Below are 115,343 nucleotides of genomic sequence, written 5' to 3' on the forward strand. Positions count from 1 at the left end.
CTTGGAAGCACGGTTGTAATTGAAAATGTGTTCGCCTGGCCAGGCCTGGGCCGTTTAAGCGTCAGATCCATCCTGAGCCGGGATTTTCCGATTATCCAGGCGTACGTGCTTATTCTGGCTGTCACGTTTGTACTGTTTAATACGCTTTCCGATATCGTGAACGCGGCACTGAATCCCAAACTCAGAAAGGAATTCGAATGAGAAACCTTCGCAATTTAAGCCAGGATAAGCTCGCCATGGCATCTCTTGCCTTTATCGTGGTGCTGATCGTTGCTGGCGTTCTTGCTCCCTTGTTTGCACCGCATGATCCCGAAGAAGTGAACATGAAGCTCAGGTATGCATCAGCATCGTGGTCGTATCTCCTTGGCAATGATCATCTGGGCAGATGTGTGTTGTCGCGGCTGATCTATGGCATTCGGCCAAGTGTACTGTGGGTTTTGGTTGCTCTGCTGGCTTCTGTTCTTCTGGGGGCCCTCGTGGGGTTCATCTCAGGTTACTTTAAAGGAAAAACCGACGCCATCCTCATGAGGATCTGTGATATTATGCTTTCTTTTCCGGGATACGTGATGACGCTTGCGGTCGTTGGCATTTTAGGTGCTGGTCTTGAAAATATCCTGATCGCCTTTGTGGTCATGAAATGGGCATGGTTTGCCCGGGTTATTCGTACATCAGTCATGCAATATTCCGAGATGGATTATGTGAGATTCGCCAGGGCTTCGGGAATCAGCCACCTGCGCATCATTCACAAGCACATTTTGCCCGTTACCTTTTCCGACATTGCTGTCATTTCGAGCAGCTCCATTTGCTCCATGATCCTGCAAATTTCCGGGCTGTCATTTCTCGGATTGGGCGTTCAGGCACCGCAAGCCGAGTGGGGCATGATGCTGAATGAGGCCAGAGAAGTCATGTTCTCCAGGCCGGAGCTGATGCTTGCGCCAGGTCTGGCGATTGTTTTGGTCGTATCGGCATTCAATTTTCTGTCCGATGCGCTGCAGGTGGCACTTGACCCCAAATTGATGACGTCCAAACCGGGCGGCAAGCTTCGCGGAAGGAAGAGAGGTGAACAGGTCTCTTATGAATATATTGGAAGTTGAGCAGCTGCGAATATGGGATGCCCTTACGGAAGAAGTCATTGTGCCCAATAGTTCATTCCAGTTGAAGCAAGGTCAGTGCCTCGCCATTGTAGGAGAAAGTGGGAGCGGCAAGTCGATGACATGCAGGTCCATCATGCGCCTGAATAAACCAGCCATCCGGCAGTCCGGCCGGATTCTATTCCAAGGAGTAGATCTGAACCAGCTCACGGAGCAGGACATGCGCAAAAAAAGGGGCCGGAATCTGTGCATGATTCTCCAGAACGGAATGGGTGCATTTGACCCCTCCTGTGTGATCGGTGTTCATCTGAGAGAGACCCTTCAAGCGCATTATGGATGGAATGGCAAGGAAGTGGAGCAGAACATGAAATTGGCCATGGAGCGGGTCATGCTGAGAAATCCGGTGCACATCATGAATCAATATCCTCACCAGCTGTCAGGAGGCATGCTGCAGCGAATCATGATTGCGCTGGCACTCGTGCTGGAACCGGATGTGATCATAGCGGATGAACCTACAACGGCTCTGGATACGATTTCCCAATACGAAGTGGTCGAGCAACTGATCCAATTGCGGGAACGAATGGGATGCTCCATGATTTTTGTTTCGCATGATCTTGGAGTCGTACGAAAGATCGCGGATGAGGTTCTGATCATGAAGGATGGACATATTGTGGAGTCCGGCAGCATTCACTCCGTCTTTTCGAAACCGCAGCACCCGTATACACAGTTCTTGGTGTCCACCCGCCAGGAGCTGAGCAATCATTTCAGGCAATTGATGCAGGAGGAACAGCATATTGCTAAACGTTGATCATGTTCATAAATCCTATCCACTAGGCGGCTTGTTTTCCGGAGGACGGAAATCCGTTCTGCATGATGTCAGTTTTGAATGCTCACGCGGAGAATGCCTGGGGATCATCGGGGAGAGCGGGAGTGGAAAGTCCACCTTGGGCAGACTGATTTTGGGGATGGAACGCCCGGAGCAAGGAAAGATTTTGCTCGAAGGCAGATCTGTGCTGGACAGAAAGGCAAGAAGGGGCCGGATTAGTGCCGTTTTTCAGGATTACAAGTCGTCGATCAATCCGTTTTTTACGGTCGAGGAAGCCATCATGGAACCGTTACGACTACAAAAGAAGAATCCGGAAGGAAACTCTGATTCGCTCAAAGTAGATGTTTTACTTAGCCAGGTCGGACTGGACAGCTCATACAGAACTAGGTATCCGCATGAATTGTCCGGGGGAGAGGTTCAACGGGTTTGTATCGCTAGGGCCATCTCAACAGAGCCTCAGTGCATTGTGCTGGACGAAGCAATCAGTTCGCTGGATGTATCGGTTCAGACTCAGGTGCTCCATGTGCTGAAAGAGCTGAAGGAGATCTATCAGTTGACTTATATTTTCATCACCCATGATATACAGGCAGCTGCTTATATCTGTGACAGAGTGGTCATTTTCAGAGAGGGTCGCATAGAAGAAATGGTGCCTATCGAACAGCTGAGAACCGTGAAGTCCGAGTATGCGAGAAAGCTGCTGGATCATTTAATTACTTTCTAAAGGAGAACACACCGTGAGCGGAGCATTGTCATGGCCTTTTCTGCGTTTATATCTATTGACGCTCTTATACTTTAGCGCTAACGCCATCCTCAATGTCATCATCCCTCTAAGAGGTGAATCATTGGGGGCAAGCAGTACTGTCATTGGTCTCGTCATGGGAGCGTACATGTTTACAACGATGTTTTTCAGGCCATGGGCAGGTCAGATTATCCAAAAGCATGGCCCAATCAAGATTCTTCGAATCATTCTGATTCTGAATGGGATGGCGCTGATCCTGTATACCTTTACCGGATTGGGGGGCTATTTCTTAGCCCGTGCCCTGCAAGGAGTGTCTACCGCCTTTTTCTCCATGGCGCTCCAGATCGGCATCATCGATGCATTGCCCGAGAAGGATCGTTCACAGGGGATCTCATACTATTCCCTCTTTTCCTATATTCCGGGCATTGCCGGGCCAGTGCTTGCGCTGGGACTGTGGGATGCGGGCGGCATGGATTATTTCTCCATCTTCATGATTGGGATTGCGATGATAACGGGGCTGTTTGGTTACAGTGTCAGAATGGACAAGACGAAGGAACCAGGAATTGACACAGCACAGGATAAGACTGGACAGAAGTCCGGTATGATGGCATCGTTCGGGGAGCTGATCCGAAATCCGTTTTTGTTCAAATGCAGTGTCATTATGCTCATCTCGTCGATTGTGTTCGGTGCCATAACGGCGTTTATTCCGCTGTACGCTCCACAATTGAATTACGGAAATGCTGGCGTGTTTCTGATGATACAGGCTGCGGTCGTTGTGGTTGCCCGTATTGCGCTTAGAAAAAAAATCCCGTCGGACGGAACATGGCACTCTTCCTTTATGATGGGAACGATGCTGCTGCTGACACTCGCTGCTGCGTGTGTAGGGCTGTCCATTCACGCAGGTGTAATCCTATTTTATCTGGGCGCGGGACTCATGGGCATTGCACAGGCCATCGTGTATCCAACGCTGACGACCTATTTGTCCTTTGTCCTGCCGCAGACGAACCGCAACGTGCTCATTGGTTTATTCATTGCAACGGCGGATTTGGGCGTATCGCTTGGGGGTGTCGTTATGGGGCCGGTTGCTGATCTGTTTTCTTTTTCCTGGATGTATTTGATCTGTGCCGTACTTGGCGTACTGATGATTATTTTTGCGTATGACCGTAGGGGACTATTGTCAGCGATGAGATAGCAGGAAGGCTGATGCAGAATGCGTCGGCTTTTTTCTGTTGTTTCATTGTTAGCATAGGAAGTATGCATACCAAGCATTGACAAGACAAGCGGTATACGATAAATTGTCCTTTTAATCATAATGATTACGATTATTCGGTACATATGTTCCGGCGATAGTAAGAAAGTGGGGACAAACTATTGAACGCTTCTGCATGCTTTTGAGGCCACTGGCTGCACAGCTTCTGGGGAAACATGGTCCCCTTCGGGTCATGCAATGGCTGCTTCTTCTGCATGCCGTAACACTGGTGCTCTTCATGATTGGTGATGTGGAAGCATACCTCTGGCTTCGGGCATTGCAGGGCGTGGCGACTGCGTTTTTCTCCATGACCATGCAGGCTGGCATTGTGGAAAAGCTCGAAGATAGGGACAGGGCACAGGGGTTATCGATGTATACACTCTTTACGATGGTTCCCTCTCTGATCGTTCCGATTCTGGCGATACAAATCTGGGAAAGTGCCCGCGAGATATGGTTTACGGTCCTCATGATTGGTTTGGCGGCACTGCCACTGCTGATCGGATACCGTGTAGATCTGCCCAGACGTACGGTGCAAAATCAGTCTTATACGCTAAGGGACATGATCCGCTCCTTTCGTGGTATTTGGCGCAGTACACCACTGTTGATCAGCAGTGCAGTCATGCTGTTTGCTTCCTGTGTATTTGGGGCAACGGCAACGTTTCTTCCACTGTATATGGTATCGACTGGACTTGCCAGTGCCGGGGTGTTTTTAACGATCCAGGGACTGGTTGTTATTCTATGCCGATTTGTGCTGCGCAAAAAAATACCTTCCGACGGCAGCTGGAATACCTGGCTTATTGCCGGATTACTGCTGTGTGCAGCTCTGGGAACCCAGATGCTCGCACTGCTGGAGCTCATTGGTCCCCTGGTGTATTTGTCCGCGGTGTTTAGTGGTTTTGCCCTGGCACTCATGTATCCCACATTAACGACGTACCTGTCCTTTGTGCTCCCTGCTGATTCCAGGTATGTGCTGATGGGTATGTTCATGTCCTCCTACGATCTGGGTTTCTCCTTGGGCGGACTCGCCATGGGTCTGATTGTTCAGAACAGCTCCTACTCCACGATGTTTACGATCTGTACGTTACTTTCCGTGGTGGCCATGATGCTGGTCGTCATATTTAGAAAACGGATGGAATCAGGAAATGGAGAAAGGCTCTCTGCTGCAAACTGAGGAAGCTTTCTGGACAGGCAATGCTTGTTGTGGTGTGCTGGTTTTAACGACACGTGCTGGCTGACCTTAGGCTGTTATTTGGATGCAAAAGTTAAAGGCTTACGGACTGAATTCTTTGGGACGCATCAGGTCGATGCGAGCTGCCGGAACCAGACCGTAGGTCTTTTTTTTTACAGAAATGATTTGACAAGAGAAGCCAACAGGATTATAGTCATTGTTGTTAATCGTAATAATTACCAATAAGGCCGATAACCTATTGGCTGTCACTATAAGGAGCAGATCGAAATGACACAAAAGCAAGTTCCGGTAACGGTCCTCAGCGGTTACCTTGGTTCAGGTAAAACGACGGTGCTTAATCATGTGCTGCACAATCGCCAGGGGCTTAAGGTAGCCGTCATTGTGAATGACATGAGTGAGGTGAACATTGATGCAGCACTGGTCAAGGGAGAAGCCACGTTGTCAAGAACCGAAGAGAAGCTGGTTGAGCTATCCAATGGCTGCATCTGCTGCACGCTGCGGGATGATCTGATGCAGGAGATCGAGAAACTGGCGAACGAAGGCCGGTTCGATTATATCCTGATTGAATCCACGGGCATAAGTGAGCCTGTTCCGGTCGCGCAGACCTTTACATACGCCGATGAAGAATCGGGTATTGATCTGACCCGTCTGGCGAAGCTGGACTGCCTGGTAACGGTGGTGGATGCCAACCGGTTCTGGCATGATTTTGCCTCAGGACAGAGCCTTCTTGATCGGCATCAGGCAGCAGGAGAGGAAGATACCCGTGACGTGGTGGATTTATTAATTGACCAGATTGAGACGTGTGATGTCCTGCTGCTGAACAAATGTGATCTGGTTGATGAAGTGGAGCTGAACAAGCTTGAAGGCATCATCCGTAAACTTCAGCCCCATGCCAAGATTATTCGAACCGTGAAGGGACAGGTGAATCCTGCTGAGATTTTGAATACGGGTCTCTTTGATTTTGAAAAAGCGAGCATGTCCGCCGGATGGATTCAGGAGCTGGAAAAAGAATCACACACCCCCGAAACGGAAGAGTACGGAATTGGCTCCTTCGTGTACCGTCGCAGGAAGCCATTCCATCCCGCACGTCTGGCTGAGTTCATGAGCTACTGGCCGGAAGAGGTCGTTCGTGCCAAAGGCCTGGTTTGGCTGGCGGCTGAAGGAGATGTAGCAGCAAGCCTGAGCCAGGCGGGGCCTTCCATTCAGTTTGGACCTGCCGGACATTGGGTCGCGGCCTTGCCGGAAGCGGACAAGGAATTGATTTTTCGCACCGAGCCGGATGTCCTGGAAAAATGGGATGCCCAGTGGGGAGACCGTCAGACCGAGCTGGTGATGATCGGGATTGAGATGGAGCGTGACATGATTGAGGATGAGCTGGACCAGTGCCTGCTCAGTGATGAAGAGATGCAAGCCGACTGGGGAGGGTTTGATAATCCGCTGCCGTGGCCCGTTGGAACCGTCTGATCGGAAGAAGGTTCTGTAATTGGAATTGTAAGGTGTGACATGTTCAAAAAAATCGTAGAGGAGCTGTAAAGGATGGCCAAAAAATCAAAAGTCGTACGTGAAAAACAGCGTCAGGCAACGGTAGCCAAGTACGCAGAGCTGCGCCGGGAGCTGAAGGAAAAAGGAGATTATGAAGCACTGCAGAAGCTGCCGCGTAACGCCTCTCCAACGAGATTGAAAAATCGCTGCGAACTGACAGGACGTCCAAGAGGATATTTACGCAAATTCAAGGTTTCACGAATTGTGTTCCGCGAACTGGCCCATCAGGGACAGATTCCGGGGGTGACTAAGTCCAGCTGGTAACGCAGAGAACATTCATTTTGGCAATGAAAGGCTGTGAACGGATATGCTGGACTCGTTTACCATTCGAAGAATTCAATCACTCATGAATGGGTACATCCACGAGAAGGTGCCTGCACCACTCCGCACGATGGTGAAGCTGACCTATGTGATGAATAACGACGAGCTTATTCTTACGGAGGAAAGACCAGCGGGTGAAAGGTTTCAATGGGATGTGCTGCCGATCGCCCGGTTTCATTGGGAAGGTGAACAATGGAAGGTATATGCCCGGGATGAATCTAGCAGCTGGAATGCCGTAGACATGATCGAACCCTGCCGGGACTTTGAGGAGCTCCTTGAACAAGTTGAACGGGATGAAACCGGTGTGTTTTGGCGCTAAGTCCAGCTAAATGCAGAGCTAAATCAAAATACTTTTGGTTATACGAAGTGACTCTGGATGGATGAGGAAGAAGCAGGCTCTATTATAGATGTAGTAATAAGAAAAGGCGCCGTGCCAGCGGCGTCTTTTGCTTGGGTATCGCATGAACAAAGTGATATGTGACTTGGCAGGTTAGTTAAACAAAGGAAATTGACAGTCTTCCTTAGACTGCCCTCAAGAAAAACGGATTCTCTATATGAGATTCGGATGAAAAACGAAGGATAAATGGATTATGTAATGAGAAAAGTTGAATATGATCTGTTTTTGTTTGACAATCTCATAATCTTTAGCTACTATAGCACCAATGACAGTGTTCACTGACATATTTTGAAAAGAGGAATAGAGATGTCTAACAATACAAAATTAAGCAGCAGAGAGAAATTAATGACAGCAGCCATTGATTTAATTTCAATGAAAGGCTATAGCAGTGTAACCACTCAAGAAATTGCTGCTACTGCTGGCTTAAGTGAAAAAACATTGTTTCGCCAATTTGGTACAAAACAGAACTTGTTAGAAACAGCTTTTGACCATTATCACTATTCAGAAGAAATGGCAAAGGTATTTAAAGATGAGTTAGTATGGGAATTACAAACGGATTTATTATTGATTAGCAAGACATACCATGAAATTATGAATCGTAATCGTAAAATGATTATGATCAGCATAAAAGAGGAAGATAACTTACCTGGCTTCCGAGAACGAACAATAAAACATCCTCGTCAACTGATGGAGGTGTTAACTAATTACTTTAAAACAATGTATGACCAAGGAAAATTGGTTGAGATGAATCCTGAACTACAAGCCTTTTCTTTCATGGCATTGAATTATGGTACGTTTATAAACCATCTGGATGCACGATCTCATTTTCCGTCTCTCTCTTTGGAAGATATTATTAAAGAAAGTGTGTGGATCTACTCTAGGGCATTAACTCCCTAGTTTTTTTTACAACATTTATGTCAGTAAGTGCTGACAGTCATTTTAGTTATCTAATCCAAACAAATTAAAGAATTGAGGTAGTTCATTTGAATACAAAAGCTGCTGCAACTAAAGAAACGGGTCCACTATTACTCCGTGTTCTAATTTTCACACTTATTATTTCTGTCATGAATGGAACGATGTTTAATGTCGTATTGCCAGTAATCAGCAAAGAATTTCAACTTTCTGCATCACAAGTAACTTGGATTGTATCAGGCTATTTAATTGTGTACGCCATAGGTACTGTTACTTATGGGAAATTGACAGATAAATTTAGTATTAAAAGTTTAATTACCTTTGGTCTTTTACTTCTGGCAGCTGGGTCTCTTGTGGGAGTAGCTGCTGCACAGTATTGGATGATCATCGTCGCACGTATCTTGCAAGCCGCTGGTGCGGCTGTCATACCTGCGTTGGCTATGATAATTCCTGTTCGTTTTTTTTCACCTGAGAAGCGTGGGCACGCCTTGGGGACATCTGCAATCGGGACTGCTCTTGGAGCAGCACTTGGGCCAATTATCGCCGGATTCGTATCAAGTGCTCTGAATTGGAAGTTTCTTTTTGTGATACCTTTGTTTTCTCTTCTTGCGTTACCTTTTTATAGAAGGTATTTGAATGATGATTCAGTGTCTAATGTAAAAATTGATTATGTTGGCGGTGTTCTGTTAGCAGGGACGGTTGCCACTTTCTTACTTGCACTCTCAAAAGCAAATATTTGGTTGGTAGTTATTGGAATAATCATATTAGTATTGTTTATCCTGCGAATTCGCTATACTTCCGATCCGTTCGTGAATCCAGCAATTTTTAGAAATAAACAATATTCGGTAGGGATGGTCATTACATTTGTACTAGTCGCTGTTGGTTTCGGCATTCCATTTCTGACACCTCTCATGTTGTCGGATGTTAATGGCCTGTCACCTGCATTCACCGGATTCATTATGTTACCTTCAGCTCTTATTACTGCCTTCTTAGGCCGAAAAGGTGGAAAATTAGCTGATGATAAAGGGAATCCGTTTCTACTCTATACTGCATCATCACTTCTAGTTGGTGGTTTTATTATTCTCTCGTCAGTCGCAGGGATGTCGCCTACGTATACTCAAATATTCCTTACCTTAGGTGTACTGGGTCAATCTTATATGCAAATTGCAATGTCAAACACCATTTCACGAACCTTGCCTACGGCTGAGGTCGGAATCGGTATGGGATTACTATCGATGTTTAACTTTATTGCAGCGGCAGTATCCACGGCTATCATTGGTAAGCTGCTTGACGGTGGAACAAGTACTGTACACTTGAATCCGTTTGTGCAGGAAAAGATTGCTTTTGCGTACAGTAACATTTTGCTGGCGCTAGCTGCGGTAGTCGTGTTAATGACAGTTCTTTATTATTTTCAATTTGGACGTAGATTGATTGAAAAGGAGGTGAGGTCAAAGAATAATGTGCAATTCTAATGTAGTTAAAACGGGGGTAGCGACCTATCAAAAGTAGAATTGATGTAAATTAAACAAAAGGGAAAACGTTTAGTTCCACAATATGAAGAAAGCAGCTGATCAGCTGCTTTCCGTACAGTATTGACGTAAGGGAGCATAAGTGTGTGTTTTGGCAAACTTGTACATGAAGTCAATATTATACTTCGTACAAAATCTCACCTGTACGGGAAACGTCATAACCTTCGAACGATTGCAATTCCTGTCTGAACTCCGAAGATTGAAGAATGCGCAGGACCGAATCGGTCCACATCTCATTGCCCGGTTTCTTTAACATAACCAGATCATAGCGCTCCTGAGTCAGTGGAATGAAATCAACCTGACCGACAAGGCGCGCAGCCTTTTCAATGCCAATGCCCACATCGGCTTCACCGGAACTGACTTTCGCGGCAACCCCCATATGACTGGTCTCTTCCAGGTTATAACCGATCAGACGGGAAGAAGGAATCCCGTGCAAACGCAGCTGCTCATCAAGCAGGACACGCGCGCCGGAACCTTTCTCGCGGTTAGCGAGTCGCAGGTCAGGCTGATCCAGGTCTGCCCAGCCTTGTAAGCCGCGCGGATTACCGCGCTGTACATACAATCCTGCTGGTCTTGAGAGCAGGTTGACAACGACGTAGGACCAGCCAATCAGAATTTTTCGGATGTAAGGCAAATTATATTCGCCCGTATCCCCATCGAGCAAATGCGTGCTGACGAGGTCAGACTCACCGCGGTACATGGAGATGAGCCCGTCCAGGCTGCCCATGAAAGAACGCAGTGGACGAATATCCCGCGTTTGTTTCTCCATATGGCGCATGAGAATATCCAGGCTCACATCCTGCCCGGTAATGACGACATGCCGCGCTGCATGGGGTACAGAAGACTCCCCACGTACGATGCGGGATGCTTCGGATACTTGTCTGGCTGGGGCATTGGAATAGTCATGAACAGGCGCAGCCAAAGATTTACTTGAATCAGCATCATCAATTATGGGCGCTGTTCCCGAGGATTGACTCGAAGCGGATAGCGGCCCGGCTGAGGACTGCAGCTGCTTGGCACGCCGCTTATATGCTTCCAGGTCGGTGGCATCAATCCTCATTTGTTTGCCGACGCGATAAGCGACAAGGTCTCCTTTTTTAATCAGGTCATACACGGTTAGTTTGGATATTTTGAGCAGCTTGGATATTTCTTCGGTCGTATAGGATTGCTCCTCTGTCATGTGTGAAGATCCTCCTTCAGGTGGCAAAAGCATATATGATCAAGTTCATCAACATCATGTGTAGTTTGCTGAAAGGTTTGATACAGTCTCTTGTACTATACCATTACTGCAGGAGTGTATAAACTAGACCTTCCCATTTGGCCGATCTTATGTATAATGAAATATAATTAATTATAACTAGTTATAACTAAACATAACGTGTAGCAGGATCAGGGGGAGAAGAATTGAGAAAAAGAATAGGATACATACTGGGGAGCTTGTCTCTCGGAATGGCTCTTGTATTGGCGGGTTGTGGTGCTGGTGCGGACAGTGCGGATTCATCTACAGCAGTTGAGCCGGTGTCCTCGGCACCTGCGACATCTGGAGAGTCCAATTCAGCAGGGAATACAGAGCCGCAAGAAACTGTAGAATTAACCATCTCCGCAGCAGCCAGTCTGACCGATGCGATGAAAGAAATCGAAACCGGCTATGAGCTTGCCCATCCTTCGGTTGAACTCAACTTTAACTTCGGGGCATCGGGGGCGTTGCAGCAGCAGATTGAACAGGGTGCACCTGCTGATATCTTTGTATCGGCGGCAACGAAGAACATGAACGCTCTGGTGGACGAGAACCTGATTGCAGCTGCTGATCAGAAAAATTTGCTGCAAAACTCCCTTGTTGCCATCGTTCCAGCAGGTAGTGAACATGCAGTATCGAGCGAGCAGGATCTGACAGCGGATACCGTTAAAACCGTAGCCATCGGAATTCCGGAAAGTGTCCCTGCAGGAACGTATGCCAAGGAAGCACTGACGAATGCCAATCTGTGGGGTCAGCTCGAAAGCAAGCTAGTGCAGGGCAAGGATGTCAGACAGGTTCTCCAATATGTGGAGACTGGGAACGCAGACGCGGGATTTGTGTACAAAACGGATGCACTGACCTCGGATCAGGTAAAAATCGCATTTGAGGTGGACAAGAACAGTTATACGCCGGCCAATTATCCGGTAGGCATTATTGAGGGCACGAAACACCGGACAGAAGCAGAACAATTTTACGCGTATTTGCAAACCCCTGAAGTGCTGGATGTATTTGCGAAATACGGATTCTCTATTCCGGAATGATTGTTACGGAGATCGACTGGTCAGCGTTCTGGTCACCTGTCCGCCTATCACTTCAGGTTGCTCTGTTATCCAGCATCATTGCAGGCGTGCTCGGCATTGCGGTAGCCTGGCAGATGTCACGCCGCTCATTTCGCGGCAAAATTGTGCTGGAAACCGTGTTCATGCTGCCGCTGGTGCTTCCACCGACCGTTGTTGGCTTTCTGCTGCTCGTTTTGCTGGGCCGTAAAAGTCTGCTGGGACAATGGATCGAAGCCATCTTCTCGGCGCCAGTCATCTTCTCCTGGTGGGCAGCGGTGATTGCCGCGGTGGTTGTAGCCTTCCCGCTCATTTATCAGACCATGAAGTCCGGTTTCAGCGGTATTGATAAGGATCTGGAGGATGCGGGCAGGTCGATCGGGGCGAATGAGTGGCAGGTGTTTCGCTACATTTCGCTCCCGCTTGCAGGACGTGCAGTAATGACTGCTTTTATATTGGGATTCGCTCGTGCACTGGGGGAATTCGGGGCCACACTGATGATCGCTGGTAATATTCCTGGCAAAACCCAAACCGTACCTACAGCCATCTATGTTGCAGTCGATTCCGGTAATCAGACCATGGCATGGGCATGGACAGTTTCCATCATGATCATCTCGTTTGTCATGCTGCTTCTATCGAGGCAGCCAAACCAGGAAAAAGCTTGAACGACGCAAGGCTGATACAGAAGGGATTACATGATGAAGACCCGCACAAGGAATGCTCCTTGGAGCGGGTTTTATGCTGTATGCTCTAATCCAAACGATCTATATATAGATAGAAAACTTCTATGCACAAAAAAACCAAAAAAATTTCCAAATTTCGTACTTTCAACCCTCGCCTAAAGCAGCCCTTTTCCTGTAAAATAGAAGTAACTGATTCCAGCAAGCACTGAAATAAGGAGAGAGACGACAATGAATACTAAGCCTGATTGCGGCGTATCGTTGCAAATCGACGATTATCTGGATCTTTTGCATTTTGCCATCCAAATTCAGGATCAGGAATGGCAGCAGTCCCTTATCCACCAGCTCAAAATATTTCAGCCGGCAGCGGAGCAGCAGCGGACACCCGAAGAGGAATTATGGACACGGCTGGATTATATCAACAGTAAGCTGACGGGGCTGTGCAATCAGCTGCATGCAGCTCACACCCAGGATGAACGCGACAAATGCAAAGAACGAATTGGCCTCCTGCAATCCCAGCGGCTCGAAGTCGCACGTAAAATTAAATGGGCCAGTCGCAGATAGATGACATCATGAATCGAAGAAGCCTTTTCTCCGCCAGACCGGTCGGGGAGGGGCTTTTTTTGGTATATGAATTTCCTATGCAATGTCCGGATAGAGAAGTTCTATAACATTATCAGGATGTCCTATTAGGCTTCGTATTGCCTCAGGATAACCCGGGGTGATATTCTTTGATCAACCTAATTCCGACTATACAAGTAAGAATGGTTAGTTAAGAATCGGAGAGATGGGAGTTTACATTATATTGGCTGTGTAACACAGCCTGTGGAGGAGATCGGGAATGGCTAAACAATGGGGGATTCATCAATTTCGGACAGCGCTGCTGTTCGTCACTATGCTCGCGGTGCTGGCAGGATGCAGCACAGGCAATGCTTCAAATGAAGCGGAGGCCACATCTGCGTCCGGTCAAGATACAGTGAAGAAGATTATCGTAGGTACAGGTACGCAATTTCCGAATGTGTGCTTCATTGATGAGAATGGCAAATTGACTGGATACGATGTGGAATTGATTCGCGAGATTGATAAACGGCTGCCGGAGTATGAGTTTGAATTCAGCACCATGGAGTTCAAAAACCTGCTGCTCAGCCTGGAGACGAAAAAAATTGACCTGATCGCTCACCAGATGGAAGTGAATGAAGAGAGACAGGCGAAATTCCTGTTTAATGATGAAGCTTATAATATTTTCCCCAACAAAATAGTCGTGAGTCAGAAAAACCAGGATGTGAATTCCATTGACGATCTGAAAGGGAAAAAACTGATTGTGGGTGCAACGAGCAATGCGGCTGTGCTGGCTGAGAAGTGGAATGCGGACAATGGCAACAGCATTGATATCGTATACTCGGGAGCTGGTGAAGACACGATTACCCAGATCAAATCAGGCCGGGTGGATGCAACGATCAGTACGCAGTTCGCCATCGACTATCAGAATAAGGCTGTGGACGCCCAATTAAAAACGGTTGGGGAAGCTTTATCGAATTCCAAAGTATATTTCATCCTCAACAAGGACGAGCAGGAGCTCAAAGCCAAAGTGGATGAAGCTCTCAAATCAATCAAAGAAGACGGAACATTAGGCAAGCTGAGCACAGAGTGGCTTGGTGCGGATTATACGGTTGAAGAGTAGCCCGAGAAAGGTGTGCAAGCGGTAATGGGAAAAGCATTCGATATATCCTTGGTTCTGGATTTCATTCCGGAACTGTTAAGGTATCTGCATATTACTCTGATCGTGCTGGGCGGGTCCATTGTGCTTGGTCTGGTAGGCGGTGTGCTGCTGGCAGTTCCTAGACTCTACCGAATTCCGGTACTGAGTCAGCTCGCCACCCTGTATGTATCTTTCATGCGCGGCACACCGATTCTCATCAAGCTGTTTCTGGTCTATTACGGCCTGCCCGAATTGCTTAAGCCAGTTGGCATGGACCTGTCCAGAACGGATCCACTGGTATTTGTCATCGTGACCTATGCACTTAGCGATGCTGCATCCTTTGCGGAGATCTTCCGCGGAGCCGTTCGCAGTGTGGATAAGGGCCAGACCGAAGCAGCTTATGCAGCAGGGATGACTACGTTTCAGTCCTTTCGGCGGATTGTTGTTCCCCAGGCGCTTATTGTGGCTTTCCCCAATATGGCGAATACGCTGATCGGTTCGCTGAAGGACACGTCCCTTGCTTTCTCGATTGGTGTCATGGATATGGTGGGTAGAGGGCAGACGCTGATCTCGGCAACGTCACATGCGCTTGAGGTGTATATCAGCCTGTCGGTTGTTTATTATGTCATTGTTATTGTCCTTGAAAAAGGGTTTGCTCTTGCTGAACGCAGACTGCAGCGTCATGAACGCAAAAGCACGGTGCCTAAGCCAGCGGTTAGAGCTGAACGCCTGAAACGAATAGCGGGGTGAGCATATGTCCATTGATCTCCAGTTTATTTATACGTCTTTTTTCAAAATTCTGACGGCATTGCCACTGACACTCGTGATCACGATTGTGCCGCTGATCGCAGGTTTCGGGATCGGTCTTGCCACTGCGCTGATTCGAATCTATCAGGTGCCCTGGATTCACCGGGTAGCCGCTTTCTACGTTTCCTTTCTGCGCGGTACGCCGATGCTCATGCATCTGTTTCTGATCTATTACGGTATTCCGATGATTATTGATAAACTCTCTGAACGGTACGGATGGGCTTTTCAATCGGCGTCCATACCTATTCTGGTATTTGTATTGATTGCCTTCTCGCTGACAGCCGGAGCGTATATGTCCGAGATTATCCGTTCGGGTATTCTGGCTGTGGACCGTGGACAGATGGAGGCTGCGCATGCTGTAGGCATGAGTACCTCACAGGCCTTGCGGCGCATCATTCTCCCTCAGGCCATCGGTGCTGTATTGCCCAATCTGTGCAGCATGTTTGTCGGATTTCTCCATGGATCGACACTGGCCTTCACGGTTTCACAGATGGATATTCTCGGAAAGGCAGATGTCGTTGCATCCGTCAGTTTGAAATTTCTGGAGGCTTTCATTGCAGCGGCAGTGATCTATTGGGGCCTGACAATCATCGCCGAACGGATTACCGCTCTGCTCGAACGCCGGGTCGCCTTGTATAGCAAAGGAGGGGTTTCATGATTACACTAAGCAATATCCACAAGTCTTTCGGCAAGCAGGAAGTGCTGAAAGGCATTGATCTGACGGTAGAGCAGGGGGATGTGGTCGCCATTCTTGGACCCAGCGGGTCGGGCAAAACAACATTGCTGCGCTGCGTGAACTTCCTGGAACGTGCGGATGAAGGCAAGGTCCAGATCAGCGGATTGGGCGTGGACTGCAAACATGCGCGCAAACACGATATCGTGCAGATCAGACGGAAAACGGCCATGGTTTTTCAGCATTACAATTTGTTCAAACACAAAACGGTGCTGGATAACGTCACGGAAGGGCTAATCGTGGCACAGAAAATGTCCAAGGCAGATGCCCGTGCACGTGCCCTGCGTGTTCTCGAACAAGTAGGGCTGTCTGCCAAAATCAATGAGTATCCGAGCATGCTGTCTGGCGGACAGCAGCAGCGGGTCGGCATTGCCCGCGCACTGGCTCTGAATCCAGAGGTCATTCTGTTTGATGAACCGACTTCTGCCCTGGATCCAGAGCTGGTCGGAGAGGTATTATCGGTCATTCGTTCGATTGCCCAGGAGGGCATTACGATGATCGTTGTTACCCATGAAATGGGTTTTGCCCGTGAAGTGGCGAATCGGGTTATCTTCATGGATGGGGGGCATGTCGTGGAGCAAGGAACACCTGAGGAAATCTTTTTACGGCCCAAGCAGGAACGAACCCGCCAATTCCTGAGCCGATACTCCTCTGATTGGAGTTATGTTATTTGACGATATAGGCGCAAGCTGGAGTAACTGACGATCCCGGCCCGGCATATGCTGTAGCAGGCAAATGCTGATAGGCCGGGTTTTTCTATGGGTGAAGCAGGCCGTGACGGTAAGGAGGAGGACCATGCAGAGCAAAGTTGATGAAATACTCACACATATTGCACACTCACACCAGCAGCTTGCACGAGTATTGGATGCCAAACGTCAAGTCGCTGTGCGGATGTCTGAAATTATTAATCATTTGCCGGATATCGAACCGGAGCTGGATGGCGTAGAGGGTCTGCTGGATAGCTCTGGACAAATCAACAAAAGCATCATCTCCTATTTGGGTGGCCTTGCGGATCTGGAGGAAGCTGTTGCCGAAACGCTGACCCAGGTCATGCGGGAGATGGCAGGTCAAGAGGAAGAATAAGCCCGGAAGGCGGGTGAGAGAACATGAGCAGAGAACAAAGTCTCATACTGATGCTGGATGCTGCAGCCAAGATGCAATGGAACATTGCACTGATCCTGGAAGCCAAGGCGATTGAAGCTGAGAAAGTTCGGAATTGGGCGCTGAATCACCTGAACGGTGAAGCATTTCTAACGCACGGTGATCAGGTGGCAGAACCGCTGAAAATGCATGACCAACTGGTTGAAATGCTGGAAGGATTAACCCGGATGGAAACAGGGCTCTGCAACAACCTGAAAGCTGTCATGGTCGATAACAGTGCTGAAGAAGGCGGGATGGACGGAGGCATGTTTGGCGGCATGGATCTTGGAGACATGGGAAAATGAGTCTGCTGCAGCGTGAGCAGGAAGTTAAACTGGCTCTCATTGAATCCATTGCACACAGCCAGCAGGCCCTGGCACGCATTCTGGACAGTGTAGCCAGCGTAACCGCTCATTCGGAAGTATCTGCCCGCAATCTTGCCGAGAACATTCGTCTGCTGAGCAGGTATCAGGAAGAAATGTCCCGTATGGTTACGGGGATCAGGTTAGCACGAATTCAGCAAGGGAAGCCCGGCTTGCCGTGGCTCAAAGAACCTGAATATGCGGTACGTATCGTTCGGGACATACAGGAGGAATGTTGATATGTTGAGAAAGAAAAAGTTGAAGCTTAGAACGAAAAGAGCTTTGCTTACACGTGGTGCACGTCTGCGCAAAGTCCGTAAGCTGCGTGCCATCAAAGGCAAACGTGTACTGCACAAACGCACGCTTAAAGGACGTAGTGCGTGGCTCAAAAAAAAGAAACGTTCGGTACGACGGCACCGGAGTCCGAAGCCCGTACAACCAGTCGTCCCGGCTACCCCTACCGATCCGAACCCGGACAACGCGTACAGTCAGGGCTACAACGAGGCGTACAACGAGGGATTCAACGCGGGTTTCGCCAAGGGTTTCGAGGACGGACATCAGTTGGCGTACAAGGCACAATAACCGAATAGGCCTGATCAGCGGCAGACGGATTGCTGCAGGTCCAGCACATAGGATCACCCGGGGGGATTTATCCCTCCGGGTGATTTGCATGGCCGCAGAAGCGGACATGCCCGTACAGGCCAATGTGGAGGGCAGACGCCAATTTTGCGCCTTGCAGGACACCCGTCCATGATGCATCTGACCCCGGGGCATATCCTTTAGAGGGAAGACCAATCTCGGGGAGAAACGGATACGGAATCTCCTGAAAGGAAGACAGGGTGAAGGATGTGGCAAAAAAACGACACCGATCGCTTCCGGAAGCGAAGATAGCTTACCGCAGCGGATATGCTGAAGGCCGCAGATTCGGCGGCTGTCAGGCCATGATGGAGCGAGTTCAGATGTTTGAGCCGACCATGCGGGATATGAAAGTACTGTACATTCCGCAAGGATTTGATGCCATCGATGAAGGTGTCATCTTAGCTCTGCAGCAGTCTGTGCGTGAATGTGTTGTCGGGTCGCCGGCAACCATGCTGCAGGATGCAAGTCAGCACAGGCCGGATGTCGTGTTGGTCATGAACGGATTGCACGTTTTTCCTGCGGATCACCTGGAACAGGTAGACGGGATACGGGCTCTCGGTATTCGGACGGCAGTATGGTTTGTGGATGATCCGTATTTTACCGAAGATACGGCGACCATCTGCAGGCATTACGATGTGGTGTTCACGCATGAAGAAGCTGCGGTTCCATTTTACGGAGGGAACGGAGCGAGGAGAGTCATCTATATGCCACTCGCGGTTAATCCCGGCATGTTCCAGCCTCGTCGCATTGAGCCTCAGCACCAATACGATATTTGTTTTATCGGCACAGGCTTCTGGAACCGGATCGCCTTGTTCGATGAGCTGGCCCCTTTTCTGGCGACCAAAAAGGTATTCATTGCCGGCGGTCAGTGGCAGCGGCTGACACGGTCGGATGTACTCGGCCCTTTTATCCATGATGGATGGATCGATCCAAGCTCAACTGTTAATTATTACAACGGCGCCAAGATTGTCATTAATGTTCACCGGACCTGCGAGAATGGCGAGGACAATCGCAATACGCATCATCTGCAAGGGCGATCCATTAATCCAAGAACGTATGAAATCAGTGCCTGCGGCACAATGCAGATTACGGATGCACGCGGTGACTTGCCCCGCTTTTACCAGCCGGGTTACGACATTGAGACGTTTACGACAGCAGCCGAACTGGAGAGCAAAATCAAATATTACCTGAAGCATGAGCAAGAACGGCAGGCCATGGCTTGGCGGGGGCTGCTGACCACGTTGAACCAGCATACGTTTGCCCGCCGAATCGCACAGCTGCTGGAACATGTGTAGAACAGCAAACCTGCAATACAGCGAACGTTATTTCATACAGAAGGAGTGGCGGTATGTCTATCAAACACCGTAAAAAGAGGAATTTTCATACGCCAGTACTCAGCCTGGCTGAACAGGCACGCAAAAACGGGCAGCATGCCGGTTATGATGCAGGCAAGGAAGAAGGGTACCTGCGCGGGCGTGCCAACTACATTGTCAATTGCGCACAGGAACCACTGCCTTTCCGGCAGATCCACGTCCTGTACATCTCTTCGGGTAAAGGATTCCCCTATTCACCGCTGGATGAGGCGATTATGGCGACCCTACAAGGCATGGTTGCTCAGGTGTCGCTGACTGATCCGCGGCAGCCGGTATCTGAAATTGCGCTGCAAAATCGACCCGATTTGGTTCTTGTCCTGGATGGCATGGACATTCCGCTCGAGCATATCGATGCGATTCGCCAGGCAGGCATTCCGACAGCAATCTGGCTGACGGATGATCCGTACTACACGGATATGACAATGGAACGTGTCCATCACTTCGATCATATCTTCACACTCGAATTGAACTGCGTAGAACTATACCGTCAGAGCGGCTGTGCATCTGTACACTACCTGCCGTTTGCGGCATTCACCAATCATTACTTCCCGATCACAACGCCATCTCCCTTGCACCGGGACGTCAGTTTTATCGGATCGGCCTACTGGAACCGGGTTTATTTCTTCAATCCAATCATGGCACAGATCATGTCGCACAATACGGTGTTTAATGGCATCTGGTGGGACCGTCTGCCTGGCTATGAAGCCTATGGCGAGAAGATTGAGCATGGACGCTGGATGAGTCCGCAGGAAACCAATGATGTATATAACGGGACTAAAATTGTGATTAACCTGCACCGTTCCCACGAGGATGATTCCGTCAATAACAACCATCTCAAAATACCACCTGCCTCGCCGAATCCAAGAACGTTCGAGATCTCGGCTTCCGCAACACTGCAGCTGACGGATGCACGTGATGACCTGGCGCGGTTCTATAAGCCGGGTGTGGAGATCGAAACCTATTCTTCTCCTCAAGAGCTGCTCGATAAGGTTGAATACTATCTTACGCACGAGAAAGAGCGCCGTGAAATCGCCCTCCGCGGATTGGAACGGACGCTCAAGGAACACACGTATGGCAGAAGGATTAATGAAATGCTGACCATTATATTCCCTTAATTTCCGGTCGGGAGGAGGTGTGCACAGACCTGCGTCCGATATGCATGCAGGTCTGTGCAGCCATGGCGACTAAACCGAAACTCATGTTGTTTTCCCATGTGTGCAATACCCGGAGTATTACCGGGGCAGAGAAACTTTTGCTCCATTTTATGAGGGAAATGGGCTCCATCTTCGACTGCGTGCTTGTTGCTCCGCAGGAAGGCAAGCTCGCCGGACTTGCGCGGAGATTCGACATTCAGGTCAAGATATGCTCGCTGCCCATGCTTCACGGTGTGTACACACCCTACCAGGGCATTGCCAATGATGCAGAACAGCTTCGCTACACACCAGCTTATCAGGACGTGGTTTCTCTTATCAGGGAAACTTCTCCTGCGCTGGTATTGACGAATACCTGTGTGAATGTGCTGCCTGCCATTGCAGCCAAATCGCTGCAGATTCCAGTTATCTGGAAGATTACGGAGATTATTCAGATCAATGCTCATACGGACGAAGCGGTGCAGATGATCGACCGATATTCGGACTGGATTATCGGCATATCCGAGACGGCTGCGGCCCCGTTCAAACATGCGGGCATGAGCGGCAAGCTGTCGGTTCTTCCACCAACCTGGGACCCGGCACTGCCTGCCCCGGACCGCTGGCTTCATTTGCGTGAACGCAAGCGCAAGGAGCTCGGTTTCAGGAACTCGCATGTCTGTATCGGCTATATCTCTTCTTTTATATATGATGCCAAAGGGCTGAGACCTTTCATTGACATGGCACTGCAGCTCTGCGAAACCCACTCAAAAGCCAGGTACTGGATCATTGGTGCGCCAGCAGACAAAAAGTACTATGACGAATGCGTAGCACGGGTGAAGAAGTCAGGATATGCCCGCAGATTTACCTTTACAACATTTGAAGAGAATGTATCTCTTGCCTATACAGCGATGGATATGGTGGTTATTCCGAGTATGGTCAAGGAAGGCTTTGGCATGACTGCGCTGGAGGGCGTTTATTTTGCCAAACCGGTTATTGCTTTTGCCCAGGGCGGTCTGTCGGAGCTGCTGGAAGGAGTCGGCAGCGGCCAATTTCTTGCTCCTCCGGGAGACAGCAATGCACTTGCCGTCTTGGCGACGACCCTGCTGAATGACACGGAGCTGGCTTCCGATATGGCCTGGCGAGGCCGGGCAGAAGCGGAACGATTGTATGGAATTGAAACCTACAGGGCTGGCATGCATACGATGGTGACACAGTGGTTGCTGCGATACCCTGGCTGGTTCCCTTACATTCAGGCACCGAATGGCCCGGTGTATACCTGGGGAGAAGGCGATTTGCGTACCGTACTTGCCCTGGACCCCGGGGCAGTCAGAGCACTTCTGTTCCCGCTGTCGGTTATTCAGGCATTACCACTCTCTCCACTTCCGCCAATTGCCGTAGGCCACCCTGTTCCCGCTGATGTGATTGAAAAGCGTCCGGCGAGCAAGGTCAGGAAACGGAAAACAGGGGTGAAAAAGCGAACCGGAAAAGCAGCTCAGCAAAAGAGAAAGCATCTGTACAGGGCGAAACCAACGGCTCGCAAGCGCACGACTTCCAGGTCAAGGCGCCGGGCGCGTCGGAAAGGTTCCAATACACGATGAAGGCGGGATAACGATGAAGATCATGACGGTGCTGGGCACGAGACCAGAGATTATCCGGCTCAGCCTGATCATTTCCAAGCTGGACCAGTACGCGTCCAAGCATATTCTTGTGCACACAGGACAGAACTTCACGGAAAGTCTCAGCGGTCAGTTTTTCAAGGAAATGGGCCTGCGGGCGCCAGACTACGTCCTTCAGGACGAAGCTGCCTCGCTGGGCCGACAGCTATCCTCCATGTTTACTCAAATGGAAGATCTGCTGCTTCAGGAAAAGCCGGACAAAGTGCTGCTGCTGGGTGATACCAACAGTGCACTCTGTGCCGTGCTGGCTGAACGCATGGGGATTCCAGTCGTCCATATGGAGGCAGGCAATCGATGCTTCGATCTGGATGTACCTGAAGAGAAAAATCGAAAAGTCATTGATGCCATATCGACCATTAATATGCCTTATACCGAACAAAGCAAGAAGCACCTGGTTAATGAAGGTGTGCCCAGTCGGCGAATTGTGCTCACGGGCAATCCGATATACGAAGTCATGCGTCACTATGACGCCCAAGTGAACGCCAGCAAAATATTGAAAAAGCTTAAGCTGAAGTCCGGGCAGTACTTTTTGGTAACCGCCCACCGGGCAGAAAATGTAGATCATCCGCCTCATCTGCTGGAGATCATGAAAGGACTGAACCAGGTTGCGGAAGAACACGGCCTGCGGGTGATCTGCAGCATCCATCCCCGAACGGCCATCCGTATCGCAGAACATTTGCAGTTGGAGATGAATCCGCTTGTGGAATTCCACGAACCGTTCGGATTTTTTGACTTCGTCATGCTGGAACGTCATGCACGCTGTGCACTGACGGACAGCGGTACCGTTCAGGAGGAATGCTGCATCATGGGGGTACCCACAGTCACCATGCGACGGACAACCGAACGTCCAGAGACGGTGGACTGCGGCAGCAACGTAGTCTCCGGGCTGGATGCAGCCCGCATTGCGGGATGTGTGAAGGTCATGACGGAGATGGCAAGTGACTGGGAATGCCCGCAAGGTTACAAGGCAACAGATGTATCCGGTAAAGTGGTCAAATTTCTGCTTGGAGGGAAAATACATGTTTGAAAATAAACGTATACTCGTGACAGGCGGTACTGGATCATGGGGGTATGAACTCGTGGCCCAACTGCTGCCCCAAAATCCAAAGGAAATCATCGTTTACTCCCGTAATGAATCAAGCCAGGTGGCCATGAGCCGCGAGTTCGAGGATCCTCGTCTTCACTTCCGAATTGGGGATATTCGTGACAAGGAAGCATTAACGGCGGCTTGCCAGCAAGTGGACTATGTATTCCATCTGGCGGCGCTCAAACATGTGCCGGTATGTGAAGATCAGCCTTATGAAGCGCTCAAAACCAACGTGATTGGTACTCAGAACGTAATTGAGGCTGCCATCGAAAACCATGTTGAAAAAGTCATCTATATCTCGACCGACAAGGCGGCCAACCCATCCAATTTCTATGGCATGACCAAGGCAATCGGCGAGAAATTAATCGTATATGCGAATTTGCTGCACAGCAACACCCGATTTGTGACTGTACGGGGCGGCAATGTACTTGGTACCAACGGCAGCGTGGTGCATCTCTTCAAGAACCAGATTCGTCAGAAAGGTGAAGTATCCATCACGGATATGAATATGACCCGGTTCTTCCTCACACTGAAGGATGCCATCACGTTGCTGTTCAAGGCTTCCGTAGAGAGTGTGGGCGGGGAGATTTTTGTCATGACGATGCCTACATGCAAAATTGTGGATCTTGCAGAAGTGCTCATTGAGGATTCCGGCGTAGAGAACGTGGCCATTGTGGAACGTGGTACCCGGCCTGGTGAGAAAATTCATGAAATTTTGATGAGTGAATTCGAGAGCATGACAACGGTTGTTTACGACGAACAATATCTGGTCATTCTCCCTACACTCGGCATACCGGGATTGCGTGAGCATTACACGAACTGCCCTCCGGTTTCCTTTAGCAGCTTCAGTTCAGAACATCAGTTGATGACGAAAGAGGAGATTCGCGACATTCTGAAACGCGGAGGATTCCTGTCATGAAGCTCCTGATACTTGGGGGAAACGGAATGGCCGGCCATGTTATGGTCGACTATTTCCGCCGTCAAGGTCTGCACAGTGTCTTCTACACCACGCGGGATGTGTCTGACCCGAACGGTCTGCTGCTGGATGTAAATGACAGCTATATGGTGGATCGTCTGGTGGAGGCTGTGCACCCGGACGTTATCGTTAATGCTGTTGGTGTGCTGAACAGCTTCGCAGATGAAGATAAAATTACCGCTTATCACATTAACGGCTTCCTTCCGCATCGTTTGCGGAGGGTGGCCGACACCATTGGTGCCCGACTCATTCATATCAGCACGGACTGTGTCTTCAGCGGGGACCGTGGTTCCTATACGGAGAATGATGTTACGGATGGGACATCATCCTACGCGATTACCAAGGCACTGGGTGAGGTTCATGATCCAGGGCACCTCACGATCCGCACCTCCATAATTGGGCCGGAAATCCGGAAGGGCGGCATCGGCCTGATGCATTGGTTTATGTCCCGCACAGGTGAAGTGGGTGGATATACGCGTGTGTTCTGGAACGGTGTAACTACACTGGAGCTGGCAAAATGGGTGGATCATTATCTGGCTTCACCTGTCAGCGGCCTGATTCATCTGGCGCATCCTGAACCTGTTAGCAAGCATGATCTGCTGCTTCTTTTCCAGCAGACCTGGAACAAGCAAGATGTGAAAATTGTGCCTGATGACAGTCTTGTGCAGGATCGTACCCTCGTTTCCACACGCGAGGATGTGAAGACAGACCTTCCGGATTATTCTACGATGCTGAAGGAGCTGGCATTATGGATGGAGCAGAGCTAACAGGCAAGAACGTGCTGATTACAGGGGCCTCCGGTTTTACCGGACGGCATGCTGTAGCATATTTCAAGAGCGTCGGTGCTAAGGTTGCCGCCGTGGTGCGGCGAGCAGGCGTGTATTCGTTTGGCGAAGGCGTAGCTGTACATGTGTGTGATCTGAATGATAAACAGCAGGTGCGTCAGCTGATTGATGAGGTGCAGCCGGATTACGCGCTTCATCTCGCTGGGAAAAACTCAGTCCCCGACTCCTGGTCGGACCCGCTGCTTGTGCTGGAAACGAATGTGATGGCTGTCCTGTATTTATTGGATGCTCTTCGAAGCTGTCCATCGGCACGGACCGTCATCGTGGGATCCCGGTTGAAATACACCGTCGAACCAGGTCGAAAACCAGAGCCTCCTCATCCTTACAGTCTCAGCAAAGCGCTGGAAGAAATGGTGTCATTGTCATGGATGTCCCTGTTTGGTCAGCAGATCATGCTGGCTGAACCCGGGAATTTGATCGGGGCCGGTCCTTCTACAGGAATCTGTTCACTGCTCGCAAGACATGTGGTTGCCTGTGAGCAAGAGGGCAAGCGTGAAGCTTTTCGTCTATCCGGACGGGATAATACAAGGGATTTCCTGGATGTACGGGATGCGGTCAGAGCCTATGCCACACTTCTTGTGCATGGAACTACGGGGACTGTCTATCCGGTGGTTTCCGGGACGGAGCGCAGTCTGGGCGAAATCGCGGATACCTTGCTCTCCATGTCAGAGGCGGAAGTGCCTGTCCGCTGGGACGGAGCCTCTTCAGGACCGGATGGGGCTGGCAAGGAGGAGGAGTTGTCGCTGCTGCGTAAACTAGGATGGCAGCCTCAGATTCCATTTGCCCAATCCCTTCAGGATATTCTGAGCGATGTTCGGAAGCAAGGGGGAGGGGCCAAATGAATCCAAAAGTATCCGTGGTCATTCCATTTTACAATTGCCCTTATGTGCAGCAGGCGATCCATAGCGCGATCAACCAGACGTATACCAACGTGGAGATCATTGTGGTGGACGACGGCTCGACAAGGCATGCGGAGCTTCTCCAGCCCTACCTGCCTCATATCTATGTGCTTGGCAAAAGCAACGGCGGCACAGCCTCGGCTCTGAATCACGGCATTCGTCATGCTTCGGGTGATTATGTGGTCTGGCTAAGCTCGGATGATCTTCTCTATCCGGATAAAATACGTTACCAGGTCGAGTTCATGCAGCGGGAAAATGTGCTTGCCTCACATACCAACTTTCATTACATCAATGAACATTCAGCGGTTACCAAGCTGCATGGTGGAGCAGAACCGATGGCTGACGTTGAATGGCTGCGCCGTTTTGTGGGTGGCAATCCTGTCAATGGTTGTACCGTCATGATCCGCAAGGATCTGTTCGGAGCTGTAGGCCTCTTCGATGAGCTGCTTCCATATACGCATGATCTGGATCTCTGGCTGCGTATCCTGCTGAATGGATATCGTTTTCCATACCTGAATGAACCCCTTACGGCATATCGCTGGCACGGCGGGATGGGGTCGGTGCGCCATGCGGAGACGATTGGCAGGGAAGCCTCCATGGTCTGGTCCAGATATCGTGAACCTTTGCTGCAGCGAATTGCAGCCATGGGTGGTTGAACCGTATGAAGGGATTGAGGGGTTATGGGAGCAAGTCGCCATAATACCCTCTTTCTATGTATCCGCTCATGCGTAATTCTTGATCTTTCCCTCACAGATGCCCGCGAACCGGAGACAGTTCCATCATATGATAAGGGTAGGAGTTTTATAGAGACAGGCGAGGAAAGGGGAGGCCCGAATGGAACCCAAAGTTTCAATTGTCATCCCGTTTTACAACTGTGCTTATATTGAGCAGGCTGTTCACAGTGCTCTGAACCAGACATATCCTCATATCGAGGTTATCGTGGTGGATGACGGGTCTACGAAGCATGTGGAGAAGCTGAAACCATTTATGGATCGTATCACCTATGTTCGAAAGGAAAATGGGGGGACGGCTACAGCCCTGAATGAAGGGATCAAGCGTGCGTCGGGGGACTATTTCGTCTGGCTCAGCTCGGATGACGTCATGCTGCTGGATCGGGTGGAGAAACAACTGGAATTCATGCTGAAGGTTAAGGCCTCCTTCTGCCATGGGGCCTATCATTATGTCAATGAAAACAGTGAATGGATGGATACGGTGCAGCCGGAAGTAGGCAGCCGTCTCGAGATGCTGCAGGTGCTGCTCGAAGGCTGTCCCATTAACGGCTGTACCGTGATGCTGGAGATGGATGCATTTCGGAAGTTCGGCTTGTTTGACACCGAGTTCCGCTATACCCATGACTATGAGATGTGGCTGAGATTATTCCCGGTTTATGAGCTGTTTTATTTTAACGAGCCTTTGATGTGTTATCGGGTTCATGATTCAATGGGAACCAAAAAACACTTTGAAGCATTAAAAGCCGAGATGGAAATGGTTCAGGCCAAACATCGGCCCATTTTGCTGAATCTGCTTCAGATCGGCGGTTATTGGCAGTAGTCATGGGTATATTCCGACATAAGAAAGATAAAAAGCACGTAAAAGAGAGGGTAATTCTTCTGGTTCTCCTGAGTTGTGGACCAGTGGGGATGCTCTCTTTTTGCTTTTTCATGATTCAGATCGTCTTTCAATGGAAATAACCCTCTTGCAGCAAGAGGGTCAGCATCCCTATATGATTAATCATTAGAGCACATAATAGCCATTGCCTCCGGATCAGGCAGGGTATACTCCTTGGGGAGTGTTTCTACCAAGGCATTCATAATCTCATAATTCACTTCAATGTGGGGGGTAGAGACAGGGACGGAAAACCAGCCATTATATAAATCACTCGGTACGAGCAGCGTCATATCGGGTGCCCTCCTTTTTGAATTGCTTCCTGGTATACCTGTAGTGTGCGCATTCCCATTTCCTCCAGGGAGCGGTATTTCTCTGCCCAAGCCTTGGCCTGTGCGCCGACCCGCAGACGAGTGGCGTCATCCTGCAGCAGGGCGTTCAATAGTGCGCTCAGGGAGTCCGCATCCTGCGGAGGAACGACCCAACCGGTATGAGCAGGCTCAACCATCTCCGGCATGCCTGCCGTACCGCTTACGATAACAGGAAGTCCGGCAAGCTGGGCTTCCGTAACCGAGAAGGGCTGCGTGTCCTGCAGGCTGGGCTGTACATAAATATCGGCACGGCGCAGGAACGAAGGAATGTTGTCCAATTTGCCCCAGAATACGATATCTCCTCCAACACCAAGATCATTAGCCTGGGAACGCAGGTCTTCCATCAAATTCCCTTCTCCCGCAATCCAGCAGACCCAATCAGAGCGAAGTTGCTTCAGGCTGGCCAGAGCGTTGATCAGGACATGAACGCCTTTGATAAATTCCAGTCTGCCTGTGAAGGCGATGACCTTCTTGCCTGCAGGGGGCCGCTGCCGGAACCGGACGGAGGCCTGGGAACGGTAAGCGGGAAGGTCCACAGCATAAGGGATCAGCCGGAATTTGTCCTCAGGAACCTGCAATGATGTGAGTGTACTTTTGATCCAGCGGCTGGATACCAGAATCAGCTCGGATTGTGCGGCGCTCCGCTGCTCCAGTGAGAGGAAATAGCGTCCCCGTCTGGATTGCAAATAGGCTGGAAGCGAAAGCTGCGGTTTGGATTTTTGCTCATCATAAAAGGTTTCGCGTGCAAGTGCCCCGTGATAACTGGTTACCATGGGGGTGTTCTTCTTCAGAATACGTTTCATCGCGACGGCTGCTACGGGATCTTGTGCATGAATCATGTCATAGTGTTCTACACCCAGACTGGCAGCTGCCATTTCAAATGCATATCGGTTCAGTTCGTAATACGCGAGGAGAGGGTCGGCTGTAAATTGCGGAAGATCTGTCGGATTGAGCTTGGCTTGCAGCATAGGCCATACGTTTTCTTTGGAAAAGTCCCGATTCAGGTTACGGATATAAACTTCATTCTTCGCGCCGTTCGTTCCCATGATATCGACTTCAACGCCAAGTGCCATCAACCTGTCGGCGAGCTGTTTTACATAGGTCCAGATGCCTCCCATTTGTGTAAGCTCCCAGTAGGTAACGAGCAGAACTTTCATAAGTACCTCCTTGTCACGGCCTGCACAGGCGGTTCTGCTATCCTTCTATTCTATGAGAGAAGCCGTGCCAAAGGCCGGGCAGGAAGGTACTTCTGCCAAAAATGGGTGAATACAACTGGCATAGGTCGTAGGGCAGCATAAACTATTTACAGGTCGTACACAGCAGAAGGAGGCACAAGTGTGGGTGCATATATAATGGAAGTCCATGAGGGCATGCTCCAAACAGCTATTCCGATTAAGTATATCGACGTCGAGGTCGCATTCGCAGGGGAAGACGGAGCGGATATATATGTCGGCGGGATCAGCCCAACCAGTGGAGAACTGTATCGGCATATCTTTCATATTGGAGCAGAGTCGACCGGCAGCAGCCGTAATCACATCATTCATGACCTGAACGTTTCACCCCATATGTGGCAGCTGCGAATTATCAGCAATAAGAGCAGGCCCTATCATCTGGAGATTAGGGTGTATTGCAGAAGTGCTTGTGGACAGACTCTGGGTGTGCTCTCTGAACACCAGATGATTAAGCTGGCAGATTAGTTAGGCAGGACGAATGATGGAAAACTAGCCAAATCGGTGGAGCAGGAGAGAGCCTGTTCCCTTTTTTGTGTTTGCTTATACTGAATTTTACATAAGAAAATAGCTTGACAGCAAAGGTATTTTCATTAAAATAAAACCATGGTTAAAACAAAAGTTTAAAACGACGGTTTAAAACAAATGTTTGAATCAGTCATGATTATAAGGCTGTACGCGAGGGTATTTCCCTCCAAGCCGGAAAAGAGAGTGGTCAATGAAACAACAAACAGCAGTTCACCAGAATCCGGAGGAGTTCTCGATCAAAACGATTATTCTTCCGCTCTTGGCCATCATCGTTGGTATGATTATGGTCATTCTGGACAGTACGGTCGTGAACGTCGCCATTCCGAATCTGGTACAGTACTTCGAGACGGATCTGAAGACAATCCAATGGACCGTAACGGGCTATACCTTGGCATTATCGGCAGTTATCCCATTAGCCGGATGGCTCACGGATCGTTTCGGTGCCAAAAGAGTCTTTCTGTTCACCATAGCCATGTTTACCCTCGGATCGGTATTATGCTCGATTGCACAGTCTCCGGAGCAATTGATTGTGTATCGGATTATCCAGGGACTTGGCGGAGGAATGGTGGCTCCAATCGGGATGGCTATGGTTTTTCGTCTGGCTCCTCCCGAAAGAAGAGGCTCCATCATGGGCATGCTCGGGATTCCAATGCTGCTGGCTCCTGCGCTGGGACCGGTATTGTCTGGGTGGTTCATTCAGTCCCTCAGCTGGCACTGGATCTTTCTGATCAATCTGCCAATCGGTATCGCTGCTTTTATTCTATGTATCAAATTTCTGCCTGATACGGACCGTGGAAGAACACCTGCGCTGGACCTGTTAGGCATGATTCTCGCACCGATCGCCTTCTCTATGCTCGCCTATGGTGTAAGTGAGGGAGGCACAAGCTGGACGTCCACCTCAACACTGACAGGTGTAATCGTTGGAGGCGTGGCGTTGATCCTGTTCATCATTGTGGAGCTGCGTCACCAAAATCCATTGCTGGAACTACGGGTGTTCAAATCCTCTGATTTCACACGAGGCATTATTCTGGCGTGGGTTTCGCAAATCGCTTTGTTTGGGGCCATGATTTTGATTCCGCTCTACCTGCAGCAGATCAAAGGCTACACAGCTTTGGAAACAGGGTTAATCCTGCTACCACAAGCGTTGGCATCCGGTGTAGGCATGCCGCTTGGAGGCCGTTTGTTTGATAAAATCGGGGCGAGACCCCTTGCATTCGTGGGTCTGGGTATCATCTCGGGGGCACTCTTCATCCTGTCTTCCATTACATCCGAGACGGGCCTGGGTCTAATTATTCTGAGTCTCGTGATGATGGGACTCGGTATGGGTCTATCCATGATGCCACTGAATACGCATGTGCTTAACGCTGCTCCGCGCAAGTTGGTTGGTCGAGTCACACCGCTTACCGCTGCTGCGCAGCAAGTCGTTGTATCTTTTGCGGTTGCTGGTTTGACCGGTTTCCTGACTTCCCGAATTGCGTCCAACACAAGTGGCACGGACGTTACATCTGTCATTAAGGGTCTCGTGTCTGGTTTCAACGATACGTTTTTCCTGGCCGCGTGCATTGCATTGTTCGGTTGTTTACTGAGTCTTATTCTCCGTAAACCAAAACGAATGCAGGAAGAAACGCTCCAGACCGGGGATGAACCGGATCCGGCCATGATGCTGGGGCACTAATGAATCATATTTAATGGATAGGTGCTTAATCATCTCTCTAATCCGAGGCAGTTCAGAACATATCTGAACTGCCTTTTTGCATTGCTCATGAGAAGATGCGTAGAGCGGTCATCATTTCCCGGAAGGAAATAGCGTACCGATCCGGAGAGAAAGAGGCTGTCATATGTTCTCTGCCCTGTTCACGGATAGATTTACGCAACTTTTGGTTACGCATGAGTTCGATCCCTTCATCTGCTGCTGCATTTACATTGCCCAGAGGATAGAATTTGCCTGTCTTGTTATGGGTTATGAATGAACGTACACCATCTGAATCGGTGCTGAGTACCGGGCAGCCGCAGCTGATGGCTTCAGCAACCGCATAACCAAACCCTTCAAGAAGGGATGTCGAGAGCATGATTCCTCCCGAAGCTGCAATCATGGAATAGAACGTAGGCATCTGGGAGTGAGGAACATTGACAAAGATGCCGATGCGATCCTCTAAACCATGTTCAGCCAGCATATGACGGAACATCACTTCGTCTTCGGGATTGGCCAAGCTGGGATCATGAAACAGCCAAAGTCTGGCTTTGGGGATTTTTTGGATAATCTTGCTGGAGATGCTCAAGTATTCTCGCCAGTTTTTATTGTGTTCCAGCCGGCCGACCCAAGCCAGAACGGGGTAGGGTGGGGTGTCCACGGGAACTGGAGCAAACGTATCGGTGTCCAGCATATTGGGGATAACAAACCGGTGCAGCCAAGGGCAGATATGAATAAACATATCCAGCAAATGATCGGTAGGCGGTAAAACGGCAGCGTCACAATGGGCCTGGAGGTAAGGAATCGCCATCTGGATCGTTTCCAGTGCCTGATCTCTCGTTCCGAGACCCTGGGCTTCAAAAATAATTCGTCCTGTATAGCCGAGTCCTCTCAATCGACCAGGCATGGAAATATCCGAAGTCACAATAATGGCGTCATAACGCTGGCTGTGAATCAAAAAACGTATTTCTTCATCATTGGACGCGGTGAAGACCGGGGTACCGGTGCTGTTCTGCAAACCCGATCCTGTATAAAGGTACAATAGGTGCGCTTCAATGCCATGACGTTGCAGAACGGCTGTCCGCAAGCGGTTCAAGGTATCCACGCCACCGCTTGGTACAAAAAACGTGAATAATACTTTCACACGGTTCACCCTCTGACTTTTGTGCAGGAACTCATACTCCTGAGCATTTTGCATCAATCCAATAGCGACTTCCAATCCTCAATATATAGATCGAAATGGTCCTATTCGTCTATAATATTGTCCCTTGGAGCGAGTGGAATCGAATGATGCAAAATGCTGACTCCTGTACTGTATGGTACGTATCCCCAAGGCACAGGGTGTGGGTGAAACCCAAGTTGTTCACATTTTGGACATATTTTTTTAATCTTTCTTTTAAGTGTCATTAAGCTGGGTTTAGGATAGACCCCGTAAGATACAAGGAACTTCCCGTGTAGACCATCTGGATTGCTTGATGGTACACGGGTATTTTAACGGGAAAGGATGAATAATGTGCTCGAAGTGAAACAGGTCAGCAAAGTGTATGATGGACGGCGCGGCGTGCATCAACTGGATTTCACAATGGAGCGCGGTGAGATTGTTGGTTTTCTCGGGCCCAATGGTGCCGGCAAAACGACAACGATGCGCATGATCACCGGTTACCTGCAGCCCACCGCCGGGTCGATTGTGGTTGATGGACAATCTGTGCATGATCAGGGCAGAGCTGTTCGTTCCAAAATCGGTTATCTTCCGGAAACACCGCCGCTATATCCGGACATGACAGTGCAGTCCTATTTGAAATTCGTCGCGAACCTGAGGGATGTTCCGGCACGCGAGATTAAACTGCGGGTCAGTGAGATGGTCAGCAGGCTGGGGCTTCAGGAGCGGGAGAAACAACTGGTGCGTGGACTATCCAAAGGTTATAAACAGCGACTGGGACTGGCGGGAGCCATTATCCACAAGCCTGATCTGCTCGTCCTTGATGAACCTACATCAGGGCTGGACCCGAATCAGATTATGGAGATTCGTGATCTGATCCGGGAGCTCGGCGAAAATCATACGGTGCTGCTCAGTACGCATATTCTGCCTGAAGTCAGCACGCTATGTAACCGGATGTTGATTATTAATCAGGGACAGCTCGTACTTGACGGTTCACCACAGCACTTTGGTTCTTCAATGGGAGATCAGTTCAAGGTATCCATTGAAGTCAAAGCGACAGAGCAGCAGCTGCATCATTTGCTGACACCTTGGGAGAAGGTGAGGAGGGAAGTTATTCAACCCTCGGACGGAAATGGCGGCACAGATCAGCAGGGAACGGTTAAAATGCTGCTTACCGGAGATTCACCCGAGGACTTCCGGGAAGAGCTGTTTTATCTTTTATCCGGAGCGGGACTGCCGATCCTGGAAATGAAGAAGGAAAATCTCAGTCTGGAGCAGATCTTCCTGAAGCTGACTACAACGGAAGCAGACAATGAGTCACCGGTTGAAGATACGCCTGACCCGGCTCGTGAAGACTCTGCGGATTCGCCAACAGAGGAGGAATCCAAATGAGACGAATGATGGCTATTTGCAATAAGGAACTTCAGGCGTATTTTTTGTCACCCACATCCTATTTCGCCTTTGCGGTCTATGTGCTGATGACAAGTTTATTGTTTTACTCCAGCTTCGTGTATTACCAGCCCAGTATTGTGGATTATCGCCTAGTGCTCGGTGATACCTTATCCATGCTGCTGTTTGTGGTGCCTTTATTGACCATGAGACTGGTTGCTGAGGAATTCAGGCAGGGTACAGATGAGCTGCTGCTGACCTCCCCGGCTCGGGTAACGGAAGTCATATTTGGGAAGTATCTGGCCTCTCTGGCCATTCTGATCGTGCTCATTCTGTGCAGTCTGGTCTATCCGTTCATTATGTCGTTCTTTGGAACGTTGGATCTGACCTCGGTTTGGCTGTCGGCGCTGGGACTCTTCTTCCTGGGCGGCAGCATGATGGCGATCGGATTATTTGCTTCTACATTATCTCAGCATCAGATGGTGTCTGCGGTGGCCGGTTTTATTATTTTGCTCGTATTGTGGATGCTTGATTCATTCGCAGGCAATATCGGTTCTGCGCTGCAGAAATGGCTTGATCCATTTGCGCTGACGAACCGTTTTGACAGCTTCACGAAGGGTGTGCTCAGTGGACCGGATATCTTGTATTATGTGACGCTATCGGGCGTATTTCTGCTACTGAGTATTCAAATCGTGGAACGGAAGCGGTGGAGGTGAGAAGATGAAAAAATGGTTGAGTCATACGAATAGTACGGTGCTGTCTGTAGCGGTCATCGGCATTTTTATTTTGCTTACGCTGTTTTTGAATTCGCTTGGCGGATTCCAGCTGGATCTGACGGCAAACAAACAATACACCTTATCGGACCAGTCACTGACCGCGATCAAAAATGTAAAGGATGACGTTAGCATTAAGGTATTAACGGTGGAGAATGCCAACAATACCGTCTTGAATCGCGAAGTAATGGACATGGTTCAGGAGTATACCAAACGAAACAGTAAGCTCAAGATGGAACAGTATAACCTGACACAGGAACCGACGTTGGCCTCCAAATACGGCATCACAGGCAGTTCCATCGTCCTGGAGCAGGGGGATCAATATAAAGTTATTGATATCGCCAGTCTGTTTACAGGAGTAGGGGATGGCAGTGATGGGTCATACCAGTTCACGGGGGAGGAAAAATTAACGCAGGCTCTGATGAATCTCTCTTCCACCGAAAAGAAGAAAATGGTATTTCTGACAGGGCATGAGGAACTTGGTCTGGATCAGTTGACCACGCTTCGTTCGTCCCTGGAGCAAAACAACATTACAACAGAAGAACTGCAGCTCAATCAGGCCGGAGCGGTTCCCGAAGATGCGGACGTACTCGCGATCATTGGCCCGCAGCGTGATCTGAGCGACACTGAATTAAAAGCCATTCGAACCTATCTGAGCAATGGTGGCAAGCTGATGTTGTCCCTCGGTTTTGTGGAGGATATGAAATCCAGCTGGAAAAATATAGACAAGCTCATGGCCGATTATGGAGTGGTTGATGAGCATGCCGTGATGGTGGACAACAAGCAGGCCAGCACGATGGGACCACTATGGGTTGTACCCGAATACGGTACACATGCCATTACAGATAAACTGTCCGCAAGTCAGTTGTATCCGATGTTATCCCTGTCGATTGCCCTGACAAGCAAGGAACAGGAGAAGTATACACTGTCGCCACTGATTCAATCTTCGGATGATAGTTACGGCGAGACGAATATTGAGGGCTTGCTGCAAAACGAAACAGCGAATGATCCGGATCAGGATATTCAGGGACCTGTCGAGCTCGGTTATGCAGCAGATACGACTGAAGGCAAACCGAAAGCCGTGATCCTTGGATCTTCCATCTTCATGCAGGATTCGGAAATCGGGAATGGCGGCAACCGTGACTTCATTTTGAATACCGTCAATTATTTAAGTGAAAAAGAGGACGGGTTAACCATTCGCCCGCGGGTGCAGGCTGGTTATGAAGTGGCTTATCTGAATGGTGAGCAGGCCAGAACGATTTTTTTCGCTGCGATTGTTGGTTTCCCGCTTATCTTTGTTATCATAGGTGTATTCTTATGGTGGAGGCGCAGACGCGTATGAAGAAATGGATTCCGACGATTCTGGTCGTATTGGTACTGATTGTGGGCTGGATTTATGCGGCCAATCAGAATTATTTTCGCGAAGAAGAGGCGGTCAAGGTCCAACTGCTTGGCATTCAGTCTGATGATATCCAGTCGATCACCATTCATGACCCGAGTACAGATCAGACGGACGAAGAGGCTTCTTCCTCTTTATCTGCCCAATTGGAGCTGAAAGACGGCGTATGGAGCATGGTGGAACCCAAGGCGTACCCGATTAACGGTTATACCATCAGCAGCTGGCTTGATGCGCTAAGCGGAGCAGAACAGGAACTGGTGGTGGAAGAGACACCGACCGATCTGGAGAAGTATGGATTGGGTTCGACTGCTGCCCGTTTGGATATCAAAACCAAGGACAGCCGTGACATCATATTAAAGATCGGCGGACAGCTTCCGGCAGATGATGCCCGTTATGTTCAGGTGAATTCCGGGCCTGTTGTTGCTGTGAAGTCGGAGTCGATCAGCAATATGGAGCTGACAAGGCATGATCTGCTCGATACGACACCGTTTAATCTCGATGATACGAATGTGGCTTCTCTGGACTGGGAAGGAGAAGCAGCGACCTGGGTACTGAAGTCGGCTTCGGAAGGCGGTGCGGCCGAGCGGACATGGACGCTAAATGGTGAGACGGTTGAATCCACGGAAGCCGTATCTCTCATCGGCAAAATTAAAAATCTCTCCACGGCGGACGACGTTCGCAAAGCCTCCGAGCTCAAGGATGCTGTGCCACGATTCACACTTTCTGTGGAGCAGAAGGTAAATGGAGAGAATGTAACCGATGTGTATCGGGGGCTTAACGTTGCATCCGAACCGGATATCATTTACGTGATAACACCAGATGGCCAATGGGCATATTCCCTACAGGCGGATGCCTTGCAGGATGCGGAGAAATTTCCTGATACGGTGAAAGCAGCTGACGCATCGTCGGATGCAGGAAGTGCAAGTGAAGATTCAACCTCATCAGCAGAGTAGTCTTGGAAATGTGATATACGCAGTTAGATAAACTAAATCCATAGGTTCATTCGGAAAAAAAGCGGTGTCGCACATAACGTGCTGGCGCCGCTTTTTTGTTTTTTTGTTGCGCAGGACAGGTTCCATATCCTTTCAGCATATCGGGTACTTCAGAAGCGCATCCTATCCTTGTGACCTAAACCATACACATTGGAGGATGAGACATGCCAGCAGCCAAAAAGGCGAAAGCAATCAGCTTATCATTGTCTACTGCAATTTTTGTAATGGCCGGACTGACAGGGTGCGGTGATGGCCGGGATAACAACAATTTGCAAACCAATAATGCGGGTCAGGAAGTTCGAGGCCTGAACCGTTATGGTGTGGAAACCAATGGAATGGATGGCATTCGTGCCAAGAGTTATCGCATGCATAATGTCACTGACCTGAAATCCAGTGACGAACTGGCTAAACGCATTACCGAAATGAAAGAGATCAAGTCGGCCAATGTACTGTTAACCGACCGTAACGCTTATGTTGCTGTCCGTTTAACTGACGGTCATGCCGGCAAGATGGATAGTCAATCGAATCGTAACGGTAACCATAACAGCACGATGAATGGTACTTTGCGGAATCGTGCGAGTGGAACCATGCGAACGGAGAGCATGAATCAGGATCTGGGTGGTATGCGCGTTCATGCGGGCGACGGAACGATGTCACCGTACACGACCAGTGGTATTGCGCCAGGATTGAACACCGGTTCGGCTACAGACCGCAGCCATATGGGGAACGACCGCAGCATTTACGGAACAATGGGTACCGGATCATTCGGCATGATGCGCGGGCTCACGAACACGGGCAGAGAACGTACGATGAGTGATGGCCATTATGGAATGCAAAGTGAAGGACAAGGCGTAGGACAACGCCAGGACAGCTCGGATGACAACACGTCTGAAGAGATCAAAGGCAAAGTTGCAGCCAAAATCAAGCAATTTGCACCGAATGTAGAGAATGTCTATGTATCGGCCAATCCGGAATTTGTCGAGCATGTGGAGTCCTATGCGAAGGACATTCGTAACGGCAAACCCGTTAGCGGCATGATTGATACGTTTCAATCGATGGTTGAACGCATCTTCCCCACCAACGCCATGAATCAGCGCCGTGATGGTATTCTTGGTGATGGCGTGTTAAACCGCAACAACAATAATGATGGCATTATGCATCCTAATCATCGGTAAAAACAGCTCAACAAATATGCCTTTGCGCGGATGAATACATCAGTGGCAAAGGCATATTTTTTATCCCAGCATCTACGAAAAAGCAGAACTACATAACAGTGTGTATCCTCAATTACGAAGGATCAACAAATGACAGCCCATTTTTTTCATAAAACTGAACCATCGCCCTTGACCTTACATAAGATGAGTTGACTGTATCCCCTTAACCTTGTTACACCAACACAACCCGAGCAAGGAGGGGTGAACATTGAAGGGTATCGATCATAAAAGCAAATTTTTGTTGACCCACCGTGAACGCGAAGTATTCGAATTGCTGGTTCAGGACAAAACGACGCGTGACATCGCAGGGCAGTTATTCATCAGCGAGAAAACGGTGCGTAACCATATTTCGAATGTGATGCAGAAACTCAATGTTAAGGGTCGTTCGCAAGCAGTTGTAGAGCTGATTAAGCTCGGAGAACTGAAGATTTAGTTGCGAATAACAGTTAAGATGTCGAAGCAGCATGAAAGCCTTTCTCTATTCTCCTACGATGAAGAATGGGGCAAGGCTTTTTTGCTTTTTAGACGGGGTAGCCGATCATAAAGGTGAATAGTAAAGAGTGATAGCAGTTGCCGCAATTGTTAAAATCAACCATAATAAGCTTATAGAGCATGACTACATAAGAAATGAGAGGAAAGAAAAATGGATCACTTCTTAAATGAATTTGAGGACAAGTTCAGAGCCGGCTTTCTTCCCGATCTGGAGCAAACGCTGCAAGAGATGCAGCATGAAAAAGTATATGCTTGTGCGTTTGGAACAGACAGTGACTGGATCACCCTGTTTATGGCGGCTAATACGGAGGAATCGCTTGCGAGACATATTGCCAGGATGAAAGAAGAAGGGCTTTGTGACAGTGAGCAGGACGAAATCTACTATCGATGGGGCTGCTCAGAGTATCAGTATGGCGAAGATACGCATTTCAACCATATCAGCCGATTGTTGTATGCTGCGGAAGAGGTTCAGCATTATAAGGATGAGATGATACAGATTATTGCCAAGGTCGTGAATGAAACACCTGATGAAGTTTTTGCCCGTTACGGACAATCCAAGGCAGACATTACGTTCTTCATATCCATGACCGATGATGATCAGGCTGAAGAACTGGAAAATCAATCGGTTGTATTGATGACAGAAAGTAGCCTGGCCAGTGAGTTTTTGAAGCGGTATGATGGTCTGGAGTAGTTTATCGATTGGAGACAAAATAGCCTTGCCACACAATGTATAAGATGAGTTAACGGAATGGACTGCAGTATATTTGGGTTCTTTCAGAGTCTTTCCCTGTTCTTCATCGGATTAGGGAGAGGCTTTTTTTGTTATAACCTGAAAAAGAAATGATCCTCCTACCTAAGGCTGTTTTCTCGAATAAACAATCTCCATGAGCTCTTCGAAAAAGGCTGATAAAAGAGCTGCTCCAACGCCTCGCACCGGGCCTCATCCAGATGCAGATAGAGTGCCTTTTTGGCGATTTTGGCAGCTGGTTGCGAAGCAGACTTCCGACTTCCCGCTTTTCGCCTGACCGGAATATGAAACTGCAACAAATCCTCCAGGCGGTGCCATCCTTCCCAGCTCATTCTTCCGCCACGTTTCCAGTCGATTGCATACAGGGCATAATAGTCCCGACCACCGCTTTGCTTGACAGCAATAACCCAGGAGGAAGGGATGATTTTTTGTTTTTGTCGTTGATTCACTTGGTGGTGCTCCTTCGTTGATCGATAGACTGCATTCATCATTACTATAAGCCTTACGTCTTGTCTGCTTCAAGAAGCGATGATGTAAACTTTCATTTTGAAGATGGAGTAAATTCCCTTGATTTGCAGATGAAGCTTGATTAAAATGAAGCTATAAAAATTATTTTCTTTATTTATTATAAAAATATAAAAATTATTTTCAGAGGAGTATACTCATGGCAGCCATCATACATGCCTTACAGCAAGAGCTGGATGGACTTCCATCACAGGAACGGCGAATTGCAGAGGTTATCTTGCAATCTCCGTCGGATATCCCCGGCTGGACGATTAATTACCTTGCTGAACAAAGCGGTACCAGTCCGGCAACGGTCACTCGTTTCTGTAAGTCCTTTCACTTCAAGGGCTTCCCGGATTTTAAAATGAAGCTCGCCGCAGAGCTGTCTCATTCAACGGACAAAACGGCGTATCAGGATATCGTGGCAGGCAATCCGTTGTCCAAAATTGTGGAGGCCATCGAGGCCAACCACCTTGCCTCCATTGCGGATACCACCCGTCTGCTGGATTTGGGCAGATTGGAGCATGCGGTTCAGCTATTATGCCAAGCCCGTCGCATTGACCTGTACGGTGTGGCGACCTCATCCATCGTGACGCAGGATTTCTATCAGAAACTCGTGCGAATCGGCAAAAGCTGTACGGCCTTTTCGGATTCACATATGCAGATTACGTCAGCTTCCTCGCTAAGTGAAGGAGATGTGGCCATGGCCGTATCCTACTCGGGTGAAACGCCTGAGACCATTGATGCTCTGCATTGCGCCAAACAGGCGGGAGCTGCAACGATCTCACTTACTTCCTACGGGAACAACAAGCTCGCCGGAGTATCCGATATTCCGCTATTTACGTCTTCACTGGAAGAGGGTATGAGACGGGGAGATATGGCTTCCCGGATTGCGCTGCTGCATGTCATTGATATTTTGTTCACAGGCATGATGAGTGCCGATTTCGACCGCTTTATCCCCAAACTGGAACAATCGTATCACAATGTGCAGTCCTATCGAGTTCAACAACATGGAGGTGCGTGAGATGAACATTCGTATTTTTGAAAATGAAGAAGACCTGAATGCTACAGGTGCTGGCCTGATTGCCAGCTTGCTGCAAACGAAACCACGGGCTGTGCTCGGACTCGCAACGGGAAGTTCTCCGGTGGGCATTTATAAACAGCTCATTAACTTGTACCAGAAAGGGCTGGTGAGCTTCGCGCAGGCTTCTTCCTTCAATCTGGATGAGTATGTCGGGCTTCCGGTGGAGCATCAGGAGAGCTATCGCAGCTTCATGAATGAGCAGCTCTTTCATCATATTGATATGGATCTGGCCAAAACGCATGTACCGAACGGGCAAGCAACAGATCTGGACCAGGAATGTGCCTTGTATGAACAGCGGCTGGATGACCTGGGACCTGTAGACCTGCAGCTGCTGGGTATTGGACACAATGGTCATATTGGCTTTAACGAACCGGGGAATGAACTGACCGGACGCACGCATGTGGTGGATCTGAAAGAAGAGACCCGCAAGGCCAATGCCCGTTTTTTTGCAAGTATTGATGAAGTCCCTGCTCAGGCCATAACGATGGGGGTAGGTACGATTCTGAAAGCCAAACAAATTTTGCTGATCGCCCGCGGTGAGGAAAAGGCCGAAATCATTCGCGAAGCCTTCATGGGGCCGATCACAACCCAGTGTCCTGCGTCCTTGCTGCAATGCCATCCGAATGTGGTTGTACTGCTGGATCGTGCTGCCGGGAGGTTGGTAAAATGAAAGGAACTGACATGGCCCACTCCAACAAAGAGAGCGGCAGCCCCATTTATCTTCTTCGCGGTAAAATGGTGCTGCCTGAAGGTCTGGCGCAGGATGGCCTGCTCGCCTGGACCGCTGGGAGAATCATATACGCCGGGTCACCGGAAGGTCTGCCGGCATCCATCCGTGATCAGGCGGTTCCTGTGCCTGTACCCGCTGGGGGCGTTATCGTCCCCGGGTTCATTGATATCCATGTCCACGGTGGTTATGGAGAAGATTTCATGGATGCAAGCCAAGAAGTGTTGGACAAGATTACTTCCTTTCACAGTACGCAGGGTACCACTGCCATGCTTGCAACGTCCATGACTGCTCCGAAGGACAGACTGGATGAGGTGCTCGCTGAAGTGGACCGTTATCGTTCCAAGTCCATGCCATACGCCCAGCTTGAGGGCGTGCATCTGGAAGGGCCGTTTTTTAGTCCAAAATGGCCTGGTGCACAAAATCCGGACCATATTGTACTGCCCAATGTATCATGGCTCGCCGAATGGGAAAAAGAGTATCCCGGCCTGATTCGCCAAGTTACGCTGGCGCCGGAACGGGAAGGGGCACTTGAAGTTATTGCATGGCTGCGTCAGCAGCGGATTACTGCAGCGCTCGGTCACACGGATGCGACCTACGAAGAGGTGGAGCGAGCGGTTGAAGCCGGGCTGCATCACGCGGTACATACGTACAATGCAATGACTCCGCTGCATCATCGTAATCCCGGAGCCGCGGGAGCCGTACTGAGTGATCCAAGAATCAGCGCTGAAGTCATTGCTGATGGCATTCATGTGCACCCTGCAGCGATCTCCATCCTGGCTCAGCTCAAGCAGTCTGCCGATCAGCTTGTGCTGATCACAGACGCCATGTCCGCTGCCGGACTGGAAGACGGGGAATACAAAATCGGCGACCTGCCCGTGATCGTGAAGGAGGGCGTAGCCCGATTAAAGGACGGCGGCGCATTAGCGGGAAGCACCCTGACGATGATTCGTGGCTTCCGCTATCTGGTACAGGACGTAGGCATGAGCCTGAACGCTGCATCTCGCGCAGCCAGTCTCACCCCGGCACGCCTGCTCGGAATCGACCATCGCACCGGTTCCCTGGCTGCAGGGAAACAGGCAGATATCGTTTTGCTTAACCAGGAATTGGGTATTGAGGGTGTATGGGTTAAAGGCAGAATGATTGGCGGTTAAGGTAGTGGGTGAGGGTACAGAACTTTATCATCAGGAGTAAGACAGAAGCATGACGGTTTTCCGCTGGAGAGGCAATCGGGTGAGTAATATGTTAAAATAGTCTCAAAAATAGACGGGATCTGCGGATCACGCATAACGGAGGCGTGAAACATGGAACGTAACGCTATGCTCGAGTTCGATCCATTCCTCACAGAGCTGGCGGAAAAACTGCACGTGCACGGATATTATGCCTTTTATGGTGAGCATTACAATGAAGCCGATATGGAGCAGTACCGCAGACACCTGTTTAACTCATTCCGCAATATTGTATGGGTAGAGCTGGATGCACGCAAAAAATATATGATTGTCGATCATCGTGGACGAAACACTGTCATGAAATTGATCGATGGCATGCTGAATACCCGTAGAACACTGCGGGCCAATCAGGCGATGGCGGGCACGGATACGTCCAACGTTCAGCAGGAGATTACCCATCTGATGCAGTTGGTGCACATGCTAAGATTTACTACGTTTAGAACATAGAAATATCAACTAAGCGAGACTTACCCGAAGGGAGTCTCGCTTTTGTATTCGATCAACCCTAACGAAACCATACCACCTTATCGCAAGGCTCCATACAGTCTGCCAAAGATAACGAACTCCAGTCACGTTAACACAACGTTTTCCTACTCGAGATACGTCTACAGCATGTAATAACACGTCTCTGAGTCGTTAAACCAACCTAATCAGCATAATAACGCTGGCTCGGTTCGTTAAATGGTCTACTGTCTGATTAAACATTAACTTCTATACCTAGTGCTACTAATTCTCACGACAAAAAGAGTGTCCCGTTATAAATCAAACGGGACACTCTTTTTGATTGCACTTAACCTCTATCCACATGTAAAGACAGCCTCAATCGTAAAATAAGTTTTGGGAACTGCTGAAAAGTAGTGTAGGGAACGAAATCGACTCAAATAAAAGCGACAGCCGCTAGGGCTATCGCTTTTATTTGATATTTCTCTATCTATACTTAAGTTGGGTAACTATTTACACGACTAACGGAGCGGGGAGAAAAAAGCTGAAGAAGCGGAGCGTTCGCGTTTATCACCGGGATTTCTCCCTTTAACAAAGGGAATCAAAGAAATCCGGGGATAACAGCGATCGGAAGCTTGTTCTCCCAGCGTAGTGTCCTCGTGTAACGAGTTTTTTAACTTTACAAGCTCTTCAAAAATTGTACAATCGTCAACAACCCTTTATCAAAGTTCTCCAGGTTGAAGTGTTCATTCGGTGCATGCAGGTTCTCATCCGGCAAACCAAAGCCCATCATCACGGCAGGTACGCCGAGTACACGGGAGAGCTTCTCAACGATCGGGATGGAGCCGCCATCTTTGGTAAACAGGGCACGAACGCCATACACCTGCTCATAAGCGTCAGCCGCTTTTTGCAGGATTGGATCGGTCGGATCGGTATTGAACGCAAAGGCTTTCTCGATTTGTTTCACATGCAGCGTTGCACCTGGCTGTACATGTGCACGCAGGTGTGCTTCAATGCGATCCAGCACCTGTTGTGGGTCTTGGTCAGCAACAAGGCGGCATGTGATTTTGGCATGAGCTTCTTTTGGAATGACAGTTTTGGTACCTTCACCCTGGAAGCCGCCCCATACACCGTTCAGCTCCAGTGTTGGACGTGCGCCAACACGTTCCACGAACGAGTAACCTTCTTCACCGTACAGTTGCTCCAGTCCAAGATCCTGGCGAAGCTGCTCTTCATTGAAGCCTTGCTTCACGAACTCTTCTCGCATTTCCGGAGAGAGGGGGAGAACGCCATCATAGAAACCATCCACGCTCACGCGGCCTTGCTCATCATGCAGCGAAGCGAGCAGGGATACGAGCGCATGCAGTGCGTTCGGTACACCACCGCCGAAGGAGCCGGAGTGCAGGTCGGTGTTGGCCGTATTCAGATCTACCTCGAGCGAGCAGAGACCGCGCAGGCCTGTGGAGATCGCTGGTTTCCCTTTTTCGAGCAGGGAAGTATCCGAGATCAATACCATGTCTGCACGAAGCTTGTCCGTATTGTCATTCAGGTAGATCGGCAGGTTCGGGCTGGAGATTTCCTCTTCGCCTTCGATGCAGAATTTCACGTTAACCGGAAGTTCCTTGTTTTCAGCGAGCAGGGCTTCTACGGCTTTAATATGTAAGAAGATTTGTCCTTTGTCATCTGTCGCCCCACGTGCGAACAGTTTTCCGTCCCGAACAGTAGGTTCGAAGGGAGGCGTTTCCCACAGGTTAAGCGGATCGACAGGTTGCACGTCATAGTGTCCATAGATCAGTGCTGTTGGTTTGCCAGGTGCATGCAGGTGGTCTGCATAAACAATGGGATGTCCAGCGGTTTGAATAACCTCAACATTTTCCATGCCTGCACGTGTCAGTGCATCTGCAGCCCATTGTGCAGCACGGTTAATATCCTCTTTATGAGCCGAAATGGCCGAAATGCTGGGAATGGACAGCCATTCATTCAGTTCTGCCAGATGTTTTTCTCTATTTTCCTGAAAATAAGCCTGTTCTTTCATTAAAAAAGCCTCCTTCATGTTTTGCTTTATCCTATTGTAATCCATTTTGGCATCTTAATAAAACATTGGTTAAAAAATGATCAGCTGTGTACCGTTCCATTCCGCCGGAAATTGTGAGTATAATACAGGAAACGGATTTCATCCATATTTTCTCAGCAGGGGAGTTGGGGAAGTTCCCATGATAGTCAGAACACATGCAAGCAGGCAGGTGAATGATGATGGAAACGACTAAAAGAGAGAGACCGCCAGGTCGATTGGTACGTTTACCTAGGTTTACTCCCGGACGCCATAAAGGACGTTTTTACCGGAACAGCCTGATGATTATTTTGCTCATTGCTAGCATCCCCGGACTGATTACAGGTATCGTGATGTACCAGCTGGTTGTTGGCAGAATGGAAAATGAATTCAACCGCATGCATCAAAGCCAGATCGAGAATCGGGCACGCAATGTGGACGACCAGCTGGCTTACCTGGAGATGACCCTGTCACATTGGGCCTTTGAACCAAGGTTTGGCAATGCACTGCGAACGCTGGACTTTGTCTATTATTTTAATGAAACGCAGGAGATCGTCACCACATTATATGTACTGGAAGGGTCACATCCCCTAATTAAGTCTGCACAGCTGTATTTGCAGGAACCGAAGCCAATCCTGTTTAACCGGGAGTATAACGAATTATTAGATGATGCGAAAATAAAAGCCTATGACCGTTACCTAGCCATGGGCAATCATGTGTACTGGACAGACTGGGTATCCAACCCAAGCATTGAACCAGCAGCTGCCATGAACAGCAGTTTGCTGCATACGGATGCAGGCAACGCGCTGGTTCTGGTACATAAAATCCCGGGCGAACATAATAACCCGTTCGGTGCACTCATCATTACCCTGGACAACGAGAAAGTCGCCAGTTTATTGAAAACGCTTACTCCTTATGATGAAGGCTTAACCTTTCTTATGGATCAGGAAGGCCATACGCTGGTCACCGGTAATCCGGGAGGGGGCCAGCAGAATTCCGCCTTTGAACAGCAGCTGAAGGAAGAGGTTGCACAGCATGCGGACAGCACATCTTTCTTGTTCAAATATGAAGATCAGACCTACTCCGTATCCTACGGCTCCTTAAGCCGAATTGATTCCGAATGGACGTATGTCTCCGCTGCACCGCTGACATCTGTGACATCACCGGTGAAGCTGGTATCCAAAATTATTGTCATTGCGAGCGCAGGCAGCCTGCTGCTGGGGCTCATGTTATCCTGGCTGGCTTCACGGCGGATTTACTCCCCTGTGGCGAGAATGCTCCATCTCCTGACACCAGGCAAACATGAGGCTCAAGCCAATCCGAGGCTGGACGAATTCCAGCTGCTGGAACAGCAGTGGAATGAGCTGACTTCCCGGAGTCTTACCGCACACCGTCAACTGCAGGAGCAGCTGCCTCATTTGCGTGACAGCTTTGTACTGCAGCTGGTTCAAGGACACTTATATGCCTACAACGAGGAAGACCTCCAGAAGCGCATGAAGAATCTCGGATTCGAAGTGGAGGGCCAGCAGTTTTTGCTGCTGCAAATGTATTTTACGGGTTATGCCCGGCTGCAGGGACGATTTGGAAGCCAGGATACCGGCCTGGTGACCTTTGCAGCTGTAAACATCATTGAAGAGGTGGCCAAAAGCTATTTTAACCAAGTCAGTATGATGAACTTTCATGACCTCTCATCAGCCATGCTTGTCATTGCACCGAAGGATGAACAGCTCAAGCCGCAGGCATTGCTCTGGGGTCAGGAGCTGGTAGAGGTTATCGGGAAGACGCTCAAAATGAATGTCACGGTCATGATCAGTCACTCCACAGATTCCTTGCATGAGCTGCCCGGCATCTTTGTTGAGATGGAACAGGCGGTTGCTTATCGCAGCATTGAGGAAGGGAGTCAGATACTCGATCTTGAAGATGAGCAGTGTTTTCGCAGAGCGGAAGAAGCGACTTATCCGCTGGGCTTGGAACGTGAGATGATTCAGGCAATCAGGCTCGGCAAGCAGGAGGAAGCGGATCGGGTGCTGGAACAGTTTATGGGCGAAATCGCCCGGACGGGCAGTACGGAGTTTCAGGTGCAGCAGATGATGCTGCAGCTGCTCGGAAGTGTTCAGCATATGATGCTGCAGACGGGAGTAACACCTTATAAGCTGTTCGGAGGCTGCAATATGTACGAGCGATTGTCTGCAATCCGCGAACCTGCACAGATGAAGCAGTGGATGATGAGTAAGGTACTGCTGCCCTATATACAGGAAATCGAGCTGCGATCGCAGGAGCCGCTGAAACAGGTGGTGGAACGGACGATGCTGTATATGGATGAGCATTATCGTAACGAAATCTCACTGGAAGGCTGTGCAGATGCAGAACAGATGACACCCTATGCGCTCAGCAAAGCCTTCAAGCAAGTATCGGGCATGAACTTTATTGATTATTTGACAAAGGTCCGAATGGAGGCAGCCAAACAGCTGCTGCGGGAGACAACGATGAAAATTAATGACATCGCAGCTGCGGTTGGTTATCAGCACAGCTATTTTAATCGCATCTTCAAAAAACAGGAGGGAGTAACGCCAAGCCAGTATCGGGATCAGTGGTTTGGCAAATGATCTGTGTACCACCTTGCTGTCTAACCGGGATCCGAACCATCGGATTCCGGTTTTTCTTGTGGAGAAGGATGGAAACAAAGAAGGATAAGGCTGCAAAAATGTGCAATGGGGTATTATGCAAAATGTCCAAATTGAAGCGAAAGTGGCGTCATAGCGGGCTTTGTGGCCTCGCACAGTCGTGAGCAAAAAATGAAGGTTGCCGGAAAAGGGGGCTCTGTATAGTCTGAATTACAAGCTCGATTGATAACGCTTACATAAATGAGGGAGGGGAGAGATTATGAACGGGAAGACCGAATGGAATGGAAATACTGCAGCTGCAGGCCAGGCGGATATGACCACGATGCCGATGAAGCGAGAGTCCAACTGGAAGAGGCAGATCAAGCGCAACAAATGGCTGTACGTGCTTGTGCTTCCCGGATTTCTGTACTTTGTTATCTTTAAATATTTGCCCATGTGGGGAATCGTCATTGCCTTTCAGGACTATCAGCCTTTTCTCGGTATCAAGAACAGTGAATGGGTGGGCATGGAGAACTTTACGACCTTTTTCTCAAACCCGGACTTTTTCCGGTTGCTGCGTAACACGCTGGTTCTTGCCATATATGATCTCATATTCTTTTTCCCGGCACCGATCATTATTGCCCTTTTATTAAATGAAATCAGGGTCGCGTTCTTCAAAAGAACGATTCAAACGTTGGTGTATGTACCCCATTTCGTGTCCATGGTGATTATCGCCAGTATCACTTACGTCTTCCTGACCCCTCTAGGCGGGGTACTGTACGACCTGATTGCCTGGATAAATGGAAAGCCAATTGATGTATTATCCAGTCCGGGTTCATTTCGTCCACTGATTATCATTCAGATGATGTGGAAGGAGATGGGCTGGGGAACAATCATCTTCCTGGCCGCACTCGCAGGCGTGGACACCGAGCAGTATGAAGCCTCTATTGTGGATGGTGCGGGACGATTGCGACGCATGTGGCACATTACGCTGCCGGCGATTCGCACAACCATTGTCATTTTGCTAATCCTTAGACTGGGGAACTTTTTGGATACGGGATTCGAACAGATTTATCTAATGACCAATTCGCTTAACCGGGACGTGGCCGATGTATTTGATACCTATGTCTATACGGTAGGGATTACGCAAGGGGCATTCAGCTACAGTACCGCAGTAGGATTATTCAAATCGGTCGTGGGGATCATCCTGGTGCTCGGCAGCAATAAACTTGCCAAAAGATTTGGCCATCCAGGGATTTATTAAACTGGCATTCTGCATGATTTCATAAGGAGGAAAGCTCATGAACAGCCGTCTCTACAACAGCCCTGCCGGCAAAGTATTTGATATTTTCAATTACGTCATGCTGGGTATTCTGGGCATACTGACTGTCCTTCCTTTCCTGTATATTATAGGGAATTCGTTCGCGACTGAAGCCGAGATTACGGAACGCAGTTTCTTTCTCATTCCGAAAGTCTTCTCCTTCAGCGCGTATGAATATATTTTTTCTTCGTCCACCATTTTCCGCAGCATTGGCGTCTCCGTATTTGTAACGGTAGCAGGCACGCTGGTCAATCTGTTCTTCACGCTGACGATGGCTTATCCGCTATCCAGAAGCGACTTCTGGGGACGTAACGTCATGATGAACATGGTAATCTTCTCCATGCTGTTCGGCGGAGGAATGATCCCGACGTATCTCGTCATCCGTGGACTAGGATTGCTTGATTCTTACTGGGCCCTTATGCTTCCTGGCGCAATCAGCGCTTTTAATTTAATTGTTGTCAAAAACTTTTTTCAGCAAATGCCGCCCGGGCTGGAGGAAGCGGCCCGTATCGACGGTTGCTCGGATCTCGGGGTACTCTGGCGAATTGTCCTGCCATTATCCAAACCGGTAATCGCCACGTTTGCGTTATTTTATGCCGTAGGGCATTGGAATAACTTCTTCTCGGCACTCCTGTACATTTCCGACAGTGACAAATGGCCGCTGCAGGTGATGCTGAGACAGATTGTTCTGCTCTCGCAGGCAAGCGTTGGGGATATGGCCAATATGGATCCCAATTTCGTACAGCCACCGGAACAGTCCATTAAAATGGCCGTCATCGTGGTAGGTACCATTCCGATTTTGCTCGTGTATCCGTTTTTGCAAAAGCATTTTGCCAAAGGTGTCATGTTAGGCTCAATCAAAGGCTAAAGCCAAGGGGGAGAACGTATGGGACAAAAAGCGGGAATCAAAAAAACAGCACTTGTACTTTCGGCAACATTGTTACTGAGCACGGTTCTGGGAGCATGCTCCACGGACAAAACCAACGATACGGGCGAAGCGGCTGCAGGTGGAACCGATCAGATTACCATCATGCTTCCGAATTTTGAAGCCGAAAATCCGCCTGAAAACAGTCCAGTCATCCAGAAGCTTGAGGAATTAACCAAAGTGGATGTGAATCTGCAATGGGTACCGAGCAGCTCTTATGAGGACAAATTCAACATTACTCTGGCCTCGGGCAAACTGCCCGACGTGATGGTCGTGCTCGGCAAATCCCCAAGCTTCATTAACGCTGCACGTACCGGGGCTTTCTGGGAGCTGGGGCCTTATCTGAAAGACTACCCGAACTTGAGCCAGATGAACGAAATTATTACCAACAATGCCTCCATTGACGGCAAAACCTACGGCATCTACCGGGGAAGGCCGCTGGGACGTAACGGGATAACGATCCGGAAGGATTGGCTGGAGAATCTGGGTCTGGAAGCACCCAAAAATCTGGATGATCTTTATAATGTGCTGAAAGCATTCACTACAGATGATCCGGATGGCAACGGCAAGGATGATACGTACGGTTTGGTAGCGAGCAAATTTAACGGGCCGTGGGACAACATGCAAATCTGGTTTGGTGCACCCAACAAATGGGGCGATGATGGCAGCGGTAATTTGATTCCAGCACACGAAACGCCTGAGTATATGGAGGCACTGAAGTTTTTCCGTCAGATTTACAGCGAAGGTTTGGTGAACAAGGACTTTGCTGTGATGGATGCGACCAAGCTGCCTGATCCGTTTGTCAACGGGCAGGCGGGTGTCATGATTGACGTAGCGGATAACGCACAGCGGATGGAGCAGAAAATTCTGGAGAAGGACCCATCGGCAACCGGGCGGGTGGATGTGCTTCAGGCGGTGGAAGGACCCAAAGGGCTGCGTGACATGCCAACCTCAGGCTACTCCGGTATGATCGCCGTCTCCAAAAGTGGTGTGAAAACGGAAGAAGATCTGAAAAAGTTGCTCGCATTCCTGGATCAATTGAACGAGCCGGAGCTCCAGGCTTTGCTGTCCAACGGACTGGAAGGCAAGCAATATGAGAAAAAAGGGGAATATGTTGTTCCAACGACCGACAAGCTTGCACTCCGAGATCTGCAGGGTTTGAACCAAATATTGATGTTTCTTCCTGAAGACCGCGCCTTCCGGGTTGAACCGACGCCGGTTCGTGAGAAGGTGGCAGAGGTACAAAAGGCCAACGAGGAGATCGTTGTTCCCAATCCAGGTGAACCGTTGATCTCTGACGTTTATGCACAGAAAGGGCCCCAGCTGGATAACATCATCAATGATGCCCGTATCAAATTCATTGTGGGACAGATTGATGAGAAGGGATTCCAGGATGCAATCGCACTGTGGAAGAGCAGCGGCGGTGATGAATACGTGAAGGAAGTCAACGAATTGTACGCTGCATTGAAGTAGCCAAGATCGAGAGCCCGGCAGCCGTACGTAAGTACAACAGAAGCTGTCGGGCATTTCCATCTATATCAATTTTTTATAACATTTTGTATTTACAGGCTCCCTAACTGCTTTTTTAAGGTATAATCTTAGCCAAACAAACGTACACGAACATAAATGAACCATAATGGAAGAAGCGAAGATTATTTAACAGGGAGGAAAGCGACATGTGGAACGGGGAGGCATTTGCGAATCCTGCCGCGCAGTACCGGATTCATCCCTTCTGGTTTTGGAATGGGGATATGGAGGAAGAGCAGATCAAACGGCAAGTGAATGAAATGTCATCACAGGGTGTGGGCGGTTTTTTCATTTGTCCGCGTCAGGGGCTGCAGATCCCCTATCTGTCGGATGCCTGGTTTGATAAGGTTCGAATTGCGGTGGAAGCAGCCGAGACCTGCGGCATGGAAGTATGGCTGTATGACGAATACCCCTATCCTAGCGGCATGGCAGGTGGTGAGGTCACCCTGGATTTTCCTGAAGCCAAGCAGCGCCAGCTTGTGCATCATCAGCTGCATGTGCAGGGCGGAGAAGCTGTTGTGAATCATGAGCTGCCGTGGGGGCGAATTCTGGTTGCCAAAGCCGTTCCAAGAGACACAGAGGGTAATCGGTTATGGGATGAGTCTATTGATTTGCGACACAACATCGGCAATGTCCAGACCGATCAGGTCTATCAGGAGACGGGTCTGACGTCTTATAATCGCAAGCGATTTTTTACATATCGCACGGCTTTCCGCCTGGTGTGGGACCCCCCGGCAGGGAATTGGGATGTAATCCTGTTTCAGGAAGTGGAGATGGGTGATTTCAAATATTACGGCAATTTTGTTGACCCGTGCCATAAGGAAGCGATGAGCCGTTTTATTGAACTTACTCATGACCGATATGCGGCGGCTGTTGGAAGTCATTTTGACAGCGTTATCAAAGGTATGTTTTCTGATGAAATTGCACCGCTCGGACGTATTCCATGGTCTCCTCAGCTGCCTGCATATTTTGCCGAACGCTGTGGATACAGTCTGATAGATTCGCTTCCTGCCCTGTTATACGGTGATGTTCCGGACTCGGCTCGTATTCGGTATGACTATTATCAATCGCTGCATCTGCTTCTCAGGGAGTCATACCACCAGCAGGTGCATGACTGGTGCGAGGATGCGGGAATCCAGTATGCCGCAGAGGTTCCTGGCGTACGGATGACGACTCAGTTGTTTAGCCATATGCCCGGGGGAGACTCTGCACATGAGAAGATTTGGCGTCCCTTATCCTGGATTCTGGAACGGTACGGCAAAAGAATGCGTGATAATCCGAAGATGGTTAGTTCCCTGGCGAGACAGCTGGGACGCAGCCGTAATTTGATCGAGTGCTTTCATAGTGTGGGCTGGTCGATGACGCTGCAGGATGCGAAATGGATGATTGACCGGATGGCTGCCATGGGCACGAATTTCTATAATTTCCATGCTTTTTTCTATACGATTGGCGGGTTAACGAAGCATGATGCACCGCCATCCCAGTTTCTGCAGAATCCATACTGGAAGCATTTCCGTCAGCTTGGAGATTACACGGGACGAATAAGTTATCTCATGAGCACGGGAACAGCCGATATTCGGATTGCGGTTCTTGATCCGACGACCACATTCTGGAGCCTGATGGGCAATCCTCTGCATGGGTTTGAATACAGCGGTGAGGATGAAGCCGAACGGGGGAGACTGGAGCGCCTTACGAATGATTGGATGCGAATTGGTGTGCATCTGCTAGAGAACAGACGTGACTATGACCATCTGGACCCTGAACTGCTGGCTGAAGCCGAAATTACGGGTGGAACGATTCAGATTGGTGCTGCCAGATACGAAGTGCTCATCCTTCCACCGATGCTGAACCTGGAGGCGAATGCCTGGAAGCAGGTTAGACGGTTTGCTGAGCAAGGAGGAACTGTCATATCCGTCGGACTGCCTCCGTACATTTCAATTCAGGAAGGAAGTCCAGAAGGCAGTGAAGCAGCAACTTTCTTCGGTGCAGGGGATCAACCCGAGGAAGAGTATTGGGGTCATGCAGGTGAGACCAGGCTGGCCAGCAGTGAATTAATGTGGCAGCAAGGTGAGGGGGAAGTCTACTTCCTTCCGGTTGGTGCAGGTCAGGGGGATGATTCAACTCTTGAATTAATCTCGCTGCTGCTGGACCAGGTGCTGCCAGAGCCTATCTGTTGGATTATGGAGGAAGAGAGTGCTTCCTTGTTGATCCAGACCCGCCAGTTATCGGATGGTGAATATATGGTGTTCCTGTCCAACCAGGAGGGGCAGCAGTTAAAGGGACAATTGAAGGTTGTTGCCAAGCGGTTATGGAGCCATACGGATGTCTCATCGGATAAACGTGTGCTGGCAGAGCGGCTTAATCTGGAGACAGGAGAACGGGAAGTCTTGCCGCTGACCAGCAGCGGTGGTGAGTGGTGTATCTCACTCGGGTTTGCCGGATATGAAGCACACGCTGTGCGGCTGACTCTGCAAACAAAATCTTCTGAGGATATACCGGGTAACACCTTTCAGACCGAATTGGCTGCACCATTCAAGCCTGATGCTGCATCTATGCCATCTAAATCCGTTATTTTACCTGTAGAAGGGCCATGGCGACTGGAGGCCATTCAGCACAATACTCTTCGAATGGGACAGTTCCGTCTTACGGCAACGAATGATAATGGCGTAATCCTGGAGAACAAGCATGCAGGCGTGAAGCCTTTTATCGATCAAGCGGCTGAATTATCGGGGCATCATCACCTGCCTGTTCAGTTTAATCAAGTATTTGGCACGCCGAAGAAAGCAGCAATTGCCTATCCGATTCAGTGCCGTTACACTACAGCTTTTGAACTGGGAACGACTTTGCCGGAGTGCCGTCTATTTATGGATCGGGCAGCCATTGCAGGGGCGTGGATCATGGAAATCAACGGCCACACCATTGGACCGGATCAATTCGAATCCGTGGAGATCACAGATTATACCAACATTGCCTGTGACATCAATGAGTGGCTGCGCACGGGTTTGAATGAAATCACGATTACGGTACAGGTCACGAAGGATGAGGAAGGAATCCTCGATCCTCTGTATCTGCAAGGACGGTTTGGCGTGCAGTTTCATCACGAAGGGATGGTCTCCTTGGTCCGTGAGCCGGATACGACCATTCGGATCACACCTGAGCCACAGCCGCTGTATCCGTATTATGCAGGAGAGATGAGCTATAAACGCAGCTTCTGGCTGGATGAGCCTGATGCAGACGCCAAATCCTTTGAACTCGAATTCAGTGAATGGCTTGTGCAGGATGTGGCGGAGGTTCTGGTCAACGGTTATAGCCTTGGCGTGCGCTGCTGGTCTCCGTATCGCTGGAGTGGAGAAACGTCCTGGCTCCGTTCAGGTGACAACGAGATCGAAGTTCGCATCACCAATACGTTGATTGGTCTGCTCGAAGGTACCTATTTTGATTCGGATAGCCATAGCTTGCATGAGATTGGTGTTGGACTAGCTGAAGAATAAATTTGGAGATACAAGCAGCCAGATAACCATTTGTATGCAGATGAATCGGAAGAAGGCGTTTTTCGATATTTTGAGGTGAACGAAACGGTGGAATAACAGGGTGAGAAGGAGGTCCAAGATGGGACATCGCATTCAGTTTGATCGATATCCTGGCGGTGTGATGAAGGCACTGACGCTTAGTTATGATGATGGTGTGGTCCACGACCGGAGGCTGGTAGATATTTTTAATCGCTATGGACTGCGAGGCACTTTCAATCTGAACTCCGGTACGCTCGGGAAACCTGGGCGAATTGAATCGGAGGAAGTCGCTGAACTGTACGCCGGGCATGAAGTGGCTGTGCACACGGTTACTCATCCTACTTTGCCTTATGTTCCGGATGAGCTGTTGAACGAAGAAATCATGGAGGATCGCCGAGCACTGGAGCAGCTTGTTGGTTATCCGGTGAGGGGAATGGCCTATCCCAATGGAGGGTTTGATCGTGCACTAAGCACCAAACTGGAATGGTTAGGCCTGGACTATGCCCGGACGGTTGAATCCCACGGGAGATATACGCTGCCTGAACGCCCGCTTGAATGGCACCCGACCTGTCATCATAAAAATGACCTGGCAGCACATGCCGAGCGTTTTATCCAGCATTCCAAAACGGGCACACCGCTCCTGCTCTATGTTTGGGGACACAGTTATGAATTCAATGATAATGATAATTGGGAGATCATTGAGCAGTTTGGCGAGCAGATCGGCGGCAGGGACGATATATGGTATGCAACGAATATCGAGATCATTGCCTATTGGAAAGCGGTCAAACGACTGGAATGTTCAGCGGACCGATCCATCATTCATAATCCGTCAGCCATATCCGTCTGGTTCACGGCAGATCAGCAGGTCATTGAAGTGCGTGCAGGGGAGACATTGCGTTTAACCGAACGAATCAAAGTATAGGGAAGGGGCTGATGAGCATTCGTTATTTTCATGCAAACGAGTCGATTGCAGGTAAGGTGCATCATTCCATTCCGGATATTTTGACGACGGTCGCCCAGCGTTATATCGGCGATCATCCGAAACATTCTTTTTTGTTCCGGGCCTACCATCGTGGAGGTTTCCCCAGACTGGGGGATTACCGTTACGATCTGAACCTGGACGACAAGTGGCCAGAAGCGAGTGCAGGCCAGTACGTATACGTATGGGGCAAGTTATGGAGCCAGCAGGAGACTACGCTGAACACTGGCCTGAATTGCTACAGTCCGGTAACGATCTATGTCAACGGGGTAGAGGCTTTCAAATCCGAGCTGCTGCAGGAGTTATTCCCCGAGCGAAGAACCCAGATTCCGATTTCTATGAAGGCTGGCTGGAATGACGTCTTGCTTTGTTTTGTCAAAACAGAGGTTGGTTTCGGCGGCATTTATGGTACCGCTTCCTTCAAGAACTTCCCGCTTCATTTCCTCACTCCGGGAGTGGACCGGCAAGGTCAGGAAGGCTGGCTGTATTCCGAGCCTCTTGATGAACCCGTAACTTCGATTCCTCATGACGGAATGACGGAAGAAGAAACAGGGCTTTCCTGGTATCCACGAAGAGAATGGACAGAAGAAGAGCGGGAGGCCGGCTCTTTCTCGAGGATCTTTGGTACAGAGCAACCAGGGGTGGCCTACGCGTGGACCAAGCTGGATGTAACATTGCCGGGATCATCTCCTGTAGTATTGCAAGGTCAGCATGAAGGTGCCTTACAATTGTACCTGGACGGTAAGCAAGTATATACCTCAGACAAAAGTGGACCTTATCGCGTGGAACTGACGCGTCGCTATGGATTATCTGATCTGGTTGCAAGAGGGGAAACCAAGGCCGGGGAGGGCCATTGGGGGTTCACGCTGGAATCGCCCGGGGTCACGGGTTCAGATTGCTGGAGATTGTGCTCTCCACATCCGGTTGCCGGTAGTTCAGATGTATGGCTGTATACCGGGAAATTTGCTCCGGGATCTGCACCTTCACCCTCAGATATTGTCGTGACCGATACTGTTTTTGATGATGGATCGAAAGGAGTCTATTGGCATGTGGACCAACCTGATACGAGTGTTCGCCCATATCTCGAAAATACACATTACGGAAAATGGAATTATCCATTAGGGGTTACGCTGCTTGGACTTCTGCGTATCGGGCAGGAGCTGAAACGTGACGATTACATCCAGTATGTTCGGGAGCATATCGGCCTGAGTACTTCATTTGACCATTACAGTCTATGGGATCGGGAAACCTACGGAGCGGCAGGAATTAACAACCAGTTGTCAGCGATCGACAGTCTGGACGATTGCGGTTCGTTCGGATCAACGCTGCTGGCTGCGATGGAACTGGGTGACATTCGCGGGGGCCGAGATACGGCGGATCGCATTGCCCATTACATTACAGATGAACAGGAACGGCTGGAGGATGGAGCCTTTTATCGTGTTCGCGGAAGCGGAGAGATGCGTCACGAAACGATGTGGTGTGATGATCTGTACATGAGCACACCATTCCTGATGCGTTATGGTCAATTGACGGGCAATACGGCGTATTGGGATGATGCCATTAACCAGTTTCTGTTATTCCGTCAATATCTCTATATTCCTGAGCAGCAGATCATGTCGCATGTGTATGATTTTGTGCGTGGACGGGCAACAGGCATCCCCTGGGGGCGTGGAAACGGTTGGGTTCTCTTCTCCCTGACGGAGCTATTAAGCATTCTGCCTCAGGATCATGCAAGGCGTTCGGAATTGCTGAGTTTCTACCGTGATCTGTGTCAGGGATATTTGGCGCTGCAAGGGGAAAATGGCCTGTGGCATCAGGTCCTGAACCGTCCGGACTCCTATGAGGAAACCTCATGTACGTCGATGTTCATCTACGCTTATGCCCGTGGAATTCGCGAGGGCTGGCTTGAGACACCGACCCCGTATCTGGAAGCTGTCCGCAAAGGATGGGAAGGCATCACAAGACTGTCCATTGACTACAAAGGCAATATATATGGCGTATGCCGCGGGTCGGGTTATTCCTTTACCGCGCTCTATTATCGAGACGATCTGGGCTGGATTCTGAACGATACTCATGGGATCGGCATTGTACTCCTGGCAGGGATTGAAGTGCATAAAATGAACCTGCAGCTCAGCGGGATGGATGTTACTGAAGAAGAGGGTACGATGCAGAAGGCTTGAGGAGTTAGCATAAGCTTCAGAGTAGATTGAGGCTATTTTAGGGATTTCCTAAAATAGTCTTTTTCTTTCTCATCTATTAATCAATCAGCTATGTGAATTATTAAAATAAATAGAGGGGATTTGATTATTAGCTCATAGAATATATGTAGAATTACTTATTTACCCTGGACTTAGGGGCTTGAATAGTAGAAGGAGGGGTTTTTATAGAACTACAGAAGAAGTTGAGTGCTTTATTTCAAGAGTTGAACTTTGAAAAGTCTATTGTAAATGGCAGCACATTGTTATTTCACTCAGGTTTCTATTACAAAATAACCCTTGTTAAAGGACTGAACTCTTATGTCTTGGAAGTCGCAACTAGTTACGATGAGGCGGTAAAGAATAGGTTTGAGGATGGTGACGTCTATCCTATTTCATTAGGTGAAGATCAACTAATTAACGAGCTACGTCATGATTTATTAAAATACTATATAAACATGTAGTTTACTGCGTGATTATATTTTGTGGAAGTTCTAAAGAGGCTGGGGCTCAATATAAAGAGAATGGTTCCAGAGAGCACATATCATTAATTTGGAGGGGATCCACATGTCTATTTCATCCTCTATAGAGATAGCTTTATCAAAGCCAGTCGCGAGAACGATTATTCTCCAAAAACTTGAAGAATTCGGCTGGTCATACAGCGATCATGGAAAAGTAACTTTTCTGCCGATTGGGGACGTAGATGACTTTGATTGGCAGCATGAATGTATTCCTTTAGAAGAACTGTTTAAGATATTAGCCGAAAAGGATAAGCAAAAAGAGTTAATCGGTGTGGTTATGACTTGGAGAGATACAAACATAGGGGGGACATTTTTAGTTAGAGAGAATGGTACCATAATTATGAGTCCTGATATTAAACGAAGAATTCTTAATGTAGAGAGTTACAACAAAATCACGGATATAAACTGGTATATGACTAAACTAGTACCAGTATTTGGTCCATTACTTGAGTCCATTTCTTACGAAGAACATGTTTAGAGATCAGGGGGGATCAAAATATGGCTCGATTTCAGTGTAAATGTGGCGTAACGCTATCCAATTCAAAAGCCCCAAATGATGTTGAGTTGACAGTATACACAGACAAGGAATGGGACGACATTATTAATCAAGGTGACTTCATTAATCCTATATCTATACCATTCCCTCGTTTTGATGTTTGGAGATGTAATCGTTGTGAAAGGATTTATGTCTTTGATGGAAATAAAGTAGTTAGAACCTATATCTTAGAACAGAGCGATCTTGATAATCTAAAATAATCTCACCTCCAATCGATATGTCATTGTATATAATGGTCGTGCCCAGAATTTTAAAATAGCTCCAGCTGCTCAGGCCCATCCTCTTCCTCGTCAGGTGTGCGATCTGGAAATGGTCGGATCGGCATATCCAGCAGTTCCATCATCATTTGTGCATTGGCTGCTGCATCGCCACCCGAATTGTTATTGAAAATCACATAGACATCCTTACTCTGCTCATGCAGCTGTTCCAGATATCCTTTCCATTCCATCAATTCTTCCTTGTTGTACCGGTACAAGTAGCGGGTCTCCCGCCAGTTGGGTGCACCGTTCTGGTGCCAGCCTGACACATTGCGTCCGTGCATTCGCACGAGCGTCATCTCCGAATCCGTCGCCTGCGGCACAATCGGAATGGAGCCTGAGCCCGCCTGCGGCTCGTCACAGACACTGTGAATCCAGCCTTGTTCCCGCAGAAAAGCAAGTGTCCGCTCACGCATGCCATCCTCGTACCAACTGCGATGGCGAAACTCGAGCGCACACGGAATGCCTTCCATTCGTAGTCTCACCTCACGCAGCTCGTTAACGTTATCACGATTGCAGTCAAACCACGGCGGATATTGGAACAGGGCTGCCCGCATTTTGCCAGCTTCCATTACCGGCTCGAGTGACTCCCGAAAAGCCTTGTACATGTCTGAGGTACTGGTGAAATAAGGTTTGCCCCTTAGATGCCCGGTCATCCCCTGATACGCTTTGACGATAAACGAAAAGTCATCCGGTGTTTCTGCTGCCCAGCGTGCCATCCGGTCCCGAGGCTGAACAGCATAGAAGGAACTGTCGACCTCGACGGTTGAAAAGTACTGTCCATATAAACGCAGCTTGTCCTTGGCTTTGGTACGATCGGGATACAGATCATCATGATCTCCCCATCCTGTGAGTCCAATATGAATCATAAATAACACCTCCTGCTGTGCTGTTTCTAAATAGTCCAATGGCGATTCAAGTGTGTATGTCTCTGAATGGTTGGATTATATACCATTCCTCAGGTAAACCTTTAGAAAAGCTTATATATAGTTAACCGGTTTGCGGGTTCATGACTATGTTTAACATTATATAGGGCGAACTCAGGCCGTTCAACGAACGGGAGCAGCTGGAAATCTTTGAGTTTGAAGAATAAAGAAGATACAATGACTACAAGCTTAGGTATGATCAGCCCTATATCAAGTACGATACAGAGAGAACAGGGCCATTGACCATGTGGAGGGCGATACGAATGACGGAATGGTATGAAGATAGCTTTGGAGAAGACTACCTTCTCGTATACAAGCACAGGGATGTGCAGGGAGCATATGAAGAAGTACATAAAATGATCAATTGGTTAAAACTTGAGCCGCAGGCACGGGTTCTGGATCTATGCTGCGGTATGGGACGCCATTCCTTGGCTCTGGCAGACGCAGGCTTCCGGGTCACCGGAATTGACCTGTCGGATGTGCTTCTGCGTGAAGCGCGCCAGATGGACACCGAGAATCGGGTGGAATGGGTTCATGCCGACATGCGTAATCTGCCGCTCCAAGGTGGATTTGATGCGGTAGTCAACCTGTTTACATCGTTCGGTTATTTTCGTGAGGATGGTGAGCAGCTCAAGGTGCTTCAGGGCATCCGTCATATGCTGAAGCCTGGCGGCAGCTACATTATTGATTTTATGAATACGGCTTACGTAACCCGTCATTTGGTTCCGCATTCCAAACGAGAGACGGAAGGGCATCGGATTGAGGAGTTTCGCCAGATCAAGGACGGATTTGTGCAGAAAGAAATTCACATTACAGATTCAGGGTCCAGTCAGAAATCCCGAATTCATGAGGAACGTGTCAAGCTATACACCCGCGAACAATTAAGTGATCTGCTGCAGGAGGCGGGGCTTGTGGTAGATCAGGTTCATGGAGGTTATGACGAAGAGCAATATGATGAGCAGGATTCCCCGCGCATGATTTTTGTGGGTCATCGGCCTGTGGAGTAAGAACAGCAGGGAGGAGAAGCAAATGAAACGAACGGAAGCAATCAGCATGCCAGAGGGCATGCATCGGCTCCAGATCACGATGTCTTTCCCGCTTCGATGGGTGAACAGTTACGTGCTCTATGATGCTGATGGAAGGATAACCGTGGTTGATCCAGGCCCGCGCAACCAGGGAACAGAACAGGAATGGCAGGAAGCTCTAACCAATCTAGGATTGTCTTTTCAGGACATTGGTCAGATCGTGTTGACCCACCATCATCCCGATCATCTTGGCTTGTCAGGCTGGATGCAGCAGAAGTCAGGCGCGCCTGTACGCATGTCTGCCAGGTCTCGTCAAGAGGCAGATTACATGTGGGGCCCGGGTGCAAACATTGATAGGGTACTGCCTGAATACTATCGCCAACATGGAATGCCGGATGAGAAGACCATGCAAATTGCTGAACATATGAAGGGATTCGTCTCTCAGATCACCCCCTTGCCGGAAGTGACGTTTATTGAAGATGGGGATTGGCTGGATATGGGTGGCAAAAGGTGGGTAGCCATCGAGACAGGTGGACATGCCCCAGGGCATCTATCCTTTTATGCACCAGAATCCAGAGAAATGTTGTGCGGCGATGCCGTACTGCCACAGATTTCGCCCAATATCAGCTTGCAGCCGGGTAGTGATGACCAGCCATTGTTATCTTATCTTCAGGGGCTGCAGCGTCTAGGAAGCTTGGATGTCGAGAAGGCATATCCGGGGCATCGAAATCCGTTCAGCCATTTTACAGACCGAACCTCTCATCTGCTGGCCCACCATGAGGAGCGGCTTCAGAAGATGGATGAACATATTGCTCAGCGCCCGTCGAACGGGTATGACGTTTGTGTTTCCTTGTTTGGTGATCGATTGGGCACACATCAGCTGCGGTTTGCCATGAGTGAAACGCTCGCTCATCTTCAGGAGTTGATCCGGCGGGGGCATATTGTGCAGGAACAGAGAGCGGATGAATCATTTTTTTTCAAAAAAGCATAACGGAGTTCATTCGAAAATAGGAAAAGCAAAAGCAATCATTCATAAGGCTAAGGCTCTGTAATGGGAGATTCTCTCCCGTTCAGGGCCTATTTTGTGTATATGGAATCGGAGGAAATGGAAAGCTTTAGCCTTTCTTAACGGTTCATTCATCTGCTTTTAATCCAGGGCCCATAAGATAGGTGCATGAACTTCGCTAGAGAAAGTAGGGAAAAGCGATGAACAGAAAGAAACGAAATCAATGGAGAAAATGGCAAGCCTCAGCGATGGCAACATTAACTGTGGCTGCACTTTTTCAATATGTAAGATCCTCTGATGCCTTTGATGCTGCATATGCAGCAGCCAATGGAACAGATATCGATAGCTTATCTGCAAGTCAGTCAAATACCCGAGACGATGTAATGGATGAATGGACAGGCAGCTTTGTTCCGAATCAGGAAGAGGAACATGGAGACCGGAGCAGATCCTATGGCCGGAACTTCGGTCAGTCTGATGGTGAATCTGACTTCGGAACTGGCAGTGGCAGTTACCAGTCACGCACAGGTGCATCATGAGTCGCGCTTACGAGACGGCGCGTCCGTTTAAGTTCAAATTTCGTGCCATGAATACGGATGTGGAGGTTCAGCTGGTAACTGCCGGACGTGAAGAAGCTGAGCATGCAGCAGCGCTCGTAAAAAACTGGTTTGAAACACAAGAGCAGCGCTTCAGTCGGTTTATATCCAATAGTGAATTGAATTGTCTGAACCGTTCAGTGGGATGGATGCCCGTTTCTGCTGCCATGGATGAGGTATTGAGTTTGGCATACGGATATATAGGTCAGACAGAAGGGATCTTTCAACCGGGTATTTCAAAAGCTCTTCGGCAGCAGGGATATGATGTCAGCTTCGATCAGATCGGGCAGCAGGAGCGAGGCATGACGCCCTCCCTGCAGCATACCTCAACCACGGTTGCCGCACTAATTTCGGAAGAGGAGCACGATTATACCTGTCCAGGATGGATACACAGAGAGGGTAGCCGGATGGTACGTCTGGATCCCGGGATTGAACTGGATCTGGGTGGTATTGTGAAAGGCTGGGCAACGGAACGCATTGCCGATTGGCTGCGGCGCACGCTTCACATTCCTGCAGGCATGATTAATGCGGGAGGAGATATTCAGATGTGGGGTACACCTGCGTCTTCTGCATGGACTGTTTATATCAAGGATCCTACGCTGGATAAACGCAATCTGACAGGAAGCATTCAGTTAGACGCTGGGGCGGTTGCGACTTCAGGCATTGCACGAAGACAGTGGCAGCAGGCGGATGGAAGTCTGTCCCATCATTTGATTGACCCGCGGACAATGAAGCCGGCTGATACAGATGTGGTGCAATGCACCGCTGTAGGCCAGCATGTCTCGCAATGCGAGATTATCGCGAAGACCGTCTGTATCCTGGGAAGTGCTGAAGCGATGGGCTGGCTGAACAGGCATTATGACCGGCATGATGTTTTATGGGTGACCCGGGAAGGTAAATTCTGGTTCAGAGGGGATATGGATGCACTCGAAGAGCGGTGGCCAGGCTTTGAACCGGATCACTGCTTCAGCCTTATCTAAAGATGAGTATCCTGTATCCAGTTTTTTATATTGACGCAAAGTGATGAAACGATAAGTCTATCAGATATGGGGGAGCCGGCTATGGCACAATGGATTGTTGATCATGTACCGACGTGGAATATTATTCGTATTAGCGGGATAGCCGCTTATCTGCTGCTCTTTGCTGGTGTCTTTCTGGGAATTGCCCAAGGGATGCCTGCCGCCAAAGGCAAACCCAAAGCCACCATGTACCAGTGGCATACCCGGACGACCTGGCTTGCCTTTGGACTTGGTATCCTGCACGCATTAACCTTGTATATCGACCATTACAGTCCGTTTACCTGGAGTGAACTGCTTATTCCGTTTAGCGCGTCTGTACATCCGGTTGGCAGCGGACTTGGGACGTTGTCATTTTACGCCCTGCTGATCGTGCTGCTCTCCAGTGATCTGCGTAATAAACTGGGCCGCAAATGGTGGTTTATGTTCCACATGCTGTCCTATCCTGCATTTATCGGTTTGCTGGTGCATGGCATGATTACAGGCTCCGATTCGGGGAATGTACTGATGCGTTTAATGTACGTCTTTACCGGCTTATCCATCCTTGGTATTACGGTGCTGCGGGGGCTTCTGCGTGAACGCAAAGGACCGCAAATCACGATTGGACCGAATCGTTCACAGTCACAGCCAGCCATGGAACGGAACTGGGGCGAAGCATACGGACTCGTTGGAGCGGGGAGACAGGAAGGGTTAAAATAGGCGTGATCACACCTGATGTATAAACGAAAAAGAAGCGGCCCAAGGGCCGCTTTTTCCATGAGCTCGTCCTTTATAGGCATGTCTCATTTCCATATGACAAAAGGGGGTTAAACGACATCATCACTGACCGGTTTCTGGCCTAACGCTTCTTCCAGCTCCGACTGTTTGCGGTGCGCGATTCGGCTGCTTGCTGCCGAGGCTATGGCCCCGACAATATCATCCAGAAACGTATGTACAGGTCCAAGGCTTTTATCGTTCAGCCGTTCAAGTACACCAGGCTTAAGCTTGTCTACATAACCGTAATTCGTGAATCCAATGCTGCCATATACATTGACGATGGAAAAGGCAAGAATCTCATCCACGCCGTACAGCCCTTCATCATTTTCGATCATCTCCTGCAGAGGCGAAATGAGTTGACCCTGCTCCGCGAGCAGATCCAGCTGAATGCCTGTCAGAACGGCATTCTGCACTTCCCGCTTGCGAAGAACCTTCTCCACGTTATCGATACATTCTTCCATCGTAAGATCCGGATAGTACTTTTTCTGCAATAACATGACCAGTTCTGCGATCTCTGGGATCGTGACGCCCCGCTTGTGCAGCCATTCCCTTGTAGCGTCCGCGACTTTGCGGCTGTTCAGGCTGTAAGGGATTTTTTCTTGTTCTGGATGTTCCATGGGCGATTCCTCCTCTGAAGTTAGCAATGTCCCTACACTTGATTCCTAATACGTATTAACCCGTTTTGTGTTTCTTTCTTTCAATATTGTTTTTGCTTGGTGTATCAGGGCTTGTTTAAAAAGTAGTTATTTTTTGGACGAAGGCTCGTATACATGGTAGTACAAACTGTAAAAATGATGAGGGGGAACGTGATCATGAGTAAGATCCGATATATGCGTACGGCATCAGCAGCAGCGCTGCTGAGCATTCCGATGGTGTTGTCCGGCTGCGGCATGTTTAATGCACAGTCATCCGAGGCTATCGATCCACCGCCGCCCATCCAGGAGGCAGCCATGATTCAGGCAGCCGAGGGCAATGGGACACTCGCAACCCTTCCGCTCACAACAGTCTATTTGCAGGATCAGCAGGGATTGCTCGCTCCGGTATCATTGACGCTTCCAGCAGGTTCGGACGTTAGTAGTCCGAAGACGGCCCTGGATACACTAGTAACAGGTGGTGCTTATGCAGGAATGCTGCCTGAAGGATTCCAAGGCGTTCTTCCACAAGGCACGGTGGTGCAAAATGTGACCGTTCATCCGGACGACAAGCTTGCAGTCGTGGAGTTCTCAGGTAACTTTGCCAAATACGACGCCAAGGATGAGCGCAAAATGCTGGAAGCCGTCACGTGGACGCTGACTGGTACACCGGATGTGGAGAACGTGCAGATCTGGGTGGACGGCAAAAAGCTGACTCAAATGCCGGTAAACAGTACTCCGCTTCCTGAACCGCTGAATCGGGCGGTAGGTATCAATCTTGATTTGGGAGACACGTTCACCACCAACAGCAGTCCAGTCACCGTGTATTTCTCAGCTGCTTCGCCTGCGGGCATTCAATATTATGTTCCGGTTACGCGCCTGGTCACACCAGGTACGGACCGGGTGCAAGCCGCGCTCAATGAGCTGATTAAAGGGCCAGCCAAGGGTGGTGAACTGGAAGAGGTCATGACAGGCGGCACCGAACTGCAATCCGTCAAAACGGCGGAGGATGGAACCATTACGGTTGCACTCAAAGACGATATGTTCGTCGAAGGAGATGCTGTGCCAAGCGAGCTGCTGCAATCGGTCGTATTGACAACGGCAGAAAATACAGCGAGCAAGGATGCCAAGGTTCAAATCGAGTGGAACGGCCAAAAAACCGTCATGGGTGATGATAACCGGGATTATAGCTCGCCGGTCTCCAAGCCCGAGTATATCAATGAAATTCCGATCTAAGATGGGGACAAAATCGGGGATGGGTAACAGAGTCTTTGGCGGATAGATGCTTTTAACAGAACTCTTTGGTAAAATAAAAAGGATTAGTAAAGTGTGACTCAGTTCAACAATTACAGGATGCTTAAGTCGTAGGAGGCAGAAATGATGAGATCTAACGGACGAACCAGCGAACAGCTGCGGCCGATGAATTTAACAATTAACACAAATAAATACGCCGAAGGTTCTGTACTGATTGAAGTCGGGGATACCAAGGTTATCTGTACCGCAACGGTGGAGGAACGCGTTCCTCCTTTCATGAAAGGTCAAGGCAAGGGATGGGTTACTGCGGAATATTCCATGCTTCCCCGTGCAACACATACGCGGAATCAGCGTGAAGCGAACCGCGGGAAGCTGACTGGACGTACGATGGAAATCCAGCGTCTGATCGGCCGTGCACTTCGCTCTGTGGTGAACCTGCAGGCACTTGGCGAGCGGACCATTACCTTGGACTGTGACGTTATTCAAGCGGATGGAGGGACGCGTACAACGTCCATTACCGGCTCGTTTGTGGCGCTGGCATTGGCTGTGAACAAAATTGCCCAGCAGCATCGCCTGCAAACCTTCCCCATCACGGATTTCATTGCAGCTGTGAGTGTAGGTGTAGTCGGAGAACAGCCTGTTCTGGATCTGAATTATGATGAGGATTCCAAGGCAAAAGTAGACATGAACCTCGTCATGACCGGTGGCGGAAAATATGTAGAGCTGCAAGGAACAGGTGAAGAAGCCCCATTTGATCGCCGTGAGCTTAATGCCATGCTGGAACTGGGTGAGCAGGGAATCTTGGAGATGATTGAGCGGCAAAAAGAAGTGCTTGGACCGATTGCGCTCAAGATCGGTGCTAGTGGATTAGGAGAAGCCTAAGATGCATCTGGACAGCCCAATCATCATTGTTGCAACCCGGAATCAGGGTAAAGTAAGAGAATTTGCCCATGCATTTGCACCCCTTGGCAAAGAGGTCAAAAGCATGTTCGATTACCCCGAGCTTCCGGATGTCGTGGAGGACGGGGTAACCTTTGCCGAGAATGCCTGGAAGAAAGCAAAAGCGGTTGGAGATGCACTTGGTCTTCCTGTGCTGGCCGATGATTCAGGACTTTGTGTGGATCTGCTGGATGGGGAGCCGGGTGTGTATTCGGCAAGATATGCTGGCGAAGGAGCAACAGATGCCCTGAATAATGCCAAGCTGCTTGCAGCGCTGGAATCCATCAAATTCGGTGAGGATACGCAGCAGCCGCTGCTCAGTCCGGCACGCTTTGTATGTGCCCTGGTTCTGTATGACCCGGCAACAGGGGACAAGTTTGAAGCGGAGGGAACAGCAGAAGGCTGGATTACGAGCGAGGCTGCCGGTGGTGGAGGCTTCGGGTACGATCCTCTATTCTATGTACCTGAATACGAGATGACGATGGCTGAGCTTACGCTGGAACAAAAGCAGGCCATCAGTCATCGTGGTCATGCATTGCGAGCGCTTGTATCCCGGCTTGAAGGCTGAATCCTGGTTAACCGGAAATCTTATGAATCAGGTATAACAACCTGAACAACCTATGAAGGCGTTAATGGAAGGAGTATCATTCCCGAGGATTGTGGAATGGACTCCGGCTATTAACGCTTTTTTTGATATCACCAAGAAGGGCGCAGAATCGAAGTGTATAGAACCAAGATAACCATTGGTGATCTTAATTTATATCCACCTATATACCTAACAGGAATACCCCTTTTGAAACAAATAAAAAAAGAGCATATGTTCCCTTTCCTGGTTCATGAAGTATTGCCATTTCGCGTTTGAGAATCATCATGGGACCGGAGTTGGAAGAAGTTGCAAGCCTCATGCAGGATGGGGTAACATTCGAATTAACGAATCAAGAATGAACTCAATCGGAGGGATTAATTAATGCAGGAAGTGAAGCTAACGGTATCTTTCGATGACTATGAGAACGGTATCCGTATGGAGAATTTGATCAGGGAATTGGCTGCCAAACCCGAAGCGGGTACACTGGAAAGTCTGGTTATCGGAGATTGGGGACAAGCTTACGAGAGTTCTCCGGACGAATTCATGAATGTTCTTATTGAATTGGCACCAAGTTTTCCGTCATTAAAAAAGCTGTTCATTGGAGATATGGGCTTTGAAGAGTGTGAAGTTTCCTGGATAATTCAGACTGATCTGACCCCGCTTCTAAAGGCTTTTCCAGAACTGAAGTCCTTTACGGTAAAAGGCAGTAGCGGATTAAGCCTCGAACCCTTACAGCATGCCAAGCTTGAAGAGCTGGTCATTATCTGTGGTGGACTGCCTCAGGAGGTACTCGCTTCCATTACCAATGCTCAATTGCCTGAGCTGCGCAAGCTCGAATTGTACTTGGGTGTAGATGATTATGGCTTCGACGGTTCACTTGAAGATGTGCTTCCGCTGCTGGAACAGGGGCGATTCCCCAAGCTGGTGTACCTTGGCCTGAAAGACAGTGAAATTCAGGATGACATCGCCAAAGCCGTGGCACAGGCACCCATTGTTGATCAACTCGAAGTACTGGACCTTTCCCAAGGCACATTGTCGGATGAAGGGGCTGAGGCTCTGCTTGCCAGCGACAAGATTAAGAAGTTGAAGCATCTCGATCTCAGCTACCACTACATGACAGACGAAATGCTCATTCGCTGGAAACGTTCAGGCTTATCCGTTGATGTCAGCGATCAGCAGCAGAGTGATGAAGATGACTGGCGTTATCCGTCATTAACGGAATAAGAGATGTCAGGCGTTACAGCGAACCAGACAGATCAGAGACGACAATACCAATCCCAGAGCAATGAGCGGCACATAGAACGGCCGTTTTGGTTGATCGGAAACCCGGATAATCGCAGAACCAAAGGCCTACAGCAGGCGAGGCTGCAATGTGGCTTGAGCCCTGCTAAAGTGATCCCCTATGCCGACGTGCTCAAGACCTGGAGACAGGGTGGATCCTTGGCCGACGTGGTCAATCCAGGTTTACAACGCAAGGCTACATCGGAAGTGGCACCCCTGATTCGAATGGATGCACCGGGAGAGCAGTGGGATGTGGAGCGTGAATTGTTATCTCTTGGGGCGAAGGATGGCGATCCCAACACTGAATCATTAAGCAGAGAGTTGTTTACAGCAGAGGAGGCGCTTGAGCTGCGGCAGGATTGGGGGCGCATCTATGCACCTGCCCAGTGGTTTAATGGCTGGAAAGGCTGTCTGAAGCGAATTGGAAGGGAAGCGGATGAATTGTGGCCTTCTGCCAGATTCCTGAACGATCCAGAAGATATTGCTACCATGTTTGACAAAAGGAAGTGCCAACAGCATTTATCGGCTCACAGAGTTGATGTTCCTCCCGTTCTGCAGTCTCCGGAGCAAATATTGAGCTATTCGGAACTGCGCGCGGCCATGCAGGCTTCAGGCATGTACCGGGTATTTGTTAAGCTTGCCTATGGCTCGGCGGCATCTGGTGTTGTTGCTTATCAGATTAACCCGCGAACGGGTGCCGAGATTGCTGTTACTACTGTGGGGATGGCAGTGGTTAAGGGCAGGCCGATTTTCTACAACGAAGGCCGGATGCAGAGGTATACCCGCAATGAGGAAATTAAGACTCTGCTGGACTGGTTATGTACAGAAGGGGCTCAAATTGAACGGTGGATGGCCAAGGCATCATATGGCTCGCGTGTATTTGATATTCGTCAGCTTGTAGCTGGCGGTCATGCAGGTCATGCCATTGTGAGGCTGAGCCAGACGCCTATAACGAATTTGCATTTACGCAACGAGCGGATGCTGCCCGAGGAAGCGGGCGTGGGCGGCTACAGGCTGGGTCTGGTCCAAACCGCTGCCCAAAAAGCGATGGCTGCATTTCCGAATTCATGGTCTGCAGGCATTGATGTCATGCTCAGCGGTGGGGATAACCCACGTGGCTATGTTCTGGATGTAAATCCGTTCGGTGATCTGCTGTACCACGTACAGCACAACGGACTTGGAACATATGAGTGGGAGATGGACATTCTGCGAAAGGAGCCTTACGAACATGCCTGATATGAACACCATTGTTGGCTCCCATGATCTATTAATGATTACTCTGGATACGTTAAGATATGACGTAGCGAAGCAGGAGGAAGCGAATTGTCCCAATCTGTGCGGATCAGGCCCCTGGGAGAAACGCCATACCCCAGGAAGTTTTACATATGCAGCACATCATGCCTTTTTTGGTGGTTTCATGCCTACGCCCGCCAATACGGACAAGGCCTCGCATGTCCGGCTGTTTCATTCCCGTAATACCGGATTGAAGACTCATCCGCATACGTGGCTGTTTGATACACCGGATATCGTATCTGGTTTGGCAGAGGAAGGATACCGCACAATTTGTATCGGTGGAGTCATATTTTTTACGAAAAAAAATCCGCTGGCCAAAGTGCTGCCGGGCTACTTTCAGCAGAGTTATTGGCGAATGACCTTTGGCGTTACCAATCCTCGCTCGACAGAGCATCAGGTCCAGCACGCATTGAAGCTGCTTGAACAGATACCACAGGATGAGAAAGTATTTCTATTTTTGAATGTGTCGGCCATTCATGGTCCCAATCGCTATTTTGTGGAAGGGGCAAGGGAGGACTCTGTTGAGACTCAACGGGCTGCCCTTCGGTATGTGGATCAGGCGCTGGGGCCGTTGTTTGATGCCATGCGGGGACGTACGCGGCCAACGTTCTGTCTTGCATTTTCGGATCATGGAACAGCTTATGGCGAAGATGGGTATCAGGGACACAGGCTGGCGCATGAGGTTGTCTGGAATGTACCTTATCGTGAATTTGTTTTATAGCGTGCATTGCAACCATTTTATTTTGAGTGAAAACAACCGGAGACAGGAGGAAACCGATGAACAATCCGTCTGAGTTTACAACAACAGGTCATTCCGCAGCGTCCGGATCCAATGGGGCTACAGGTCTTAGGGAAGTACTGACTTTACCTTATCGTTCTTATCTATACTCTTATCCGCATAAGACGGCATATCGGGAATTGGACCCGCCGCTGCCCTTGGGGCCTTTGTGGGAACGCGAGAATACTGACACTTATTTTTTATATATGCATATTCCTTTTTGCGCTGCCCGCTGCGGATTCTGCAATCTGTTCACTTTGCCTGACCGGCGTGACGATACACATGAACGTTATGTGGATGCACTGGAACGCCAGGCGAAGCAATGGGCTCCCCTGACCTCACGCAGACCGTATTCCAGGTTTGCCATTGGTGGCGGGACGCCAACCTTATTGAATGAGGTTCAGTTAAACCGATTGTTTGACATTGCCGAACATGTGATGGGACTTGATCCCGCCCATGCTTCCATCTCAATAGAAACCTCGCCTGACACCGTGACGGAAGGCAAGCTTGCGTTACTGAAGGAACGCAGCGTAGACCGCGTTAGTATGGGGATTCAGAGCTTTATTGAAGCGGAGGCTGCAGCAATTTATCGTCCGCAGAAACCACAGGAAGTAGAGCGCGCACTGGAGAAGCTTGCGCGGTACGACTTTCCTTTGCTGAACCTGGATTTGATCTATGGTCTTCCCGGCCAAACGGTGGAGTCATGGTTGTATTCCCTTGAACGTGTCCTCTCTTATGAGCCGGGAGAGATTTTCATTTATCCGCTGTACACCCGCGAGAATACAATCGTGAAGCCGGAGGATATTCAGCGTCAAGGGCCGGATATTCGCATGGAGCTATACACTGCGGCAAGAGAAACCTTAAAAAGCAGGGGATATGTTCAGTATTCCATGCGGAGATTTGCAAAAGAGTCATCCACACATGCAAGCAAAGAGCTGCTGCCTTACAGCTGCCAGGAGGAAGGCATGGTTGGTCTTGGATGCGGTGCCCGTTCCTATACCAGCGAAGTACATTATGCTTCAAAATATGGTGTGAGCTATAAGGCTACCCAGAGCATCATCGCCGATTATGTGGCTGCCGAGCGATATGATGTTGCCGATTATGGCATTGTGCTGAGCAGGGAAGAGCAGAAACGCAGATTTATTTTAAAAGCACTGCTGCACCGGGAAGGTCTGACTTTGGATGATTATCTTCAGCGGTTCGGAAGTGAAGTTATGACGGATTACGCCTGGCTCTCAGAACTGCTGACAGAGGGAATGGCTGTAATTGAGCAGGAGAATGAACATCAGGTGCTGCGTTTAACCGAAGAAGGTCTGGGATATTCCGATGCTATTGGAGATTGGTTAATATCTGCCGAGATTCGCGAGCAAATGGAAGGGTTTGTGTTCTCATGAGAGCAACCTTGTATTATCGGGGGAAGCTGTCGTCCTGTAATTATGATTGTCCCTATTGTCCGTTTAGCAAAACTGTGGATTCCAAGGAGACGCTGGAAACAGACGAACAACAATTACGTCAGTTCGTGGATTGGGTGAAGGCTCAGGAAGAGGTGGGACACGAATTGTCCATTTTCTTCAATCCATATGGCGAGGCGCTGGTACGGCGCTGGTACAGGGAAGCCATGGTGGAACTGTCACATATGCGCCACGTCCATAAGATTGCTGTGCAGACCAACCTTTCCGGGAAGTTGGATTGGGCCCGTGAATTGAATTCCAAGACAGCTGCGTTCTGGGCAACCTATCATCCTCGTGAGACCAAGGAATCTTCTTTTATTAAACAATGCCTTACTTTGCGTGAAATGGGTCTTGAATTCAGCGTGGGTACGGTGGGCCTCCGCAGTGCATTTCCTGCCATTCAGTCCATGAGAGAGTCGCTGCCGGATGATATCTACATGTGGATCAATGCCTTTAAGGATAAGTCTAATTATTACGAGCCGGAAGAGGTTGCCTATTTGCGGTCGATCGATCCGCTGTTTGAGGGGAACTTACGGGATTATGAGAGTTACGGCAAAGGCTGTGCGGCCGGCTCGGAAGTGTTTTATGTGCAGGGTTCGGGGCATGTAAAAAGATGTTATAAGGATCGCCGGATTATTGGCCATTTGTACCGTGACGGGTTGGAAAAACTGTCTGCGGATCGGCCCTGCAGGATGAAAAAGTGCGGCTGTTATATTGGATACGTTCATATGACGGACTCTCCATTCAGGGAGATTTATGGCCGTGGCTTGCTTGAACGAAACCCGGAATCCGCTGTGATGACTCGATGATTTCCTTATGTAAGGTCGAGATCATGAATGCGTCTTCTGATTAATACTTTTAGCTAAACTAAGACGTGATAATAAATATAGAGGGGTGCCCAGGTGAATGCATAAATGCTGTTTACCAGGCACCCCTCTTTTTAAACTACATTCTGTTAACGAATGGCAACCTTATATGTGCGCAACCAGGAATTAATCTGTGTCAAGTAAGCAAACAGCTGTGGACCGGACATGAGCTGCCCAAACCAGGGCAGATTAGACGAAGCATCAGGTGAAGATGCCAGCTTGCGAATCTGGGCCTTGTCAATCAAAGGCAGAATCGGCGAAGATGCATCATCTAGGATATCCAGCACCTGCTGCTTGACGGCCGCCAAATATTCCGGATTATGTGTTTTGGGATAAGGACTCTTTTTACGATATAAAACATCATCAGGCAATACACCCTCTAACGCTTTTCTGAGGATTCCCTTCTCACGGCCGCCCGTTATTTTCATTTCCCAGGGAATGTTAAATACATATTGAATCAGGCGATGATCGCAGTAAGGAACTCGAACCTCGAGCCCTGCCCCCATACTCATCCGGTCCTTCCGATCAAGCAGGGTAGGCATGAAGCGGGTGATGTTCAAATAGGACATGACACGCATTTGTGCTGCCTTTCCGGTCTCCCCATCCAGCAAAGGAACCTCAGCCACAGCATCCGAATAACGGTCGGCAAGATAGTCCAGCGGTCTGATCCACTCCCGAATGTCTGCAGATAATAAACCTGCGCGCATGTCAGGTGCTACCGACCAAGGGAACGTTCCCGAATTCAGCATCTCGTCCCGATGGAACCAGGGATACCCTCCAAACACTTCATCGGCTGCCTCCCCCGAGATGGCGACGGTAGCCCCTTTCTTGATTTCCTTACAGAACAAATAGAGAGAAGAATCCACATCCGCCATCCCGGGCAAATCCCGAACTAACATGGCCTGATTCAAGGCATGAACCAACTCTCCATTCTCAATCTCGATCCAGTGATGATCTGTCTTCAGTTCATCCACCATACGCTGGATCCAGGGGCCGTCTGCACCAGGCTGGAACGAGTGCGCCTGAAAGTGCTTGGCATTATCCACGTAGTCGACAGAATACGTACTGACTTGACCTTGACCCGTGCGGTTGTAATAGTCTACGGCCAGGGCAGACAGAGCACTGGAGTCGAGTCCCCCTGACAGAAGGGAGCAGACTGGAACATCGGAAGCGAGCTGACGCTCAAGCGTATCCTGCAGCAGACGCCGTACCTCGGCGGCAGTCTCATCCAGATCATGCTCATGAGGCTGGCTTTCCAGCTTCCAGTATGCGTAGGTTCGTATTCCATTCCGGTTGAAGATGAGCGCATGTGCTGGTTTGAGTTCATTCAACGAGGAATAGACACCGTGTCCAGGCGTCCTGGCTGGACCTACGATAAATACTTCTGCCAAGCCCTCGGGACCCACAGCAGCTTCGACATCGGGGTGAAGCAAAAGGGATTTGGGTTCGGAGCCGAACACGAGAGCGTCTTTTGCGTTGCTGTAAAACAATGGTTTGACGCCAAGGCGGTCACGTGCCATGAAGACCTGTTCGCGTCCTCCATCCCAGATGGCAAAAGCAAAAATGCCATTAAAACGGTCTACACATGCCGGTCCCCATTCGATATAAGAGGCGAGCAAAACTTCCGTATCACATTGCGTACGGAAATGGTGCCCCCGTTGAAGCAGCTCTTTTTTCAATTCGGGTGCATTGTATAGTTCTCCGTTATACACGACGGTATAGGAGGTGTCTCCCTGTAACGCATGCATGGGCTGAGCCCCGTTCTCCGGGTCCATTACGCTGAGCCGGCGATGTCCAAATGCACAAGGATTGGAGATCCATGTACCTGAAGCGTCGGGCCCCCGGTTCGACAAACTGTCCGTCATTCGGAGCAGCAGTTCCGATTCCTGGGTCAAATCCCGATTCCACTGTATGAAGCCGGTTATACCGCACATGGTTGTTCATCCTTTCTTAGTCGATTCGTTGATCCTGTAGAGTGTTGCATGGCATGGAGCCAGCGAATATTGTCTTTTTCGTCAGAAGTCGTAACAAATATATGCCGAAAGCAGGCATAAAATGTCTGTCCTCTTCGGAAACTATATCTAGGAACAACGGCCTCAGCATGCCTGTGAAGGAGAGAATGGACTGTGGACAAAACAACCTATTATGTTTCTGTGGGTGGACGTTCCGTTTTGCAGGATCAGCACGCAGCTGCTTATGAATGGGTTATTCAGGCGACACCTCACGAAGTAGATCATTTAGTGGGACTCCTCAACCTGATGCAGGAAAAAGAGGAAGAGGCCTTTCCAGGAATGGTATTCCCGTGGCCGGATACACCTGAAGAATCGGTGAATCGGGCATATGAAGCTGCTATACAGCAGGTGTATCAAGAGATTTACCGTTTGGGGACACCTGAGACAAGACGAGAGATCGAACAAAGTACATGAAATGATAAGGAGCGATAACAATGTATGCAATTCAGGATGCCAAGATCCGTAGATTAACCGAGGTGGAGGGGTTGTCTTGTGCTGAAGTGGAGGTACAACCAGCGAACGCGGGAGATCCTTCTTTATTAGTATATGTAGCGGCAACTCAGCCTGGAAGCACATTGGAAGTGGTAAGGATTGTACGTAACCATTCGGATGCTGTTCTGGATTGGTATAACAACAATATGCACACTGCCTTTGAGGATGCAACGGAGACAGCGTTTCAGAACAGTGAAGGTGTAACTGCAGGAGAAGATAAAGCCCGTTTCCAAAGTGAATTGTTTGCGTTTGGGCTGCTTGGTCCAACCCTTCAGCGTTACCTGGTTGGTCAGGCGTAATCATCTTCCAGCCTGGATAATGGAGCTAACCCGGAGCATACTACAACCAAGTTCCGGGGAGGTGATAGCAATGGCTTCCAAGTTCAAGAAAAACAAAGGAAACCTTTACGCGCATCATACCGAGTTTGCCGGGGAAGTGCTCGCCGTTAACAGCAAGCGTCCTACGCTTAGAAATCCATGGCGTAAGGGAAACAAGTAACCGGAATGAAGAACCCGCCGTTTCTTATGGAAACGGCGGGTTTCTGCATGTAATCTGATGGTAAGGACGGTGTAGAAGTCACGCATACTCACGAAGGACTTGAATCCCTTTGACGATATTGTAAATAAAGCTTAATCCATAAATCACAAAGAACAGAATGACATACCCGATGGCGCCGCCGATGCTCTGTGAGGTAACGAAGAAATAAAAGAGGGGAATGGCAGCGAGAAACGGGAAAATGTGTGAAAACAAGGCCCGTTTGGCATGTCCCTCAATATAATTGTCCCGCGCAACAATCCAAATGATAATCGGGAACAGAAAAGGAGCGAAGAAAATACTGAAATAGGATAAGGCGGACAAAAGCTGTCTCATAATAATTCTCTCCTTCTTGGAATGAATTCAGATGTAAAGGTATGTATGCATAAAGATTACCCATCCACGCTGACAATGAATAGTCTATGTTCCGTATGGTGTATATGGGGTAAACCCTGCCTTCAACAATATTGCCTGCGAATCCGGATCATATTCGATCAGTTGAGCAGCGTATGAAAATTATACGTAAATGTATGTCATAGGATGCAACTTATTAATTTTTTTATAAAAGTATTGAAAAATATAGAAAACCGAGTATAATAGAAATTGCGCCAAAAATTTTATTTATACATATTTGTCTCAGTAGCTCAGCAGGATAGAGCAACGGCCTTCTAAGCCGTCGGTCGGGGGTTCGAATCCCTCCTGGGACGTTCAAGAAAGCTTCCTATGGGAAGCTTTTTTTACGTACAGGGGATGAGAACCCCGATGGTTCGTCGGAGCATAAGCATCGAAAGGATTACTTCGCAGTCTCGACTGGAAGGAGAGTATCCCTCCTGGGACGTCTAGGAAAGCTTCCCTACGGGAAGCTTTTTTCACGTTCAGGGGATGAGAACCCCGATGGTTCGTCGGAGGATAAGCATCGAAAGGGTTACTTCGCAGTCTCGACTGGAAGGAGAGTATCCCTCCTGGACGAAAAAAAGCTCCCTAGCGGGAGCTTTTCATATCTTAGACTTTGAATTTACCGATAACTTCTTGCAATTCTTGTGCCATTTTGCTCAAGCTGTCTGCGGATGCGGTAACTTCAACCATGGAAGCACTTTGCTCTTCCGTAGAAGCGGCAACATTTTGAGTATTGCCAGCGGATTGCTCTGCGATATTGGCTACACCTTCTGCCATGTTAACCATGCTCTGAGCGCTCGCGTGTACCTGCTCCACTATGGCAGAGACGTCAATGGATTCGGAAGCAACGCGGTCAATGGATTCGACAATATCATTGAAAGCTTCTCCGGTTAAGGAAACAAGGGAGATTCCTTCCTGTACAACGGCTGTACCTTCATTCATGGCGGTTACTGCATTTGCAGTTTCTTCGCGAACCTCGTGCACCAGATTACGAATTTTCTCCGCAGACGTTGTGGATTGTTCAGCCAGCTTTCTGACCTCGTCAGCAACGACAGCGAATCCTCGGCCGTGTTCTCCTGCACGTGCAGCCTCAATGGCTGCGTTCAGTGCGAGCAAGTTGGTCTGACTTGAAATCTCAGTAATCAGCCCGATGATATTACCGATTTCATCTGTTTTTTGACCTAATGCATGTACGACATTCGCGGTATTATTAACTTTTTCATGAATCAAATTCATTTGCGCTACGGCATGATTAACAACAGCTGTACCTTCTTTTGCTTTCTCATTGGCGCTGCTTGTTAATTCAGTTACTTGTTGAATGGATGCAGCAGCCTGATCCATGCCTCTGGAAATTTCCTCGGTAGATTGTGTAAAAGCCGAAGAGTTATTAACTAGCTTTTCGGAGCCATCTGCAATATGCTGCACCGCTTCCGAGATATATTCGGCAGTTGCCCGGGTTTGTTCAGCGCTGGCCGACAGTTCTTCTGAAGTTGCAGCGACCTGTTCCGAATTGAATCCAACCTGTGAAACCAATTGCCTGAGATTATTGGACATGGTATTTACTGCTGTGGACAGTTCACCAAGCTCGTCCTTGGATGTGATCTTAATTTCGTTCGTCAAGTCACCTGCTGCAATATTGTTGGTCGCGATCATTAATCGTTTCAGAGGCAAGTCGATGGAACGAATGACCCAGATAACAAGGGCAGTTCCACCAATAATGGAAATTGCAATAATAACCAGTGTTGTCATTAAGATTCCGCGGCTTGCTGCCGAAATTTCCTCTACGTCAATGACACCAACGATTTTCCACCCTGTAAGCTCATTCGTTTGATAAACAGCGATCTTATCGTTCCCCCCGGAGGAGAAATTTACGTTACCTTCCGGTTGTGCGTTCATTTGTGCGACATAGGTTTCCGTGTCTTCTGTCCCAATTTCCATCGTTGGATGAGTTATGTATTTATTATCTTTATCCAGTACAGTAACCGTTCCTGTTTCGCCAACCTTGATTTTATTAACCTGTTCGGCAAAATTGGTTAGACTCAAAACAATACTGACGACACCGGAATCATCGGCTGTCGCCATGGAAGGGACGACGATGACTTTGCCATCCTGACTAATGATCGGGCTGTTTACTAGTGCTTCGCCTTTCTTCTCGATTGCCATGGAGTACCAAGCCCGTTCACGTGGATCAAAATCTTCGGCAAACGTTTGCTGTGGGGAGTTCAGAAGCTTACCTTCTGCTGTGGCAAATTGAACATGATCATATTCCGATTTAACCGCTTTGATGGGATCGAGAATTTGCCTTAGTTCAGGACTCGCATCGCCATCAACCATTTCGCCGTTAACGGTTTGTGACAAGTACTTAAGATCTTCCAGACTGGTATTGATCAGCATATCCAGCTGAGTATTCACAGTTTCTACGGACTGACGTGTATTTCTCATGAATTGCTCGGTGATGTCATCTTTTGCAGTCCGATATGATAAGAAACCAAGGATGGCAGTTGGCAGGATCAGGATCACCAGAAAAGCGATACTCAATCGTGCTCGAATTGTTATGTTTTTGCCCAACCTAAATTTGTCGAACTGAGATGGTCTAGAAGGAAGCTTCTTTGTTTTTTTCATTGCTTAAGTCCTTTCCTATGTTTAGTTAAGAAAATAAAAATACTGCAAAGTGAAAACAGGGCATTTTTATATGTCGGTAAAAATACTTGAAAAGTTTAGGTCTTTTGTCATAAAAATTTATGAAAGCGCTAAAATTCGACATATTTAAATTGGCATTATTCCATGAAGTAATCTAAATTTAAATAAAGAATATTATTTTATAGTCTTTAAGGCGTGATTATTCGTCAAAAAACTAAATATAATAGTCTATAATACCTAGTAAAAAATTGACAGAATGTGTATCTATGATATAGTTAGCGAGAATATTTTAAAATGTATACATAAGAAAGGTTGTTGGAAATGACAAGTAAACAGACAGGAAAAGCTGTAAGGCGTTTAACCGCTGGCGTGCTTGCGTTGCAGATCGGTTTTGCGGCAATGGGTACTCCCGCTTTCGCTTCCAAGGTAACCGTTGTTTCGCCTCATGGCGTAGAAACTTTAGCACCCCATGGTGCCATCCAATCGACTGGCACATGGGATGTAGGAACGCGTGCAGGAGATTATATTTATGTTGCTGGCATGCGAGGTATAGATCCAAGCACGAATAAGCTTGTCAGTGATGAAGAGGGAAGAATTCGACAAGCATTTTTGAATATGCAGCTCATTGCAGAATCTGAAGGGGCAACGCTTCAGGATGCAACACGTCTTGTGGTCTATGTGACAGACATGTACCGCTATCGTCCAATTGTCAATCAGATTCAGGAAGAGTTGTGGGGTGCTGGCCCGTATCCGCCCCGGACTATTATTGAAGTGGATCGCCTGAATCAGGATGATATTGTAGAAGTAGAAGGCACGTTCTATGCTCCGCAAAACGGATCTAAATCAGTCAAAGTAAACGGGAATTCCAGCAATAAAACCAGTAATAACGTATCGCCAAACGGCGTAATAACCCTCTCACCAAAAGGGGCTATCCAGTCTACAGGAACTTGGAATCTAGGCACAAGAGCAGGCGACAGTATTTTTGTAGCAGGCATGCGTGGAATTAATCCGAGTACGAACAAGCTTGTAGCCGATGAGGAAGAACGGATTCGTCAGGCTTTTCTCAATATGAAATTGATTGCAGAATCTGAGGGAGCAAGTCTCAAGGATGCGACACGCCTTATTGTTTACGTAACGGATATGTACCGGTATCGTCCAATCGTCAACAAGGTTCAGGAAGAATTGTGGGGAGCAGGACCTTACCCGCCACGCACAATCGTTGAAGTGGATCGATTGAACCAGGATGATATTGTCGAGGTGGAAGGCACGTTTTATGCACCGAAGTCGGCATCCAGCAATCTCAAATCGACAACTAGTGCTAACGTATCGCCAAACGGAGTAAAAACCCTGTCACCAAAGGGGGCTATTCAGTCAACAGGAACATGGGATCTTGGAACTCGGGCAGGCGACACGATTTATGTGGCAGGCATGCGCGGAATTGATCCGAGCACCAACCAGCTTGTCAATGATGAAGAGGGACGGATTCGTCAAGCATTCCTGAATATGAAACTGATTGCAGAATCTGAGGGCGCAACACTGCGAGATGCGACTCGTCTTGTTGTATATGTGACCGACATGTACCGCTATCGTCCAATTGTCAATCAGATTCAGGAAGAATTATGGGGTTCAGGGCCATATCCGCCACGTACAATCATTGAGGTGGACCGTCTGAATCAGGATGATATTGTCGAGGTGGAAGGCACATTCTACGCACCAGAACATAAATAATTCAAAATAGGGCAGGTCTCCAATCATGGTGGCCTGTTTTTTGTTTGGCTCAAATTCAAACTGGGCTGAAGAAAATCTGACTTTTATAGTTTTTTCCTATTAATTAAATAGAAATTATATATTTTAATAATAAGTCCGGATGTGCCACAATAAACTTATCATTACGAAAGCGACGGTGATATAAATGAAATCAATCAATCAATGGCAGGCAGAGGAGTATGATCACAAATTGGCCTTTGTATCGGGATACGGAAAAAGTTTAATTTCATGGCTTCAACCTAAGAAAGGTGAACGGATTCTAGATTTAGGCTGTGGGACTGGTGATTTGACACACGAGATTGCCATGTCTCAAGCAGAGGTGGTTGGCATGGATGCCTCTCCGGAAATGATTCAGCGGGCGAGAGAGAAGTTCCCTGAAATCACATTCGTGGAAGGGGACGGACACCGATTCGAGGTGAGCATACCTTATGATGCAATCTTCTCCAACGCGGCATTGCACTGGATGAAGTCTCCTGAACTTGTCGTAGAAAGCATATGGAATGCACTAAAGCCTGGCGGACGCCTGGTCGTGGAGTTTGGAGGAAAGGGTAACGTTCAGACCATAGTAACTGCACTGGAGACAGTGCTCGAACAAAAAACAGGAATTCATGCTGCAGATCGCAATCCCTGGTACTTTCCGACAATCGGTGAGTACAGCTCCCTCTTGGAAGAGAAGGGATTCCTGGTCCGGCAGGCCTATCATTACGATCGCCCTACCCAGCTTCAAGATGGGGAAAAGGGTATTGAGGGCTGGTTAGCTCATTTTGGAGGGGACTATTTTGCTGGTCTAACCAAGGAACAAATGGAGGGTATTTGCCTTGAAACGAGTAAAATAGTAGTACCCAAGCTCTGGAAAGAAGATGCCGTCTATGCGGATTATAAGCGTTTGCGAGTGGAGGCGGTTAAACCTCATAAGTAATATAAATGTATCATTTTCTTTGTTAAATGAAATTTGAAAGGTCATCACTCTTTAAAGTCTGTATCTTGCTGGGATCATGATTCTTATGCTTCAATGAGGATTGTGGTCTTTTTTCCTATGAACTATTTCAAGATTCAATATCTTTATCGACAAATAAATACAATTTTGATATTTTCCTCTTACTCAAGAACCATATAAGTAATTTTTATATCATATCTGTAATTTTTTAGAAGGGAAATCTGATGATTTAGTAGAATAATTTACCATGGGTCAAACTTCTTGCGGAAGGGATGGTGACATTATACAAGTATTGCAGTACTTGTTCGGACAAGACCCCAGTGATTGGTGAGGTATTCATATTTAAGAAGGAGGGGCATCGCCTTGAATAAACGATTAATATCCATGCTATTAAGTGTCCTTATGATTTTTTCCATCATCATGCCTGCGGCTGGAGCCGCTCCAGCAGAAGTACAGCTTGACAGGAATTTGCCTTCCAAGGCTGAAGCCCAGCAGTGGAGAGAGATTCTCGACCAGCGGGAAGAGAAACTTGCCGCAGAACCTTTTTTGGATCAGAGGCTGGAAGGTCTAGGTGGAGAGAAAACAAGGGTAATCGTTGAACTCTCAAACAAACCCGTAGCTGTAGCGCAAGGCGAATCAACCCTCTCAGGAAAGTCATTTACCTCCTCTATGGAAACAAATGCTGTGACGAAGGTCGAACAACAACAACAGTCATTTGTACATAGCCTCACTCAGAACAAAATTAATCACGAAGTATTGGAAAAGTACGCATACGCCCTGAATGGTGTAGCCATTGAAGTGAATGGAAGCCAAATGGGACAGTTGCTTCGCATACCAGGTGTGGTCAGTGTGTATCCTGACCTTGAAATCGCGTTAACGCCAGAGAACGATGAAGTTAATCCCTATATGAAGGATACAGCTCCGTTTATCGGTGCCCCGGAAGTATGGGATTTGGGTTACAAAGGAAATGGTATCAAAGTCGGCATTATTGATACAGGGATTGACTACGAGCACCCTAATCTGACAGAAGGTTATAAGGGTGGATGGGATTTTGTGGATAACGATGAAGATCCTTATGAAGCAACAAGAGAAGAGTGGAAGGTGTCTGGAGAGCCCGAGTTTAATGAAAGAGGCAGTTCCTACTATACATCCCACGGTACTCACGTTGCAGGAACGATTGCCGCTCGTGAAGCTGGAGATTATGGGGTTATTGGTATTGCTCCTGAAGCCGAAATCTATGCTTACCGCGTATTAGGGCCTTATGGCAGCGGACAAACTGCTTGGGTCTTGGGCGGAATTGATCGCTCGGTCAAAGACGGTATGGACATCATCAATCTCTCACTGGGGAATTTAGCCAATGATCCAAGTTACATTACTTCGGTTGCCCTCAATAATGCCATGCTGTCAGGTGTGACTGCAGTGGTCGCAAGTGGTAACGAAGGCCCGAACCGTTACACCCTAGGTTCTCCGGGAGCATCGGCTATGGCAATCACGGTCGGTAACTCTACGGGCCCTAGTCAGATGATTACAGCCGACACACATTTTTGGATCGGTGAGGAAGGTGAAGGTACACTACCTGAAGAATTGCCTGCACCTGAGGTTGAGCAATCACCTGAACTGGGAGTAGCATCAGGGGCTGAAGCTCCAGAAAATCCAGAGCAAGACATTCCTGCTAGCACACCAGATGCAGACGAGCCAACCGTTGAAAAGCCTGAATCGGCAGGCGAGGATACGCTGCCACAAGGAGAGCAAGCAGAGACTACATTGGAAACAGAACAAAATACAACTACTCCTAGTACGGAAGAAGTGGCACCTGCGGAAGAGGAGGAAGTCGCAGCACCAACTGAAACGGACACCACTCCACTAACCGTTACAGAATCAGTCTATCGCCTGGATGTGATGGGCTGGAATCTAGCGGAGGATCCGGAAACGGTATTGAATGGACAATACGATTTGGTGTACGCCGGCTTGGGCAAACCAACCGATTTTGAAGGAAAAGATATGAACGGCAAGGTTGCTTTCATTCAGCGCGGGGAGCTGGCTTTCGTTGATAAGATTGCCAATGCCAAAGCGGCTGGGGCGATTGCGGTTATTGTTTACAATAACATTCCTGGGCCAATTGGCGTTAGTTTGGGGGATGATTTTGAATTTATCCCTACCCTAAGCATGAGCAAGGAAGATGGAGAAGCTATCAAAGCTCAGCTCGATGCTGGTCAAGACGTTGAAGTCAGCTTCAGTGATTTCGTCAAAGACATGACAGAGGGAGATGAGATGAATTCCTCAAGTTCCCGAGGACCAGCCAAGGTAACACTGGACATTAAACCTGACATTGTTGCACCAGGAACCAGCATCCTGTCAACCATTCCTGCGTATGGCAAGGATGAGCCTGGAGCGAACTACGATCAAGCGTATGGACGTAAATCAGGAACAAGCATGGCGACTCCGCATGTAGCCGGGCTGATTGCGTTGCTGATCGAAAAACATCCGGATTGGACCCCTTTTGATATCAAAGTTGCCCTTATGAACAATGCCAAAGTACTGAATACAGAGAACTATGATGTGTTCGATCAAGGTGCTGGACGTATACAGGCAACGGAGACGATTGATCCTGAGACTTTCGTTAAAGTCATGGATGTCACGAAATATACTGAAAACGGCGTGGCAGTAGAAAAAGAAAACATTACAGGCAGTGTTAATTTCGGCAACTTCCTGAGTACAGACGAAAAAACGGTCAGCAAAACGCTCAAGGTTCAGTCATTAAAAGGGGCAGGCGGGGAATATTCTGTATCCGTTAATCCTACTCGCACCATTAATGATGTCTCGGTATCCGTTGATAAGACGTCCTTTGAATTGAATGGAGAAGAAGAAGTAACGGTGACAATTACGGTTCCAAAAGGTGTGACTACTGTTGGAGAAGCCCAAGGGTACCTTCAGTTCAGTCATGGAGCGAAAACGTACAGCTTACCATACGTGGCTCACTTCAATGTTACAGAGGCCGGTGTTAAATACATTGAAACGAAGTATGGTAATGAAACGAATCCATTCCATTATCCTTTAAAAGCTGACGGCACACTGGATACGTTAAATGTAGCGATGGAGTTCCACAATCCAATGAACTTTGCACTTATAGAAATTTTTGATGGTCTTAACCCGGATGGTGGTTTTTATCAGGATGGGTACATTGGAAGTATCTTTGGAAATTACTACAATTTTAATGCCAATACCCGATATAATCTGGCTTGGACCGGAAATTACTTGGATTACGAAACAGAAGAAGCAACGAAAATACCGGATGGTTTGTACACCGTTGATATCACAGCTTTAGGTACAGACGGCAAAACGTATGTAGAGGATACCCCTCCATTCTTGGTGAAAACAGAAGCCCCGGTGGTAAAAGTGCCTGAAAAACTGGAATTTAAAAACGATGAGTCTGCAGTTATTAATGGAAACGTGGAAGACTTGTACTTCGTTGTCGCTCCTGCGCTCCAAGAAGGGTGGAACATTGAGTTTGACCCTGCAGCATCCCTCGAAGCATCGTATGTTGTGAAAGAAGAGGATGATTCGATCGTTAAAGAGGGTGACTTTGAAATACAACAGGATGGTAGCTTTGGTCTTGCTTTAGAGGACATTGAATCCGGCGAATATGTCGTTGAACTGACGGTGAAGGACCAGCAGGGGCTTTCAGGTACAGCCAACACTTTGTTGAGCTTGGAATCTTCGGAGCCTGAACCGGAGACTCCGGCAACCAAAGCACCTGGCACTCCTGTACTTTCTCACAATAATGGACATGCTAATGGTCTGCTCGAAGGCTCCTATACCGTGAGCATGAACTTATGGTGGGGCGAAAATGCGACCAGCTATAAACTTTATGAAGACGGAGTATTGATTGACACGCAGAAGTTGACATACAATGCGCCTATGGCACAGTTTGCTCAGACGAAGATTACAGGAAAAACAAACGGGACTTATACGTATGTAGCTGAGCTAACGAATGACAAGGGAACAACACGGAGTCAAACGCTAACTGTGAGGGTTACCAATGCATCTCCTGGTAAGGCAGTGCTTTCTCAGGACAATTGGGATGGCGATGGTAATTATAAGGTCACCATGAACTTATGGTGGGGAACCAACGCTACGGAGTACCGCCTTTACGAAAATGATCAGTTAATTGATACCCAAGCACTCAATGCGGCTACACCTTATGCGCAAAGTGCGGTCAGTACAATTTCTGGACGATCTTCGGGCACGTATAAGTATCGTGCCGAGTTAAGTAACTCAGCTGGTACTACCAGTACCGAAACGATTACTGTAAAGGTCAAGTAAGTCCAATTATAAGATCCATGTAAGATAGCAAGCTTAATAAACTATCTATACACGTTGAGTGAAGTATATGTATAGAACGTTGTTTTTCTCTTAAGAGGCCTTCATCCTGATTTAATAGGGTGAAGGCCTCTTGTTTTGGAATTTTTTTAAAACTGTAGGTTACCTGAAGTATTTATTCTGATTGGCAACACAACATATACTTGTTGATATAAAAGACTCCCCTTACAGTGACTGGTGTTTTATCCGAGTCATTACAAGGAGAGCAAAATTCAAAAAGATCTGCACATCGAATCAAAATTTTATTTTGAATCACCAATCAATCGATTTTTACTTGCCATGATTCCTGTAATCAGCAATACGATAGCGAGTGCAACCTGCAAAAGCAGTGGAAGGGTCCAGCCATGCGTCCAGTCATGAATTAGTCCGAACAACAAGGGACCTCCCGCTGCCAGCATATACCCGAACGATTGAGCCATTCCCGATAATCCTGCAGCTTGTCTTGCGTCTGCAGTCCGAAGTACAAAGAACATCGTAACCAGGCCAAATGAAGCCCCGCCCCCAATACCGGCGAGAACCACTCCGATCGTCACCAGTGATGAGATCCCGCTTAAGAGGAACGCATACCCCAAAATGAGGCAAGTACAAGTGATGGCTGTCAGCACGCGTTGATCCTTCATTCGTCCAGCAAGAATAGGGATAACAAACGTCACTGGAACGCTGACCATCTGCATCATGGACAACATCAATCCTGCTGAAGATGGGTTAAAACCCTGCGTAGACAAAATTTCGGGCAGCCAGGTAATGGTCGAATAAAAAATCAACGACTGTATTCCCATAAACAGCGTGATATACCAAGCGAGTGAAGATGAGATGAGTCGTACCGGTTTCTCGGTATTCCGAGAAGCTACATAGACTTCTCCGCGGCGTCCGTTACGAACGTGAGGCAGCCACAGGATAAGAGCCAGGATGGAGAGTACAGCCCACATTCCAAGTGAAGCATGCCAACCCATGGAGGTGAATCCTGCTGCCGGAACGCTAATTCCAGAGGCAATGGCACCCCATATATTCATGGAAACGGAGTACAGGCCAGTAACCAATCCTACACGTAATGGAAAATCCCGTTTGATTAAACTAGGGAGTAACACGTTACTCAGTGCAATTCCACATCCCAGGATGGCTGTGCCAGCAAAAAGTGCAGGGACAGACGGCAAAAAACGCAGTGCAATACCACACGTTACAATAATGATAGCGGTCAGCAGTGCAGCCTCCAAACCGAATCTTTTTGCCAGCTGCGGAGCAAAGGGGGAAATTGCCGCAAAAGCAAGCAGTGGCAGGGAAGTGAGTAATCCCGCCATGGTATGACTTATCCCTGTATCGGCACGAATTAAATCAACGATAGGCCCTGTCGCTGTAATGGGCGATCGCATCGTGGCTGCAATCAGGATGATGCCTGTAAGGAGAAGTCCGAGTTTCACGGACGCTGTAGAGTTATCCGCAACTGCATGATCAGGCGAATGTTGATGTAAAGAGGATGGCATAGGTAAATCTCCTGTTATTTATTTTTTTCTAATATGTATACTTTGATACATACGTATACCAACAAGCATAACATTCGGTGTCAACATTGGGCAACGAAGTGGGATGAACATATCCCAAGAACGCAGAAAAGCTTCCCGAAGGAAGCTTTTCCTAATACGTCCCAGAAGGGATACTCTCCTTACAGTCGAGACTGTGAAGTAGTGCTATCGAGGCAGATGCTCCGACGAACCATGGGGGTTCTCATCCCCAGAACGCAAAAAAAGCTTCCCGAAGGAAGCTTTTCTTAATACGTCCCAGAAGGGATACTCTCCTTCCAGTCGAGACTGCGAAGTGGTGCTATCGAAGAGGATGCTCCGACGAACCATGGGGGTTCTCATCCCCAGAACGCAAAAAAGCTTCCCGAAGGAAGCTTTTCTTAATACGTCCCAGAAGGGATTCGAACCCCCGACCGACGGCTTAGAAGGCCGTTGCTCTATCCAGCTGAGCTACTGAGACATGAATTTTTCAAGCAAAAATGATTTTATCATAAATAATGATGAATATCAAATGTTTTATTTAAATAACTTATTCGTATATGATGTTTGGCGGTAGGGGACGTTTTTTTCATTATATTTAAGGTTATGTTAGAATATCAGGAGAACTCAGAAAATAGATCGACATTCGTTTAATATACATCTATTTATGGTTGATTCCGACTGGAGATTGAGGATATAGAGGAGGTGCTCCTATCAAGGAATCCACGACGCCGGAAAACGAGCACAGTAACAATATTGTTCTGTTTCCTAAAACGCTGGACTATTACCAGATTCAATTAACTGTCATGCTGGAAAATGAGCGATATGGGGAAGCCATGAATCTGCTCCGCTTCCTGCTGCAATGTCAGGGACAGGAAGAACGTCATTATGATGAATGGCGGGCTCTGCTGGAGTGGCTTGAAGCTGCGTTCCCTCATTACGCCGAAGATTCCTCTATTGCCCCGGATGAACAAGAAGAAGAGGAAATCAGTGAGGAAGATATGGCACGTCAGCACGCCAGGTCCAAGCTGGAACAGGACCAAGGATATGCGGATAAGCTGCTTCGCACAGTAATGGAAGAACCGCTATCCGAACAAACGATGCTTGCCTTGGAGCAGCTTGCCTATCTTGAACTTCCGGAAATCGATGAGGCACTTAGTAGCTGGTTAACCGATAAGTCTCTTCATCCATTGCTGCAGTTCCGGGTGTTGCAAACCTTGCGACGTCGCGGTACGCAGGGCTTCATCACGTTCACAAGAGGGGAAGAGCAGGTTGAAGTGGAAATTGATACGGTTCCTCTGCGTCCGGAGGATTTTCCGCTTCAGATCGTGCGCATTCTCGAGCGAGTGGCCGATCAGACGGAAGTTCATGAGCCGACACTCTTTTATTTTGCACAGGAACTTTGGATCCAGTTTGTCATGGCGGTGTATGGAACACGAGACTACGATTCCATGCTGGAAGATAATGATTCCATGACAGATATATGGGCAGCAGCATTACATATGACCGTTGCAGACAGCCTGGGAGGCTCCCACGACGAAGAAGATACCCGTTCAATGTATGCTGTAACTGGAGCAATGCGCTTCCGTCTGGAGCAGGCATATCGCTCGATGAAGCAGTTTGTTTCTGCAGGTTTGGGGGGCCAATAAGGCCCGGAAACGTTTACCTCAAACCGCATCAAGGGATTCCCCTTGAAAAAGAATGTAATCTTGTTTATACTAAAATGGTTATTTTGTACGTGATCGCCTACGTGAACATGTGAATTTTGGAGGGGAAAGTATACAATGAAAGCAACTTGGGAAAAGATAGAGAAGAACCTTGGGGTTCTTGAAGTTGAAGTTGGTGCAGATCGTGTAACTGCAGCACTCGACAAAGCTTTTAATAAAGTAGTAAAACAAGCGAACGTGCCTGGATTCCGTAAAGGTAAAGTGCCACGTCCAATTTTCGAAGCTCGTTTCGGTGTAGAAAGCTTGTACCAAGAAGCAATCGACATTTTGCTTCCTGAAGCTTACACAGAAGCAATCGACCAAACGGATATTTTCCCGGTAGATCGTCCGGATGTAGATATCGAACAATTCGCTAAAGGACAAGCATTCAAGTTCAAAGCGAAAGTAACGGTGAAACCTGAAGTTACCCTGGGTGACTACAAAGGAATCGAAGTTGCTGTAGCTAAAGGCGAAGTAACAGATGCAGAAGTGACTGAAGAGCTTGAGCGTCTTCAACAACGTCACGCTGAACTCGTTGTAATCGACGAAGGTTCTGCACAAAACGGTGACGTTGCAGTTATCGACTTCGATGGTTCCGTTGATGGCGTACCATTCGAAGGTGGACAAGCTGAGCGTTATTCCTTGGAACTGGGTTCCAACACATTCATCCCAGGATTTGAAGAGCAAGTTGTGGGTCTGTCCACAGGCGACTTCAAAGACGTTGAAGTAACTTTCCCAGAGAGCTACCACGCAGCAGAACTTGCTGGCAAACAAGCGGTATTCAAAGTGAAAGTACACGAAATCAAACGCAAACAACTTCCAGAACTGGATGATGAGTTTGCAAAAGATGTCAGCGAATTTGATACTCTGGAAGAGTACAAAGCTGATCTGAAAACACAACTCGAATCCCGCAAAGCAGATGAGTTCAAAGCAGCTCAAGAAAATGCGGTAGTAGAAAAAGTAGCAGAAAATGCTGAAGTGGACATCCCTTCTGCAATGGTTGACAGCGAAGTGCAAAACATGATGCGTGATTTTGACAACCGCCTGCGTAACCAAGGCATGAACCTGGAAATGTTCCTGAGCTTCTCCGGTCAAACACAAGCTGACCTGAGAGGACAAATGCAAGACGATGCTTCCAAACGTGTTCGCAACAACCTGGTTCTTGAAGCTGTAGGTAAAGCGGAAAACATCGAAGTTTCTGATGAAGAAGTGAACCAAGAACTCGAAAAAATGGCTGAATCCTACAAGCGTCCTGCTGAAGAGATTCGTGGCATTCTGGAGAGCAATGGTTCCCTCGACAGCCTTCGCGATGAAGTTAAACTGCGCAAAACGATCGATGTTCTCGTTGAGAACAGCAAAGTTGTAGAGCCGGTTGAAGCTCCAGCTGAAGAAGCTGCTGCAGAATCTGACGAAAAATAAGACAAGCTGTAAGGCAACAAGCAGCTGAATAAAGGATAAGGCACGTGAATCATTGCGTGCCTTATTTTTAAATTATGGCATCCATTTTATAGATGATTCAGTAATAATATGGATGGTTATAATGTGGGAAGGGATATACTGCTTCAAGCTCCTATGTACTTTATGCAAATAAAATAAGGTTAAACGGCATAGGATTCCTTCGATTTGCACATACATAGAAAACATGGTTAAATATGATCAGGCTAAAAAGTAAACTAACTTATGCTTGACACTACTTGTGAAAAATGACATTGTCACAGGAACGTGTTAGAATGAATTTGGGTTTGCTTTACAGGTAGCCTATGTCTAATTACATGTAGAAAAGAGGTTGGTCTCATGAGTCTGGTGCCAATGGTTGTGGAACAAACCAATCGAGGCGAACGGTCTTACGATATATACTCGCGTTTGCTGAAGGATCGCATCATTTTTCTAACCAGTGCGATTGATGACGATGTAGCCAATCTTGTCATAGCACAGCTTTTATTTTTGGCAGCCGACGATCCTGAGAAGGATATCAGCTTGTACATTAATTCACCTGGTGGTTCTGTCACCGCAGGGATGGGTATATACGATACGATGCAGTATATCAAGCCGGATGTATCGACCATTTGCGTTGGGATGGCAGCAAGCATGGGTTCGTTGTTGTTAACGGCCGGTGCGCCTGGTAAACGATATGCGCTGACCAATAGCGAAGTGATGATTCACCAACCGCTTGGCGGCGTTCAAGGACAGGCTGCGGATATTAAAATCCACGCCGAATGGATTATTAAAACACGTCAGAAACTGAATCAAATATACGTCGATCGTACAGGTCAGCCCCTTGAGAAAATTGAGCGGGATACGGACCGTGACTTTTTCATGAGTGCGGAAGAAGCCAAAGCGTACGGCATTATTGACCAGGTGCTCAGCAGACCGATCAATTCCTAAAGGGGTGGTTTCATGTTTAAATTTAACGATGAGAAAGGGCAACTGAAATGCTCTTTTTGCGGTAAATCTCAAGAACAGGTGCGCAAGCTGGTCGCTGGACCAGGCGTATACATTTGTGATGAATGTATCGAACTTTGCACCGAAATCGTTGAGGAAGAGCTCGGTCATGACGAAGAACTGGACCTCAAAGATATACCGAAACCAAAAGAAATCCGCGATATTCTGGATCAATATGTTATTGGACAGGATCAAGCGAAGAAATCTTTGTCTGTAGCGGTTTACAATCACTACAAACGGATTAATACACAAAGCAAGATTGAGGACGTTGAACTGCAAAAGAGTAACATTTTGCTACTCGGACCTACAGGTTCAGGTAAAACGTTGCTTGCACAAACGATGGCGAAAATCCTCAATGTTCCTTTTGCTATTGCTGACGCGACTTCATTGACTGAAGCTGGTTATGTCGGTGAAGACGTAGAGAACATTCTGCTCAAGCTGATCCAGGCTGCTGACTATGATGTGGAAAAAGCAGAGCGCGGTATCATTTATATCGATGAAATTGACAAAGTAGCCCGCAAATCCGAGAACCCGTCCATTACACGTGACGTATCGGGTGAAGGGGTACAACAAGCCTTGCTGAAAATCCTGGAAGGAACGGTTGCTTCTGTACCACCACAAGGTGGACGTAAGCATCCACATCAGGAATTCATTCAAATTGATACAACCAATATCCTGTTCATTTGTGGTGGTGCCTTTGATGGTCTGGAGCAAATGATCAAACGCCGGATCGGTAAAAAAGTCATTGGCTTTAATACCGTTGCGGAACAAAAAGACCTCAAACCGGGTGAGTACCTGGGTATGGTTCTGCCGGAAGACTTGCTGAAATTCGGTCTGATTCCGGAATTTGTAGGACGTCTACCAGTCATCTCCACTTTGGAGCCACTGGACGAAGATACACTGGTACGGATTCTTTCCGAACCAAAAAACGCCCTGACCAAGCAGTATCAAAAATTGCTTGAACTGGACAATGTGAATCTGGTGTTTGAACCAGGTGCATTGCTCGCGATTGCAAAAGAAGCAATCAAACGTAACACAGGGGCGCGGGGATTGCGTGCCATCATTGAGGGTATCATGCTTGAAATCATGTATGAAGTGCCTTCACGTGAAGATGTTACGAACTGTGTGATTACCGAAGAAGTCGTTGAGAAAAGAGTTGTGCCTGAACTTGGCCAATCGAAGGACGATAAGCAGGAAGAAAGTGCCTAACTAAAGGCAGCATTCCTGCTCAGCTCTGAAATATAGACTTGTCAGTTCTCCACTTTGGCAGAAGGCGAATTCATGTCTCTGTCAGGGTGGAGCTTTGACGTTGTGGGGAGAGAAATCACTCATGTATTTAAGACAAGATACACGTCCCGTAAAAGTAGGGAATATAACGATTGGTGGCAGTAATGAAGTTATTATCCAAAGTATGTGTACTACAAAAACGGCAGACGTTGAGGCTACCGTTGCAGAAATTCTGCGATTGGAAGAAGCAGGATGCCAAATAGTACGTGTAACCGTAAATAATGAGGAAGCTGCTGCAGCCATTAAAGAAATCAAGAAACGCATCCACATTCCGCTTGTAGCAGATATTCACTTTAACTATAAATTAGCTCTTCTTGCGATTGAGAACGGCATTGATAAAGTCCGGATTAATCCAGGCAACATCGGTAAACGTGCCAAAGTGGAAGAAGTCGTGAAAGCATGTAAGGAACGGGGTATTCCCATTCGGATCGGGGTTAACGCCGGTTCACTGGAAAACCATTTGCTTGAGAAGTACGGATATCCAACAGCTGATGCTATGGTAGAAAGTGCATTGTATCACATTGGTATTCTGGAAGAACTCGATTTCCATGATATTATCGTTTCACTGAAAGCATCGGACGTACCGATGGCGATTGAAGCGTACTCCAAGGCAGCTCAGATCATTAAATATCCGTTGCACTTGGGGATTACGGAAGCAGGTACACTGTTCTCGGGTACAATTAAGAGCTCTGCAGGTATGGGTGCTCTGCTCTCGATGGGTATTGGTTCAACCATGCGGATCTCGCTCAGCGCAGACCCGGTAGAAGAAATCAAGGTTGCACGCGATCTGCTCAAAACCTTTGGGCTCATTTCGAATGCAGCCACATTGATATCTTGCCCGACCTGCGGTCGTCTGGACATTGATCTCTTCTCTATTGCCAACGAGGTGGAAGAGTATATCTCCAAACTCAAGGTGCCGATTAAAGTGTCTGTACTGGGATGTGCGGTGAATGGTCCAGGTGAGGCAAAAGAAGCGGATATCGGGATTGCCGGTGCCCGCGGAGAAGGTCTCTTGTTCCGTCACGGTAAGATGATCCGTAAAGTGCCTGAGGAAATCATGGTAGAGGAATTGAAAAAGGAAATCGATAAAATCGTCGAAACCTATGAAACAACAGGAGTAATTCCTGGACGCTCGCACTGATCGTTTCATATATGTTTAACCAAGAGCCCGTCAGCAATGACGGGCTCTTGGTGTTTTAACTTCCATAAATTCTGCCTGGACCGTTTACCTGTTGGTGAAACGGCTATACTACCATGTATTAGTATGATTCCGTAGGGAACAGTCAGAAGAACAGGAGGATGTTGAGATATGGGTGATTTAGGCATGGTCTTCATGTTGATACAGTTATTTTTTGGTGTGGTGATTGGTTTGTATTTCTGGAATCTGCTTCGGGGCCAGAAAACCAATCGTAGTGCCGTTGAGCGCGAGTCTCGCAAAGAGCTGGAGAAGCTGCGTAAATTGCGTTCTATTTCACTGACAAAACCACTCGCAGAGAAGACACGTCCAGCTACTATCAATGATATCGTGGGGCAAAAAGACGGTCTGCGTGCTCTCAAGGCTGCCTTGTGCAGTGCAAATCCACAGCATGTAATCATTTATGGGCCTCCCGGAGTTGGGAAGACAGCAGCAGCCAGGGTGGTGTTGGAGGAAGCCAAAAAAAATCCATCATCACCGTTCAAGCCAGATGCCAAGTTTACCGAGCTGGATGCGACAACCGCCCGTTTTGACGAGCGCGGGATTGCCGATCCCTTAATCGGTTCAGTACATGATCCGATATATCAGGGAGCAGGTGCCATGGGGGTTGCGGGAATTCCACAACCGAAACCGGGAGCCGTGACCAAAGCTCATGGGGGCATGTTGTTTATCGATGAGATCGGTGAATTGCATTCCATTCAAATGAATAAATTACTCAAAGTACTGGAAGATCGTAAGGTCTTTTTGGAAAGTGCGTACTATAACTCGGAAGACACGCATACTCCTGCTTATATCCACGATATTTTTCAAAATGGCCTGCCAGCGGATTTCCGTCTTGTCGGAGCGACGACACGTTCGCCTCATGAACTGCCTCCAGCGCTTCGTTCGCGCTGCATGGAAGTATATTTCAGACCATTATTGCCGGAAGAGATTGGGAAAATTGCTGAGGACGCTGTTCAAAAAATCGGCTTCAGTCCTTGTCCGGATGCCGTTGAAGTGGTCAAGCGATATGCCACGAACGGACGCGAGGCAGTGAATATTATTCAGCTTGCTGCCGGATTGGCTCTCACTGAGAAAAGGGAGACCCTTCAGGCCTCTGATGTCGAGTGGGTTGCTGGCAGCAGCCAAATCCAGCCGCGTCCGGATCGCAAGGTGCCTCAGCAGCCACAGATTGGTTTTGTTAATGGCTTGGCCGTATACGGTCCGAATATGGGCACCATACTTGAGATCGAAGTGTCTGCCGTGCCTGTACTCAAAGACCAGGGCCGAATCAATATTACAGGCGTGGTGGATGAGGAAGAGATTGGAGGCGGTTCGCGTACACTCCGGAGAAAAAGCATGGCCAAAGGGTCGGTTGAAAATGTGATCACCGTGTTAAAAGCCATGGGACTTCGTCCGAATGACTATGACTTGCATATCAACTTCCCTGGAGGTACACCAATTGACGGTCCATCAGCAGGAATTGCGATGGCCACAGCAATAGCCTCTGCCATTCAGGGACGTCCTGTTGATCATGAGACAGCGATGACTGGGGAGATCAGCATTCATGGCCGGGTGAAGCCGATTGGCGGCGTGCTCGCCAAAGTAGAGGCTGCTTTTCAGGCGGGAGCCAAGACCGTTATTATTCCCGCCGAAAACTGGCAGTCCATTTTTGAGAATCTGGATGGATTACGCGTTATTCCGGTAGATACGGTTCAGGATGTTTTTCGTGAGGTATTTGCCTGGGTACCTGATTCTCAGCAGGCGGAGCAATTGAAGCACGCAGATGAGCCAGCAGCACCCGCTGCAGAGATTTTTCCTCCAGCCTCTGCTTCATTTTTACGTGCTGACCTGACCCGTCCGGGACAGGTTACTGATTCGGGAAGCTGCTAAGCGCTTCCCTTCAATTGGTTTTTTATGTGAACATTTGATAGAATAATGAATGACTACAACCTGAGAGCCATTGGAGGTGCGAAAGCGATGGGACCGAGCAAAACGAAAGGTCGTCGTTTTCCTTTACTGCCTTTAAGAGGACTTCTCGTCTACCCGAGTATGGTACTGCATCTCGATGTGGGCCGGGAGAAATCGGTCAAGGCTTTAGAAAAAGCGATGGTAGAAGAACATTTGATTCTCCTATGTTCCCAAGCCGAGGTAAATATTGAAGAACCAACACAAGAAGACATTTTCAGAATCGGAACCGTAGCCAAGGTCAGACAAATGCTGAAGCTTCCAAACGGAACGATTCGTGTTCTGGTGGAGGGCTTGGAACGGGCTGAAATCATTGAATATACGGACAACGAGGAATATTACGAAGTGCTGGCACAGGAACTGCCTGAAGAAGAGAACAGCCATCCGGAGACGGATGCCCTGATGCGTACGGTTCTGAACCAGTTCGAAAATTATATTAATCTGTCCAAAAAGGTAACACCCGAGACACTTGCCGCTGTGTCCGATATTGAAGAACCAGGCCGACTGGCTGATGTGATCACGAGTCACCTGTCCTTGAAAATCAAGGATAAACAGGAGATTCTGGAGACCATTGATGTTCGCGAACGTCTGGAGAAGCTTCTCGACATCCTCAATAATGAGCGTGAAGTGCTGGAGCTTGAACGCAAAATCAGCCAGCGTGTGAAGAAGCAGATGGAGAAAACCCAGAAGGAATATTATTTGCGCGAGCAAATGAAGGCAATTCAAAAAGAACTGGGTGAAAAAGAAGGCCGTGCAGGTGAGGTTGAGGAGCTCCGTAACCAGATGGAGACGCTTGGTCTGCCGGACAAGGTCAAGGAGAAGGTCGAGAAAGAGATTGACCGACTGGAGAAAATGCCTGCCAGCTCCGCTGAGGGCGGGGTCATTCGCAACTATGTGGATTGGCTGCTGGCTCTACCTTGGAACGAGATGACAGAGGATGATCTGGATATTCAAAAAGCCGAAGATGTGCTGAATGCCGATCATTACGGTCTGGAAAAACCAAAAGAGCGTGTGCTTGAATATTTGGCGGTTCAGAAGCTTGTCAAAAAGCTTAAAGGGCCAATTCTATGTCTGGTTGGTCCTCCGGGGGTAGGGAAAACGTCACTTGCCCGTTCGATCGCAAGATCGCTGGGCCGGGAGTTTGTGAGAATCTCCCTCGGTGGCGTGCGGGATGAAGCGGAAATTCGTGGACACCGTCGTACGTATGTAGGTGCCATGCCTGGTCGTATCATTCAGGGAATGAAAACGGCAGGCTCGCTTAATCCCGTCTTCCTGCTGGACGAGATCGACAAAATGGCATCCGACTTCCGCGGGGATCCATCTGCAGCGCTGCTTGAGGTACTTGATCCTGAACAGAATAGTACGTTTAGCGATCACTTTGTGGAACTGCCTTTTGACTTATCCAACGTCATGTTCGTTACAACCGCCAATACGGTGCACAACATTCCTCGTCCGCTGCTTGATCGGATGGAGATGCTCAATATTCCTGGGTATACGGAGATCGAGAAACTGCAGATTGCCAAAAACTATCTGCTGCCGAAGCAGAAGCGTGATCATGGTCTGGAAGAAGAACAGCTGGAGATTGGCGATGACAGCCTGCTCCGTGTCATTCGTGAATACACCCGCGAGTCTGGCGTGCGGAATCTGGAACAGCAGATGGCTTCACTATGCCGGAAAGCGGCTAAAAATATCGTGTCTGGTGCGGAAGGTCAGATCATTATCACACCAGATGAAATCAAGGACTATCTCGGACCTGGCAAGTTCCGTTACGGCATGGCCGAACTGGAAGACCAGATTGGTACCGTAACGGGGCTCGCATGGACCGAAGTAGGTGGAGATACACTTGTTATTGAGGTCACGGTTGTGCCTGGTACAGGGAAACTGACATTGACTGGTAAACTGGGTGATGTCATGAAGGAATCTGCTCAGGCAGCATTCAGTTATACCCGGTCCAAGGCGGCCCAGTTAGGCATTCCGGCTGACTTCCATGAGAAGAATGATATCCACATCCATGTACCTGAGGGAGCCATTCCTAAGGATGGACCTTCTGCAGGAATTACGATGGCGACAGCTTTGATTTCTGCATTGACGAACAAACATGTGTCGAAAGACATTGCGATGACGGGTGAGATTACGCTGCGTGGTCGCGTGCTGCCTATCGGCGGTTTGAAGGAAAAATCACTGGCAGCGCATCGCGCCGGTTACAAAAAAATATTATTGCCCAAGGATAACGAACGGGACCTGCGAGACATTCCGGACAGCATCAAGGAAGATGTGGAATTTGTCCCAGTAGCCCATATGGATCAGGTGCTGCAGCATGCACTCGTGGAGCAGACAGGAATTCACCTGTAGATCCGGTTAACCAAGGGAGCGTATGAAGAATGAACCGTTCTGCGGAAGCTTCGGCGTCCGCTGGAACGGTTTTTTTGGTATGATAGAACAATGATCCAAGGCATAATACGTTTATTGGCTTCTAATGCAAGAACAAGAGATCCAGAGAGGACAGATATAAGATGAAAGTAAACCAATCCGAATTTATTATCAGTGCCGTTAGGCCTGAACAATATCCCGATGATGGCCTGCCGGAGATTGCTTTGGCGGGACGTTCAAACGTGGGCAAATCATCTCTGATTAATCGTTTGATTAACCGTAAAAATCTGGCACGAACAAGCTCGACACCGGGTAAAACGCAACAGCTGAACTATTATAAAATTAATCAGGATTTATACTTTGTCGATTTTCCGGGTTACGGTTACGCCAAAGTTTCCAAGGAGCAGCGCTTTGCCTGGGGTAAAATGATGGAGAAGTACCTGCTCGGTCGCAAGGAATTGAAGCTTGTCATGCAAATGGTGGATATGAGACATGAACCCTCCAAGGATGACAAGATGATGAATGAATGGCTTCGCCATCACGGATTACCTTTGGTAGTCGTAGCAACCAAAATGGACAAGATTCCAAAGACACGCAGAGCCAAACATATCAAAGTCATCAAGCAAGCGCTCGATCTGCGTCCAGGAGACTTATTTGTACCGTTTTCATCTGAATTAGGACTGGGTAAAGATGAATTATGGGAGATCATTACACGCCACGCAGGTATTGGACAATCTGCATCCGACGAATCTGAACCAGAAGAGATCAGCGAAGTGAATGAATGAGCAACAGATTGTGGCATGTTAATGCGGAAAAGTGAGTAAGCTGGCTGAATAAAGAATGAATGATCGATTATATCCGTATTTTCATGGAATTTTATGAGAATTCACTGTTTTGTTCTGGAGCATATTGGTTTGGTGGTGGTGTATAATGAATGTAGGTGCGTTCATGCCACAGGAACAAAAATACCGGCTTTTGCCGGCCTGAAGAATTTTGAGATGACTGCCCATAAGCAGGAAGGCAAAACAATCGGGGAAGAATTGAGGAGATTTGTATGGCTCAGCGGTTAGCCACAGAGTATGTTAATGCCACTTTTAAATTGTCAGAACCCCAGATGCATCAGTTTTTGCGCATGTCGGACGATGGCCGGATTCATCACCGGGTTAAGGTGCTTGATAATGGTTGTCAGGAAATTGTGCTTGCAGATGTCAGTGGAGAGGAAGTCCATTTTCCTTTTGACCGTCAGAAAGGGTTTTACATCTGTGAGTTGTCTTGCCGTCTGGTAAACCATCATCTGACCAACGTTGTCCGAAAACTCTTTATGACCTTTAAGGGTGACGGCGTTGTTCATCGGATTTATGAAGAATTCACCATGACGTATGTTTATGCTCAAGGCTCTGTTCGTAAAATTGTAGAACAAAACGGGGAAAATACCCGCCTGATTTATGAATACAAAAACACATTGCTTGAATTACAGCGTCAGTTCCAGGCGCGGGATGTTGAGCGTGAAATTAACCGATTATATGCTGAGGTGGACACACTTCTCGATACGAGGATTCATACATCAGCTCCTGAAGAGCTTCATCAGATTGATGCAACACTTGCTCGACATCAAAAACGGCTCTTTGAACTTGAGGCTTAGTGAGCTTTAAGACGGCCGTTATACGACTATAAATGCTTGATCCATCCCCTTATTGATTCTGATCGCAGGCACTTGCCGGTTCAGATTCCGAAGGGGATTTTTTGTGAGGAATGCGTTCATTTAGGCTGGCAATAATTTATTTGTTTAACTGTAAAAAGAGGGTTGCATTCCTTTAAAATAGATGTTATTTTTATTCTCGTTGAAAAGAATATAGGAACCAGGATTCACTCAGGACATTATATGTTGCGAGAGGTTTTTCCCTCGGGAAGTGAATGACGTAGGTCCTAGCGGATGAAATTTTCAAACATTTTATTCCTAGGAAGGGGGAACCGAAGGATGGAATATTCAACTTTCGGAAGACACGTTGCTGTTGATGTTTGGGGTGTCGACTTTGATCTACTGAACAGTGCAGAGTATCTGCAAGCCCAACTGGTTGAAGCTGCAGAGGCATGTGGTGCGACAGTAATGTCCGTGCAATCCAAGCAGTTTGAGCCACAAGGAGCGACCGTGCTTGTGCTATTGTCAGAGAGCCATCTCTCCATTCATACGTATCCTGAGAGAGGGTTTGCGGCGATTGACTGCTACACTTGTGGTGAAACGGTAGACCCACAACTGGCCATTGACTACCTGGTATCCGTTTTGAAACCGGAGAAAACGTACGCTAAGAAACTGGTGCGTGGATTGGGTGAACTGCAGGTCGTAACACCGACAATGCAACCGATCGAACTGGTCTAATTGATGTAGATAAACATGAGTAATGTTCACATATGGGGAATGAAGCAATGATCCCGAATTATAAATAGTCATGGAATTATTCCATGACTATTTGTTTTAATATTTTGAAGAAATGGATTTAAACGAATAACGGAGAAGATTGGTGAGACACTACAATAAATGACAATGCATAGGATAATCTACATGGGGATTTCATAAACATTTCATAAAAATGGCCCAGTCGCGGTCATGATGTGTGATATAATTAACCATGTCAAGCATAAATGGATGGAGATATGTAGAAAACACTTTGATTGGAAATTTATTAGGCAGGTGAACTTGCAATGCACATCGTTGTAGTTGGTTTGAATTATCGCACGGCGCCTGTAGAGGTTAGGGAACGATTCACATTTGCAGAAAAAGACTTGTCTGAAGCGCTGCAGCAGCTCAAGCTGACCAAGAGTGTATTGGAAGGTGTAATCGTAGCCACATGTAACCGTACCGAGTTGTATGTTGTGGTAGACCGTCTTCACATGTGTGGTTATTTCATTCGTACGTTTATGGAACAATGGTTTAATGTTCCGCGGGAAGAATTTACGCAACACTTATATATATATGAAGATGATCAAGCCATTCGCCATTTGTTCCGTGTCATTTGCGGGCTGGATTCCATGGTGATTGGTGAAACACAGATTCTTGGACAGGTGAAGCAGGCCTTTTTCACTGCCCAGGAAGAGAAATCGACAGGCACCTGGTTTAACATGTTGTTCAAACAGGCGGTAACTCTGGGTAAGAGAGCACATTCGGAAACATCCATTGGAGAAAGTGCAGTCTCGGTCAGTTACGCCGCTGTTGAACTGGGGAAACGTATTTTTGGCATGTTTACGGACAAGAAGGTACTTATTCTTGGAGCGGGCAAAATGAGTGAGTTGACAGTCAAGCACCTGTACGCCAATGGAGCATCAGAAGTCATTGTAGCGAACAGAACTCTAGCAAGGGCTCAGGAGCTGGCTGCCAAGTTCAAGGGAACCCCTTGTACGATGGAGCAGGCTTTGGAGAGACTGAGTGAGGTTGATATTGTCATCAGTTCAACAGGTGCAGAGCGATATGTTCTGGATGCTTCCGTTGTCCGTGAGAGCATGAAGCGCCGTCAATCACGTCCATTATTCCTGATCGATATTGCGGTTCCTCGGGATATTGATCCGGCTATAGGAGAGTTATCCAACGTATTCCTTTATGATATTGATGATCTGGAAGGGATCGTGGAGAGCAATCTGGAGATGCGCAAGGTGGAAGCGGCCAAAATCGAAAAAATGATTGAACTGGAGATGGAAGACTACTATCACTGGCTCAAAACATTAGGTGTTCGCCCGGTGATTCGGGCATTGCAGGAGAAAGGAGCTTCCATTCATGAAGATACGATGGAGAGTCTCTTTAATAAACTGCCTGAGCTCGACGAACATCAGCGTAAGGTTATCCGTCGTTTGACCAAAAGCATCGTGAATCAAATGACGACAGATCCGATCAACCGGATCAAGGAAATGGCTGGCGGCAAGCATGGAGACGAAGCACTACGCATGTTCACCCAAATTTTTGCCTTGGAGGATGCAGTGGAGACGGCCGCAGAAAAAGTAAACCAAAGCGATGCCTCGGCCTTGGGTAAACCGGCCGCCGTTCATCTTAAAGACAACCGGCAAGACGCAATGCCGGCTTATGCTCCGGCAAGTGTATAAGGGCGGGTGAACAGCTTGACCCTTTCTGAACAAATCTATGAAGCTCTAATCTATATGTATGCCCTGAGCCTTCTGTTCTATTTCTCGGACTGCATTCGACGGAATGCGGGGGCGAAGCGAACGGGCACAGGGTTTCTTGTTGTTGTCTGGCTGCTTCAGGTCGTTCATGTAATTTTGCGAATGTGGACCGAGGGCCATTTTCCGATCTATACAACGTTCGATTTTCTGTTTATCTTTTCGTTTAGTATCGTATTGATGTCCTTGGGGATGATACGTGTCCAGCGTTCGGAATTTGTCATCCTGCTATTGAATATTGTGGGCTTCTCAGTTACCGTACTGAATCGATTGTGGTTTACAGCCGGGGAGATCTCGCTGCATAACTGGCAGACCGTTCATGGGCTGCTGATCATGCACATTACGCTGGCAAATCTGGGCTTTGCAGCCCTCACGGTAGCGGCGGTCTTCGCCATGTTGTATCTGTTCCTGCACCGTAAATTGAAAAACAAAAAATGGAATGATACGATGCGGAGGATGCCGAGTCTTGAAGTCATTGGCAAATACATGGATGGCGCAACATTGATCGGAACACCGTTACTTGGCGTCTCCGTGGTTCTGGCCGTATTATCCATTGTCGCTGAGACCAGGTGGTATCTGCTTCTGGATCTGAAAGTCATTGCAACAGGTCTCGCTATCGCGATCTACATCGGTTATTTCGTTTCTAAGCAGAGAAAGCAGTTTTCCAACATCATCATGGCTAGATGGACATTGATTGGATATGGTTTTGTCATTATGAGCTTTTTAACCAATGCGTATTCAGCGTTTCATCGTTGGACAGGAGAGTGAGAACTATGGATCGCTATACGCCGTTATATGTAAATACTTCAGGCAAAACCTGCTGCGTTGTTGGGGGCGGACGTGTTGCCGAACGTAAGATCAAAGGTTTGCTTCACGCCGAAGCGCATATTAAGGTGTTTAGTCCGGAAATCACATCGGAGCTGAAACAACTGCATCAGGATTCCCGAATTGAGTGGATAGCCCGGTCCTACCGCAAAGGTGATTTGCGGGGGGCCTTTCTCGTATATGCAGCAACGGATCACGCTGAAGTCAACGCACAAGTAGTACAGGATGCTAACGATGCGGGCATACTGGTGAATGATGCGATGTCTTCCGAGAACAGTGCTTTCATCACCCCCAGTGTGGTCAGGCGTGGAAGACTGAGCATCGCCATCTCAACGGCTGGAGCAGGACCGGCAGCCGCTGCAGAGATTCGGTCTACACTGGAGCAGCAATTTGGCGAAGAATACGAGACGTATATTGAATTTCTGCATCAGATGAGAATTCAAGTGAAGTCACGTGTGTCGTCTCCGCGTGTGCGAAGCATTTTACTGCGGCGATTGACTGAAATGAATGTGCTGGAGGATATCCGTACAGGGCAATTCCAGTGGTGGACAGAAGAAGAAATCGGGGACTGGATATCCCGTAATCAGGAGGAGCGGTAGACATGCGTACAATTAAAGTGGGAAGCAGACAAAGCGCACTGGCTTTGACACAGACAGGACATGTAATTCAGGATTTACGAAGCATTTGTGAGCGGGAAGGTTTAGCATTTGATTTTGAAGTACATAAGATCGTTACGAAAGGGGATTTGATTCTCGATGTAACGCTGTCCAAAGTCGGTGGCAAAGGACTGTTTGTCAAAGAGATCGAACAGGCCATGCTGGATCGTACCATTGATATGGCTGTGCACAGCATGAAGGATATGCCGTCCGAACTGCCGGAAGGATTAATCAACGGCGCTGTTCCGCGCCGTGCCGATCCGCGTGATGCATTGATTTCCAATGGGGGATTGTCTCTGGATCAATTGCCGGAAGGGGCGAGAGTGGGGACAAGCAGTCTCCGTCGTTCCAGTCAGTTAAAGGCATACCGCCCGGATCTGCAGCTCGAATCCCTGCGTGGTAACATTGACTCACGTCTTCGCAAGCTGGAGACGGAGGGTCTTGATGCTATTATTTTGGCTGCTGCAGGATTGTATCGAATGGGCTGGCAGGATCGGATTACCGAGTATCTGTCCGAAGAGGCTTGCCTTCCTGCCGTTGGACAGGGTGCACTGGGGATTGAATGCCGTGAGGATGACGAGGAGCTGCTTCATCTGTTGAAGCTGTATAACGATCCGGAGACTGCTGCTCCCGTTTTGGCAGAACGTAAATTCCTCAGTGTATTGAATGGAGGCTGTCAGGTGCCGATCGGTGCTCATGCCGTCTGGAATCGTCAGCAAGATACAGATTCCCCGAATGGGCAAAACACGTTACAATTAACGGGTATGGTTGGTACGCCGGATGGCGGACTGATTCTTAAAGAAGCTCTGACCGGAACGGATCCGGTACGTCTTGGAGAAGAAGTAGCGTGGAGATTGATTGAACGGGGAGCAGAGCAGATACTGGCAGAAGTTAGGGGATGAGGACATGGTGGGAAAGGTCTTTTTGGTAGGAGCAGGTCCAGGGGATGCTAAGCTGATAACGGTAAAAGGATGGGAGTCTATCGGCAAGGCAGATGCTGTAGTCTATGATCGCTTGGCCAGTCCGAGATTGTTGAAACAGATGAAGCCTGGAGCAGTGAAGATTTACGTAGGCAAGCGGCCTGACCGTCACACGATGAAGCAGGAAGAGATTAATCAGCTGCTCGTCGATCTGGCCCTTGAAGGGAAAGTGGTTGTTCGGCTGAAGGGCGGAGATCCCACGATATTTGGACGCGTCGGCGAAGAGGCAGACCTGCTGCGCAAAAACGGCGTTCCTTTTGAAATCGTGCCTGGGGTTACCGCAGCAATAAGTGTGCCTGCTTATGCCGGAATACCGGTGACCCACCGCGATTATGCATCATCCATTTCCATTATTACAGGGCATGAAAGCCCGGACAAGCTCGATCGCAGCATTCATTGGGATAAAGTAACGAACGCAACGGGAACACTGGTATTTATGATGGGTGTAGCCAAGATTGGCTATATCAGTGAACAGCTCATCCGTCATGGCCGTCCGGCACAGACACCCGTCGCACTGGTTCGTTGGGGAACAAGAGCAGAGCAGGATACCCTTGTGGGTACGCTTGAAAATATAGAAGCCAAGGTCATTGCTGCCAACTTCCAACCGCCTGCAGTTATTGTTGTCGGGGAAGTGGTGAATCAACGTGAGCAATTGAAATGGGCTGAGGTACTACCGTTGTTCGGCAAACGAATTCTGGTGACGCGCGCTCGCAGTCAGGCGAGTGAACTGGTGAACCGCATCGAGGAACTTGGTGGTGAACCGTATGAGTTTCCAGTTATCGAAACCGTGATGCCTACGAGTGAAACAGCAAAACAAAGTGTCAAGGATGCCTTCGGTGCGTTAAATACATTTGATTGGGTATTTTTCACAAGCGTAAACGGTGTGGAGTTTTTCTTCCGTCATCTGGAAGAGCAAGGTAAGGATATCCGCGCCATGCATCAAGCAAGAGTCGCTGCGGTCGGACCTTCAACTGCCGAGGCCTTGCGCAAGCACGGTATTGTTGCCGAAGTGGTCAAAGGGCCTTTTCAGCAGGAAGGCATGCTGGATGCTTTTGAGAGTGAACTGAAAAAAGGTCAGAAAGTGCTGCTTCCCCACGGTGATCTGGCACGCTCCTGGTTGCCTGACCAGTTGAAGGAACGGGGACTTGAGGTCACGGAAGCGATCATCTATGATACTGTACTCGCGGGTGAGGATGATGATGAACTTCTGAAGCTGCTGGAAGAAGGCGGTATTCACGCGGTGACGTTCACGAGCTCTTCAACGGTTACGAACTTCATGGAGATGCTTAAACGGATGGGGCTCCAAGATCCATTACCGTTGTTAAAAAATGTCGAGGTTGCTTGCATCGGGCCAGTGACTGCCAAAACGGCAGAAGCAGCTGGCTTGAAGGTAACGCTGATGGCCGCAGAAGCAACGATCGAAAGCATGATCTCTGCGCTGATGGAGTGGAAAAGGACGCCTTCTCCAGAAGGGGCTATGCCTCGTTGATTTAAAAATTGTATCGCTATTGTAATAGATTGTATCCATATACCAAAAGCAGATTGATGAAGCGTGCTGAATTCGTTAGGATACCGGCGCGCTTCCCTTTTTGCTCTACTTTACTCTAAGAGAGGATGTATCTATATGAGTTTTCCAATTGTACGACACCGTCGCTTACGTCAATCCGCAGGCATCCGGAATATGGTCAGAGAGACTCATCTGACTGTGGATGATTTTATCCAACCCATCTATGTAACTTACGGTGAAAACGTAAAATCCGAGATCAAATCTATGCCAGGCGTATTCCGTTTTTCTCTTGACCGTCTGCAGGAAGAGGTAAAAGAGATTGCCGATCTGGGAATTCCGGCCGTGTTGTTGTTCGGTATTCCTGAGACAAAGGATAGCATTGGTTCTTCTGGTTTCGCTGAAGATGGTATTGTGCAGGAAGCAACGAAATTGATTAAGTCCTGGTATCCCGACCTGCTGGTTGTGGCGGATACCTGCCTGTGTGAATTTACGGATCACGGGCACTGCGGTATGGTGCATACCGTGGAAGTGGACGGACATATCTGCGGAGATGTTCTGAATGATGAATCATTGGATCTGCTTGTAAAAACAGCTGTATCCCAAGCCAAAGCAGGCGCGGATATTATTGCCCCATCCAATATGATGGATGGATTCGTCCAGGCAATCCGGGCAGGATTGGATGAGAATGGATTCAGCCATATTCCAATCATGTCCTACTCCGTTAAATATGCATCTGCTTTTTATGGTCCCTTCCGTGAAGCAGCGGATTCCACACCACAGTTTGGAGATCGCAAATCATATCAGATGGACCCGGCCAATGCCCGCGAGGCACTGCGCGAAGCCGAAACAGATGTGCTTGAAGGAGCAGACATGCTGATGGTGAAACCGTCACTTTCCTATCTGGACGTGATGCGTACAATCAAGGATCAATTTGACCTTCCGCTTGTGGCCTATAATGTAAGTGGTGAGTATGCCATGGTGAAGGCTGCAGCAATGCAGGGTTGGATTGATGAGAAAAAGGTCGCCATGGAAATTTTGCTCAGCATGAAACGCGCGGGTGCGGATATGATCATCACGTATTACGGAAAAGATGCCTCCCGCTGGTTGGCTGAGAAGTAATAGTTCCTTGTAATTTACACGTTTGCTAAGAGAATCGTTATCAAATTACCAACATATAGCAAGGCCCTGCACGAGCCTGTTATGTCGCTTGTATAGATCAGTTTACTGTTCATATAAGGAGCGGGGCCTTCATATTAAGGAGGATGTTCATGACTGCACAATCAGGAAAAAGACGAAACGATGAGCGCTCACGCAGCGCATTCGAAGAAGCCAAGCAGTACATACCTGGAGGCGTAAACAGCCCCGTTCGGGCATTCAAATCCGTAGGACTTACCCCGATCTATGCAGAACGCGGAGAAGGATCCAAAATTTACGATATTGATGGCAATGTGTTTATTGATTATGTGGGCTCATGGGGACCACTTATCATGGGACATGCCCATCCTGATGTCGTGGAAGCACTGCGTGAAACTGCTCTGAAAGGAACGAGCTTTGGTGCTCCAACGCTGCTGGAGACCGAGATGGCTAAGCTTGTTTGCGAGCGCGTACCATCCATTGATATTGTTCGGATGGTCAACTCGGGTACGGAAGCAACCATGAGTGCCATCAGGTTGGCGCGCGGTGTAACGGGCCGCAGCAAAATTTTGAAGTTTGAAGGTTCATATCACGGACATGCGGACAGCTTGCTGATCAAAGCGGGCTCCGGTGTCGCTACCCTTGGATTGCCAGACAGTCCTGGAGTTCCTGAAGGGGTTGCTACCAATACGATCACGGTGCCTTACAATGATCTGGAATCGGTTAGCCTTGCCTTTGAACGTTTTGGTGAGGAACTGGCTGCTGTCATTGTTGAGCCTGTGGCTGGGAATATGGGCGTTGTACCTCCGGCAGAGGGCTTTCTTGAAGGCCTGCGCAGCCTGACGAGCCAGTACGGCAGCCTGCTCATCTTTGACGAAGTCATGACCGGTTTCCGTGTAGGCTTGAACTGTGCACAGGGGCGGTATGGTGTTACGCCCGATCTGACATGTCTTGGTAAAGTTATCGGCGGCGGCCTTCCGGTCGGAGCATATGGTGGTCGTCGGGATCTGATGGAGCAGATCGCTCCAACCGGTCCGATCTATCAAGCGGGAACACTAAGTGGTAACCCACTGGCCATGGCAGCAGGCTATACCACCCTCAAACTGTTGACACCGGAAGTCTATGATCGTTTGGAGACGTTGTCGGCTCGTTTGCAGGCTGGCTTCGAAAAGAATGCGGCAGAGGCGGGTATTGCAGTAACCATTAACCGCGTTGGTTCCATGGTATGTCCGTTCTTCAGCAGTGTACCTGTTACCAATTATGATATAGCCAAAGAAAGCAATTTGGATCAGTTTGTTCGTTACTTTGCAGCTATGATTGATGAGGGTGTAAGCGTGGCACCTTCCCAATTTGAGGGCATGTTCGTCTCTGGTGTTCATACCGAGCAGGATATTGACGATACGATTGAAGCAAACCGCAAGGCTCTGCAATCTCTATGACGATCAAAAGTTGGAAACGTCGTGGGGAATGGCTGGAGCTGATGCCAGGCAAAGTGGTAACAGGCAGTCCAGACAGACAGCTTGCGGCAGAGCAATGGCTGCTCACTGAACTTTCTTTTCCAGAAAAGCTGTTTCGTCAGCTTAAGGCAAATCACGGAATTCAACTCGCAGGGGACCGGCTTCGGCTGGCCCTTTTTGCATCTCAGCCGATTGATGTTGAACCCCGTTGGGCAGAGATTGAGGTGCTGTACGAGGATGATTTTTGTCTGGTTGTACATAAACCCGCGGGTATGAAGCTGCATCCGGATGGAACTCGTGCCGATCATGCCATTACGCTGGATCACGCTGTCGCCTCTTATTATGAGATCAACGGTATCGACACCAGCGTACGCCATGTGCATCGCCTCGATGAAGATACAACCGGCCCGGTTCTCTATGCGAAAAATGCTTTTGCTCTGGCAAAATTGGATGAGGCCATGCGTCGCAAAGAAATTGGGCGTCAGTATGTAGCCATTGCGGAAGGGCAGGTATCTCCGGAATGCAGCAAAATTGATGCGCCCATCGGTAAGGACAGACATCATAAGCAGCGCAGACGCGTTTCCGAGAGTGGGCAGGAAGCCGTTACTCATGTAGAGATTGCGGAAGTGTGGGAGCGGGCTACACTTGTGCGTTTAATACTGGATACTGGACGTACACATCAGATCAGAGTACATCTGAGTTATGCCGGACACCCGCTTATTGGCGATCAGCTGTATGGAGGAAGGTCAGATGCCATTGGACGCCAGGCACTTCATGGTGAAGTGTTAACGTTTAATCATCCGCTCACGGGAGCGCTGATTGAAGTTCAAGATCCGTGGCCTTCCGATTTTGAACAGCTAGTCCAGCGGGAACGAACAACCTAATAAAAAGGCAAGCTTTGAACAAAGGTGGCATGCTCATCTCATCGATGGCATATAGATGGGGTAACGAAGGATTTGGACCATGGATCAGTCCCATGAGAAGGATCATGGTGAACATATGCCGAAAGGAGGACGCCACCTTTGTTGAATCAACCTTATGGTTTGCGGTTCGATATTTATGAGCGCGTTCATTTGTCCGAGGGAGTCCCTGCCATTGAGGAACTGGAGGAAATTGAGTTATACCCGCGTATTCAAGTCATCGGTCAGGATGATCATGCAACGTTGCGAGGCCATCTTTTGCTTACAGGTGCGTATCGGGGAGAGAACGAAATCTCGGAGGAACTGAAACATTTTATTCCGGTTGAGATCACGGTTCCCCTGAATCGGGTAAGGTCACTTGAGGATATCTCGATTGAGATCGAAAACTTTGATGTGGATTTGTTATCCAGCCGAAGCTTGAATATTACAGGTGTGCTGTCACTGCGTGGCATTGAGGGCTTTCCTGTTGAAGAGCCGCAGGCCTGGTCAGCGGAAGAGTTTACTGTGGTACACTCCCCTGATCCGCAGCAGGTTAACCGCGCCCCGGAGGCAGAGGATGCAGATGCTGGGTTGAACACCTTTGCTCAGGAATATCTGCTGCAGCGCAGTGAAGAGGAAGGTCTGCCTATAACGGCCGAGTCTCTATACGCAGCAGAAATTCCTGAGAATCCGCAGCAAGCCGCTGAAGAAAACATCCGTTATGAGGAAAATGCGCAGCCGGAAGAACAGTTAACCCCTGCACCGCAACAAATCTATGCTGATACGCTCGAGAATCAAGATGAAGGAGAATATCAGAAAAGACCTGCTGAAGATAACGCTCCTTCATTAATTACCCAAGAAGATGAAGCAGCGGATAATCAAGTGCCTGCCTCACCTTCACCCGTCTCGTCTTTCATGGCGGAGACTGCAGACCGACTGGCTTCTTATCCGGAGTCTGAGCCATTGCTACCTCTGGCTGAGGAATCACCATCTGTCTGGGCGGAGCCTTCCGTGGAGACCTTACATACAAACACGGAGCTGAACCAACAACCCACAGAAGACGTGGCTGTTTCCAATGTTTGGAACTTCGAATCTTCCAGGTCAGGCTCACCGCAGGAAGATCAGGCGGAGGCTGAGAAGCCAGCAGAGAATTGGCAGGATGTGTTTGCAGCGTCTGAACTGGAATCTGCCGAAGGGGAACGACCTTCTGCACCGGAAGCAGTGGATGCAGATGAATCTTCAGAGCCAGTTTCATTCATTCCTGAACCTGTGGCTGAGACAGAAGACAAGCCAGAGCTCAAAGTCGCGTTTGGCAGTAAGAGGGAGTCTTCACCAAGACAGGAAGAAGGGGTGGGTATCTCGTCCCTGTTATCTTCCGGTAGATCAGTGCGGGATACAGAAACGGATCGGGAGGACGAGTCGGTCGCTGGCTCCGTACAGGAAGAAGCCTACCAGGCAGATGATGTTCAATTGAAGAACCTGTTCTTGGGCACGATTGTGGATCAGACACCATTCCGCAAAGTTAAACTGTGCATCGTCCAGCGGGAAGAGACGTTGGATAGCATTGCTGACCGCTACCAATTGAGCACTCGGGAGCTCCAGTTATACAATCGTTTATCGGAACAAGTCGTTGAAGAAGGGCAGATTCTATACATCCCCTGACCTCTGACTTGTAAAATAACGTCCATACCAACCCGCAATCCAATAAGGATTGCGGGTTTTTGCTGCTTTTTGGCTTAATACGCAGGGCTGCCGCCCGTTTACGCTGTTGTCAGGTTGACTATCGGGCACGGTCAGGGTATGATGTGTTTAGGTTTTTTAAAGAACAACGTCGAATGGGAGTAGTAGACAGCAAGGCCTTTCAGAGAGCGGGATTGCAGCGCTGAGAAATTCCGCAGGAACCTACTGATCGAAGTCGCCCGGGAGTTGCCTGTTTGAATACGAGGAACGATGAAACATGTCATTGTGATTTGTTTGTTCCTGAAGTAGGATGGGCCGGTAGCAGCCGTTATCTGCTTGAAGTGTCACGATAGCCTCAGAAAGGCATGCTGTTTCTTTCTGTCTGCGTGAAACAAAGGTGGTACCGCGAAAGCTAACCTTTCGTCCTTTGATGGATGAAAGGTTTTTTTGTTTTTTGGCGATGATGATTAAGTAACGGAGGAATGACACATGTCTGAAGAAAAAAAATCAGCGGCAACAGAAATGCCGACTACGTATGATCCGAAAGCTGCCGAGCAGAAATGGTATTCTACCTGGACAGAACGTGGATATTTCAAGGCTGGTCAGCGCAAGGATGCTGAACCGTTTACCATTGTAATTCCACCCCCGAACGTAACCGGTATGCTTCATATCGGGCATGCACTGGATTTCACACTCCAAGATATCCTGATCCGCACCAAACGCATGCAAGGATATGACGCTTTGTGGCTCCCAGGGTCTGACCATGCAGGTATTGCGACTCAAACCAAAGTAGAGCAAAAGCTGCGTGAAGAAGGTTTGACCCGCTATGATCTTGGACGCGAGAAGTTCCTGGATAAAGTCTGGGACTGGAAAGACCAATACGCGACAACGATCCGTCAGCAGTGGGGTAAAATGGGACTCTCCCTGGATTATTCACGTGAACGCTTCACGCTCGATGAAGGACTTTCCCAAGCGGTGCGCAAAGTGTTCGTTCAACTATATGAAAAAGGCCTGATTTACAGAGGCAAACGCATTATTAACTGGGATCCGGTGAACCGTACTGCATTGTCTGACATTGAGGTGGAGTACAAAGAGGTTCAGGGACACCTGTATCATCTGAAATACCCACTTAAGGACGGAAGCGGTTATGTTACAGTGGCAACGACTCGTCCGGAGACGATGCTCGGTGATACTGCAGTTGCGGTTCATCCAAAAGATGAACGATATACAGACATGATTGGCAAAACGCTGATCCTGCCAATCATCGGCCGGGAAATTCCGGTTATTGCAGATGATTATGTAGATAAGGAATTCGGAAGCGGTGCTGTAAAAATTACGCCTGCACATGATCCGAATGACTTTGAAGTGGGTCTTCGCCACAACCTGCCTCAGATTACAGTAATGGATGAGACAGGTACCATGAATGCGGAAGCAGGCAAATATCAGGGTATGGATCGCAGCGACTGCCGCAAGCAGATCGTTGCAGATTTGCAGGAACTGGGTGTATTGATCAACATTGAGGATCACACACACCAGGTTGGACATAGCGAACGGACGGGAGCTGTGGTTGAGCCTTATTTGTCCACACAATGGTTTGTTGAGATGAAACCTCTCGCCGAAAGAGCCATCCAAAAACAGCAGAACGGGGAAGGCGTAAACTTCGTGCCGGATCGTTTTGAGAAAACATATCTGAACTGGATCGAAAATGTTCGTGACTGGTGTATCTCACGTCAGTTGTGGTGGGGACATCGTATTCCTGCCTGGTACGACGATGAGACTGGCGAAATTATTGTATCGGCTGAAGATCCAACAACTCTGCCAGAGTACGCTGGTCGTAAGCTGAGACAGGATGAAGATGTTCTGGATACGTGGTTCAGTTCGGCATTGT

104 protein-coding genes, 2 tRNA genes and 1 other annotated feature (2 of these 107 running past the window's edge) are annotated in these 115,343 nt (G+C 48.5%); of the genes, 93 read left to right on the forward strand and 13 right to left on the reverse strand.

Annotated features, from left to right (window positions below; genetic code table 11):
• From opp1B to GUA98_RS20835, 11 genes are all read left to right on the forward strand, one after another.
• Positions 1–201: the 3' end of a nickel/cobalt ABC transporter permease gene (gene opp1B, locus GUA98_RS20785; protein ID WP_193724262.1), read on the forward strand. It extends 735 nt beyond the left edge of the window; only the last 201 of its 936 coding nucleotides appear in the window; its start codon lies beyond the left edge, outside the window; the stop codon is at positions 199–201.
• Complete coding sequence (cntC, locus tag GUA98_RS20790; RefSeq protein WP_127538978.1) at positions 198–1,094, forward strand: staphylopine uptake ABC transporter permease subunit CntC; 897 nt, start codon at positions 198–200, stop codon at positions 1,092–1,094. Before opp1B ends, cntC begins: the two co-directional genes overlap by 4 nt.
• Positions 1,075–1,899 (forward strand): staphylopine uptake ABC transporter ATP-binding protein CntD, encoded by an 825-nt coding sequence (cntD, locus tag GUA98_RS20795; protein ID WP_193724263.1) that lies wholly within the window; start codon positions 1,075–1,077, stop codon positions 1,897–1,899. Before cntC ends, cntD begins: the two co-directional genes overlap by 20 nt.
• Complete coding sequence (locus tag GUA98_RS20800; protein ID WP_193724264.1) at positions 1,886–2,638, forward strand: ABC transporter ATP-binding protein; 753 nt, start codon at positions 1,886–1,888, stop codon at positions 2,636–2,638. Before cntD ends, GUA98_RS20800 begins: the two co-directional genes overlap by 14 nt.
• A gap of 13 nt (positions 2,639–2,651) precedes the next feature.
• On the forward strand, positions 2,652–3,848 hold the full coding sequence (gene cntE / locus GUA98_RS20805) for a staphylopine family metallophore export MFS transporter CntE (protein ID WP_193724265.1): 1,197 nt from the start codon (positions 2,652–2,654) through the stop codon (positions 3,846–3,848).
• 193 nt (positions 3,849–4,041) lie between these two features.
• A complete protein-coding gene (gene cntE / locus GUA98_RS20810) occupies positions 4,042–5,076 on the forward strand; it encodes a staphylopine family metallophore export MFS transporter CntE (protein ID WP_227779897.1) in 1,035 nt (344 codons plus the stop codon).
• Positions 5,077–5,361: 285 nt separating this feature from the next.
• Complete coding sequence (locus GUA98_RS20815) at positions 5,362–6,558, forward strand: GTP-binding protein (protein ID WP_193724266.1); 1,197 nt, start codon at positions 5,362–5,364, stop codon at positions 6,556–6,558.
• Positions 6,559–6,630: 72 nt separating this feature from the next.
• A complete protein-coding gene (gene rpsN / locus GUA98_RS20820; RefSeq protein ID WP_063566651.1) occupies positions 6,631–6,900 on the forward strand; it encodes a 30S ribosomal protein S14 in 270 nt (89 codons plus the stop codon).
• Positions 6,901–6,943: 43 nt separating this feature from the next.
• Positions 6,944–7,276, forward strand: coding sequence for a DUF3024 domain-containing protein (locus GUA98_RS20825; RefSeq protein ID WP_193724267.1), 333 nt, complete (start codon positions 6,944–6,946; stop codon positions 7,274–7,276).
• Between the two features lie 384 nt (positions 7,277–7,660).
• Entirely contained in the window at positions 7,661–8,251 is a 591-nt protein-coding gene (locus GUA98_RS20830; RefSeq protein ID WP_193724268.1) for a TetR/AcrR family transcriptional regulator, read from the forward strand.
• 86 nt (positions 8,252–8,337) lie between these two features.
• Entirely contained in the window at positions 8,338–9,738 is a 1,401-nt protein-coding gene (locus GUA98_RS20835) for an MFS transporter (protein ID WP_227779899.1), read from the forward strand.
• Positions 9,739–9,913: 175 nt separating this feature from the next.
• On the opposite strand, the gene GUA98_RS20840 is transcribed toward GUA98_RS20835, so the two are convergent.
• Positions 9,914–10,975, reverse strand: a complete 1,062-nt coding sequence (locus GUA98_RS20840) for a substrate-binding domain-containing protein (protein WP_193724269.1) — start codon at positions 10,973–10,975, stop codon at positions 9,914–9,916.
• Positions 10,976–11,244: 269 nt separating this feature from the next.
• Here GUA98_RS20840 and modA point away from each other — a divergent pair, with 269 nt between their 5' ends.
• The 20 genes from modA (at position 11,245) to GUA98_RS20940 (ending at position 27,684) form a co-directional block, all read left to right on the forward strand.
• Positions 11,245–12,072, forward strand: a complete 828-nt coding sequence (gene modA, locus GUA98_RS20845) for a molybdate ABC transporter substrate-binding protein (protein ID WP_193724334.1) — start codon at positions 11,245–11,247, stop codon at positions 12,070–12,072.
• Positions 12,069–12,752 (forward strand): molybdate ABC transporter permease subunit, encoded by a 684-nt coding sequence (gene modB / locus GUA98_RS20850; protein ID WP_193724270.1) that lies wholly within the window; start codon positions 12,069–12,071, stop codon positions 12,750–12,752. Before modA ends, modB begins: the two co-directional genes overlap by 4 nt.
• A 246-nt stretch (positions 12,753–12,998) precedes the next feature.
• Entirely contained in the window at positions 12,999–13,331 is a 333-nt protein-coding gene (locus tag GUA98_RS20855; protein ID WP_095291961.1) for a hypothetical protein, read from the forward strand.
• Between the two features lie 277 nt (positions 13,332–13,608).
• Entirely contained in the window at positions 13,609–14,448 is an 840-nt protein-coding gene (locus GUA98_RS20860; RefSeq protein ID WP_193724271.1) for a transporter substrate-binding domain-containing protein, read from the forward strand.
• Between the two features lie 24 nt (positions 14,449–14,472).
• Entirely contained in the window at positions 14,473–15,216 is a 744-nt protein-coding gene (locus GUA98_RS20865) for an amino acid ABC transporter permease (RefSeq protein WP_193724272.1), read from the forward strand.
• Positions 15,217–15,220: 4 nt separating this feature from the next.
• Positions 15,221–15,931 carry an amino acid ABC transporter permease gene (locus tag GUA98_RS20870; RefSeq protein ID WP_154896342.1) on the forward strand — a complete coding sequence of 237 codons (711 nt, stop codon included), beginning with the start codon at positions 15,221–15,223 and terminating at the stop codon, positions 15,929–15,931.
• On the forward strand, positions 15,928–16,680 hold the full coding sequence (locus GUA98_RS20875) for an amino acid ABC transporter ATP-binding protein (RefSeq protein WP_095361344.1): 753 nt from the start codon (positions 15,928–15,930) through the stop codon (positions 16,678–16,680). Before GUA98_RS20870 ends, GUA98_RS20875 begins: the two co-directional genes overlap by 4 nt.
• A 121-nt stretch (positions 16,681–16,801) precedes the next feature.
• Positions 16,802–17,089 (forward strand): nucleoside-diphosphate sugar epimerase, encoded by a 288-nt coding sequence (locus GUA98_RS20880; protein ID WP_095291953.1) that lies wholly within the window; start codon positions 16,802–16,804, stop codon positions 17,087–17,089.
• A gap of 23 nt (positions 17,090–17,112) precedes the next feature.
• Complete coding sequence (locus tag GUA98_RS20885; protein WP_095291951.1) at positions 17,113–17,451, forward strand: restriction endonuclease subunit S; 339 nt, start codon at positions 17,113–17,115, stop codon at positions 17,449–17,451.
• Positions 17,448–17,747 (forward strand): hypothetical protein, encoded by a 300-nt coding sequence (locus tag GUA98_RS20890; protein WP_193724273.1) that lies wholly within the window; start codon positions 17,448–17,450, stop codon positions 17,745–17,747. Before GUA98_RS20885 ends, GUA98_RS20890 begins: the two co-directional genes overlap by 4 nt.
• Before the next feature lies 1 nt (position 17,748).
• Entirely contained in the window at positions 17,749–18,090 is a 342-nt protein-coding gene (locus GUA98_RS20895) for a hypothetical protein (RefSeq protein WP_095361345.1), read from the forward strand.
• Between the two features lie 257 nt (positions 18,091–18,347).
• Positions 18,348–19,442, forward strand: a complete 1,095-nt coding sequence (locus GUA98_RS20900) for a glycosyltransferase family protein (protein WP_251643206.1) — start codon at positions 18,348–18,350, stop codon at positions 19,440–19,442.
• A 53-nt stretch (positions 19,443–19,495) separates the two neighbouring features.
• On the forward strand, positions 19,496–20,635 hold the full coding sequence (locus tag GUA98_RS20905; protein WP_193724274.1) for a glycosyltransferase family protein: 1,140 nt from the start codon (positions 19,496–19,498) through the stop codon (positions 20,633–20,635).
• Between the two features lie 44 nt (positions 20,636–20,679).
• Positions 20,680–22,248: a glycosyltransferase family 4 protein gene (locus GUA98_RS20910; protein WP_227779901.1), complete on the forward strand. Its 1,569-nt coding sequence runs from the start codon at positions 20,680–20,682 to the stop codon at positions 22,246–22,248.
• A 13-nt stretch (positions 22,249–22,261) separates the two neighbouring features.
• Positions 22,262–23,353: a non-hydrolyzing UDP-N-acetylglucosamine 2-epimerase gene (gene wecB, locus GUA98_RS20915; RefSeq protein ID WP_095291945.1), complete on the forward strand. Its 1,092-nt coding sequence runs from the start codon at positions 22,262–22,264 to the stop codon at positions 23,351–23,353.
• Positions 23,346–24,332, forward strand: coding sequence for a polysaccharide biosynthesis protein (locus GUA98_RS20920; RefSeq protein ID WP_095291944.1), 987 nt, complete (start codon positions 23,346–23,348; stop codon positions 24,330–24,332). The genes wecB and GUA98_RS20920 overlap by 8 nt, the downstream gene beginning before the upstream one ends.
• On the forward strand, positions 24,329–25,156 hold the full coding sequence (locus GUA98_RS20925) for a dTDP-4-dehydrorhamnose reductase family protein (protein WP_193724276.1): 828 nt from the start codon (positions 24,329–24,331) through the stop codon (positions 25,154–25,156). The genes GUA98_RS20920 and GUA98_RS20925 overlap by 4 nt, the downstream gene beginning before the upstream one ends.
• On the forward strand, positions 25,138–26,076 hold the full coding sequence (locus GUA98_RS20930; RefSeq protein ID WP_193724277.1) for an NAD-dependent epimerase/dehydratase family protein: 939 nt from the start codon (positions 25,138–25,140) through the stop codon (positions 26,074–26,076). The genes GUA98_RS20925 and GUA98_RS20930 overlap by 19 nt, the downstream gene beginning before the upstream one ends.
• Positions 26,073–26,789: a glycosyltransferase gene (locus tag GUA98_RS20935; protein ID WP_153979825.1), complete on the forward strand. Its 717-nt coding sequence runs from the start codon at positions 26,073–26,075 to the stop codon at positions 26,787–26,789. The genes GUA98_RS20930 and GUA98_RS20935 overlap by 4 nt, the downstream gene beginning before the upstream one ends.
• Before the next feature lie 178 nt (positions 26,790–26,967).
• A complete protein-coding gene (locus tag GUA98_RS20940) occupies positions 26,968–27,684 on the forward strand; it encodes a glycosyltransferase (RefSeq protein ID WP_193724278.1) in 717 nt (238 codons plus the stop codon).
• Positions 27,685–27,860: 176 nt separating this feature from the next.
• Here the strand turns inward: GUA98_RS20940 and GUA98_RS20945 are convergent, their stop codons facing one another.
• Positions 27,861–28,031, reverse strand: a complete 171-nt coding sequence (locus tag GUA98_RS20945) for a hypothetical protein (RefSeq protein ID WP_193724279.1) — start codon at positions 28,029–28,031, stop codon at positions 27,861–27,863.
• On the reverse strand, positions 28,028–29,266 hold the full coding sequence (locus GUA98_RS20950; RefSeq protein WP_193724280.1) for a glycosyltransferase family 4 protein: 1,239 nt from the start codon (positions 29,264–29,266) through the stop codon (positions 28,028–28,030). Before GUA98_RS20950 ends, GUA98_RS20945 begins: the two co-directional genes overlap by 4 nt.
• 180 nt (positions 29,267–29,446) lie before the next feature.
• Here GUA98_RS20950 and GUA98_RS20955 point away from each other — a divergent pair, with 180 nt between their 5' ends.
• The gene (locus GUA98_RS20955) at positions 29,447–29,806 is read left to right on the forward strand and encodes a hypothetical protein (RefSeq protein WP_193724281.1); all 360 of its coding nucleotides are present in this window, start codon (positions 29,447–29,449) and stop codon (positions 29,804–29,806) included.
• A gap of 250 nt (positions 29,807–30,056) precedes the next feature.
• On the forward strand, positions 30,057–31,541 hold the full coding sequence (locus GUA98_RS20960; RefSeq protein ID WP_193724282.1) for a DHA2 family efflux MFS transporter permease subunit: 1,485 nt from the start codon (positions 30,057–30,059) through the stop codon (positions 31,539–31,541).
• A gap of 85 nt (positions 31,542–31,626) precedes the next feature.
• Here the strand turns inward: GUA98_RS20960 and GUA98_RS20965 are convergent, their stop codons facing one another.
• Positions 31,627–32,709 carry a glycosyltransferase family 4 protein gene (locus tag GUA98_RS20965; protein ID WP_321573901.1) on the reverse strand — a complete coding sequence of 361 codons (1,083 nt, stop codon included), beginning with the start codon at positions 32,707–32,709 and terminating at the stop codon, positions 31,627–31,629.
• Positions 32,710–33,060: 351 nt separating this feature from the next.
• Between GUA98_RS20965 and GUA98_RS20970 the strand changes: the two genes are divergently transcribed.
• The 7 genes from GUA98_RS20970 (at position 33,061) to GUA98_RS21000 (ending at position 39,665) form a co-directional block, all read left to right on the forward strand.
• Positions 33,061–34,107 carry an ATP-binding cassette domain-containing protein gene (locus GUA98_RS20970; protein ID WP_227779903.1) on the forward strand — a complete coding sequence of 349 codons (1,047 nt, stop codon included), beginning with the start codon at positions 33,061–33,063 and terminating at the stop codon, positions 34,105–34,107.
• On the forward strand, positions 34,104–34,820 hold the full coding sequence (locus GUA98_RS20975; RefSeq protein WP_193724283.1) for an ABC transporter permease subunit: 717 nt from the start codon (positions 34,104–34,106) through the stop codon (positions 34,818–34,820). The genes GUA98_RS20970 and GUA98_RS20975 overlap by 4 nt, the downstream gene beginning before the upstream one ends.
• A gap of 4 nt (positions 34,821–34,824) precedes the next feature.
• A complete protein-coding gene (locus GUA98_RS20980) occupies positions 34,825–36,219 on the forward strand; it encodes a GldG family protein (RefSeq protein WP_193724284.1) in 1,395 nt (464 codons plus the stop codon).
• Complete coding sequence (locus GUA98_RS20985) at positions 36,216–37,229, forward strand: DUF4340 domain-containing protein (protein ID WP_193724285.1); 1,014 nt, start codon at positions 36,216–36,218, stop codon at positions 37,227–37,229. Before GUA98_RS20980 ends, GUA98_RS20985 begins: the two co-directional genes overlap by 4 nt.
• Before the next feature lie 203 nt (positions 37,230–37,432).
• The gene (locus tag GUA98_RS20990; RefSeq protein ID WP_153979816.1) at positions 37,433–38,443 is read left to right on the forward strand and encodes a YhcN/YlaJ family sporulation lipoprotein; all 1,011 of its coding nucleotides are present in this window, start codon (positions 37,433–37,435) and stop codon (positions 38,441–38,443) included.
• Between the two features lie 247 nt (positions 38,444–38,690).
• Positions 38,691–38,915, forward strand: a complete 225-nt coding sequence (locus GUA98_RS20995; protein ID WP_017692532.1) for a helix-turn-helix domain-containing protein — start codon at positions 38,691–38,693, stop codon at positions 38,913–38,915.
• Positions 38,916–39,125: 210 nt separating this feature from the next.
• Positions 39,126–39,665 (forward strand): DUF4303 domain-containing protein, encoded by a 540-nt coding sequence (locus GUA98_RS21000; protein WP_193724286.1) that lies wholly within the window; start codon positions 39,126–39,128, stop codon positions 39,663–39,665.
• A 158-nt stretch (positions 39,666–39,823) separates the two neighbouring features.
• Here GUA98_RS21000 and GUA98_RS21005 read toward each other — a convergent pair whose 3' ends face one another.
• A complete protein-coding gene (locus GUA98_RS21005; RefSeq protein ID WP_193724287.1) occupies positions 39,824–40,171 on the reverse strand; it encodes a hypothetical protein in 348 nt (115 codons plus the stop codon).
• A 215-nt stretch (positions 40,172–40,386) separates the two neighbouring features.
• Here GUA98_RS21005 and GUA98_RS21010 point away from each other — a divergent pair, with 215 nt between their 5' ends.
• The 4 genes from GUA98_RS21010 to GUA98_RS21025 all read left to right on the forward strand — a co-directional run bounded on the left by GUA98_RS21010 (position 40,387) and on the right by GUA98_RS21025 (position 43,713).
• Positions 40,387–41,250 carry a MurR/RpiR family transcriptional regulator gene (locus GUA98_RS21010; RefSeq protein WP_095361363.1) on the forward strand — a complete coding sequence of 288 codons (864 nt, stop codon included), beginning with the start codon at positions 40,387–40,389 and terminating at the stop codon, positions 41,248–41,250.
• 1 nt (position 41,251) lies between these two features.
• Complete coding sequence (nagB, locus tag GUA98_RS21015; RefSeq protein WP_193724288.1) at positions 41,252–41,980, forward strand: glucosamine-6-phosphate deaminase; 729 nt, start codon at positions 41,252–41,254, stop codon at positions 41,978–41,980.
• On the forward strand, positions 41,977–43,191 hold the full coding sequence (nagA, locus tag GUA98_RS21020; RefSeq protein ID WP_415753045.1) for an N-acetylglucosamine-6-phosphate deacetylase: 1,215 nt from the start codon (positions 41,977–41,979) through the stop codon (positions 43,189–43,191). Before nagB ends, nagA begins: the two co-directional genes overlap by 4 nt.
• Positions 43,192–43,341: 150 nt before the next feature.
• Positions 43,342–43,713, forward strand: a complete 372-nt coding sequence (locus GUA98_RS21025) for a hypothetical protein (RefSeq protein ID WP_193724289.1) — start codon at positions 43,342–43,344, stop codon at positions 43,711–43,713.
• A 673-nt stretch (positions 43,714–44,386) separates the two neighbouring features.
• Here the strand turns inward: GUA98_RS21025 and GUA98_RS21030 are convergent.
• Positions 44,387–45,742: a dipeptidase gene (locus GUA98_RS21030; protein ID WP_193724290.1), complete on the reverse strand. Its 1,356-nt coding sequence runs from the start codon at positions 45,740–45,742 to the stop codon at positions 44,387–44,389.
• A 218-nt stretch (positions 45,743–45,960) separates the two neighbouring features.
• On the opposite strand from GUA98_RS21030, the gene GUA98_RS21035 reads away from it, so the two are divergent.
• From GUA98_RS21035 to GUA98_RS21075, 9 genes are all read left to right on the forward strand, one after another.
• A complete protein-coding gene (locus GUA98_RS21035) occupies positions 45,961–48,363 on the forward strand; it encodes a helix-turn-helix domain-containing protein (RefSeq protein WP_193724291.1) in 2,403 nt (800 codons plus the stop codon).
• A 331-nt stretch (positions 48,364–48,694) separates the two neighbouring features.
• A complete protein-coding gene (locus tag GUA98_RS21040; protein WP_193724338.1) occupies positions 48,695–49,624 on the forward strand; it encodes an ABC transporter permease in 930 nt (309 codons plus the stop codon).
• A 37-nt stretch (positions 49,625–49,661) separates the two neighbouring features.
• The gene (locus tag GUA98_RS21045; protein ID WP_095293262.1) at positions 49,662–50,549 is read left to right on the forward strand and encodes a carbohydrate ABC transporter permease; all 888 of its coding nucleotides are present in this window, start codon (positions 49,662–49,664) and stop codon (positions 50,547–50,549) included.
• 18 nt (positions 50,550–50,567) lie between these two features.
• Entirely contained in the window at positions 50,568–52,079 is a 1,512-nt protein-coding gene (locus GUA98_RS21050) for an extracellular solute-binding protein (protein ID WP_193724292.1), read from the forward strand.
• A gap of 203 nt (positions 52,080–52,282) precedes the next feature.
• On the forward strand, positions 52,283–55,624 hold the full coding sequence (locus GUA98_RS21055; protein WP_193724293.1) for a glycosyl hydrolase: 3,342 nt from the start codon (positions 52,283–52,285) through the stop codon (positions 55,622–55,624).
• A gap of 118 nt (positions 55,625–55,742) precedes the next feature.
• Entirely contained in the window at positions 55,743–56,564 is an 822-nt protein-coding gene (locus GUA98_RS21060) for a polysaccharide deacetylase family protein (protein ID WP_193724294.1), read from the forward strand.
• Positions 56,565–56,575: 11 nt separating this feature from the next.
• Positions 56,576–58,801, forward strand: a complete 2,226-nt coding sequence (locus GUA98_RS21065; protein ID WP_227779905.1) for a glycoside hydrolase family 105 protein — start codon at positions 56,576–56,578, stop codon at positions 58,799–58,801.
• Positions 58,802–59,383: 582 nt separating this feature from the next.
• A complete protein-coding gene (locus GUA98_RS21070; RefSeq protein WP_193724295.1) occupies positions 59,384–59,815 on the forward strand; it encodes a hypothetical protein in 432 nt (143 codons plus the stop codon).
• A gap of 20 nt (positions 59,816–59,835) precedes the next feature.
• On the forward strand, positions 59,836–60,093 hold the full coding sequence (locus GUA98_RS21075; RefSeq protein ID WP_193724296.1) for a hypothetical protein: 258 nt from the start codon (positions 59,836–59,838) through the stop codon (positions 60,091–60,093).
• Between the two features lie 50 nt (positions 60,094–60,143).
• Here the strand turns inward: GUA98_RS21075 and GUA98_RS21080 are convergent, their stop codons facing one another.
• Positions 60,144–61,019: a DUF72 domain-containing protein gene (locus tag GUA98_RS21080; RefSeq protein ID WP_193724297.1), complete on the reverse strand. Its 876-nt coding sequence runs from the start codon at positions 61,017–61,019 to the stop codon at positions 60,144–60,146.
• A 320-nt stretch (positions 61,020–61,339) separates the two neighbouring features.
• On the opposite strand from GUA98_RS21080, the gene GUA98_RS21085 reads away from it, so the two are divergent.
• The 5 genes from GUA98_RS21085 to GUA98_RS21105 all read left to right on the forward strand — a co-directional run bounded on the left by GUA98_RS21085 (position 61,340) and on the right by GUA98_RS21105 (position 65,415).
• Complete coding sequence (locus tag GUA98_RS21085; protein WP_193724298.1) at positions 61,340–62,083, forward strand: class I SAM-dependent methyltransferase; 744 nt, start codon at positions 61,340–61,342, stop codon at positions 62,081–62,083.
• Positions 62,084–62,105: 22 nt separating this feature from the next.
• Entirely contained in the window at positions 62,106–63,092 is a 987-nt protein-coding gene (locus tag GUA98_RS21090; protein ID WP_193724299.1) for an MBL fold metallo-hydrolase, read from the forward strand.
• A 215-nt stretch (positions 63,093–63,307) separates the two neighbouring features.
• The gene (locus GUA98_RS21095; protein WP_193724300.1) at positions 63,308–63,643 is read left to right on the forward strand and encodes a hypothetical protein; all 336 of its coding nucleotides are present in this window, start codon (positions 63,308–63,310) and stop codon (positions 63,641–63,643) included.
• A complete protein-coding gene (locus tag GUA98_RS21100) occupies positions 63,640–64,680 on the forward strand; it encodes an FAD:protein FMN transferase (RefSeq protein WP_193724301.1) in 1,041 nt (346 codons plus the stop codon). The genes GUA98_RS21095 and GUA98_RS21100 overlap by 4 nt, the downstream gene beginning before the upstream one ends.
• Positions 64,681–64,761: 81 nt before the next feature.
• Positions 64,762–65,415 carry a ferric reductase-like transmembrane domain-containing protein gene (locus tag GUA98_RS21105; protein ID WP_193724302.1) on the forward strand — a complete coding sequence of 218 codons (654 nt, stop codon included), beginning with the start codon at positions 64,762–64,764 and terminating at the stop codon, positions 65,413–65,415.
• Positions 65,416–65,522: 107 nt separating this feature from the next.
• On the opposite strand, the gene GUA98_RS21110 is transcribed toward GUA98_RS21105, so the two are convergent.
• The gene (locus GUA98_RS21110; RefSeq protein WP_095361378.1) at positions 65,523–66,089 is read right to left on the reverse strand and encodes a phosphatidylglycerophosphatase A; all 567 of its coding nucleotides are present in this window, start codon (positions 66,087–66,089) and stop codon (positions 65,523–65,525) included.
• Positions 66,090–66,284: 195 nt separating this feature from the next.
• Between GUA98_RS21110 and GUA98_RS21115 the strand changes: the two genes are divergently transcribed.
• From GUA98_RS21115 to GUA98_RS21150, 8 genes are all read left to right on the forward strand, one after another.
• On the forward strand, positions 66,285–67,340 hold the full coding sequence (locus tag GUA98_RS21115; RefSeq protein WP_193724303.1) for a GerMN domain-containing protein: 1,056 nt from the start codon (positions 66,285–66,287) through the stop codon (positions 67,338–67,340).
• Between the two features lie 141 nt (positions 67,341–67,481).
• Complete coding sequence (gene rph, locus GUA98_RS21120) at positions 67,482–68,240, forward strand: ribonuclease PH (RefSeq protein ID WP_095293274.1); 759 nt, start codon at positions 67,482–67,484, stop codon at positions 68,238–68,240.
• 1 nt (position 68,241) lies between these two features.
• Positions 68,242–68,865 carry an XTP/dITP diphosphatase gene (locus tag GUA98_RS21125; RefSeq protein WP_193724304.1) on the forward strand — a complete coding sequence of 208 codons (624 nt, stop codon included), beginning with the start codon at positions 68,242–68,244 and terminating at the stop codon, positions 68,863–68,865.
• Between the two features lie 399 nt (positions 68,866–69,264).
• Positions 69,265–70,107: an STM4015 family protein gene (locus GUA98_RS21130; RefSeq protein ID WP_193724305.1), complete on the forward strand. Its 843-nt coding sequence runs from the start codon at positions 69,265–69,267 to the stop codon at positions 70,105–70,107.
• A gap of 3 nt (positions 70,108–70,110) precedes the next feature.
• Positions 70,111–71,400 carry an STM4014 family protein gene (locus tag GUA98_RS21135; protein ID WP_193724306.1) on the forward strand — a complete coding sequence of 430 codons (1,290 nt, stop codon included), beginning with the start codon at positions 70,111–70,113 and terminating at the stop codon, positions 71,398–71,400.
• Positions 71,393–72,178, forward strand: a complete 786-nt coding sequence (locus GUA98_RS21140; RefSeq protein WP_153979794.1) for an STM4013/SEN3800 family hydrolase — start codon at positions 71,393–71,395, stop codon at positions 72,176–72,178. Before GUA98_RS21135 ends, GUA98_RS21140 begins: the two co-directional genes overlap by 8 nt.
• A gap of 56 nt (positions 72,179–72,234) precedes the next feature.
• Positions 72,235–73,629, forward strand: coding sequence for an STM4012 family radical SAM protein (locus GUA98_RS21145; RefSeq protein ID WP_193724307.1), 1,395 nt, complete (start codon positions 72,235–72,237; stop codon positions 73,627–73,629).
• Positions 73,626–74,495, forward strand: a complete 870-nt coding sequence (locus tag GUA98_RS21150; RefSeq protein ID WP_193724308.1) for an STM4011 family radical SAM protein — start codon at positions 73,626–73,628, stop codon at positions 74,493–74,495. Before GUA98_RS21145 ends, GUA98_RS21150 begins: the two co-directional genes overlap by 4 nt.
• 146 nt (positions 74,496–74,641) lie before the next feature.
• Here GUA98_RS21150 and asnB read toward each other — a convergent pair whose 3' ends face one another.
• Complete coding sequence (asnB, locus tag GUA98_RS21155) at positions 74,642–76,486, reverse strand: asparagine synthase (glutamine-hydrolyzing) (protein ID WP_127539034.1); 1,845 nt, start codon at positions 76,484–76,486, stop codon at positions 74,642–74,644.
• Positions 76,487–76,678: 192 nt separating this feature from the next.
• Between asnB and GUA98_RS21160 the strand changes: the two genes are divergently transcribed.
• The 3 genes from GUA98_RS21160 to GUA98_RS30040 all read left to right on the forward strand — a co-directional run bounded on the left by GUA98_RS21160 (position 76,679) and on the right by GUA98_RS30040 (position 77,554).
• Positions 76,679–76,978, forward strand: a complete 300-nt coding sequence (locus tag GUA98_RS21160; protein WP_153979791.1) for a hypothetical protein — start codon at positions 76,679–76,681, stop codon at positions 76,976–76,978.
• 20 nt (positions 76,979–76,998) lie between these two features.
• Complete coding sequence (locus GUA98_RS21165) at positions 76,999–77,355, forward strand: hypothetical protein (RefSeq protein WP_193724309.1); 357 nt, start codon at positions 76,999–77,001, stop codon at positions 77,353–77,355.
• 70 nt (positions 77,356–77,425) lie between these two features.
• Complete coding sequence (locus GUA98_RS30040) at positions 77,426–77,554, forward strand: hypothetical protein (RefSeq protein ID WP_255248063.1); 129 nt, start codon at positions 77,426–77,428, stop codon at positions 77,552–77,554.
• Between the two features lie 78 nt (positions 77,555–77,632).
• On the opposite strand, the gene GUA98_RS21170 is transcribed toward GUA98_RS30040, so the two are convergent.
• Positions 77,633–77,926, reverse strand: coding sequence for a DUF4870 domain-containing protein (locus tag GUA98_RS21170; RefSeq protein WP_153979789.1), 294 nt, complete (start codon positions 77,924–77,926; stop codon positions 77,633–77,635).
• 297 nt (positions 77,927–78,223) lie between these two features.
• Between GUA98_RS21170 and GUA98_RS21175 the strand changes: the two genes are divergently transcribed.
• A tRNA-Arg gene (locus tag GUA98_RS21175) sits at positions 78,224–78,297 on the forward strand.
• A gap of 295 nt (positions 78,298–78,592) precedes the next feature.
• Here the strand turns inward: GUA98_RS21175 and GUA98_RS21180 are convergent.
• Complete coding sequence (locus tag GUA98_RS21180) at positions 78,593–80,524, reverse strand: methyl-accepting chemotaxis protein (protein WP_227779906.1); 1,932 nt, start codon at positions 80,522–80,524, stop codon at positions 78,593–78,595.
• Positions 80,525–80,947: 423 nt separating this feature from the next.
• On the opposite strand from GUA98_RS21180, the gene GUA98_RS29745 reads away from it, so the two are divergent.
• The 3 genes from GUA98_RS29745 to GUA98_RS30045 all read left to right on the forward strand — a co-directional run bounded on the left by GUA98_RS29745 (position 80,948) and on the right by GUA98_RS30045 (position 87,653).
• The gene (locus GUA98_RS29745; protein ID WP_227779908.1) at positions 80,948–82,354 is read left to right on the forward strand and encodes a RidA family protein; all 1,407 of its coding nucleotides are present in this window, start codon (positions 80,948–80,950) and stop codon (positions 82,352–82,354) included.
• A gap of 184 nt (positions 82,355–82,538) precedes the next feature.
• Complete coding sequence (locus GUA98_RS21195; RefSeq protein WP_193724311.1) at positions 82,539–83,312, forward strand: class I SAM-dependent methyltransferase; 774 nt, start codon at positions 82,539–82,541, stop codon at positions 83,310–83,312.
• A 381-nt stretch (positions 83,313–83,693) separates the two neighbouring features.
• The gene (locus GUA98_RS30045; RefSeq protein WP_193724312.1) at positions 83,694–87,653 is read left to right on the forward strand and encodes a S8 family serine peptidase; all 3,960 of its coding nucleotides are present in this window, start codon (positions 83,694–83,696) and stop codon (positions 87,651–87,653) included.
• A 299-nt stretch (positions 87,654–87,952) separates the two neighbouring features.
• On the opposite strand, the gene GUA98_RS21205 is transcribed toward GUA98_RS30045, so the two are convergent.
• A complete protein-coding gene (locus GUA98_RS21205) occupies positions 87,953–89,191 on the reverse strand; it encodes a CynX/NimT family MFS transporter (protein ID WP_193724313.1) in 1,239 nt (412 codons plus the stop codon).
• A 422-nt stretch (positions 89,192–89,613) separates the two neighbouring features.
• A tRNA-Arg gene (locus GUA98_RS21210) sits at positions 89,614–89,687 on the reverse strand.
• A gap of 325 nt (positions 89,688–90,012) precedes the next feature.
• Between GUA98_RS21210 and GUA98_RS21215 the strand changes: the two genes are divergently transcribed.
• The 20 genes from GUA98_RS21215 to GUA98_RS21310 all read left to right on the forward strand — a co-directional run.
• On the forward strand, positions 90,013–90,855 hold the full coding sequence (locus GUA98_RS21215; protein WP_153979785.1) for a hypothetical protein: 843 nt from the start codon (positions 90,013–90,015) through the stop codon (positions 90,853–90,855).
• Between the two features lie 135 nt (positions 90,856–90,990).
• Positions 90,991–92,331, forward strand: a complete 1,341-nt coding sequence (tig, locus tag GUA98_RS21220) for a trigger factor (protein WP_127541053.1) — start codon at positions 90,991–90,993, stop codon at positions 92,329–92,331.
• A 375-nt stretch (positions 92,332–92,706) separates the two neighbouring features.
• Positions 92,707–93,297: an ATP-dependent Clp endopeptidase proteolytic subunit ClpP gene (gene clpP, locus GUA98_RS21225; RefSeq protein WP_091001992.1), complete on the forward strand. Its 591-nt coding sequence runs from the start codon at positions 92,707–92,709 to the stop codon at positions 93,295–93,297.
• A gap of 12 nt (positions 93,298–93,309) precedes the next feature.
• Positions 93,310–94,563 (forward strand): ATP-dependent protease ATP-binding subunit ClpX, encoded by a 1,254-nt coding sequence (clpX, locus tag GUA98_RS21230; protein ID WP_095293292.1) that lies wholly within the window; start codon positions 93,310–93,312, stop codon positions 94,561–94,563.
• Positions 94,564–94,684: 121 nt separating this feature from the next.
• On the forward strand, positions 94,685–95,782 hold the full coding sequence (ispG, locus tag GUA98_RS21235) for a flavodoxin-dependent (E)-4-hydroxy-3-methylbut-2-enyl-diphosphate synthase (RefSeq protein WP_095293293.1): 1,098 nt from the start codon (positions 94,685–94,687) through the stop codon (positions 95,780–95,782).
• Positions 95,783–95,950: 168 nt separating this feature from the next.
• Entirely contained in the window at positions 95,951–97,708 is a 1,758-nt protein-coding gene (gene lonB / locus GUA98_RS21240) for an ATP-dependent protease LonB (RefSeq protein WP_153979783.1), read from the forward strand.
• A gap of 87 nt (positions 97,709–97,795) precedes the next feature.
• Entirely contained in the window at positions 97,796–100,135 is a 2,340-nt protein-coding gene (gene lon, locus GUA98_RS21245; RefSeq protein WP_153979782.1) for an endopeptidase La, read from the forward strand.
• A 161-nt stretch (positions 100,136–100,296) separates the two neighbouring features.
• Positions 100,297–100,938 (forward strand): ribosome biogenesis GTP-binding protein YihA/YsxC, encoded by a 642-nt coding sequence (gene yihA, locus GUA98_RS21250; protein ID WP_095293330.1) that lies wholly within the window; start codon positions 100,297–100,299, stop codon positions 100,936–100,938.
• 269 nt (positions 100,939–101,207) lie between these two features.
• A complete protein-coding gene (locus GUA98_RS21255; protein ID WP_153979780.1) occupies positions 101,208–101,795 on the forward strand; it encodes a non-ribosomal peptide synthetase module in 588 nt (195 codons plus the stop codon).
• A gap of 336 nt (positions 101,796–102,131) precedes the next feature.
• Entirely contained in the window at positions 102,132–102,530 is a 399-nt protein-coding gene (speD, locus tag GUA98_RS21260) for an adenosylmethionine decarboxylase (RefSeq protein WP_095293297.1), read from the forward strand.
• A gap of 323 nt (positions 102,531–102,853) precedes the next feature.
• A complete protein-coding gene (hemA, locus tag GUA98_RS21265; RefSeq protein ID WP_193724314.1) occupies positions 102,854–104,242 on the forward strand; it encodes a glutamyl-tRNA reductase in 1,389 nt (462 codons plus the stop codon).
• A 15-nt stretch (positions 104,243–104,257) separates the two neighbouring features.
• A complete protein-coding gene (gene ccsA, locus GUA98_RS21270; RefSeq protein WP_375335150.1) occupies positions 104,258–105,085 on the forward strand; it encodes a cytochrome c biogenesis protein CcsA in 828 nt (275 codons plus the stop codon).
• A gap of 5 nt (positions 105,086–105,090) precedes the next feature.
• Positions 105,091–105,741 (forward strand): bifunctional precorrin-2 dehydrogenase/sirohydrochlorin ferrochelatase, encoded by a 651-nt coding sequence (locus GUA98_RS21275; RefSeq protein WP_193724315.1) that lies wholly within the window; start codon positions 105,091–105,093, stop codon positions 105,739–105,741.
• Positions 105,742–105,743: 2 nt separating this feature from the next.
• Entirely contained in the window at positions 105,744–106,700 is a 957-nt protein-coding gene (hemC, locus tag GUA98_RS21280; RefSeq protein ID WP_153979776.1) for a hydroxymethylbilane synthase, read from the forward strand.
• 4 nt (positions 106,701–106,704) lie between these two features.
• Complete coding sequence (cobA, locus tag GUA98_RS21285) at positions 106,705–108,267, forward strand: uroporphyrinogen-III C-methyltransferase (RefSeq protein WP_153979775.1); 1,563 nt, start codon at positions 106,705–106,707, stop codon at positions 108,265–108,267.
• A gap of 135 nt (positions 108,268–108,402) precedes the next feature.
• Positions 108,403–109,404, forward strand: a complete 1,002-nt coding sequence (gene hemB / locus GUA98_RS21290) for a porphobilinogen synthase (RefSeq protein ID WP_095293302.1) — start codon at positions 108,403–108,405, stop codon at positions 109,402–109,404.
• A gap of 149 nt (positions 109,405–109,553) precedes the next feature.
• Positions 109,554–110,858 (forward strand): glutamate-1-semialdehyde 2,1-aminomutase, encoded by a 1,305-nt coding sequence (hemL, locus tag GUA98_RS21295; protein WP_153979774.1) that lies wholly within the window; start codon positions 109,554–109,556, stop codon positions 110,856–110,858.
• Positions 110,855–111,760 carry an RluA family pseudouridine synthase gene (locus GUA98_RS21300; RefSeq protein WP_153979773.1) on the forward strand — a complete coding sequence of 302 codons (906 nt, stop codon included), beginning with the start codon at positions 110,855–110,857 and terminating at the stop codon, positions 111,758–111,760. Before hemL ends, GUA98_RS21300 begins: the two co-directional genes overlap by 4 nt.
• A gap of 138 nt (positions 111,761–111,898) precedes the next feature.
• Positions 111,899–113,437, forward strand: coding sequence for a LysM peptidoglycan-binding domain-containing protein (locus GUA98_RS21305; protein ID WP_193724316.1), 1,539 nt, complete (start codon positions 111,899–111,901; stop codon positions 113,435–113,437).
• Between the two features lie 160 nt (positions 113,438–113,597).
• Positions 113,598–113,886: a binding site (T-box leader), on the forward strand.
• A 58-nt stretch (positions 113,887–113,944) separates the two neighbouring features.
• Positions 113,945–115,343, forward strand: the 5' portion of a protein-coding gene (locus GUA98_RS21310; RefSeq protein WP_153979771.1) for a valine--tRNA ligase. 1,268 nt of this gene lie beyond the right edge of the window; 1,399 of the gene's 2,667 nt are visible here — the first part of the coding sequence; its start codon is at positions 113,945–113,947; the stop codon falls past the right edge of the window.

Origin of the sequence: Paenibacillus sp. P13VS, assembly GCF_015143645.1 — a bacterium.
In the GTDB taxonomy this organism is placed as follows: domain Bacteria; phylum Bacillota; class Bacilli; order Paenibacillales; family Paenibacillaceae; genus Paenibacillus; species Paenibacillus xylanilyticus_A.

Coding starts and splice junctions, on each gene's coding strand:
- GUA98_RS21150 (WP_193724308.1), top strand. CDS start 73,626: ATGAGAGCAACCTTGTATTATCGGGGGAAGCTGTCGTCCTGTAATTAT.
- GUA98_RS21030 (WP_193724290.1), bottom strand. CDS start 45,742: ATGAAAGAACAGGCTTATTTTCAGGAAAATAGAGAAAAACATCTGGCA.
- GUA98_RS21040 (WP_193724338.1), top strand. CDS start 48,695: ATGACCACGATGCCGATGAAGCGAGAGTCCAACTGGAAGAGGCAGATC.
- GUA98_RS21025 (WP_193724289.1), top strand. CDS start 43,342: ATGGAACGTAACGCTATGCTCGAGTTCGATCCATTCCTCACAGAGCTG.
- GUA98_RS20985 (WP_193724285.1), top strand. CDS start 36,216: ATGAAGAAATGGATTCCGACGATTCTGGTCGTATTGGTACTGATTGTG.
- GUA98_RS21275 (WP_193724315.1), top strand. CDS start 105,091: ATGGATCGCTATACGCCGTTATATGTAAATACTTCAGGCAAAACCTGC.
- modA (WP_193724334.1), top strand. CDS start 11,245: ATGGCTCTTGTATTGGCGGGTTGTGGTGCTGGTGCGGACAGTGCGGAT.
- GUA98_RS20865 (WP_193724272.1), top strand. CDS start 14,473: ATGGGAAAAGCATTCGATATATCCTTGGTTCTGGATTTCATTCCGGAA.
- nagB (WP_193724288.1), top strand. CDS start 41,252: ATGAACATTCGTATTTTTGAAAATGAAGAAGACCTGAATGCTACAGGT.
- GUA98_RS20870 (WP_154896342.1), top strand. CDS start 15,221: ATGTCCATTGATCTCCAGTTTATTTATACGTCTTTTTTCAAAATTCTG.
- GUA98_RS21125 (WP_193724304.1), top strand. CDS start 68,242: ATGCATCTGGACAGCCCAATCATCATTGTTGCAACCCGGAATCAGGGT.
- GUA98_RS20885 (WP_095291951.1), top strand. CDS start 17,113: ATGAGCAGAGAACAAAGTCTCATACTGATGCTGGATGCTGCAGCCAAG.
- hemC (WP_153979776.1), top strand. CDS start 105,744: ATGCGTACAATTAAAGTGGGAAGCAGACAAAGCGCACTGGCTTTGACA.
- GUA98_RS20925 (WP_193724276.1), top strand. CDS start 24,329: ATGAAGCTCCTGATACTTGGGGGAAACGGAATGGCCGGCCATGTTATG.
- GUA98_RS21135 (WP_193724306.1), top strand. CDS start 70,111: ATGTCAGGCGTTACAGCGAACCAGACAGATCAGAGACGACAATACCAA.
- GUA98_RS21215 (WP_153979785.1), top strand. CDS start 90,013: ATGCTGGAAAATGAGCGATATGGGGAAGCCATGAATCTGCTCCGCTTC.
- GUA98_RS21080 (WP_193724297.1), bottom strand. CDS start 61,019: ATGATTCATATTGGACTCACAGGATGGGGAGATCATGATGATCTGTAT.
- GUA98_RS20935 (WP_153979825.1), top strand. CDS start 26,073: ATGAATCCAAAAGTATCCGTGGTCATTCCATTTTACAATTGCCCTTAT.
- GUA98_RS20890 (WP_193724273.1), top strand. CDS start 17,448: ATGAGTCTGCTGCAGCGTGAGCAGGAAGTTAAACTGGCTCTCATTGAA.
- GUA98_RS20830 (WP_193724268.1), top strand. CDS start 7,661: ATGTCTAACAATACAAAATTAAGCAGCAGAGAGAAATTAATGACAGCA.
- GUA98_RS21095 (WP_193724300.1), top strand. CDS start 63,308: ATGAACAGAAAGAAACGAAATCAATGGAGAAAATGGCAAGCCTCAGCG.
- GUA98_RS20945 (WP_193724279.1), bottom strand. CDS start 28,031: ATGACGCTGCTCGTACCGAGTGATTTATATAATGGCTGGTTTTCCGTC.
- rph (WP_095293274.1), top strand. CDS start 67,482: ATGATGAGATCTAACGGACGAACCAGCGAACAGCTGCGGCCGATGAAT.
- hemL (WP_153979774.1), top strand. CDS start 109,554: ATGACTGCACAATCAGGAAAAAGACGAAACGATGAGCGCTCACGCAGC.
- GUA98_RS21255 (WP_153979780.1), top strand. CDS start 101,208: ATGGCTCAGCGGTTAGCCACAGAGTATGTTAATGCCACTTTTAAATTG.
- speD (WP_095293297.1), top strand. CDS start 102,132: ATGGAATATTCAACTTTCGGAAGACACGTTGCTGTTGATGTTTGGGGT.
- lonB (WP_153979783.1), top strand. CDS start 95,951: ATGGGTGATTTAGGCATGGTCTTCATGTTGATACAGTTATTTTTTGGT.
- yihA (WP_095293330.1), top strand. CDS start 100,297: ATGAAAGTAAACCAATCCGAATTTATTATCAGTGCCGTTAGGCCTGAA.
- GUA98_RS21100 (WP_193724301.1), top strand. CDS start 63,640: ATGAGTCGCGCTTACGAGACGGCGCGTCCGTTTAAGTTCAAATTTCGT.
- GUA98_RS21070 (WP_193724295.1), top strand. CDS start 59,384: ATGTCTATTTCATCCTCTATAGAGATAGCTTTATCAAAGCCAGTCGCG.
- GUA98_RS21115 (WP_193724303.1), top strand. CDS start 66,285: ATGAGTAAGATCCGATATATGCGTACGGCATCAGCAGCAGCGCTGCTG.
- cntE (WP_227779897.1), top strand. CDS start 4,042: ATGCTTTTGAGGCCACTGGCTGCACAGCTTCTGGGGAAACATGGTCCC.
- lon (WP_153979782.1), top strand. CDS start 97,796: ATGGGACCGAGCAAAACGAAAGGTCGTCGTTTTCCTTTACTGCCTTTA.
- GUA98_RS21060 (WP_193724294.1), top strand. CDS start 55,743: ATGGGACATCGCATTCAGTTTGATCGATATCCTGGCGGTGTGATGAAG.
- GUA98_RS21000 (WP_193724286.1), top strand. CDS start 39,126: ATGGATCACTTCTTAAATGAATTTGAGGACAAGTTCAGAGCCGGCTTT.
- GUA98_RS29745 (WP_227779908.1), top strand. CDS start 80,948: ATGACAAGTAAACAGACAGGAAAAGCTGTAAGGCGTTTAACCGCTGGC.
- GUA98_RS21300 (WP_153979773.1), top strand. CDS start 110,855: ATGACGATCAAAAGTTGGAAACGTCGTGGGGAATGGCTGGAGCTGATG.
- clpP (WP_091001992.1), top strand. CDS start 92,707: ATGAGTCTGGTGCCAATGGTTGTGGAACAAACCAATCGAGGCGAACGG.
- GUA98_RS20950 (WP_193724280.1), bottom strand. CDS start 29,266: ATGAAAGTTCTGCTCGTTACCTACTGGGAGCTTACACAAATGGGAGGC.
- GUA98_RS21110 (WP_095361378.1), bottom strand. CDS start 66,089: ATGGAACATCCAGAACAAGAAAAAATCCCTTACAGCCTGAACAGCCGC.
- GUA98_RS20895 (WP_095361345.1), top strand. CDS start 17,749: ATGTTGAGAAAGAAAAAGTTGAAGCTTAGAACGAAAAGAGCTTTGCTT.
- rpsN (WP_063566651.1), top strand. CDS start 6,631: ATGGCCAAAAAATCAAAAGTCGTACGTGAAAAACAGCGTCAGGCAACG.
- asnB (WP_127539034.1), bottom strand. CDS start 76,486: ATGTGCGGTATAACCGGCTTCATACAGTGGAATCGGGATTTGACCCAG.
- wecB (WP_095291945.1), top strand. CDS start 22,262: ATGAAGATCATGACGGTGCTGGGCACGAGACCAGAGATTATCCGGCTC.
- GUA98_RS21130 (WP_193724305.1), top strand. CDS start 69,265: ATGCAGGAAGTGAAGCTAACGGTATCTTTCGATGACTATGAGAACGGT.
- cntD (WP_193724263.1), top strand. CDS start 1,075: ATGAATATATTGGAAGTTGAGCAGCTGCGAATATGGGATGCCCTTACG.
- GUA98_RS20875 (WP_095361344.1), top strand. CDS start 15,928: ATGATTACACTAAGCAATATCCACAAGTCTTTCGGCAAGCAGGAAGTG.
- GUA98_RS20880 (WP_095291953.1), top strand. CDS start 16,802: ATGCAGAGCAAAGTTGATGAAATACTCACACATATTGCACACTCACAC.
- GUA98_RS21090 (WP_193724299.1), top strand. CDS start 62,106: ATGAAACGAACGGAAGCAATCAGCATGCCAGAGGGCATGCATCGGCTC.
- clpX (WP_095293292.1), top strand. CDS start 93,310: ATGTTTAAATTTAACGATGAGAAAGGGCAACTGAAATGCTCTTTTTGC.
- hemA (WP_193724314.1), top strand. CDS start 102,854: ATGCACATCGTTGTAGTTGGTTTGAATTATCGCACGGCGCCTGTAGAG.
- GUA98_RS20960 (WP_193724282.1), top strand. CDS start 30,057: ATGAAACAACAAACAGCAGTTCACCAGAATCCGGAGGAGTTCTCGATC.
- GUA98_RS21045 (WP_095293262.1), top strand. CDS start 49,662: ATGAACAGCCGTCTCTACAACAGCCCTGCCGGCAAAGTATTTGATATT.
- GUA98_RS20840 (WP_193724269.1), bottom strand. CDS start 10,975: ATGACAGAGGAGCAATCCTATACGACCGAAGAAATATCCAAGCTGCTC.
- GUA98_RS21140 (WP_153979794.1), top strand. CDS start 71,393: ATGCCTGATATGAACACCATTGTTGGCTCCCATGATCTATTAATGATT.
- GUA98_RS20855 (WP_095291961.1), top strand. CDS start 12,999: ATGAATACTAAGCCTGATTGCGGCGTATCGTTGCAAATCGACGATTAT.
- GUA98_RS21065 (WP_227779905.1), top strand. CDS start 56,576: ATGAGCATTCGTTATTTTCATGCAAACGAGTCGATTGCAGGTAAGGTG.
- GUA98_RS20970 (WP_227779903.1), top strand. CDS start 33,061: ATGAATAATGTGCTCGAAGTGAAACAGGTCAGCAAAGTGTATGATGGA.
- GUA98_RS30040 (WP_255248063.1), top strand. CDS start 77,426: ATGGCTTCCAAGTTCAAGAAAAACAAAGGAAACCTTTACGCGCATCAT.
- GUA98_RS21050 (WP_193724292.1), top strand. CDS start 50,568: ATGGGACAAAAAGCGGGAATCAAAAAAACAGCACTTGTACTTTCGGCA.
- GUA98_RS20980 (WP_193724284.1), top strand. CDS start 34,825: ATGAAAAAATGGTTGAGTCATACGAATAGTACGGTGCTGTCTGTAGCG.
- GUA98_RS20815 (WP_193724266.1), top strand. CDS start 5,362: ATGACACAAAAGCAAGTTCCGGTAACGGTCCTCAGCGGTTACCTTGGT.
- GUA98_RS20910 (WP_227779901.1), top strand. CDS start 20,680: ATGCAGGTCTGTGCAGCCATGGCGACTAAACCGAAACTCATGTTGTTT.
- GUA98_RS21195 (WP_193724311.1), top strand. CDS start 82,539: ATGAAATCAATCAATCAATGGCAGGCAGAGGAGTATGATCACAAATTG.
- GUA98_RS20975 (WP_193724283.1), top strand. CDS start 34,104: ATGAGACGAATGATGGCTATTTGCAATAAGGAACTTCAGGCGTATTTT.
- GUA98_RS20905 (WP_193724274.1), top strand. CDS start 19,496: ATGTCTATCAAACACCGTAAAAAGAGGAATTTTCATACGCCAGTACTC.
- GUA98_RS21075 (WP_193724296.1), top strand. CDS start 59,836: ATGGCTCGATTTCAGTGTAAATGTGGCGTAACGCTATCCAATTCAAAA.
- GUA98_RS20825 (WP_193724267.1), top strand. CDS start 6,944: ATGCTGGACTCGTTTACCATTCGAAGAATTCAATCACTCATGAATGGG.
- ispG (WP_095293293.1), top strand. CDS start 94,685: ATGTATTTAAGACAAGATACACGTCCCGTAAAAGTAGGGAATATAACG.
- GUA98_RS21085 (WP_193724298.1), top strand. CDS start 61,340: ATGACGGAATGGTATGAAGATAGCTTTGGAGAAGACTACCTTCTCGTA.
- cobA (WP_153979775.1), top strand. CDS start 106,705: ATGGTGGGAAAGGTCTTTTTGGTAGGAGCAGGTCCAGGGGATGCTAAG.
- nagA (WP_415753045.1), top strand. CDS start 41,977: ATGAAAGGAACTGACATGGCCCACTCCAACAAAGAGAGCGGCAGCCCC.
- hemB (WP_095293302.1), top strand. CDS start 108,403: ATGAGTTTTCCAATTGTACGACACCGTCGCTTACGTCAATCCGCAGGC.
- tig (WP_127541053.1), top strand. CDS start 90,991: ATGAAAGCAACTTGGGAAAAGATAGAGAAGAACCTTGGGGTTCTTGAA.
- GUA98_RS21145 (WP_193724307.1), top strand. CDS start 72,235: ATGAACAATCCGTCTGAGTTTACAACAACAGGTCATTCCGCAGCGTCC.
- GUA98_RS21205 (WP_193724313.1), bottom strand. CDS start 89,191: ATGCCATCCTCTTTACATCAACATTCGCCTGATCATGCAGTTGCGGAT.
- GUA98_RS20990 (WP_153979816.1), top strand. CDS start 37,433: ATGCCAGCAGCCAAAAAGGCGAAAGCAATCAGCTTATCATTGTCTACT.
- cntC (WP_127538978.1), top strand. CDS start 198: ATGAGAAACCTTCGCAATTTAAGCCAGGATAAGCTCGCCATGGCATCT.
- GUA98_RS21165 (WP_193724309.1), top strand. CDS start 76,999: ATGTATGCAATTCAGGATGCCAAGATCCGTAGATTAACCGAGGTGGAG.
- GUA98_RS21170 (WP_153979789.1), bottom strand. CDS start 77,926: ATGAGACAGCTTTTGTCCGCCTTATCCTATTTCAGTATTTTCTTCGCT.
- GUA98_RS21035 (WP_193724291.1), top strand. CDS start 45,961: ATGGAAACGACTAAAAGAGAGAGACCGCCAGGTCGATTGGTACGTTTA.
- GUA98_RS20940 (WP_193724278.1), top strand. CDS start 26,968: ATGGAACCCAAAGTTTCAATTGTCATCCCGTTTTACAACTGTGCTTAT.
- GUA98_RS20920 (WP_095291944.1), top strand. CDS start 23,346: ATGTTTGAAAATAAACGTATACTCGTGACAGGCGGTACTGGATCATGG.
- GUA98_RS21105 (WP_193724302.1), top strand. CDS start 64,762: ATGGCACAATGGATTGTTGATCATGTACCGACGTGGAATATTATTCGT.
- modB (WP_193724270.1), top strand. CDS start 12,069: ATGATTGTTACGGAGATCGACTGGTCAGCGTTCTGGTCACCTGTCCGC.
- GUA98_RS20930 (WP_193724277.1), top strand. CDS start 25,138: ATGGATGGAGCAGAGCTAACAGGCAAGAACGTGCTGATTACAGGGGCC.
- GUA98_RS20860 (WP_193724271.1), top strand. CDS start 13,609: ATGGCTAAACAATGGGGGATTCATCAATTTCGGACAGCGCTGCTGTTC.
- GUA98_RS21010 (WP_095361363.1), top strand. CDS start 40,387: ATGGCAGCCATCATACATGCCTTACAGCAAGAGCTGGATGGACTTCCA.
- GUA98_RS21055 (WP_193724293.1), top strand. CDS start 52,283: ATGTGGAACGGGGAGGCATTTGCGAATCCTGCCGCGCAGTACCGGATT.